The organism is Phytopseudomonas punonensis (assembly GCF_900142655.1).
GTDB lineage: Bacteria > Pseudomonadota > Gammaproteobacteria > Pseudomonadales > Pseudomonadaceae > Aquipseudomonas > Aquipseudomonas punonensis.
The window spans coordinates 420,554-535,896 of sequence record NZ_FRBQ01000003.1 but is presented as its reverse complement, the minus strand read 5'-3'; the positions used below and the strand labels follow the sequence as shown (position 1 = coordinate 535,896).

Genomic DNA, 115,343 nt, shown 5'->3' with positions numbered 1-115,343 from the left:
TGGATTTTCATCTGGATTTCGACCTGAACCCCGAAGGCATGACCATCGGCGAGGTGATCCGCTGCACCCATCAGCACGGCTGGGCTGGCCGGGTAACCATCGGCCATGTGACCAAGCTCTCGGCACTGCCCAGGGACACCCTGCTGGCGGTTGCCGAATCGCTGGCCGAGGCCGGCGTGCAGGTCACCTGCCTGCCGAGTACCGACCTGTTCCTCACCGGCCGCGAGCACTTCCACAACCGGCCCCGTGGCCTGGCGCCCTTGCAGCATCTGCATGCCTGTGGCGTGACCTGCTCGCTATCGACCAACAACATCGGCAACCCTTTCACCCCCTACGGAGACGCCTCGCTGGTGCGCCAGGCCAACCTGTTCGCCAACGTCAGCCAACTGGCTACCGAGGCCGAACTGCTGCGTTGCCTGAGCTGGGTGTCGAGTGAGTCGGCACGCCTGTTGCGCCTGCCCGACTATGGCCTGACGCCCGGTTGCCGCGCCGACTTCATCGTCTTCGATGCACCCTCGCCGGCCGCGGTGGTAGCGGAGATAAGCCCGCCGCTGATGGGCTACAAGGCCGGCCGCAAGACCTTCGAGCGAGCGCAGCCACGCCTGATCAGGCCGTGACGACCCGGATCACCGCACGCGCCAACCTGGGGCCTGTTTATCGAGGCTGCGCCGATATCGCTCCCAGCAACTCGTCAAAAATCATGCAACCAACTGAATTTTATAAATTTATCAACCTGGAACGGCACGTGCTTGCAGCTCTGTACAAGCCACATTGCCCATCTGAAAACAGGGAAAACCGATGAAAGACCGCAAACCTGAAAACCGTTCTCTCCAGCTGGATCGTCGCCAATTGCTGAAGTGGTTAGGCGTGACGGGAAGTGCGTTGACGCTGGGCAGCCTGCTTCCTGCCGGCGCGTTCGCCGCCGATGACGAGGAAATCCGCATCGGCTATTGGCCCATCGTTGGCGGCCTGCCGTTGTATGTCGCCCTGGAGCAAGGTTTTTTCAAGGACGCTGGGCTGAACGTAAAAGGCGTCAAGTTCTCCAGCCCGCAGCAAATCGTCGAGGGCATGATCACCGGTCGCATTCACGGTTGCGCCAACGGCACCGCGACCGGCGCCCTCGGCCTTGGCGCGATCACCATGCCGGGGCTGTTCAAGATCATCTGCTCCAACCCGTCGAACCATCGCCTGGTTCTGGATGAGTTTCTGGTGCCCCTCAACAGCACCGCGCAAAGCATCAGCGATCTGCAAGGCAAGAAAATCGCCTGCGGCCCGGGCATCCAGAACGTCACAATGGCGAAGATCATTCTGGAAAAAAACGGCTTCAGCGATCCTTCCGTCATCGAACTGCCTGTCGGCCAGCACGCGCCAGCCCTGGCGGCCGGCCAGATCGACGGGGTCTATACCCTGGAGCCGACCGGCACCGTGGGCCGCATGAAGAACCTGTCGCGCACGCTGGAAACCGGCGTCATCTCCAAATACGTGCTCGGCAATGCCGACGCCCCTTGGTTCGGTGGCGCAGCGGCACTGAACAGCAGCTTTATCGAGAGCAAGCCGCAGCAAACCAAAGCCTTTATCGCCGCCTACCAGAAAGCCGTGGAGTTCATCGCCGCACAGCCGGAGCAGGCACGAGAGAACATCGTCGGCTACACCAGCATCGAATCGGATCTGGTGAACGAGGTGCCGCTGCCGGGCTTCGTCATGTACTCCGACCTGCAAGGCGACAACCTGCAATGGTTCCAGAAGTTCTATGACGTGTTCACCGAGCGCAAGATCTTCAGCAAACCGATCGACGTGGCTGCGCTGATCTATCAGGGCTGAGGAGAATCGTCATGACGTCACACTGGTCTTCGCGCCTGCTGCCGCTGATCGGCCCGCTGCTGCTGTTTCTGCTGTGGCAACTGGCCGTCAGCGCACAGTGGCTCAATCCCGTTCTGCTGCCCTCGCCGCTGGAAACGCTGGGGTTCATGTTCCAGTCGTTCAGCGAATCGTCCATGCGCACCGACATCGCCTCGACGCTGTACCGAACGCTCGCCGCGTTCGCTTTCGCGGCCGCGGTTGGGGTGCCGCTGGGCGTCATTCTGGGCAGTAGCGAAAAGGTCTACCGCAGCCTAGAATTTTTGATCGACTTCTTCCGCTCGACGCCCTCCTCGGCGCTGATCCCGCTGTTCATGCTGATATTCGGCATCAGCGATGCGATCAAGATCGCCATCGCTGCGTTCGCTGCCGTGCTGGTGATTCTGTTCAACAGCGCCTACGGCGTGATGAACGCCAAGAAAACCCGGCTGATGGCAGCCAAGGTAATGGGCATTTCCCGCTGGCACATTTTCAAGGACATCCTGCTGATGGAAAGCCTCGCGCAAACCTTCGTCGGCTTGCGTACCGGGGTGTCCATCGCCCTGGTGATTGTGATCGTCGCGGAAATGTTCATCGGCTCGGAAAACGGCCTGGGGCACCGGATCATCGATGCCCAACAGGTATTCAATATCAAAGACATGTACGCCTCGATCCTGATCACCGGCGCCTTGGGCTATCTGCTCAATCTGGCGTTCCTGCTGATCGAGAAAAAAACCGTCCACTGGAGTAGCCAGGCATGACGCACGCGCTTTCCCTCGCCGCCGCAAACGGCACCTCGTCGGTAGCCGGCGCTGCACCACACGCCGACACCCACGTCACCATTCGCGGCTTGAGCAAAGCCTTTGCCGGCCAGCCGTTGTATACCGACCTGGATCTCGACCTGCCGCGCGGCAAGATCGTCTCTACCTTCGGGCCCAACGGCTGCGGCAAATCGACACTGATGAACATGATCGCCGGGCTGATGCCGATGGATAAAGGCGAGATTCTGTTCGATGGCAAGACGCTCGCCCAGACCAAGATCGGCTACGTGTTCCAGAACTACCGAGATGCGCTCTTTCCGTGGATGAGTGCCCGCGCCAACATCGCTTACCCGCTGGTTCGTCAGGGCATGAGCAAGGCCGATGTGAAATCGCGCGTCGATGAGCTGACGCAGATGTTCGATATCCGCTTCGACCTGAATCGTTATCCGTACGAACTTTCAGGCGGCCAGCAACAGACCGTGTGCATCATGCGGGCCCTGGCGCCGCGCCCGGAAGTGATGTTCCTCGACGAGCCGTTTTCCGCGCTGGACTTCGAGATGACCTTGTTCATCCGCGACAAATTGCAGGAAGTGCAACTGGCCACCGGCGTCACCATGCTGATCGTCTCTCATGATCTGGAAGACGCGGTATTTCTGGCCGATGAGATACTGCTGCTGACCCGGCGCCCCACCCAAATTGCCGAAATCGTCAGGTTCGATCTGCCCCGGCCACGGGGTGCGGAGATCATGAGCCATCCCGAGTTCGTTCGGGTCAAGGCCCATACGCTGGAGGTGTTCAGGCGGGAGATGGCGCTTTGAGTCGCAACCCATCGCGCAACGGCAAGGAAGCTGATCGGCCGCATTCATGGCAGATCCATGAGGTGCCACGTTACAGCCCTGCCAGGGCCTGACGCAGATTGACCTCGGGCTCGGCCTGATCGTCCAGATCCAACTGGTCTTCGAGCTCGCCCAGGTGCTCGAGCATCACCGCGGCAGCCCGCCCATGATCGCCGTTCTCCAGGGCGGTGATGATTTGCTGATGCTCGTCCGATGCGCAGGACGGTACGTCGTTGCGCTGGTAGAGGGCGACGATCAGTGAGCTGCGCACCATCAGGTTGGCGAGAATTTCACTGAGCACCGAGTTGCCGCTGATCTCGCCGAGCATCAGGTGAAACTCGCTCAGCTCGCGAACGATGGCGCGGCGGTCGGTAGCGCTGGTGGCCTTGCGCTCGTTGCTCATGTGCGTGGCCACCCGCTGACGCTGCTTGTGCATGATCGCCGGCGTGATGCTTTCGACGATGGCCCGCTCGATGGCGCGCCGTGCAGCGAAGACTTCGCGCGCCTCCTTGGCGCTGGGCTGAGCGACCATCGCGCCGCGGTTCGGCTCGATGGTCACAACGCGCTGCAACGCCAGGCGCTGCAACGCCGCCTGCACATGGTTGCGATTGGCCTGCAGGGTCTCGACGATCTGCGCTTCGATCAGGCGCGTCCCTGGCGGCAAGCGATGCTGAGCGATGGCCTTGAACAGCACATCGACGATGCGCTGTACTTCAACTTGCTTGCTGGTGACGGTCTTCGCAGCCATTTTTCCCTCTGATCCCACGTTGACGCACCATGATGGCCCATCGCGAACGCTACGACTGGCGCATTATCCGCCAGCCATATGGGTCGGGTAAATACGCTCCGCTAGCGCTACCTCCCTGATCGTACAGAGAGCATAAACAGTAGCGCCAGCGGCAAAGGAAGGCACGGTAAGTATTGCGAAAAAGTCGGTATTGCTAGCCATAAATAATCGCGATACCAACGACTTATTAGCCATTTCTATATCGCTGGGAACGAATGATCACCGCCATCGCTCTACCATGCCGAGAACGCGATGCTCTCGGCGCAAGGCCAGTCAGCAGCCCGATAGAATGCGGATCGAATAATTGGCTAGGGATGCTGCCCTGAGCGGCAGCGCAACAGCGTCAAGGAGCGCTTCAAGCATGACGACTCTAACTCCCCAACAGCAATGGCAAGCCGCCGTGCTGGACTACGCCAAGCAGGTAAATCGCTATGTCGAGCAGGGCCTCAGCCAGGGCTGGGACGGCCTGAAAGAACCACAACAGGCGCCGACCGAGCATTTGCTGCCGGCCCTGCTGGAAGCGCTGCAGACCGCCAATGAAACGAATGCGGATGATGCCAGCCGCGCCAACTTTCGTACCGACTGGCCACCTGCCCATCTGCCACTGGTGCCCTTGCTGGATGAGCAGGCTCAGAGCATCAGTGCCCTCGCGCTGCTCGACGATGGTAGCCTGCTGGCACGCGTCGGCAGCTCCTACGAACGCGGGCGCCTGGTACATATTCACGGCAACCAGTGGCACGACGTTATTGGTATCGACTTTTTCGGCCGCTGCCCGGCACGCCGTTATTTCGCGTTCGCCAGAGCATCCGGCATCAGCGTGCACGATGGCTGGAACGGCCCTCAGGTCGCCCAGTTCGCCTGGCCCACAGGTCTGGAAGGCTTACCGGTGGATGCCGGATTTGCAGCGTTTGAACATCCACCAACGCCGACCGCACTGATTCCCTTCCCGGATGGTCAACGTTTGCTGCTGGTCAGCTCGGACGGCATATTCGTGCTGGCCAAGGAGGCCACCACGCGCTTGCTGCCACGCCCGGCGGATATCCGCGAAGACCTGCGCAGGGGCACGCCCACCGATGACATAAGCCTAGGGCTGTCGATGGAACACGGCGCGGTATCGGCAGATGGCCGCTGGATCGCGGTCGGCGAGCAGTCTAGTAGCCATCTGGTATTTGGCAGCGACCTGCTGCAGGTCGCTGATGTCGGCCCGGTAGGCGAATATACGCATTTCGCCTTGTTCAACAGCCGTAGCGATCGCCTGATACTCAACGCCTGCCACTTCTACAACGGCGCCACCCTTAGCGTCGCCGTGGCCGACTTGCCAGGCCTGCAAACCGACTTCTACAGCGAGGATCAGCGCACTCCGATCGTCCAGGATGGTGCCCGCGTCTACGCTGGGGTTTCCCGTGGCGATACGTTCATCGTTGGTGATGCTTACGGTTATCTAAGGGCTTTTGACGACCAGGGCACTGAGCGTTGGCAGCACTTCATTGGCTCGACCATCTGTGCCATGGATCTGTCGGCCGACGGCAAAACCCTGGCCGTGTCCAGCTATGCTGGTTTCGTCTGTCTGATCGATCTGGAAGCCGGTCGCCCGGCCTGGCAGATCGGCACCGGCGAACACCATGAACGACAACGCTGGCTATTCTGGAAAGGCCAGAGCAAACCGTTGCTCTGGTGAGAGAACGCTGCCAGAACCTCGTGTAGCGCGCCCCTTCGATAGTGTGTCATCGCTGGTGACAGCGGCTCCGAAGGGGCATGTCTACGCTGATTAGAACGCCAGCTTGAAGCCGATCACCATCAACATGATCGCCAGGAACGGGCGCAGCAGATTGTCGGACACACGCCCAGAGAGGTGGCTGCCAAAGAAGATGCCTGGCAGCGAGCCCAGCAGCAGATAACCCAACACGCCCCAATCCAGATTGCCGAGCCCAGCATGGCCAAGGCCGGCGACCAGGGTCAGCGGCACGGCGTGCGCAATCTCGGTGCCCACCAGGCGGCGCGTGGGCATCAGCGGGTAAAGCAGAAACAGCGCCACAGTACCCAGCGCACCGGCGCCGATGGAAGTCAGGGTGACCATAAAGCCCAGTACCAGACCAACCAGCACGGTCAGCGCATTCAGGCGCCCGGGGCTGAAATGGAAGCCGTCACCCGCGTGGCGGCTGGCGAAGGCGAACAGCTGCTTCTTGAACAGGATCGCCGTGGCAGTCAGCAAGAGCACGATGCCCAGCGATTGTTTAATCAGCGCATTGGTAGCGTGTTGATCGCCAGGCAGCAGAGTCAGCGCCAGCAGCGTCAGCAAGGCTGCCGGCACGCTACCTGCGGCCAACCAGGCAGTTACCGACCAGTCGATATTGCGGTTGCGCTGGTGAACGAATACGCCGCCGGCCTTGGTGATGGCGGCATACAGCAGGTCGGTGCCCACTGCCGCTGCTGGGTTGATGCCGAACCAGAGCAGAATGGGCGTCATCAATGAACCACCACCCACGCCCGTCATACCGACAATAAAGCCGACCACCAGCCCCGCGATAACGAAGCCCATACCGCCAAAATCCATACCTGCCCCAATTGCCGTTGTCGGCTCATTCAGTAGCCGCGCAGGATAACCATCTGGAGCGAAAGGACATATACCGAGTAAGAATTTGCTTATAACAGTTATATCGACTCAGTCTGCGAGACCCAGCGGCCATTGGGTGCCTATGCTGTCTCGACCCTGCACGCCATGTGACTCACATGCAAACGGCCACCCCATCGGTTTCGCTACGTCAGTATTGGCAGGCCGCAGCGTAACTTGCCCGCAAGGCGACCCGGCAATGGCGCCACTGCCGTTAATGGGCGCACCACAACCCAAAGTGTAAAGCTTGCTTGACCAAGCGAGCGCGCCACCCTTAATGTAAAGGTAACTTTCCATTCGCGGTACAGCGCCATGACCGACTACAAGCGTTTCGTCATTCACTTCAGCCTGGCGATAACTGCCTACGTCATCGCAGTAGCGGTGAGCAGCCTGACCCAAGTGCTGTTGCCCGAAGGACTCTTGCGGACGCTGTGCGCACTGATTCCCATCGTGCCGATGATCGCCGTGGCCGTCACGGTGATTCGCCAGATCCGTCAGCTCGATGAGCTTGCCCGGGCGGTCCATCTGGAAGCCTTGGCGCTGGCATTCGTCGGCACGGCACTGATCACCTTTAGCTACGGCTTCTTGGAAACAGCGGGGTTTCCGCGCCTGTCGATGTTCTTAGTATGGCCGCTGCTCGCCGCACTCTGGGGCTTTGGCGCGTGGCTGGGCTGGAGACGCTACCGGTGATCAACCAGGTTCGCGAATTGCGCAATGGCCAGGGTTGGTCCCAGGCCGAGCTGGGTGAACGCCTGGGCGTATCCCGGCAGACGGTGAACGCCATCGAAACCGGCCGCTACGACCCCAGCCTGCCCCTGGCCTTCAAGATCGCCCGGCTGTTCGAACGCCCCATCGAAACCATCTTCCAGGCGCCCGACGCATGAGTAGTCTTGCACCGTTAGAGGCCTATCGCCTGGCCGTCGAACAGCAGGGTTTCGTCCGCGACGCCGCCCAACAGCAGGCGGCCGAATACTTGCAGCACTGTTACGAAGCCCTGCACCGCGGCGACTTGCCCCAGGGTGTCTATCTCTGGGGCCCGGTCGGGCGTGGCAAAACCTGGCTGATGGACAGCTTCCATGACTCGCTGCAGGTGCCGGCACGGCGCCAACACTTTCACCATTTCATGGGTTGGGTGCATCGCCGCCTGTTCGAGCTGACCGGCACTGCCGAGCCGCTGCGGGTATTGGCGCGGGAGCTGGCCAAAGAAATCCGCGTGCTGTGCTTCGACGAGTTGTTCGTCAGTGATATTGGCGACGCCATGCTACTGGGTGGGCTCTTCCGCTCGCTGTTCGACGAGGGCGTGGTATTGGTCGCTACCTCCAATCAGCCGCCGGAGCAGTTGTATGCCGGCGGCCATAACCGTGAGCGGTTTCTGCCGGCCATCGAAGCGCTGCAACAGCACATGCGCGTCGTGGAGGTAAATGGCGAGCAGGATCACCGCCAGCACCCTGGCAAGTTACGGCAACGCTATTGGATTCGTCAGGCAGACGAGCAAAGCGCCCTGCCCGCGGTGTTCGCCTCGTTGAGCGAGGGCGCGCCTGCCAGCAGCGAGCCGCTGGCCATCAACCACCGGATGATCAGTGTAAGGTGCCACAGCACGACCATCCTGTACTGCAGCTTCGAGCAGCTTTGTGAGCAGCCCCTCTCCGCTCAGGATTTCATCCTCCTGTGTGATCGCTTCAAGGCTATTTTGCTCGGTGATGTGCCCCCCCTCAGCGCCGAGCAGCAGCCGGCCAAGATCGCCCGCGGCACCGAAGACGCCGCCGAACGGGTGGTCGCCGGCGACCGGCAGTTACCCGCCCTGTCGGTTCACGACAACGCCGTGCGCCGCTTCATTGCCTTGGTAGACGAATGCTACGACCGCCGCGTGCCGCTCTATCTGGAGGCCTCGGTCGCGCTGGATGAGTTGTATACCGAGGGCTATCTGGGCTTCGCGTTTCGCCGCACCCTGAGCCGCCTGCAGGAAATGCAGCTCGAACGCTTCGGCTGATGACAGCCGCCCAGGAAACATTCCTGGGCTTGCGCGTCACTCAGCCGGGTCGCTTGGTAGCAGGCCGAGAAACGCCTGGATCTGAGCCTTCTTGGCGATGGCATCCTGGTAGCCCAGCTCGATCAGCTCGCTGCAATAACCGGGCTCGAACAGCAGGTAGCTGAGCACCCCGCCACCGCCGTCGCGGGTCGCGCCAGGCCCACGCAGGAACAGGCGCAGCGCCGCTGGCATTTCACGCCGATGCCGCGCAGCGATCACGTCCAGCGGTTGGCTCGGGGAAATCACCAATACCTCTACCGGCGTCAGCCCATAGGTGCGGCTGCGCTGCTCGGCCGGCACCAAACGGCCAAGCTGGTTGAGTCGCCCCAGCAGCTCAATATCGCTTTCCACATTGTCGATAAAGGTGCTGTTGAGCATGTGCCCGGCAATCTGCGCCAGGCTCGGCTGCGCCCCGACAGGCGCCGGAGTCGGTGCGCCGGTCTGATTGTTCACCGGATTACCACTCACTCCGACTACCAGCACCTTGGTTGCGCCCAGGTGCAGCGCCGGGCTGATCGGCGCCATCTGCCGTACCGCGCCGTCGCCAAAGTATTCGCGGTTGATTTTTACCGGCTCGAAGATCAGAGGAATCGCCGTACTGGCCAAAAGATGCGGCAACGCCAAGCGGGTCGGCACACCAACACGGCGATGCCGGAACCAGGGATCGATTGCCGCGCGCCCCTGGTAGAACGTCACCGCCTGGGCCGATTCGTAACCGAACGCGGTGACCGCCACAGCGCGCAGCTGGCGGTGGCGGATGGCTGCCGCGATACCGGAAAAATCCAGCTCACGGTCGAGCAGCTTGGCCAGCGGCGAACTGTCGAGCAGCGCTACCGGCACCTGCTTGCCGAGGCCAAGCATGTTGTGGCCGATGAAGCGGCTGGCCTGGCGCAGCACGCCCGGCCAATCGCTACGATACACCTGGTCGGTATGAAAGCTGCGCCACACGCTGCTCAGGCGCTTCACCGCCTCGCGAAAATGCAGCGCGCCGCAGGCCAGGCTTACGGCGTTGATGGCCCCCGCCGAGGTGCCGACGATGACCGGAAAGGGATTGTGCGATGAGTCAGCCGGCAACAGATCGGCAATCGCCGCTAATACCCCGACCTGGTAGGCAGCACGTGCGCCCCCGCCTGAGAGAATCAGCCCGGTAGTGGCCGGGCGGCCAACAGCATCCTGCTTCATTGCTTCGATTCCGGGTCGGGATGGGTCAGTAAAGCTTAGGCTCGCCTTCTGGGCGGGTCTTGAAGCGGCGGTGCGCCCACAGGTACTGAGCCGGGCACGTGGCGATTGCCTGCTCGACCCACCTGTTGACGCGCAGGCAATCGGCCTCCTCGTTCTCACCGGGGAAGTCGGTCAGTGGCGCATGGATGGTCAGGCGATAGCCCTGGCCATCCGGAAGGCGCTGCTGGGTGAATGGCAGCACGATGGCGCGCCCCAGACGCGCGAACTTGGTGGTCGCGGTAACGGTCGCCGCCTGGATGCCGAACAGCGGCGCGAACAGGCTCTGCTTGCGGCCGTAATCCTGATCGGGCGCGTACCAGATCGCCCGCCCGGCGCGCAGCACCTTGATCATCGCCCTCACGTCCTCGCGCTCAATGGCCGAGGCATCCAGGTTGTGACGTTCACGGCCACGGCGCTGCACGAAATCGAATACCGGGTTGCGGTGTTCGCGGTACATGCCATCGATGGTGTGCACTTGGCCAAGCAAGGCCGCGCCGATTTCCAGGGTGGTGAAGTGGATCGCCATGAGGATCACGCCCTGGCCTTGCGCCTGGGCCTGCTGCAGATGCTCGATGCCTTCGATATGCGCCAGGCGCGCGAGCTTTTCCCGCGGCCACCACCAGCTCATGGCCATCTCGAAGAAGGCGATACCGGTAGAGGCGAAATTTTCCTTCAGCAGACTCTCGCGCTCGGCGGCGGACATCTGCGGAAAGCACAGCTCAAGGTTGCGCGTGGCAATGCGCCGGCGCGAGCCAGCGACGAGGTACATCAACCAGCCAAGACCGCGGCCCAGGCGCAGCAAGGCGCCATAGGGCAGCTGCACGGTCAGCCACAACAAGCCCAGCCCGGCCCACAATGGCCAGAAGCGCGGATGAAGGAATGTGCGACGAAAAACGGGACGATCCATTGACGATCCTGGATGGCGTTCAAGGCCGCCTAGTCTAACAGCTCGCTCGCCGCTCTCGGCAGTGCTCAGCGCTGCCAGTCGATCTGCAGGGTTTCGTCGGCCACCATGCGCTGCATGTGGTCAGCCACCACCGGTTCGAGGCGATCGAGCGTGGCTGCGTCCGGCGCGTCGATGACCACCGTCAGGCCACCCTCGAAACGGGTCAGGGTAAGGCGCGCCGGATCGAAGACGATCTCGCCGCGCTGTTCGTCGAAGCTCACCTGGAATTTGTGGCTCCAGTGCCGGCACAGGCGGGTCAGGCAGCGCTGCCCCTGTTCGGTGGTGACCGTTGCGCGGGATTCGGGCATGGCAGCGTTCCTGATGCGGTTGTGGGTGCCAGGAATCTATCACGCCGTTTTGCTACACGGCATACGCCATTACCGATGCAACCAATCGAAAACCCTGGACTTGCATGGCGGCGGAGGCAGCGTCAGGATCATACCCCAGCCAATAACAATATCCGTCCATCTGGGCAGGAGAACACCATGCAAGAAGTCGTCATCGTCGCTGCAACCCGTACCGCCATCGGCAGTTTTCAGGGGGCGCTGGCGGATGTGCCGGCCACCGAACTGGGTGCTGCGGTGATCCGCCGCCTGCTTGAGCAGACCGGCCTGGACGGCGCACAGGTCGATGAAGTGATTCTTGGCCATGTGCTCACTGCCGGCGCCGGGCAGAACACCGCGCGCCAGGCTGCGATCCAGGCCGGCCTGCCCCACGCGGTGCCCGCGCTGACACTCAACAAGGTCTGCGGTTCCGGGCTCAAGGCCCTGCACCTCGGCGCCCAGGCGATCCGTTGCGGCGACGCCGAAGTGATCATCGCCGGCGGCATGGAGAACATGAGCCTGGCGCCCTACGTGCTGCCCAAGGCTCGCACCGGGCTGCGCATGGGCCACGGGCAACTGGTCGACACGATGATCAGCGACGGCCTGTGGGACGCCTTCAACGACTATCACATGGGCATCACCGCCGAGAACCTGGTGGAGAAATACGCCATCAGCCGCAAAGAGCAGGACGCCTTTGCCGCCGCCTCCCAGCAGAAGGCAATCGCCGCCATCGAGGCCGGGCGCTTCGCCGACGAAATCACCCCGATCCTGATCCCGCAGCGCAAGGGTGAGCCCGTCGCCTTCGCCACCGACGAACAGCCGCGCGCCGGCACCACGGCCGAAACCCTGGGCAAGCTCAAGCCTGCATTCAAGAAGGACGGCAGCGTCACCGCCGGCAACGCATCGAGCCTCAACGACGGCGCCGCTGCGGTGCTGTTGATGAGCGCGAGCAAGGCCCAGGCACTGGGCCTGCCGGTGCTGGCGCGCATCAAGGCCTATGCCAATGCCGGCGTCGACCCGGCGATCATGGGCATCGGCCCGGTATCGGCCACCCGCCGCAGCCTCGACAAAGCCGGCTGGACGCTTGACCAGCTGGACCTGATCGAAGCCAACGAAGCCTTCGCCGCCCAGGCCCTGTCGGTCGGCAAGGAGCTGGGCTGGGACGCCTCGAAGGTCAACGTCAACGGCGGCGCCATCGCCCTTGGCCACCCGATTGGCGCCTCGGGCTGCCGGGTATTGGTAACCCTGCTCCACGAGATGCTCAAGCGTGACGCCAAGAAAGGCCTGGCGACCCTGTGCATCGGCGGTGGCCAGGGCGTGGCGCTGCTGCTCGAACGCAGCTGAAAACAATGCGGCCCAGCCAATGGCTGGGCCTGCCCTTTCAGGCCCCGTTCGCGATACGATCAGGCTCCCTCCCGATGAAGCTGCCCATGAGCGACCTCCCACCTCTGCACTACCTGTTCGCCGAATGCCGCAAAAGCTGCCCGCAACGGCCAGATGTCACCTCTATCGTGCTGTTCGCGCTGCTTAGCGAAGACGACGAAGTGGTCTATCTGGAACTGCGCTACACCGACTTCGCCAGCGGCCAGTTTGAAGGTGATCACCTGTGGCTGTCGCTCGAAGAAGCGCTCGACGGCACCTTTGAAGATTACGGCATCAGCGAAGATGACTGGCGGCGACTGTCCGTCCGGGAAATCGCCCGTATCGACCGCACCATCGAGTGACGGCCACCGACGGATCGCGCCGCGACGACGGGCGCCGTTAGCCGCGGCAACTGTCCCACAGCTTCATGATCTGGCTGACCGCGGCATCCAGTGCCGCATGGCCGATGCCGTCCCGGGCCAGGGTGGACAGCCCCAGCAGGAAGCTGTCGAACGCCGAGGTCAGTGCCTGGATATCGGTATCAGCGGCAAGCTCGCCTTCGCCGATTGCCCGTTCGATACAGGCACGTAGGCCGTTGCGCGTCCGCTCGCGGACTGCACCGAGCAGCGAGTGCCCCTGCTCCGGCGTGCACACGCCGATGACCCCCAGGGCCACCATGCAGCCCCGTGGATGCCCCACCTCGCATTGCATCCTGGCCGAACGGCGTAATGTCAGTTCGACGGCATCGCGCGCCGCCAAGGTGCTGTCGAAGAGACCATCAGTCACCCTGCCGTGGGTGCTCATGTAGCGTTCCACCACTTCCTCGAACAGCGCCTCCTTGGAACCGAAGGCGGCATAAAAACTGGGTGCGGAGATGCCGCCGCCAATCGCGGCCTTGAGCTGGCTCAGGGATGTGGCCTGGTAGCCATGCTCCCAGAACAGGTGCATTGCCTGGTCGACTGCGGCATCGCGGTCGAATGTGCGGGGGCGCCCCATCTGTGCCATCTGCTTCCTCCTGCCTGACGATATAGATACTAGTCGATACAAAAGTTATTGACCATCGGATGCCGACCATCCTACATTTGTACCGACCGATACATATATGAGCACCCACCTATGACGACCTTCACGAAACCCGACACCCTCCCCGTGTCCGCGCTGCTCGCCCTGGCGATGACCGGCTTTATCTGCATCCTCACCGAAACCCTACCGGCGGGCCTGCTACCGCAGATCAGTGCCGGCCTCGACGTCTCGCCTGCCCTGGCCGGCCAGCTGGTGACGCTCTATGCGCTGGGCTCGTTACTGGCAGCGATTCCGCTGACCATCGCCACCCAGGGCTGGCGACGACGCAACGTGCTGCTGCTGGCGATCGTCGGCTTTCTGCTGTTCAACTCGATCACAGCTTGGTCGTCCGATTACGCGCTGACGCTGGTCGCACGCTTTTTCGCCGGTATGGCGGCAGGCTTGGCCTGGAGCCTGATAGCCGGCTACGCCCGGCGCATGGTCGCCCCGCACCAGCAGGGTCGCGCTTTGGCGCTGGCCATGGTCGGCACGCCCATCGCGCTGTCGCTGGGCGTGCCCATCGGCACCTGGCTCGGCGGCGTGGTGGGCTGGCGCACCGCGTTCGGCTTGATGTCGCTATTGAGCATCGTGTTGATCGTCTGGGTACTGGCCAAGGTGCCGGACTACCCCGGCCAGGCGCGCACCCAGCGTGTACCCCTGCGCGCCGTGCTGCTGACGCCTGGCGTGCGTCCGGTGCTGGCCGTGGTGCTGACCTGGATGCTCGCCCACAACATGCTCTACACCTACATTGCGCCCTTTATCGCCCCTGCCGGGCTGGCCAGCCAGGTCGATGTCGTGCTGCTGGCCTTCGGTGTTGCCGCGCTGATCGGCATCTGGATCACCGGCCGCCTGGTCGATCACCATCTGCGCCAGGCGGTGCTCACCAGCCTCGCCACCTTCGCGCTGGTTGCCTTGCTGTTCGGTCTCTACGCCGAATCGCCTGCGGTGTTGTACGCCGGTGTGTTCGTCTGGGGGCTGACCTTCGGCGGCGCCGCGACGCTGTTGCAGACCGCCTTGGCCGATGCCGCCGGCTCCGGTGCCGACGTGGCCATGTCGATGAACGTGGTGATCTGGAACAGCGCCATCGCCGCAGCAGGCCTCAGTGGCGGGCTGCTACTTGGGCAGTTCGGCGTGGGCGTGTTCCCATGGGCGATGCTGGCGCTGCTGTTGATCGCCCTGTGGGTCGCCTCGGCGGCCAGCAGACACGGTTTCCCTGCCGGCCAGCGGCGCAGCGACGTGCTGGTCGCCGGCCACTGATCCAACCTTCCGCAACCAGGAGATAGCCCATGTCCCACTCGAATCGCCAATCCGTTCTCGTCCTCGGTGGCAGCCGCGGTATCGGCGCCGCCATCGTGCGCCGCTTCGCCGGCGACGGCGCGCAGGTCACCTTCACCTACGCCAGTTCGGCAGCGCCTGCTCTTGAGCTCGCAAAAGAGACCGGCAGCACCGCCCTGCAACTGGACAGCGCCGACCGTCAGGCCCTCACGTCGGCCATCGAGGGCCTTGGCGCCATCGACGTGCTGGTGATCAATGCCGGTATCTTCGTCGCCGGCGACCCGCTGGAGCTGGATGCCGATGCCATCGACAAGCTTTTCACCATCAACATCAACGCGCCTTATCACGCCGCGGTGAGTGCAGCGCGGCAGATGCCGGACGGCGGGCGGATCATCCTGATCGGCTCGACCAATGCCGACCGCGTACCGATGCAAGGCATGGCCGCCTACGGCGCCAGCAAGGCGGCGTTGAGTGGCATGGTCAAGGGGCTGGCAAGGGACTTCGGCGCCCGCGGCATCACCGTGAACGTGGTGCAACCGGGACCGACCGACACCGACATGAACCCCGCCGATGGACCGCTGAACGAGCTGATGCACAGCTTCATGGCGATCAAGCGTCATGCCAGCAGCGACGAGATCGCCGGCATGGTGGCCTGGCTGGCTGGCAGCGAAGCCGGCCTGGTGACCGGCGCGGCGCTGACCATCGATGGCGGCTTTGGCGCCTGACGGCCTTTTAGAAAACGAACCTCAGGTCACCCGCTCAGCCACCGGCAGTTTGGCGATGGCTTCGCGGGTTTCCCGATCCTGGGCGTCGCGCCAGGTGCGGAATGCATCAAGCTCGCCGCCCCAGGTCTTCATCACCCAGGCCAGTACCGCCAGGTCGTCGATCAGGCCCAGACCGGGAATGAAGTCGGGAAGAGCATCGAGCGGCGACACGAAATAAATAAGACCGGCGACGATGGCCACCAGGGCCTGCGGGTTGATCGCCCGGTAACTGCCGCGCCACCAGGCCACGCACAGCTCCTGCAGCAGGCCCAGATCGCTTCGCAGCGATGACAGGCTGCGCGCGCCGCCGCCACTCTTGCGGGTTACCGCCAGCAGCAATGCTGGAAGACGACCGCGCTTGAGAAAGCGCTGCGCGATGGGCAGGTAACGGGCGAAATTCCAAGGTGCTTTCATGACCACTCCTCGTCAGCCCGCATAGCTGCTGGGCTGTCTGTGGTTATCCACTAGAGCTGTGGATAACCTTGTGAACAGTTATGGGATTAGCTTACCAAACGCCCTTGCCATGCGGCCTTGCCACAGATCGGACATTTTTTATCCAGCAGATAAAAACCTGCTAAATCAATCAGTTAAAAAAATCAAAAGATTTCGTAAAAAACCTGACCGGGCGAATAAGAACCTTTGTCGGCATGTGCATAACCACAGTGTCAAGGCCTTGCATTCAGCTCCATTTGCGATTAGGCAACTGCCAGAAACAACAACGCCCCGGCAAGCGGGGCGTTGTTTGAGGCGGCTAACGCTTACTTGGCTGGCGCGGCTTCAGGAGCGGCCTGCTCTTGAGCAGCCTTGTCCTTGATCGCGATCAGCTCAAGGTCGAACACCAGTACCGAGTTGGCCGGAATGGCCGGGCTCGGGCTCTGGGCGCCGTAGGCCAGTTCGGCGGGGATGTACAGTTTGACCTTCTCGCCAACGTGCATCAGTTGCAGGCCTTCGACCCAACCCGGAATCACGCCGCCAACCGGCAGGTCGATCGGAGTGCCGCGCTCGATGGAGCTGTCGAATACGGTGCCGTCAGTCAGCTTGCCTTCGTAGTGAACGGTAACCACGTCGTCAGCCTTGGGCTGAGGGCCGTCGGCTTTTTTGACCACTTCGTACTGAAGGCCGGAAGCGGTGGTGGTGACACCGTCACGCTTGCCGTTCTCTTCCAGGAACTTCTTGCCAGCGGCAGAAGCTTCTTCGTTCATCTTGGTCATGCGCTCTTCGGCACGTTTTTGCAGAGAGGCGAACGCCTCGATCAGCTCTTCGTCCTTCAGGCGCTGCTCTTTCTTGCCGATGGCATCTTCGATGCCGGTGGCAACGGCGTTTGGATCCAGGTCGTCCATACCTTCCTGAGCCAGGCTTTTGCCCATGTTCAGACCGATACCGTAGGACGCCTTCTGCGCCGGGGTTTCCAGTTTTACGTCGCTGGTTTGCGAGTCACAACCGGCGAGCACCAGGCCCACCAGGGCGATCGCTGCTGCCAAACGATGCTGTTTCATGCTGATTCCTTGTCCGCTGCGCCCTAGGGGCTATCGAGTGAAGGCGCGAGCTTAGGGTGTGTGAGTGTATCAACGCAAGCCGCGGCGCCTGGAATTACCCAGGCAGATCACGCGTACTCTGCGAGAAGTGGCGAGCGGCGGCAAAAACACCGACCGAAACGTCCAGCACGTGCCAACACAGCGACGTAACTGACTAGCCGGTAAGAGTTTTTCTAAGGGCAGAAGTTCAGTGGTGGCCGGCGAAACAGGGCTCACGCGAGCGCTGATCGCGCTCGTGCCACCCGCGAGGCGGACTCGCGCCCAAGCACGCGACTGATGCGCTGCCCTGCCTCGATCAAGCGGGGTAGATCGACCCCAGTCTCGATACCGAGGCCCTGCAGCAGATACAGCACATCCTCGCTGGCCACATTGCCGGTCGCGCCCTTGGCATAGGGGCAGCCGCCAAGGCCGGCGACCGAGCTGTCGAACACCGCGATGCCCTCCAGCAGGCTGGCGTAGATATTCGCCAGCGCTTGCCCGTAGGTGTCATGGAAATGCCCGGCCAGACGCTCACGCGGCACCTCGCGGCCTACCACCTCGAACAGGTGACGTACCGCACCGGCGGTCCCCACACCAATGGTGTCGCCCAGGGATACCTCGTAGCAGCCCATCGCCTGCAGCTCGCGGGAGACGAGCGCCACCTGCCGGGCCGAGATGGCGCCGTCGTAGGGGCAGCCAAGCACGCAGGACACATAGCCGCGTACCCGAACACCGTGCTGCCGAGCCGCGTCCATCACCGGTTCGAAGCGATTCAGGCTCTCGGCAATCGAGCAATTGATATTGCGCTGTGAAAAGGACTCGGACGCCGCGGCGAACACCGCGACTTCCCTTACCCCAGCGGCCAGAGCCGCCTCCAGCCCCTGCAGGTTGGGAGTCAATGCCGCATAGGTGACGCCGGAGCGCTGCTCGATGCCGGCGAATACCTCGGCGCTGCCGGCCATCTGCGGCACCCATTTGGGCGAAACGAAACTGCCGACTTCTATATAACCAAGTCCAGCCGCGCTCAGGTCATCGACCAGGCGCACCTTGTCAGCAACGCTTATCGGCTGCTTCTCGTTCTGCAGGCCATCACGCGGGCCGACTTCCACCAGACGAACATGGCTGGGCAGGCTCATAGCTGCACCTCCAGTTCGACCAGCACCGCGCCTTCGCCGATCAGGTCGCCCTCGGCGCAGTGAATGGCTTTGATGACACCTGCCTGGGGCGCGCGAATGCTGTGCTCCATCTTCATGGCTTCCAGCACCACCAGGGCAGCGCCCGCCTCGACCTGCTGCCCCGGCGCAGCCAGTACCCGCACGATGCTGCCGTTCATGGGCGCGGTAAGCCCGCCCTGGTGGGCAGCGCTGGCCTCAGCGGCGGCAAGCGGATCGAAACGACGCACGGCCAGCCACTCCACGCCCCAACGCAGATACAGGGTGTCGCCCTGGCGCACGGCGGCTCTGGGCGCCTCGCTCATGGGGGCCACCCGCAGGCGGTGCGTGGCCTCGCCACAGGTCAGGGTCATCGGTGTGCCGGCTGGCGACACACTGCGCCAGGCGTTACGCGCCACCCAGGGCGAGTGCGGATCGTCGGCTCGCTGCCTGTCGTTATCGGTGGCCAGCAGGGCCGCCCCAACCTGCTGCCAGAAGGCATCCGGCAGTTCCTGCGCTGGCGGCAACAATTGCGCCTGGTGCCGCTCGATAAAGCTGGTGTCCAGCTCGGCGGCAGCGAACGCCGGATGGGCGAGGACACGCTGCAGAAACGCCAGGTTGGTCTTGAAGCCGCCGACTACGGTTTCACCCAGCATGGCCAGCAGACGCTGGCGAGCTTCCTCGCGGTTTTCGCCCCAGGCGATCAGCTTGGCCAGCATCGGGTCGTAGAACGGCGACACCTCATCGCCCTGCTCCACGCCGCTGTCGACCCGCCGCCCAGGCCCGGCTGCCGGCTCACGGTACAAATCGAGATGCCCACTGGCCGGCAGGAAACCGCCTTCCGGATCCTCGGCATACAGGCGCACTTCTATCGCATGCCCCTTGAGCGGTACCTGCTCCTGGCGAATCGGCAGCGGCTCGCCACGGGCTACGCGGATCTGCCAGGCCACCAGATCGAGGCCGGTGATCGCCTCGGTCACCGGGTGCTCGACCTGCAGGCGGGTGTTCATCTCCATGAAGAAGAACTCGCCGCGGGCATCGAGCAGAAACTCGACGGTGCCAGCGCCCACATAGCCGATGGCCTGGGCAGCTCGTACGGCAGCCTCGCCCATAGCCCGGCGCAGCTCGGGTGACAGGCCGGGCGCCGGCGCCTCTTCGACCACCTTCTGGTGGCGGCGCTGGATCGAGCAATCCCGTTCGTTGAGGTACAGGCAGTTGCCATGCTGATCGGCAAATACCTGAATCTCCACGTGGCGTGGCTGCAGCACGTACTTCTCCACCAGCATGCGCCCGTCACCGAACGCCGACAGCGCTTCGCGCTGTGCCGAGGCCAATGCGTCGGCCAGATCCGCCTCGCGCTCGACGATCTTCATGCCCTTGCCGCCGCCGCCAGCCGTCGCCTTGAGCAGCACCGGGTAGCCGATCTGCTCGGCAGCCACCCGGAAGGTTTCCAGATCCTGGGCAGCACCGTGATAACCCGGCACCAGCGGCACGCCGGCCTCCTCCATCAGCGCCTTGGCCGCCGATTTGCTGCCCATGGCATCAATGGCGCTGGCCGGCGGGCCGAGAAAGATCAGCCCGGCCGCTTCGAGCTTGCGGGCGAAGGTGGCGTTCTCGGACAGAAAGCCGTAACCGGGGTGGATGGCTTCGGCGCCGCTGGCCCTGGCGGCCTCGATGATCTTGTCCATCAGCAGGTAGCTGTCAGCCGGTTTTGCACCACCCAGATCGATGGCGACATCCGCCTCGCGCACGTGCCGGGCGCTGTGGTCGATGGCGCTGTGTACTGCCACCGTGGTCAGCCCCAGGGCCTTGGCGGTACGCATGATGCGGCAGGCGATTTCGCCACGGTTGGCGATCAGCAATGTGGTGATGGTTTTCATGACTGGGCCTGCCAGGCAGGTGTGCGTTTTTGCAGAAAGGCGTTGAGGCCCTCCTGCCCTTCGTCGCTGATGCGGATGCCGGCAATCACGCTTTCCGTGCGCTGGCGCAGGGCGTCGCTGAGCACGCCGCTGCCGACACCCTGCAACAGCGCCTTGGTCTCCCGCATGGCCTGAGGGCTGTTGAGCAGCAGCGTGGCGATCCACTGTTCCACTTCGCTCTCCAGCTCGGCCACCGGATAACACTCGGCCAGCAGGCCCAACTCCCGTGCGCGCTCTCCATCGAAGCGCTCGGCACTCAGGGCATAGCGGCGCGCCGCGCGCTCGCCGATGGCCTGCACCACATAGGGGCTGATCACTGCGGGCGCCAGGCCGATGCGTACTTCGGAGAGGCTGAACGACGCCTCGCAGGCGCCGATGGCGATATCGCAGCAGGCCGTGAGCCCGACCGCCCCACCAAACGCGGCGCCCTGCACCACCGCGAGCGTCGGGCACGGCAGGTGGTAGAGCTGGTTCATCAATTCGCCGAGCTGGTGGGCATCGCGCAGGTTGGCGGCATAGTCGAGCGCGGCCGAGGCCTGCATCCAGGCCAGGTCTGCGCCAGCACTGAAGTGCTTGCCGCGCCCACGCAGGATCAGAAAACGCACGCTGTCATCAGCGGCCACCTGGCGTAGCGCCTGGATCAGCTCCTTGATCATCTCGGCGTTGAAGGCGTTGTGCTTGTCCGCGCGGTTCAGCCACAGGGTGGCGACGCCGCGCGAATCGGTCTGCAGTTCGATTGTGGTGAAGTCGGTCATCGGTCTGTCCTCGGCCGGTGCTACATGCGGAACACGCCGAAGCGTGTCGGCTCGATGGGCGCATTCAGGCTGGCGGAAATCGCCAGGGCCAGTACATCGCGGGTTTGCGCCGGGTCGATCACCCCGTCATCCCACAACCGGGCGCTGGAATAGAAGGCGTGGGCCTGGCGCTCGTACTGCTCGACGATGGGCTGTTTGAGGCGCTGTTCGTCTTCGGCGGAAAACACCTGGCCGGCGCGCTGTGCCTGCTCGTGCTTGACCTGCACCAGCACCCCGGCCGCCTGTTGCGCACCCATCACGCCGATCCTGGCGTTGGGCCACATCCACAGAAAACGCGGGTCGTAAGCCCGGCCACACATGCCGTAGTTGCCGGCGCCAAAGCTGCCACCGATGATCACCGTGCACTTCGGCACCTGGGCGCAGGCCACCGCGGTCACCAGCTTGGCGCCGTGCTTGGCGATACCGCCCTCCTCGTACTTCTTGCCGACCATGAAACCGGTGATGTTCTGCAAAAACAGCAACGGGATGCCGCGCTGGCAGGCCAGTTCGATGAAATGCGCGCCCTTCTGGGCGGCCTCGGCGAAGAGGATGCCGTTGTTGGCCAGGATGGCGATCGGGTAACCGTGGAGGTGGGCGAAACCACAGACCAGGGTAGCGCCGAACAGCGCCTTGAATTCATCGAACTGCGAGTCGTCGACGATCCGCGCGATCACCTCGCGCACGTCGAACGGTTGCTTGGCGTCGGCAGGAATCACGCCGTACAACTCATCGGCGGCATAGCGCGGCGCAATTGGCGTATGCACCTGCAACTGGCCGAGTTTGCGCCAGTTGAGGTTGGCCACGCAGCGCCTGGCCAGGGCCAGGGCGTGTTCGTCGTTCTCGGCGTAATGGTCGGCTACGCCGCTGGTCTTGCAATGCACGTCGGCGCCGCCCAGTTCCTCGGCGCTGACCACCTCGCCGGTGGCGGCTTTGACCAGCGGCGGGCCGGCAAGAAAGATGGTCGCCTGTTCGCGCACCATGATGGTTTCGTCGCTCATCGCCGGTACATAGGCGCCACCGGCGGTGCACGAGCCCATGACCACGGCGATCTGCGCGATGCCCTGGGCGCTCATGTTGGCCTGGTTGAAGAAGATCCGCCCGAAGTGCTCGCGATCCGGAAACACCTCGTCCTGACGAGGCAGGTTGGCACCGCCCGAATCGACCAGGTAGAGGCACGGCAGGCGGTTTTCACTGGCGATGGCCTGGGCGCGCAGGTGCTTCTTGACGGTCAATGGGTAGTAACTGCCGCCCTTCACCGTGGCATCGTTGGCGATGACCATGCACTCAACGCCCTCGATGCGGCCGATACCGGCAATCACCCCGGCAGCCGCGACCTCTTCGTCGTAAACCTGGTAGGCGGCCAGCGCGCCGATTTCCAGAAACGGCGAGCCAGGGTCGAGCAGCCGTTCGATGCGCTCGCGCGGCAGCAACTTGCCCTTGCCGGTATGTCGCGCCTGGGCCTTGGCGCCACCGCCCTCACGGGTCTGCGCGAGCAAGGCCCGCAGTTCTTCGACCTGGGAGAGCATCGCCTCGCGGTTAGCGGCGTATTCGCTGGAGCGGGTGTTAAGTTGGGTAAGCAGAGTTGCCATGACGCGGCTCCGACTGACGAACACCTTTGAAAGCTATCTGCGTTTTTAAAGGTGTCCGGTAACAGGAAAACGAAGGGCTCTGATCAAGCCGTTTCGTTGAACAACTCGCGGCCGATCAGCATGCGGCGAATTTCACTGGTGCCGGCGCCGATCTCGTAGAGCTTGGCGTCGCGCCACAGGCGGCCGACCGGAAATTCGTTGATATAGCCATTGCCGCCGAGAATCTGGATCGCCTCACCGGCCAGCCAGGTGGCTTTTTCGGCAGCGTAGAGAATCACCCCGGCGCAGTCCTTGCGAACCTGGCGCACGTGCTCGCTGCCCAGCGCATCGAGCTGCTTGCCGACCGCGTAGAGATAGGCGCGGCAAGCCTGCTGGGTGGTGTACATGTCGGCAAGCTTGCCCTGGATCAGCTGGAACTCGCCGATGCTCTGGCCGAACTGCTTACGGTCGTGGATATAGGGCACCACCACGTCCATGGCGGCCTGCATCAAGCCCAGCGGGCCGCCGGAGAGCACCGCGCGTTCGTAATCCAGGCCGCTCATCAGCACCCGCGCGCCTTCGCCAACGCCGCCGAGGATATTTTCTGCGGGCACTTCGACGTCCTGGAACACCAGCTCGCCGGTGTGCGAGCCGCGCATGCCGAGCTTGTCGAGCTTCTGGGCGACGCTGAAGCCGGGCGCGCCCTTCTCGACGATGAACGCGGTCATGCCCTTGGCACCAGCAGCTGGATCGGTCTTGGCGTAGACCACCAGCACGTCGCAGTCCGGGCCGTTGGTGATCCACATCTTGCTGCCGTTGAGCAGGTAATGGTCGCCCTTGCGGTCGGCGCGCAGCTTCATCGACACCACGTCGGAACCGGCGTTGGGCTCGCTCATCGCCAGGGCACCGATATGCTCGCCACTGATCAGCCTGGGCAGGAAGCGGCGCTTCTGCGCCTCGCTGCCGTTGCGGTTGATCTGGTTCACGCAGAGGTTGGAATGGGCACCGTAGGACAGGCCGATGCCGCCAGCGGCGCGGGAGATTTCTTCCATGGCCACTATGTGCGCCAGGTAACCCATGCCGGCGCCGCCGTACTCCTCGCTGACGGTCAGGCCGAGCAAGCCCATGTCGCCGAACTTGCGCCACAGGTCCATGGGGAATTGGTCACTGCGGTCAGCCTCGGCGGCGCGCGGGGCGATTTCCTTGGCGGCGAAGCCGGCGACCGCGTCGCGCAGCATGTCGATTTCCTCGCCGAGGAAGAAATTCAGGCCTGGCAGGTTAACGCTCATGTAACGGCTCTCCATTCTTGTAATTGTCGGATGCAGTGACGGCGACTCAGGAAGCGGCAGGCAGCTCCTTCATGGCATTCAGGCAACGCTGCTCGGCGGTATCCAGCTCCTGTTGCATCTGCTGGATATCGAGCATCTGCCGGGCGAGCTGCTCGCGGCGCTCGGTAATCTTCGCCAGAAAATAGTCGAGCTGTTTGCGGTTGCCGCTAGGGTCGTAAAGGTCGATCAGTTCCTTGCATTCGGCCAGCGAGAAGCCGATGCGCTTGCCGCGCAAGATCAGCATCAGCGTGACCCGGTCACGGGCACTGTAGATGCGTTCCTGGCCACGCCGCTCGGGCGCGAGCATGCCCTGCTCCTCGTAGAAACGAATGGTGCGGGTGGTAACGCCCAGCTCCTGGGCCAGATCGGAAATGCTGTGGGAAATGCTCATGGTGCGGCTTTCTATTGGAGTGACCTTTACGTAAACGTAAGCCTGCAATCGGAGAGCTGTCAAATAGATAAGTTGTGATGTTAGGTGGGAGCGTTAAAAAGGCATGACCGCTGCGGTCATGCCTCTGGGATGAATCAGGGCTGCGGCTTGCCGTCCCACGGTTCGCCATCGAGGGGGCGCTTGCGGGCCAACTCGGCTTCGTCAAGCCCTTCGCCAGCGCCAATATCTTCTTCGCCAACCACGCTCAGATCGCGATCAGCCGGCTTGTCGTCGCCGCGCTCGCGCGGAGAGCGTGCGCCGGTATCGTCGATCAGGTTTTCCGGGCTGAGGTCATCGAGGCTGACACCATCTTCATGGCGCCCTTCCTTGAGAGTTTCACCACCGCTCTGCCCGGCTTCGCGCACGCGCTCACCCGGATATTCATGCTGCACTTCATCTGTCGGGCGACGATCACCGATGCGGCCCTGACGCTCATCGCGGCTCTCGCTGAAGTCCAGTTGCTCGATCGAGCCCATGCGGTCCTCGGTATCGTCGATCTCGCGAGGCGTGATGGGTTGCTTGTCTGTGCTCATGATGGTCTCCGCTGTAGGTTCTATCTGGTGGACTCGCCCCACAGCGGGAAAATTCAGGGAAAGTGACGGGCGCCAGCAGCACCATTCAGCCCTCGCCCACCAATTGCTCCAGTGCTTCTTCGATCACGCTGATGCTGGTAGGACGAACCAGCCGAGTGACCTCGACGCCATCACGCAACAGCACCAGAGTCGGCCACAGTTTGACCCGAAAGGAACGGCCGAGCGGGCGGCCACTGCCGTCTTCGATTTTCAGGTGTTTAACTTCGGGATAGTCGCCCAGCACTTTCTCCACTAAAGGCTGGGCCGCCTGACAATGGCCGCACCAGTCGGTGCCGAACTCGATGAGGGTCAGGCCTGGCATCGCCTGCACATCGGCTGACGTCGGCGCCTTAGCACTGTAGGGATTGCTCATGAGATCTCCTTGTCGATGGCACAAACAAAACCGCCCCGCTCAAGCGGGGCGGTCAGGGATTGGCAGCGTATCAGACGCTGTCGCTGAGCTTCTTGGCGACCGGCTTTACCCGCTGGGCGATCTCGCCCTCGATGCGGCTAACGGTATCACTGATGCGGTCCACGTCAGGGCGCATCGAGCGGGCGTCCTCCATGATGCTTTTGAGGCGGCAATGGCCACTCAGACCACGGGCGACCAGCATGCCGCCAAACGCCGCACGTACCAGCCCCAGCACGCCACCGCGCTTGAGGCCGCCGCGAGCCATGGCGATACCGCTACCAATGGAAAGCGCACGCTCCCAACCCTGGACATTACTGCCGTCTTGTTTATCGAATGTGGACATAGCGTTCGCTCCGGTCAGTGATTGATTCCTAACCGACTGGCTAAAGCGGCCCGGCGTTCGAGTGTGCCGACAGGCGGATGACTGGTATCGCCCTGACGAAGACGGCCGCCCGCGGGCAGCCGTCTGGTACGAAGCTCATTGCTTGACGCCGTGCCGCAACCGGATTCAGACCATGAAGGAAATGGCGCCGGTGATCACGGCCACAAAGGTAATGACTAGCGAGAGAATGACTGCCCACTTCACGGTAGCTTTCTGGAAATCGCCGATGTCCTTGTCGACCATGCCGACCAGCAACAGGGTGGAGGCCACCAACGGGCTCATCAGGTGCACCGGCTGGCCGAGAATGGACGCCCGGGCGATCTCCAGCGGGCTGATGCCATAGGCCGCTGCCGCCTTGGCGAGAATTGGCACCACGCCGAAGTAGTAGGCATCGTTGGACAGCACGAAGGTCAGCGGCATGCTGGTGATCGCTACCACCAGCGGGAACAGGTGCCCCCAGGACGGCGGGATCATGTCGACGATGCTTTGCGCCAGCGCATCGACCATCTTGGTGCCCGAGAAGATGCCGGCGAACACGCCGGCAGCGAACACCAGCAGCACCACGGTCATGGCGTTGCCGGCATGGGAAAGGATGCGCTCTTTCTGGATGTCGAGCTGCGGGTAGTTGACCATCAGGGCGATCACGAAGCCGATCAGGAACAGCACCGCGGCGTGGGCTATGCCCATGACCAGCGCGGTCATCACCGCGACCACCAGCAGCAGGTTGATCCACACGAAGCGCGGGCGCTTGTAGGGCTGATCGCCGAGGATTTCCTTGATGTAGCAGTCGCCACCACCGGTCTGCAGCTCGGTATTGCCGATGCGACCACGCTCCTTGCGACCGAGAATGTAGGCGATCAGCACCACACAAGCAGCGCCGGCAGCCATAGTTGGCAGCAGCGGGATGAAGTACTCGGAAGCATCCAGACCCAGCGCAGCGATAGCACGGGTGGCGGGACCGCCCCACGGCGTCATGCCGCTCATGATGCTCAGTGAGAGCATCGACACCGTGGCGAGAATCATCGGGTTCATACCGATGCGCCGATACAGCGGCAACATTGCCGCGCAGGTGATCATGTAAGTCGTGGTGCCATCGCCATCCAGCGCGACAGTCAGCGACAGCAGCGCGGTGCCGACCGCGATTTTCACCGGGTCGCCGTTGACCTTCTTCAAGATGACCCGAATCAGCGGGTCAAACAGCCCGGTATCGATCATGATTCCGAAAAACAGAATCGCGAACAGCAGCAAGGCTGCCGAAGGCGCGACCATTTTCAGGCCATCGAGAATCATCTTGCCGGTGGAATCGCCGAAACCGCCGGCAATGGCGAAGACGATAGGAATGAAGGTAAGTGCAACGATGGGCGACATGCGTTTAGACATGATCATGTAGGTGAACACGACCACCATCGCCAACCCGAGTAGAGCGAGCATCTGAATTCTCTCTTGTATTGTTATTGAGACGAGCATCGGCTGCCGCGTCGGTACAACCGGCGCAGCAGAATGTTGCGTGGGCTTTACTTCAGTGGCGACTCCGTGTGGGCAGCAGCCGGCCAGCCGGGCTGTGTCTCGCCGCCTGGTGGTTGGGGACGTTCGTTAAGGACGGCGTGCAGCGTCCTACGATCACAGGCGCCCTCAGACAGCGACACCACCACGGTGGCCACCGCGTTGCTGGCCAGGCTGGTAAGCGCGCGCGCTTCGGACATGAAGCGGTCGATACCGATCAGCAGCGCCAGGCCGGCGAGCGGCAGGTCATGCATGACCGACAGCGTCGACGCCAGTGCGACGAAGCCACTACCGGTCACGCCGGCGGCGCCCTTCGAAGACAGCAACATGACGGCGAGCATGGTGAGAACTTGCGTGAGAGACAGATCGATATTGCAGGCCTGGGCGATGAACACCGCCGCCAGCGACAGGTAGATCGCCGTGCCGTCGAGGTTGAACGAATAGCCGGTTGGCAGCACCAGACCGACCACCGACTTGCGGCAACCCAGCGCCTGGAGTTTTTCCAGCATGCGCGGCAATACCGGCTCGGTCGACGAGGTACCGAGCACCACCAGGAACTCTTCACGGAAGTAGCGCAGCAGCTTCCACAGGCTGAAGCCGTACATGCGGCACAGGCCGCCAAGTACCACGAACACGAAGAATGCGCAGGCGACATACAGCGTCATGATCAGCTTGGCCAGCGAACCCAGCGAGGTAATGCCGTACTGACCGACCGTGAAGGCGATGGCACCAAAGGCACCGATCGGCGCGAAACGCATCAGGTAGGAAAAGATCTTGAAGACCATCTTCGATGCGGCTTCGAGCACATCCAGCACTGGTTTGCCCGCCTCGCCGATAGACGACAGGGCAAAGCCGGACAACACGGCGATAAACAGCACCGGCAGCACCTCACCCTCGGCGAAGGCACTCATGAAGGTGTTGGGGATGATGTGCATGAAGAACTCGACCACACCGAGCTTCGCTGCAGAGGCCGTGTACTGAGAAAGGCCCTCGGTATTGAGCTTGCTGGGGTCGACGTTCATGCCGACGCCCGGCTGGAACAGGTAAACCGCACACAGGCCGATCAGCAGGCTGAGCACCGTCAAGCAGAGGAATAGGCCCAGTGTCTTGCCCATCAGGCGGCCCAGCGCACTCTTCTCGGTCATGCCGGCAATGCCGGTGACGATGGTGCAGAACACCACCGGCGCGATCATCATTTTCACCAGTTTGATGAATGCATCGCCGAGAGGTTTGAGGGCGGTGGCTTGCTGCGCCCAGAAGTGGCCAACGAGCACACCGAGCAGCACGGCGCAGAGAATCTGGAAATATAACGATCTGACGACTTTCATCAGGCATCACCCATTTATAGAAATTGTTCGGATGCGCAAATTTTCGTTCGAGCCGGGTATTCAACCGGCCAGACGTTGCCCTTCCGGGGCGTGTACTTCTCCGGAAAACAGCCGCCGAGCGGTCCGCACCACGGAGGCGCGAATCGTCTTGCCGTTTTCACCCACGTACGCCAACGCGACGTCGATCGACCCGCTTGGGTGCTCGATGCGTACGTGGTTCAGGCGCTCTGCGTTGTCATCAAGCCCGAGCATGTCGGCCGCCACGGTGTGCGGGCTGACGCAGGCAGTCGCCAGGCCGATCGAACCGGTGATCGCCAGGGCGCGGTGACAGTTGTGAGGCATGAAATACCGCACCTGGATGGTTCCGCCGGATGAGGCAGGCGCCAGCAAGACGGGTTTCGGAATGACTTTGTCAGTGACGTCGCCAAGGCCCATGGCCAGGCCCGCCTGCAGGCGGATCGACTCGAGGCGGGCGAGAAAAACCTTGTCGGCATCCAGTTCGGCAGGCGACTCACAGCCGGTCTTGCCAAGACTGGCGGCGTCGATCAGTACCATTGGCATGGCCATGTCGATGCAGGTGGTTTGCACGCCATCGAACCGATCGCGGGTGTTGCCAGTTGGGAACAGCTTGCCGGTTTTGCTGCCGGCAGCGTCCAGAAAGGTCAGTTCGATTGGCGCCGCGACACCTGGCACACCATCGATACGGGTATTGCCCGCATAGGTCACAGCGCCGCCAGGGGTCTGTACCTTCGAGCACACGAAGGTGCCGGTATTGAGGTTGCGGATGCGCACTTCAGTCGTGCGAGGGCCGGCCTTCACGAGGCCGTGCTCAATGGCGAACGGGCCGACTGCACAGAGCATGTTGCCGCAGTTGGGCGCCGTATCGACGCGGCGCTCGGACACCATTACCTGCACGAACAGATAATCGACGTCCGCATCCGGGTGGCTGGATGCACTGACGATGGCGACCTTGCTGGTTTGCGGGCTGCCGCCGCCAATCCCGTCGATCTCGAGCTCATGCCCTGCCCCCATGACCGATAGCAATACTTCATTTCGCTCGTCAATCGACTCAGGCAAGTCGCTGGCAAGGAAAACGGGCCCTTTGGAGGTGCCTCCGCGCATGAGCACACAGGGGATTCGCATGACTTTTTCTCTTGTACTGATCAATCAGGCCGATTGATGCCTTGAGCAAAAGAGTCACACGCACTGACAATTCCATCAAATGCAAATATTTCAGAATTTAATGCGCAAAACGCATCAAAGAATTCCGTGTCGAGCTGCGCGCTAAGCGCTTTACCATACGAAAATCATCTAAATAGCATTGAAGATCTTGATACTTCGGGTAAACCGAAGACAAGTGAGCATTCTTAAAACTGCTATCCCCGAATACGTCGTTGTCGCCAAATGACGCTGATCCGATAAGCAAACCAGGCTGCCCGCTGACAAAAAATCGGCAAGGTTCCGCTCAAAAAAAGCGCCACCCTGGGGCAGCGCTGTTCATGAGTGCAACTTCGCCAGTCGATGTCGCGACGGATCACGCTGGCTTGTCGGTGCCCAGTGCGGTATAGCCGGGCCACTGCTTGAGCAGAGTCTCGACGAACTGCTCAGCGGCCGGTGACAGCGAGGAACCATGGCGCCGAACCAGGCCTAGGGTGCGACTTATCACAGGGTCTACCAAGGGCCGCTGCACCAATATCGGGTGATCCTCGGCGGGCATTGCCAGGCTCGGCATGGCGGCAATACCCAAGCCTGCCTCGACCATCCCCAGCGACGTGGACAAATGCTGCACTTCGTAGAACCAGCTAGGCCGCCAGTCGAGATGCGACAGGCCATGGTCGAGCAGCACGCGGTTACCGCTCAAGCGACCGACACCGATCAACCGGTAATCACTCAACTCACGCCACGCCACCTGTGGCTGCTCGGCCAACGGGTGATCACGTCGGCAAGCCAACACGAACGGCTCGTTGACCAGCGGCGTGAAGTCGATTTCGGCGTGCTGGCCACTGAGCATGTTGATGCCGAAATCCGCCTCGCCACGCAGCACCGCTTCCAGGCCTTCGTGGGCACTCAGGTCAAGAATGCGGATGCGGATCTTCGGGTACTGGCGGTTGAAATCACGGATCACGGTGGGCAGGAAGTAGAACGCCGCGGTCGGGATGCACGCCAAGGTCACCTGCCCGGACTGACGCTCGGCCAGCTCGCGGATGCCCAGAATGGATCGCTCGAAATCGTCGAGCAGGCGCCGTGCCTTTGGCAGGAAGTCACGGCCTACGGCAGTCAGGCTAACGCGCCGGGTGGTGCGATCCAGCAGCTGAGTGCCCAAGCCCTCCTCCAGCTTTTGCATGCGTCGGGTAAGGGCCGGTTGCGAGAGATGGATGGCGTTGGCCGCTTCGTGGAAATTGCCGAACTCGGCAATTTTTACAAAAGCTCGCAGGTCTTGAAGCTCGTAATTCATGCAAGAAACCTATCAATCAGTATTTTTATTTTTCAGCGCAGATTAGTGCATTTAACAACATCCCGCGACCTGCAGCCAATGTAAGGTCACTGCTCACGCATTAATGCAAGAATACTATCAATACAAGAAATATATGCAATTTACAAAACAAACTGCGATGACCACCATTTAATAAAAGCAAGAATAAGAGCATTTATTGCACTGGAGGCATCATGCAATCCATTCCCTGCGTGCTTATGCGCGGCGGTACCTCTCGCGGCCCGGTTTTTCTGGCCAACCACCTGCCCTCCGATATCGCCCTGCGCGACGAGTTGCTCCTCAATGTGATGGGTTCTGGCCACGAGCTGGAAATCGACGGCATTGGCGGTGGCAGCCCGCAGACCAGCAAAGTGGCAATCGTCAGCACCTCAGATCACCCCGACGCAGATGTCGACTACCTGTTCGTACAGGTAATGGTCACTCAGCGCCGCGTCGATACCGCGCCTAACTGCGGCAACATGCTCTGTGCCGTTGGCCCGTTCGCCATCGAACATGGCTTGGTCAACGCCAGTGCGCCCGTCACCCGCGTGCGTATTCGCAACCTCAATACCAACACCCTGGTCGACTCGGAAGTGCAGACGCCCAAAGGCAAGGTACGCTACGAGGGCGATACCAGCATCGACGGCGTGCCGGGTAGCGCAGCCCCAATCAAGCTGACCTTCCTTGATGCCTCCGGCGCCAAAACCGGAAAATTGCTGCCTACCGGCAACGTTCGTGACTGTTTCGATGGCGTCGAGGTGACCTGCATCGACATGGCCATGCCCATGGTGCTCATGCACGCCGAAGCGCTGGGCAAGACCGGTTACGAAACCCCAGACGAGCTGGATGCCGACACGGCGCTGCTCGAACGCCTGGAGCGCATTCGCCTGCAGGCCGGCGCTGCCATGGGCCTGGGCGACGTCAGCCAGATGGTGATTCCCAAGCCGGTGCTGCTCGCCCCACCGCGCAAGGGCGGCACCCTATCGACCCGCTACTTTATGCCCCACAACTGCCACCGCTCGATCGCTGCCACCGGCGCCATCGGTCTGGCCAGCGCCTGCGCCCTGCCCGGCAGCGTGGCGTTCGACATCGCTCCTATCACAGGCGCGGCGCTGGTACGCCTGGAACATCCGGGCGGCGAGATCGAAGTGTCGCTGGCCCCCGGCGAAGACGCGCAACCGCACAACATGCAGGCCTCCCTGATTCGCACCGCACGCCGCCTGTTCGCCGGCGACGTGTACGTGCCGCAGGCCCTGAGAGGCACACCCCGCAAGAACTGACACCAACCAACGCTGCACCACGAGTGAACAATAATGACAACAAAGAACCTGTTTCACGTCGCCGTCGCACCAGCTTTCGTTATGGCCTCCTTGCCCATGGCCGTCAACACGGCGCTGGCCGATGATTTCATCGAAGACAGCAAGGCCAACCTGGAACTGCGCAACTTCTACCTCAACCGTGACTTCCGCGACGGCCCGGGGCAGAACAAGCGCGAAGAATGGGCCCAGGGCTTCATCCTCAACATGGAGTCCGGCTACACCAGCGGCACCGTCGGCGTCGGCCTCGACGCCCTGGCCATGCTCGGCGTCAAGCTCGACTCCTCGCCCGATCGTGCCGGTACCGATCTGCTGCCACGCGACAGCGATGGGCGCCCCGAAGACGACTACAGCAAGCTCGGTCTGACCGCCAAGGTGCGCGTCGCCGACAGCATACTCAAGGTCGGCACCCTGATGCCGAAGATGCCCACCCTGCAGTTCAGCAACGCCCGCCTGCTGCCCCAGACCTTCGAAGGCTGGCAGTTGCAGAGCAAGGACATCGAGCGCCTGACCGCCTCCTTCGGGCAGATCTCCCGCGTGGTGCAGCGCGACGTGTCGGGCTCCGAGAAGCTGGCCCTGAACAACAAGAACAACCGTTTTGGCGGCAGCCCGGACAGCGACCATCTGCGCTTCGTCAGCCTCGACTACGCCCTGACGCCCAACACCCAGATCAGCTACCACCAGGGCGAACTCACCGACATCTATCGCCAGCACTTCCTCGGCCTGCAGCACACCCTGCCCCTCGGCCCGGGCAAGCTGAAGAGCGACCTGCGCTACTTCAACAACAGCGAAAGCGGCAAGGCGCGCGCCGGCAATATCGACAACCAGGTGTACAACGCCATGTTCACCTACAGCCTGGCGGGTCATGCACTGGGCCTGGCCTATCAGCAGATGCGCGGCGACGACGGTTTCACCTACGTCGACGGTGCCACGCCCTACCTGACCAACTTCGTGCAGATCAACGACTTCGCCGGCCCCGACGAGCGCTCCTGGCAGGTTCGCTACGACTACGACTTCAGCAAGGTAGGCATCCCCGGCCTGACCTTCATGACCCGTTACGTACGTGGCAGCGGCTTCGATCTGGCCAACGGCGACACTGGCGCCGAATGGGAACGCAACACCGACCTGGCCTACGCGTTCAGCCAGGGCCCGCTGAAGAACCTGACGGTCACTTGGCGCAACGCAGCCTACCGCGCCAACTTCACCCGGGGAATCGATGAAAACCGCCTGATTCTGAGCTACGCCCTACCGATCTGGTAATCCGCCGGCTCACCTGCAAATAACTCCAATAAAGGTATAACCCAATGAAATTCATGAAGAACCGCTTTCTCCTGCCACTCGCCGGAGCCCTGCTGCTGACCGGCATGCAAGCGGCTCACGCCGACCAGCCGAGCCGCCCCGAGTGCATCGCACCAAGCAAGCCGGGCGGCGGCTTCGACCTGACCTGCAAACTGGCTCAGGCCGGCCTGAAGGACAACCAGATCCTCAAGTCGCCGATGCGCGTGACCTACATGCCGGGCGGCATTGGCGCCGTGGCCTACAACGCCGTGGTCGCCAACCGCCGCAACGAGCCCGGCACGCTGGTGGCCTTCTCCGGCGCCTCGCTGCTCAATCTGGCACTGGGCAAATACGGCCGTTTTGACGAAGACGCCGTGCAATGGCTGACCACCATCGGCACCGACTACGGCACCCTGGCGGTACGCGATGACTCGCCGTACAAGAACCTCGACGACGTCGTGAAGGCGCTCAAGAAAGACCCGAAAAGCATCGTCGTTGGCGGCGGTGGCAGCATCGGCGGTCAGGGCTGGATGAAGATCGCCCTGCTGGCCAAGGCTGCCGGCATCAACCCGAGCGAGCTGCGCTACGCGGCGTTCGAAGGCGGCTCCGAACACTACATGGCGCTGATGGGCAAGCACGTCGATCTGGTCACTGGCAGCGCCAGCGAGATCGCTTCGCAGAAAGGCAACAACATCCGCACCCTGGCGGTATTCAGCGAAGAACGCTTGCCAGGCGATCTGGCCGAGATTCCTACCGCCCGCGAGCAGGGTTACGAAATCCAGTGGCCGCTGATCCGTGGCTATTTCGTCGGCCCGGACGTACCCAAGGAGCAGGTGCAGTGGTGGCGTGAGTCGTTCGCCAAGCTGGAGTCCTCCCCTGAATTCGAGCGCTACATGGTCGACCGTGACGTACTGCCGATGTACGTGAGCGGCGACGAGCTGCAAGCCCTTGTGAAAAAGCAGGTTGCCGAGTACCGCGAGCTGGGCCGCGAGTTCGGTCTGGTCGAATAACCCTTCCGGGAGAGCCGTCCGGCTCTCCCCTCTGGAGCATCCCATGCAAGACCGTATCTTTGCCGGCGTCAGCCTGCTGCTGTGCATCGGCCTGGCGCTGACGGCCTGGAGCTACCACGCGCCCTTCTCATACGAGCCGGTCGGGCCGCGCGCCTTTCCGCTGCTGCTCATCGTGCTGATCGCCCTGGGCGCCCTGTACCTGCTCATCAAGCCATCGCACGCTAGCCAGGAAGCCAGCGAACCGGCCCTGGATCGCCACGTGATACGCAAGATCGTGCTGTGCGTCGTCGCCCTGTTGATCTATGCCGCGCTGTTCGAATTGGCCGGTTTCATCGTCGCCAGCACCGCTTTCGCCATCGCCATGGCGCGCCTGTACGAAGGCACCTGGAAGGCCAGCCTGACGTCCGGCGTGCTGCTCGCCATCGGCCTGTACGTACTGTTCGACAAAGCCCTCGATGTTCCGCTGCCACTCGGCCTGCTTAACGGCCTGGAGTTCTGATTCATGGAAACCTTCGCTTACCTGGGCCAAGGCTTCGGCGTAGCCCTGAGCCCCTATAACCTTTTCACCGCCCTGTGCGGCACGCTGATCGGCACCGTCGTTGGCCTGCTGCCGGGCCTGGGCCCGATCAACGGCGTGGCGCTGCTGATTCCAATCGCCTTCGCCCTCGGCCTGCCGCCGGAAACCGCACTGATCCTGCTTGCGGCCGTGTACCTGGGCTGTGAGTACGGCGGCCGTATTTCCTCCATTCTGCTGAACATCCCGGGCGAAGCCTCGGCGGTGATGACCACTCTGGACGGCTACCCACTGGCCCGTCAGGGCAAGGCTGGCGTGGCGCTGTCGATCTCGGCCTGGAGCTCCTTCGTCGGTGGCCTGATGGCGACCTGCGGGGTGGTGATCTTCGCCCCGCTGCTGGCCAAGTGGGCGGTGGCTTTCGGCCCGGCCGAATACTTCGTGCTGATGGTGTTCGCCATCGTCTGCCTGGCGGGCATGGCCGGCAACAAACCCATGAAGACCGCCATCGCGGCCTGCATCGGCCTTCTGCTGTCTTGCGTGGGCGTCGACTCCAACAGTGGCGTGTACCGTTTCACCTTCGGCAGCCTCGGCCTGGCCGACGGCATCCAGTTCGTGGTGCTGGTACTCGGCCTGTTCTCGGTCAGTGAAATTCTCGTTTTGCTCGAACGCACCCACCACGGCCAGAAGGCTCTAGATACCAGCGGCCGCATGCTGTTCAACGTCAAGGAAGGCTTGTCGGTTCTGGCTACCAACCTGCGCAGCGGCGCCACGGGTTTCGTCATGGGCGTTCTGCCTGGCGCCGGCGCGACCCTGGCCAGCGCTGTCTCCTATATGGCCGAGAAGCGTCTGGCCGTGAAGGACAACAAGTTCGGTAACGGCGACCTACGCGGCCTGGCAGCTCCGGAAACCGCCAACAGCGCCGCGGCCTGCGGCTCCATGGTGCCGATGCTGACCTTGGGCGTTCCCGGCTCGGGCACCACCGCGGTGATGCTCGGCGCGCTGACGTTGTACAACATCACCCCGGGACCGTTGCTGTTCCAGCACCAGCCGGACATCGTCTGGGGCCTGATCGCCTCGCTGTTCGTGGCCAACGTCATGCTGATCATCATCAACGTGCCGATGATCAAGGTTTTCACCAAGATTCTCGCCGTGCCGTACTGGGCACTGGTGCCGGCCATCGCCATCATCACTTCGATCGGGGTGTACGCGGTCCACGCCACCACCTTCGACCTGTTTCTGATGATCGGCATCGGTGTATTTGGCTACATTTTGCGCAAGATGGACTTCCCGCTGTCGGCGATCCTGCTGGGCTTCATCCTCGGCGGATTGATGGAGCAAAATCTGCGCCGCGCCCTGTCGATCTCCAACGGCGACCTGAGCATCCTGTGGAGCAGCTCGATCACCCTGGCGGTATGGGCGCTGGTGGCATTGATGATAGCCTTGCCCTTCTGGCGTATCTGGCGCGCTCGCCGCAAGGCAGCGGCACCGAGTGCCAGCTGATACTTCACCGAATCAGGCTCCCGCGGGAGCCTGAACCGTTTTTGGAGCCGCCATGCATATCGTCATTCCCGATGATTACCAGAACGTCATTCGCACGCTCGACTGCTACGCCACCCTGAACGGCCACCAGGTCAGCCTCTACCACGATGCCGTGGACGACGTGCAACTGCTCGCCGAGCGTTTTGCCGACGCAGACGCCTTGGTGCTGACCCGCGAGCGCACCCGTATAGATGAAGCGCTGCTGAGCCGCCTGCCCAACCTCAAGCTGATCAGCCAGACCGGCAAGGTCTCCAACCACCTGGATGTCGAAGCCTGCACCCGCCATGGCGTGGCGGTAATGGAAGGCCGCGGCTCACCGATTGCACCGGCAGAACTGACGTGGGCGTTGATCATCAATGCGCGGCGCCAGCTGTTACCGGCCATGCAGGCGATGTACGAAGGCCAATGGCAGGTCAACCTCGGCCAGCGCCTGGCCGGCCAAACCCTGGGCATCTGGGGCTACGGCAAGATCGGCCAGCGCCTGGCGCGCTATGCCCAGGCCTTCGAGATGCCCGTGCTGGTGTGGGGTAGCGAAGCATCACGCCAGGCCGCCATCGCTGACGGTCATCAGGCCGCATCATCGCGCGACGCTTTTTTCGCCGAAGCCGATGTAGTCACCCTGCACTTGCGCTTGGCACCAAGCACCCGGCACCTGGTGACCGCTGCCGACTTGGCGCGGATGAAACCCCGCGCATTGCTGGTTAACACCAGCCGCGCCGAACTGATCGCACCGGGCGCGTTGCTCGAGGCCTTGAACAATGGCCGACCTGGCTTCGCGGCGCTGGATGTATTCGAGCAGGAGCCTCTGGTCGACACCAATCACCCGCTTCTGCAGCATCCTGGTGTGCTGTGCACGCCGCATCTGGGGTATGTCGAGCGCGAGGGCTACGAGCTGTATTTCGGCGATGCCTTCGCCAACGTCAGGGCATTTTTTTGCGGCGACGACTGCACGCTGGTCAACCCGGAAGTGCGGGCAGGTCAATGATAGGAAGGACGCGCCGCGAAGGCGCGTCGGTTTCCAGGCAAGGCTTACGCATCGCTGCCTACAACTTGGCGACGTCAGTTACCCATGCTGAAAAGCTAGCATAGCGCCATGATGTCGATATGCCTTGAATCATCTAACTCAATATTGATACAGCCCGCTTAAATTGCCCTTTTATATATAGAAGGCGCTTCAGCATCCCTGATAGCAACTCAGCGAACTGATACTACTGCGCCACTATCGGCACCCATCAGAAATAATTAGCGCCTTCGGCTTCCACATTAACCTCAATGTCTTCCGGCAGCCGCCAGAAGCCATAAAGCATGGGGCAACAGGGCCTGCGGACCGATGGAAACGTGCTTGGAGGGTATCGAATCGGGCAATGGCGCTGACTAAACAAATAAATACGTTCACCCTTCACCATTTAAAAGCGTCCTTCAAAAAAGCAGGGCGCTTAATGAAGTGCAAAAAGCCAGCTTATAGATCAGTTTTAATAAATACATGCTCAATTACCGTGACAAAGTTATAGCCACTGCTAAAAACCCGATAGCGACATTTATATTAAGCCTCGGCACGAACATTGCGTTGCACCTATATGAATAGAGCCTGCATTAATGTGCCTGTCATGGGACGAGCGCAGTGTTATTGGAGTTGGTGGCAGCTTGAGGCCGTGTATCAGAAGGCAATCAGTGGAAGAGGAAAGTCTGTCAATCCGCCTCGACTTACAGGATCCGCCGCACCGCTTTGCAGCGTCGCAGCCGCACACGAGCCAACAAGATGCACAGGAAAGTTCAGAGTTTTTTTCTCGTGCTGCAAACGCTCACTTTCAGGGGCCACGGGGAACTTCTTACGAGAGCCGACAACCAATGACTCATGAAAAATGACCGCAAGTCAATGTGATAGGTAGCTGACATCCCCATGCCAGACCCTCTGATCGCAATGCCGAGCGGCTCTCCACATCAAGCGATAGACCCCGGGAAGGGATTTGGCACCATGAAACTCACCAAGATACTGACGGCTTCACTAGCAGGTACGCTGTCTACAGCCAGCTGGGCAATCGACCCACAACATATCAACCTGGCTGGGTTCGAGTTCACGCCAACCCTGAATGTCGGCGAAAGCTACGACAGCAACTACCGAGGCCTGAACAAGGCCCGCTCCTCCTGGGTGACCAGCATCAATCCGAAATTCCTGCTCAGCGCCGAGACCCGCAACACCGGCTACCAGCTCGAATACGAAATCGACGACCAGAACTACCATTCTGACGACAAGGCCAGCCATACCGATCAGCACCTGCGTTTTCGCAGCATCATGGAATTCAACTCGCGCAACCGCCTGCGCTGGAATCTGGGCTATCACCGCGTCGAGGAAACCACTGACGTGAGAGACCCCGACAGGGACGAAAACGATAAGTACGATCGCAGCGTAGCCGGCGCCGTGTACACCTACGGCACGCTAACCGGGCTCAACCAGATCGACTTCGGCGTCAACTACGAGTCCATCCGCTATCGCAACAGCGGTGACCTGAACGAAGACCAAGACCGCGACAGCACCATGCTGAACACCGTCTGGTACCACCGCCTGGGTGGCAGCACCCGCTCGCTGGTCGAGCTGCGCCACACCGTCAACGAATACGTGCTCAGTGACAGCGACCGTGACAGCACCGACGACGCCGTGCTGTTCGGCGCCACCTGGGATGCCACCGCCAAGACCTCCGGTACCGTGCGCCTGGGTGCCCAGCGTAAGAATTTCGACAGCAGCAGCCGTGAGGACTACACCAGCCCCATGTGGGAAGTTGGTCTGAAGTGGGAACCGCGCACCTACTCCATCGTCAAACTCGACACGCGTCGCTCCTTCGACGAAGGCGAAGATGGTGCGAGTACCGTTCAGGACACCACCACACGCCTTGGCTGGGAGCACGAATGGTCTGCCTTCATCAGTTCGGAGCTGTTCTACCGCTACTCCGAGCGCGACTACAAGGCAACCGAACGCAAGGATGACCGTACCGGCTATGGCCTGGAGTTGACCTACTCCCCGCTGCGCTGGGCTGATGTATCGCTGGGTTACCGCCACACCGAAAACGATTCGAGCGTGCGGGAAAAATCCTACGACCGGAACATCTATCAGCTGTCGTTGAGCTTGAGCCTCTAACACCCGGGCTCCTCAGCAGGGTGACGACATAGTCGTCACCACCCCTATCAACCTTTTCCCGTTTGTCTTAGCAGGCGAGCGGCGGGCGTCCCTTTTCCAGCGCCTGATGAACTAGCAACTACAAGGAGTATGCGGATGTCAGTCCACCATCTGTTCAAAGCCTTCTCGCTGCTGCTGATGCTCGCATTCGCAGCTGGCGCACAGGCCAACCCGCAGTATCGGCTGAGTTCTGGCGACGTGATCAAGATCAGTGTCTTCGGCGAGCCGGATCTGTCTTTCGAGGAAATCCGCCTCAATGATGCGGGCACTTTCTCCTACCCGTTCCTGGGGGCGATCGAGGCCAGCGACAAAACTGCAGCCGACATCGAACGAATCCTCACCGAACGCCTGAAGGCTGACGGCTACCTCGTCGACCCGCGCGTCTCGGTCGCTGTCACCACCTACCGCGAGTTCTACATCAGCGGCGAAGTGAAAGCTCCAGGCGGCTACCCCTATCAACCCGGCCTGACCCTGGACCGTGCCATCGCACTGGCCGGCGGTCTGACCGAACGGGCATCGACCAAACGCATCACCATCGCCCGAGGCACCGGTGAAGCCCGCGCCTCGGAAAAAGCCACGCTCGACACCCTCGTCAAGCCGGGTGACACCATCACCATCGATCAAGGGTTCTTCTGAATATGAACAGTCCTGCACGAACGATCCGACAGTGGCAGCCATCGCCCTCGGAAGCAGATAGCGATTACATCGACCTGCGGCGCATCTGGAATGCCGTGTGGATGCGCAAGTGGGCGATTGCCCTGTTCGTGGTGGTGGTGACCCTGATCACCGCCGTCGCCGTGTCCCGCATGACGCCGATCTACCGCGCTGTCGCCTCGGTGATGATCGAGACCAAGGGCACCCAACTGGTGTCCTTCCAGCAGGTCACCGACACCACCGGTGCGGTCAACGAATACCTGCAGACCCAGCTCGGCCTGATCAGAAGCCGCGTGGTGGCCGAGAAGGTGGTGCGTGAGCTGAACCTCACCGAGCATCCGGACTTCGACCCGCGTCAGCAGCCGCAGCCGCTGATCAACTTCAGCGCCATCACCAATGGCGTGCAGAGTGTCCTGTCGTACACCGGCCTTGTAGATGAGCCAAAGCCGTCCGAGCCGATGAGCGAAGGCGAGCTGATGGATATCGTCACCAAGATTCTGATGGATCGCACCACCATCTGGGTCGAAGGCAAAAGCCAGCTGGTCAACATTTCCGTCGACCTGCCGGATCGCCTGACCGCTGCATCCATCGCCAACTCCTTGGCCCGCAACTACATCGACAGCCAGCTCGACGCGCAGATGGAAATGTCGCTGCAGGCCACCACCTGGATGAACACCCGCCTCACCGAGCTGCGCAGCTCGCTGCAGGAAGCTGAAAACCGCCTGCAGGCTTACCGCGAAGCCGAAGGCCTGGTGGACGTCAACGGCGTTGCCACCATCAGCAACAACGAACTGTCGCTGACTGGCGATCGCATGATCGACGCGCGTCGCCAGCGTGCCGAGGCAGAAAGCCAATACCGTCAGGTGCAGTCCATGGGCAGCGGCGACTGGCGCCGCCTGGCCAGCGTGCCGGCTGTGCTTGGCAACCCGCTGATCCAGCAGTTCAAGTCTGAAGAGGCCCGCGCTCGCGCCAAGGTCGAAGAACTGTCGCGTCGCTATGGTGACCGTCACCCGGCCATGCTCGCAGCCAAGTCTGACCTCAGCGCTGCTTCGGCAAGCCTGCGTGCTCAGGTCGAGCAGGTAGTGGCCAGCATCGAGCGTAACTACCAGCTGGCCGTGGCCAACGAGAACTCGCTGAACGCTTCGTTCGACAAGAACAAAGAGCAGATTCAGGACATCTCGCGCAAAGAGTTCAAGGTGCGTGAGCTGACCCGCGATGTGGAAAGCAACCGTTCGCTTTACGAGACCTTCATGACCCGTCTGCGCGAAACCGCAGCCACTCAGGACGTCAACTCGAGCAACGCGCGCATCATCGACCAGGCTGTCGCCCCACTGCAGCCGGCCGCGCCTAACCAGAAACTGCTGATCGTTCTGGCTGCTGGTCTGGCTCTGGTGTTCGCTGTTGCGCTGGCCATCGTTCGCGACATTCTGAACAACACCTTCAAGAGCGCCGACGATGTCGAGACCAAGCTGAACCTGCCGGTACTGGGCATCGTTCCGCTGATCGCCAACAACTCCAAGTACACCGCCGCGCACCTGTTCGAGCATGGCGAGGACCAACGCTTCTGCGAGTCGATCCGCACCATTCGTACCAGCCTGATGCTGGCCGACACCACGCGCTCGCAGAAAGTACTGGTCGTCACTTCCTCGTCGCCAGGCGAAGGCAAGAGCACCCTGGTGGCCAACATGGCGTTCGCCCTCAGCCAGCTGCAGCGCGTGCTGCTGATCGACGCCGACCTGCGCCGCCCGACCCTGGCCAAGAGCTTCGATTTCCCGATCGGCACACCTGGCCTGGCCAACCTGATCACTGGCAGCGCCAAGGTCGAAGAGTGCATCCACAACATGGGCACCAACCTCGACATGCTGCCGGCCGGTGCAGTACCGCCGAACCCGCTGGAGCTGCTTGCCTCGCCGCGCTTCGCTAAGTTCCTGGAGATGATCAAGGAGCGTTACGACCACATCATCATCGACTCGCCGCCCAGCCAGGCGGTGAGCGATGCGGTGCTGCTGTCGACCTTCGCAGACTCGGTGATTTACGTGGTCAAGGCAGACGGCACACCTATCCCACTGGCCCAGCGTGGCGTTGGTCATCTGCTGCAGAGCGGTGCCTCGGTAATGGGTGTGGTGCTCAACCAAGTGGACGTGGAAAAAGCGGCTCGCTCCGGCGAATACAGCGGCTACTACGATCACTATGGCTACAGCGACCGCAAGGCCTGATTGCCGCCATGACAGATAACCAGCGCACGACAGCAGGAGGTGTCTGATGATCGATCTGCATTGCCACCTGCTGCCGGGCATCGACGACGGCCCGGCAGACCTGCCGACCGCGCTGGACATGGCCCGTATGTCAGTCGCCAACGGCATCAGCCATGTGGTCTGCACACCACATATTCACATCGGCCGCTACGAGAACGACAGCGACAGCATCGGCGAGGCCTGCAGCCGCTTTAATGCTGCCCTGCAGGACGCAGGCATCGACCTGAAGGTCGGCGCCGCTGCCGAGGTACGTTTCTCTGGCGAGCTGATGCCCCGCGTACTGGATGGCAGCATTCCGTTTCTCGGCCAGTGGGAAGGCAAGAAGGTGCTGCTGCTGGAATTTCCCCACGGGGAGATGCCATTTGGCGCCGAACGCCTGACCCAATGGCTGCTGGACAAGGGCATTGTGCCGATCATTGCGCACCCCGAGCGCAACAAGGCGCTGATGAACAATCCGAGCAAACTCAAGCCATTTATCGAGCAAGGTTGCCTGCTGCAAGTGACCGCTGCCTCTGCCGCTGGTCGATTTGGCGAACGCGCAATGCACCTGGCTCACGAACTGCTGAGCAATCGTGTGGTCAGCATTATGGCGACTGATGCCCACAACCTGGATCACCGCCCTCCCCTATTACAAGAAGGTCTCCTGCAAGCCGCCCGGATCCTGGGCGAGAGAGAGGCCGAACGTCTGGTCATCGACACGCCCTGGCGCATCGCACACCAGCATTTCGCTTAGTTGACTGCCTGTTAACGCGTGCCTGTCGGTTCAGGCCGCAGGATTCGTATTTGTTGGAGGTTGGAAAACCATGCGTCGAGAGTTCAGTTTCAGGGCGCAACCCTTTCAGCAGGCGCTGATGCGCTGCACGACCCTGGGCACGCCCGCCGTAGATTTAGCCAAGGACATGTCGCCTCTCGTGCGTTCTCCGGAGGCCACTTACTTCATCGAAGATTTGCACGAGGATCGCCGCAAATGATTTCCAAACGGATAAATCCTGCTGAGAACCGCCGGGGGCTAACGTTCTGGGGCCAATGGACCTGCGCCATTACCCTGGTCAGCATGTTGCTCTGCTACCTGGTCGTACAGCGCTACGGTGATGTACCTACCGAGTACCGCCTGCTGATCGTCCTCACGGTTCTGGGTTCGGTGCCTGCTTATGGCCTGCTGCGCGTGTACCACAAGCGCCTTGGCTATCTGACCGGTCTGGCCCATCTGCTGGCCGGCTGGCTGACACTTCTTGCGGGCTTGTTGTTCATCGCCTACTTCAGCCAGAGCCTGGATCGTTTCTCCTTCGAGATCATGCGTGAATGGGCGCTGCTGGGCTTCCTGGCCCAGGCCATAGCCTTCATCCCTCTGCGCTACTTCGCTCGCCTGCATTCGGAGAAGCTGCGCAACGAGCGCGTGTCGCTGATCATCGGTTCCGGTGAGAAAGCCCACGAGCTGGCCGAGCGCCTGAGCGCCTCGAACCGTGTGCCGCTGGTTGGCCTGATCGCTTCCAGCGACGATGCGCAAACGCAGGACGGCCGCTTCCCGATTCTCGGCAAGCTGCAGGAGCTGCGTGAAATCACCGAGCAGCACGGCGTGCGTCGCGTGTACATCGCCCTGACCCTGGACGAGATCTCGCACATCGAGAAGCTGTACATCGACCTGCTGGACATGAGCGTCGACGTGGTCTGGGTACCGGATTTCGGCAGCATGCCGCTGCTCAACCAGTCGATCTCGCAGATCGAGCAGCTGCCGGCCATATACCTCAACGAAAGCCCGATCAGCTCGCACCCGGCGGCGGTATTCAGCAAGGAGCTGATGGACCGCACCATCGCCTTCCTGGCCCTGGTCGCACTGAGCCCGGTGTTCCTGGTTGCGGCGATAGCCGTGAAGCTCTCCTCGCCAGGCCCGGTGTTCTTCCTGCAGCCGCGCCATGGCTGGAACGGCGGCGTGATCCTGGTGTGGAAATTCCGCTCGATGCGCATGCATGACGACCAGAAGGTCAAGCAGGCGACCCGCGAAGACCCACGCATCACCCCAGTTGGCCGCTTCCTGCGTCGTACTTCGATCGACGAGCTGCCGCAGCTGGTCAACGTGCTGCGCGGCGAGATGTCCCTCGTTGGCCCGCGCCCGCACGCCGTGGCCCACAACAACTACTACAGCGACAAGATTCTTGCCTACATGGCACGTCACCGCCTCAAGCCGGGTATCACCGGCCTGGCCCAGGTAACCGGTCACCGTGGTGAAACCGAAACCCTGGAAAAAATGCAGCAGCGCGTGGAGAAGGACCTGGCCTACATCAACAACTGGTCGTTGTGGCTGGACATCAAGATCCTGGTGAAGACGCCTTTCACCCTGTTCTCTCGCGACATTTATTGAACGCGCCCCACTTGGCGCACGTAACGATTAACGCTCACTCAAGGAAAGTTTATCCATGAATATCACTGTCGTTGGAACCGGCTACGTCGGCCTCGTCACCGGCGCTTGTATCGCCGAGATGGGCAACACGGTTGTCTGCGTGGATGTCGATCCGAAAAAGATCGAGAACCTCAAGAAAGGCATCCTGCCGATTTACGAACCGGGTCTGGAAACTGTGGTTGAAGAGAACTTCGAGGCCGGTCGCCTGCTGTTCACCACCCAGCTGCCAGAAGCAATGGAACAGTCGGACATCATCTTCATCGCCGTTGGCACCCCGCCCGGCGAAGACGGCTCGGCAGACCTGCGCTACGTGCTGGAAGTCGCTCGCCAAGTCGGCAGCCTGATGACCCGCCATACCACCGTGATCAACAAATCCACCGTGCCGGTCGGCACCGCTGACCTGGTGCGCGCCGAGATCCTCGAGCAGCTCGAGCTGCGCGGCAAGGACATCAGCTTCGACGTGGTCTCCAACCCGGAATTTCTCAAGGAAGGCGCAGCTGTCGACGACTTCATGCACCCGGATCGCATCATCATCGGTACCGACAGCGAGCGCGCCCGCAAAGCGATGAGCGAGCTGTACGCGCCATTCATCCGCAATAACCCGCGCATCAAATTCATGGGCGTGCGCGATGCGGAGATGACCAAGTACGCTGCCAACGCCATGCTGGCCACGAAGATCTCGTTCATGAACGAAATCGCCAGCCTTTGCGACCGTCTGGATGTGGATATCGAAAACGTCCGTCTGGGCATCGGCTCCGACCAGCGTATCGGCTACCACTTCATCTACGCCGGCTGCGGCTACGGTGGTTCGTGCTTCCCGAAAGACGTCAAGGCGCTGATCAGCATCGCCCACCAGAACGATTTCGAGCCCAAGCTGCTGCAAGCGGTCGAAGCGCGTAACGAGCAGCAGAAGCAATCGCTGTTCAACAAACTCGCAGCGCACTTCGAAGGCGACCTCAAGGGCCGTACCTTCGCCGTCTGGGGCCTGGCGTTCAAACCCGGTACTGACGACATGCGCGAAGCGCCGAGCGTGGTGCTGATCAATAGCCTGATCAACGCTGGCGCCAAAGTGAAAGCCTTCGACCCGGTCGCCCGTGAAACAGCGGTGCCCGAGTTCCCCGAGCACTGGTTCAGCGAAGGTCGCCTGCAGATCGTCGACGGTCAGTACGAAGCCGCCATTGATGCCGACGCGCTGGTACTGGTTACAGAGTGGAAACCGTTCCGTCGTCCGGACTTCAAGGCCCTGAAGAAGCTGCTCAAGCAGCCAGTGATCATCGACGGTCGCAATCAGTACGACCTCAGCCAGGTCGAACGCGAAGGCTTCGACTATTACGGCATCGGCCGCAAATTAGTGAACGGCTGAGCCGCCGCTGACATGGACGTCATCATTCACACACATTTGGCCCATCCAGCTCTGCGTGCGCGTTCTACGCGCATGCAGACGCAACGCGCAGAGACCCGCTCTGCGCCGGGCCACGCTGTTTCACACCTTGCCTCTCACTGCCCGCCACCTGTCAGCACCCGCCGCGGTGCCCAATCAGGTGTGCGAAGCGGTGTCTGCTGTCTGGCGAGTGGCATGCGAGACCTGCATGCGGTGATCGGCTCCACCTTTTTCAAGAGACCGGTTTCGATCCTATGACCGAACAATTACCGACTATCGTCGTCATCGGCTACAACCGCCCCAAGAGCCTCAGCCGTTTGCTGGGTTCGTTGATCGCGGCGCAGTACCCCGAAGGTAACGTGCGCCTGGTGATCAGCCTCGACAACTCCGGCAACCCGGAGCCGCGCAAAGTCGCCGAAGCTTTCGACTGGCCCCACGGCGAGAAGCGCATCATCGCTCACCCTCAGCGCCTCGGCCTGCGCCAGCACGTATTGAGCTGCGGTGACCTGACCGAGCAATACGGCGACGTGATCATCCTCGAAGACGATCTGTTCGTTTCGCCATTCTTCTACGACTACACCAGCAAGGCGCTGCAGGCCTATGCCGACGATGCCGGCGTGGCCGGGATCAGCCTGTACAGCGTGCAGTTCAGCCAGACCGTCGACCTGCCCTTCATGCCAGTCGACGATGGCGATTCGCACGTACACTTCATCCAGATGGCCGCTTCCTGGGGCCAGGCGTGGTCGCGCCGGCACTGGCAGGGATTCCGCCAGTGGCTGGAAAGTAACGGCACCGACATCAGCCATATCGACGGCATTCCGGCGGATATCCGCGGCTGGCCTGAGTCCTCGTGGCTCAAGCTTTACACCGCGTACATCATTTCCCGGGATCTGTACTTCGTGTACCCGTTCCGCTCGCTGACCACCAACTTCGGCGACCCGGGCCAGCACTTCAACATCGCCTCGTCGCGCTTCCAGGTGCCGATTCAGCAAAAAGCGGTGGACTACAAGTTCGCTCGCCGCGAGGACAGTCTGTCGGTCTACGACGCCTATTGCGAGCTGCTGCCGGCGTGCATCAAGCGCCGCAATCCGCTGCTGGCCGACTACGACTTCACCGTCAACCTGTACGGCAGCAAGACCTGCAAAGGCCTGCAATTGACCCGTACAAACGCCCGTGGGCTGCACAATTTCGCCCTTTCCATGAAGCCCATGGAACTGAGCATCCTGCACAACATCGAAGGTGAGGGCCTAGCCCTGATCGAATCGGCCGACCTCGCCAGTGCCAGCCAGTCGCAGCAAAAGGCGGAGTACGACATCTACCGATTCTTTTACAAGTTTCCGTCGGTACGGATCATTTTTCTCGGCGTCATGGAGCGTCTGCAGTTGCTGCTCAAGCGCGCCTGATCACCGACCGTACGCAGCAATTTATTAGCTACAGCTCTCTTATCAATTGGACATCGCAGGTATTGCAATGGAACAGAAAAAAGCACTCATCACCGGTATCACAGGTCAGGACGGTTCCTACCTCGCCGAATTCCTGCTGGAAAAAGGCTACCAGGTGCATGGCATCAAACGCCGCGCGTCGTCCTTCAACACCCAGCGTGTGGATCACATCTATCAGGATCCGCATGTCGACAACCAGAACTTCATCCTCCACTACGGCGACCTGAGCGACTCGTCGAACCTGACCCGCATCATCCAGGAAGTACAGCCTGACGAGGTCTACAACCTCGGTGCACAATCCCACGTAGCGGTCAGCTTCGAAGCGCCGGAATACACCGCTGACGTCGATGCCATGGGTACCCTGCGCATCCTTGAAGCCATCCGCCTGCTGGGCCTGGAAAAGAAAACCCGTTTCTATCAGGCCTCCACCTCCGAGCTGTACGGCCTGGTGCAGGAAATTCCGCAGAAGGAAACCACCCCCTTCTACCCGCGCTCGCCTTATGCGGTCGCCAAGATGTACGCCTACTGGATCACCGTTAACTACCGCGAAGCCTATGGCATGTACGCGTGCAACGGCATCCTGTTCAACCACGAGTCGCCGCGCCGTGGCGAAACCTTCGTGACCCGCAAGATCACCCGCGGCATGGCCAACATCGCCCAGGGCCTCGAGCCTTGCCTGTACATGGGTAACATCGATTCGCTGCGTGACTGGGGCCACGCCAAAGACTACGTGCGCATGCAGTGGATGATGTTGCAACAGGAGCAACCGGACGACTTCGTGATCGCCACCGGCGTGCAGTACTCGGTGCGTGAATTCATCACCTGGTCGGCTGCCGAGCTCGGTATTCACCTGCGCTTCGAGGGCACCGGCGTTGACGAGCAAGGCATCGTCGAGCGCATCGAAGGCGACAACGCTCCGGCGCTGAAAGTCGGCGACGTGATCGTACGTATCGACCCGCGTTACTTCCGCCCTGCCGAAGTCGACACCCTGCTGGGCGACCCGACCAAGGCCAAGACCAAACTGGGCTGGACGCCGGAAATCACCGTGCAGGAAATGTGCGCCGAGATGGTTCGCGAAGACCTCAAGGTCGCTCAGCGCCACGCGCTGCTGCGCGAGCACGGCCACGAGCTGCCGGTCTCCGTGGAGAACTGAGCATGAGCGCGCTTCTTGATCAGCGCGTCTTCGTCGCCGGCCATCGTGGGATGGTCGGTTCGGCGATCGTGCGCCACCTGCAGAGCCTGGGCTACCAGAGCATCATCACGGCGCCTCGCGAAAGCGTCGACCTGGTTGATGCGGCGAGCGTGAAGCGTTTCTTCGCCGAGCAGCGCATCGACCAGGTTTACCTGGCCGCGGCGAAGGTCGGCGGCATCCACGCCAACAACCAGTACCCGGCCGACTTCATTTATCAGAACCTGATGATCGAAGCCAACGTCATCAACGCGGCCCACGAGGCTGGCGTGCAGAAGCTGCTGTCGCTGGGCAGCTCGTGCATCTATCCGAAACATGCCGAGCAGCCGATGCGTGAAGAAGCGCTGCTGACCGGTGTGCTGGAGCCGACCAACGAGCCGTACGCGGTCGCCAAGATCGCCGGGATCAAGCTGTGCGAAAGCTACAACCGCCAGCATGGTCGCGACTACCGCAGCGTGATGCCGACCAATCTGTACGGCCCGCACGACAACTACCACCCGGAAAACAGCCACGTTATCCCTGCCCTGCTGCGCCGCTTCCATGAAGCGACCCTGCGTGGCGACGATGAAGTGGTGATCTGGGGCAGCGGTACGCCGATGCGCGAGTTCCTGCACGTCGACGACATGGCTGCGGCCAGCGTCCACGTGATGAATCTGGATGAGGCGACCTATGGGGCGCACACCCAGCCAATGCTCTCGCACATCAACGTCGGTACCGGCCAGGACTGCACCATTCGCGAGCTGGCCGAAACCATCGCGCGGGTCACCGAGTTCCAGGGTCGCTTGACCTTCGACAGCAGCAAGCCTGACGGCACGCCGCGCAAGCTGATGGACGTATCGCGCCTGGCCAAGCTTGGCTGGACGGCGAGCATCGATCTGGAAACCGGCCTGCGCGACGCCTATCGCTGGTTCGTCGAGCACATCGACGATGTACGCAGCTGATGTTCCTGCCAGCCGAAACCTTCGAGACCGTGGTCGCCAGCACGCCGCTGGTGTCTATCGATCTGCTGGTGCGTAACGCGGCGGGCGAGCTGCTGCTGGGCGAGCGGCTCAACCGCCCCGCCCAAGGCAGCTGGTTCGCCCCAGGCGGGCGCATCCTGAAGAACGAAACGCTGGACGCTGCATTTGCGCGCCTGACCCGGGAAGAACTGGGCCAGGCGTTCAGCCGCGATCAAGGCAAGCTGCTCGGCGTGTACGAGCACTTCTATGACGACAGCGTATTCGGCGCCGCGCCGGATACCCACTACGTGGTCATTGCCTACGCGCTGGAGCTGGATGCAGCCCAAGAACTGCAGCCACCGAGCGTGCAGCACGGTCGCTACCGCTGGTGGCCGATCGATGAGATGCGCGATGAACCGCGCATCCACAGCAACACCCGCGATTACTTGCAGGCGCTGTACTAGATACCTCGCAAGCCACGCCTACGCGGCGCCGCTTGCGAACCACGACAATTTCGATATGGGAAGGCGAGCTTGTTCAAGCAACTCCTGGCATACCGCAATCTGCTGCTGATCTTGTTTGTCCTGAACTCGGCCTGTTTCTTTCTGACCGACGACAAGAAGGCTGGCATCCCCTACCTGCGCGAGCTGTGGCTGCTCGGCATCCTGGGTTGCTCGGCGGCGCTGTTCCTGGTCTGGAAGCGCATCTACCAGTCCAAGACCAGCCTGTGGATCATCTTCATGGGGCTGGTGTTGCCGGTCGTCTCGGCGATCATGGCGGAGCTCAACTTCGACCAACCGTTCATTTATGGCCTGCTCGAAGAGCGTCGTAGCTTCGCCTACCTGGTGTTCTTCCCCGCGCTGTACCTGATGATCAAGACATCGCCGACCCAGAAGCACCTGGAGACCTTCTTCCTGTACTCGGGCCTGGCCTGCGCCTTCGTCGGCTACTGCTACTTCTTCAAGATCATCCCGGAAAACAGCGGTGTGTCCTTTACCATGGACGCCAAGGACGCCGGCAGTGCGCTGCTGCGCCCTGATCGCTACCGCATCGGCTCGAGCTACGTGACGATCTGCGCGTTCATGCTGATGTACAGCATGAAGGATCGCATCTCGCTGCCGAAGGTCTTCACCCTACTGTTCTTCGCCTCGTACCTGTGGCTGGTACTGCAGACTCGCCAGACCATGATCATCTGGTGCTTGGCTGGTCTGTGGATCTTCCGCGACCGTCTCGACTCGCTGCTCAAACTGGGCCTGTTGGCCGCGACCATCCTGGTGGCCTCGTTCGCCATATTCCCCGAGTTCTACTACGAGCAGTTCGACAAGTTCCAGGCACTGCTGGACGAAGCCACCACGGGCCCAGGCGTGCGTGACAACACCACGGCGATCATTCTCGGCGCGGTGGCGGACAACATGTACATCGGCATGGGCTCGCTGTCGCTGCAGTGGAAAGGCGGCTTTGGAGCGCTCTACAACGAGCATTTCTACCTGTCGGACGTGGGCATCGTCGGCGTGTACTACCGCTACGGTTTCCTCACCCCGCTGATCGCGCTGATCTTCTACTTCGGCTACCTGCGCGTCATGAAGCGATGCCCCGATAAGGGCCCGCTGCTCAGCGCCTTCCAGCTGATCTTCTGGTTCCAGATGCTCAACATGTTCCTGTCCAACTCGATGATGTATGGCGGCGATGTTCTGGGCATCGGTGCCGCCTGTTTCCTGTACTTCTCCCGCGCCTATGCCGCGCAAGAATCCCCGACTCGTGAGATCAGAGGCACACGCCATGACCCAATTCAGTATCGTAACCATCAACTGGAATAACCTGGCGGGGCTCAAGCAGACCTACGAGAGTGTGGCTGCCCAGACCTACCGCAACTTCCGCTGGATCGTCGTCGACGGTGCCTCCACCGATGGCGGCGCCGAGTGGCTGGCGACAATCGACGAGCCCTACGCCGAGATCACTTCAGAGCGCGACAAGGGCCTCTACGACGCCATGAACAAGGGCCTGATCAAGGGATCGGCGACCGAGGGTTACACCCTGTTTCTGAACAGCGGCGACTTCTTCTACGACGAAAACGTGTTGCAGAAGGTTGCCGATGCTATTGAACGAGCGCCCGCCAAGCCGCGCTACGTGTACGGCGACTATCACCTGCAGGATGCCACCGGGCGTCTGACGCCGGCCAAAGCGAAGAAGATCGAGCACCTGGTGCTGGGCATGCCATCGAGCCACCAGGCCATGTATTTCGAGAACGAGCGCCTGCGCCACGTGCGCTTCCGGGACGATTTCAAGCTCTCGGCGGACTACTGCATGATCGTTGAATTCCTCCAGGGCCAGGATCACAAACGCGACGTGCTGAAGATCGATTCGCCGCTGTGCATTTTCGACACCACCGGGGTTTCCACCAGCCGCCGCTTCGACGCGCTGAAGGAAGACATGCGCATTCGTCGGGAGGTCATGAAACTATCGCCGTTGCACAGTATCTCTTTGTATGTCCTGCACTACGTGCATACCCACAGCAAATTGCTGAAAGCGGCTTTGGGCAAATGAATCGCGAGCAACAAGAGTCGTTGCCCGTCCGTGATACGCGCAAGAAGCACGAAGAGGTGTTGATGAAGGCCTTTGACATCGAGTTCTACGCTGGCACCAAGGATCGCCTGATCGAGGACTTGGTTGAGCACAGCACCGACAAGTACAGCTATATCGTGACGCCCAACGTCAACCATGTGGTGCAGCTGGAAACCGACCGCGACCTCAAGCGCGCTTATGCCGTGGCCCGCCACCGCATCTGCGACAGCCGCGTGTTGTTGCCCCTGCTGCGCATGCTCAAGGTGCCGGTCGAGGATGCCATCCCAGGCAGCACCCTGACCGCCGACCTGATGAATATCGCTGACGAGCGCGCCTGGAACGTTACCATCATCGGCTGCGAAGACGATGACATCGCGCGTCTGCGCGAGCGCTTCGCGCACGTCACCTTCCATCACCACAATCCGCCGATGGGCTTCATCGACAGTGACGAAGCGGTGCAGGCTTGCCTGTCGTTCGTCGTCGACCACCCATCCAATCTGGTGGTGTTGTCGGTGGGTTGCCCGCGCCAGGAAATCCTCGCGCACAAGATCTTTGAAACCGATCAGGCAGTCGGCATTGGCCTGTGCGTCGGCGCTTCGATCAATTTTCTGTCCGGCAAGCTGCAGCGCGCCCCGATGTGGATGCAACGCTACTCGCTGGAATGGCTACACCGTGCTTATACCGAACCTCGCCGACTGGTAGGCCGTTACGCGCGTGACGCGTTCCTGATCCTGCCGATCCTGCTCAGGGAATTCAAACTTCGGCAATCACTCTTCATGGGAGGAGCTCCACGATGATTCCTGTCATTCTTTCCGGCGGTAATGGCTCGCGCCTGTGGCCGCTCTCGCGTCAACTCAACCCCAAGCAGTTCCTGCCCATTGCTGATGACTCGCTGTCCATGTTGCAGGCGACCATTCGCCGCCTAGACGGCCTCAAGGTCAGCCAGCCGTACCTGATCTGCAACGAGGAGCACCGTTTCCTCGCCGCCGAGCAGCTGCGAACCTTGGGTATCGACAACGCCAGCATTCTGCTCGAGCCGGTTGGCCGTAACACCGCGCCAGCCGTTGCTCTGGCTGCAATCAAGGCACTGGAAAAAGAGCACGACCCGGTGCTGCTGATTCTCGCTGCCGACCACCTGATCAAGGACGTCGACGCGTTCCACCGCGCCGTCGAAACCGCACTGCCCTTCGCCCAGGCCGGCAAGCTGGTGACCTTTGGCATCGTGCCGACCCACGCCGAAACCGGTTACGGTTACCTGCAGAAAGGTGAAGCGGCTGGTGAAGGCGGCTTCCGCGTGCAGCAGTTCGTCGAAAAACCCGACAGCGAAACCGCTGAGCGCTACCTGGCCTCCGGTGAACACTTCTGGAATAGCGGCATGTTCATGTTCCGCGCCAGCCGTTACCTGGAAGAACTGCAACGCTGGCAGCCGGAGATTCTCGAAGCCTGCCGCCGCGCCACTGCGCAGAGCGAAGAAGACATGCACTTCGTGCGCATCGGCAAAGAGCAATTCGCCGCCTGCCCCGAAGACTCCATCGACTATGCCGTGATGGAAAAAACCGAAGACGCAGTGATGGTTCCCCTCGACGCCGGCTGGAGCGATATCGGTTCCTGGTCTGCCCTGTGGGACGTCAGCGACAAAGACGCCGACGGCAACGTGCACAAAGGCGATGTGCTCAGCCACGACAGCCGCAACAACTACGTGCACGCCGACTACCGCCTGGTGACCACCGTGGGCGTCGAAGACCTGATCATCGTCGAGACCAAAGACACCATCATGGTCGCGCACAAGGACAAGGCCCAGGAGGTCAAGCGCATCGTCGAGAAGCTCAAGCAGGAAGAGCGTGGCGAATACCTCAACAACCGCGAGGTTTATCGTCCGTGGGGTATGTACGACTCCATCGACAATGGTGCGCGTTATCAGGTCAAGCGCATCACCGTGAAGCCGGGTGCCAAGCTGTCGGTGCAAATGCACCACCACCGTGCCGAGCACTGGATCGTGGTCAGCGGCACGGCTCAGGTGACCAATGGCGACGAGACCTACATGGTCACCGAAAACCAGTCGACCTACATCCCGATTGGCCAGATTCATGCATTGGAAAACCCGGGCATGATCCCGCTGGAACTGATCGAAGTGCAGTCCGGTACTTATCTGGGCGAAGACGACATCATCCGCTTCTCCGACAACTATGGTCGCGTCAAGGAACTCAAGGTTTCCGCTGCCTGATACCAGGCCAGCGCCGTTGCTATCCGAGACCGGTGCTGGCCACGCTCACCGGGGCCCTGCTGGGCCCCGCCGCCGGGTGGTTCGCCACCCCTCCACTGGTATCGCCAGTTCACGACCGATGAGGCAAGGAGCGCCTTTCATTTCGCCGCTAAATGGATTTTTACAAGAACAAGCAAAGCGCGAAGCCCATGTGAACAGACTCCGGATAACTTTTTTACTTTCCGAAAACGAGGCTCGCCCGTGAAAACTTCTCAACTCCTGTACGACCCAGTTATTCACAAACTGAAGTTGCTGGAAGAAGATGATGTGACACCGCTGCTCGACGAGCTGACAACCCCCGAGAAACCCACCATCGTTGGTTTTCTCAACCAGCATGGTTACAACCTGATCCAGCAGGACAAGCGCGCCCGTCGCCACTTCCTGCAGGTCAACTACCTGCTGCGTGACGGTATCGGTATCAAACTGGCCTGCTCGCTCAACGGCTTGGAGCCCGGCGCCAACCTCAACGGCACCGACTTCATTCCGGCCCTTATCGATCACGCCCTGCAAAGCGAGCAAAGCGAGCGTTATCAGTTGTTCGCCATGGGCACCTGCGAACCGTGGACCGAAGAAGGCGCCAACGCGCTGTTTGGTGACCGCGACTTCCACGCCATCGACGGTTTCCAGCCGACTGAGCGCTATCTCGAGTTCGTCGAGGAGCACCTTGAGCCTGGCAAGATTCCGCTGATCGTGATGGGCATGGGTATGCCACGTCAGGAAGAAGTGGCGGTCAAGCTGCAGCGCCAGCTCAAGCGCCCTGCCCTGATGGTCTGCGGCGGCGCGATTCTGGATTTTGCAGCCCAGCGTTTCAACCGCGCCCCTGCAGCGTTTCGCAAGATCGGCATGGAGTGGGCCTACCGCCTGCTGATGGAGCCGCGCCGGCTGTTCGCCCGCTATGTCATTGGCATTCCGCAGTTCTTCTACTACATCGTGCGCAATGGCCGCGACAGCCAGGTGGCTATCAGAGAGCAAGGCGCTTACGACCGTAAATCCTGAGGTCGACGACTGCAGAACTAAAACGCCCGGACGAGTAATCGTCCGGGCGTTTTTTGTGCTACGCGGAATCTCAGGAAAGTTACCCTTGGCACTGGACTGGCAAGTACGTGGTCGTTTCCGATGGCTTGGCACTTTCCGTTATCCCGCCGCCTGGCCGGATGGGTTTCGCCCCTTACGGGCGCCTCACTTTCTTTGCTTGTGCAAAGAAAGTGAGCAAAGAAACACACCCCTACATACGGCCCCGGCTGCGCCGGGGTTCCCTCGCTCCATCACCACTCCAGGGGCACGCCGCGAAGGGCCATCCCTGGCCCATCACGGCTCTCGCGACATCCATGTCGCTCAACCCCTTACGTCGTGATTCCACTCGGCCTCCTGAAGGGGACCATGTCGCGAGCTTGCGACATCTGCGCAAGATCAAAGTCGGTTGCGTTTGGCTTTTGCCCTTAAGGCGCGATCTCACAGACGACGCCCAAGTCCCCTTCAGGAGGCCGAGTGGAGGTGTTGCGTAGGGGAACGAGCCGCATGGATGCGGCGAGAGGCTTAATGGGCCAGGGATGGCCCATTAAGCCGGCCCCCGGAGCGGCGCCGGAGCGAGGGAAGTTGAGCGAAGCGAAACCCGGATGTCGGGGTGCCCTTCTTTGGCACACCTTTCTTGGGCAAGCAAGAAAGGTGTGGCGCCCGTAAGGGGCGCAACACAAAGGTTCAGTAAACGCGGTAATGGATAGTGCGAAGCCAGTATTTAATATGCATACAAACTTGCCAGTCCTGCATCAACCAGGCGTTCCCCTACAGAACGAGGAGCCTTTATCTGGCACGCTGGAAAAGGCGACGCAGCGGATGCTGCATCGCCCTTATCCGTTTAACGCCCTGCTGCCACCGCAACCGGCTTCTCGCTGCGTACGCTGCGGCCCTGCTCGATCAGCGCGAACACTTCGTTCCACATGGCCTGGGTACGGCCCTTGAGCTCCGCAGAATGGGCGTTCAGGCGATCAGACAGCGCCTGCATCTGCACCGGATCAGTGAGGTTGTCGAGAGCACGGTTCAGCTCTTCGTCGCTCAGGTTGATGTCCAGCACGCCTTCGGAGAAACCGTAGTCGGCGAACAGCATCTGGTACTTGTGGCTCCAGCCGGTGGCGAGCGACGGCACGCCCTGAGACAGCGCGCTGACCAGGCCGTGGAAGCGGCTACCCAGGGTACCGCGGCAAGCGCCGAGGATGCCCTTGATGGCCAGAGGATCGGTTTCACGCAAGATCGGCAGGCCGCCTACCGCTTTGGAAACCTGCTCGGCCAGGCGCGCATCGCCCTCGCCTTCATGGATCAGTAGAAACGGCTTGGCGCCACGTTCTACAAGTGCCTTGGCAGCGCGTTCCAGGAACGGCGCATAGCCCTTGGCGATGCTGTCATTGGTTTTGTCCAGCATGCGGCAGTTGGGCACCAGGCAGATCTGATGCACCTCGGGGTCGAAATAGTCCGGCACCGGGCCTGAGATCAGGTTGGTGAAGTCCGGCGCGATCTTAATGTTGTCGCGCTCACCAACGATCTCGGTGAGGTAGTCGTAGGAGATCTGCTCGCGGGCAAAGATCAGGTCGCAGTTGTCGACGAAGGCCTTCACCGCTTCACGGCTACGCGGGTCGCGGAACGGCCCGAACGCCTGCGGCAGCAGAATGACCTTGGAGCCCTGCTTCTTCCAGCGTTTGCTGGAGCGCGCCAGCTCTTCGGAGAGGTCCGGCCCCCACTGGTCGCTGTAGGCGAAACCGGCAGCGTCCAGCACCACATTGATGTCCTTGTCGAGCACGATGCCGTACTGCTCGCGGATACCGGCCGGCACCAGCCCTGCCAGGTCACCGAAGGGGATGCCTTTGCGCCACAGCCAGGCCTTCTGATACAGCCCCAGAGACGCACGGTTGAAATAAGGATAAGGGCTATTGGCCCGGCCTGGCTCCATCACTACCTTGGCAGCGGGCAGGTTCTTGCGCACTTGCTGCAGGGCAGCGTGCAGCATCAGTGCAGCCCCCTTGTTGACGAAACCGGCTTTGCGAATCTCGACGTACATATCACGTTCTCCTGAATTCACGAATCAACTGGGGCACGCTAATGAACACGTGCAGGAAAATACTCTTGGTCATCATGATGAACAGCGGCCGCGTCTTGCGTGACAGCAGCAAGCTCACGTAACCGGCGATGGAATAGGAAATCAGCGTCGCCCACGCGGAGCCGACCACACCGTGGCTTCTGATCAAGAAGTAATTGAGCACGATGTTGCTGAGCGCGCCGAGACCCTGGGTGACCAGGGAAAAGATGAAGGCTTCTTCGATGATGATCCACTTGCTGAACAGCGCGCGCATGAACACGAAGGTAGCGGCGAAGATATGTACAGCCAGCACCGGCCCGGCATCGGCGTACTGCTGACCGTACAACAGATTGACGATCCAGTCGGAGAGGAAGAACACCACCACGGCCAGCGCGAAGGCCATGAAGAACAGCACGTCCAGCGCCACCTGCATGAAGCGGTTGTAGCCGGCGGTGTCGCTCTTGTGCAGATCGATCATCTTAGGAAAGACCGAAGCCATGAGAATGGTCGGGATCAGGTACCAGGCCTCGGACAGGCGCGAGGCCGCCGAATACACACCCACGGCGTATTCGCCGAGCATGTACTGCAACATGATCTGGTCGACCTTCAGGTAGATCACCGCCGACAGCGAGCCCAAAAAGATCAGGAAGCTTTTCTTGAGCAGTTGCTTGCCCAGCGGCCAGGAAAAATCGAAGCGGAAATCGCGCTTGAGCATCACCGCGTAGCAGACAAGGATCACCGAGGTGATCATCACCACCACCACGTGGGCAAGGGCGATGTACACCAGGCCGGCGCCTGCGACGGCCAGAATCATCTTCAGACCATTGCCACCGAGCTGACCGACGAAGCCGGCCACCGCCGCATACTTGGCTTGTACCCGCGCCTGGAACCAGTCGATGAGCATCTCGAACGGGGTGAAGAACAGCGCCAAGGCGGTGAACAGCAGCACCAGAAAATTCTGGTCGTTGCCGAACAGGTAGGTGCCCATCATGATCACGAAGGCGATCACCGAGCAGCCCACTTTGATCATGAACACCGTGGAGAGAATCTGGTCCTCGTTGTCCGGGTTGCTGCGTAGCTCCTTGACCACCAGGCCAGTGAGCCCCAGGTGCACGACGATGCTGAGCAAGCCCAGCAACGCCAGCGCGTAGTTGAGGTAACCGAAGTCCTCGGGGCCCAGATAGCGCGCCAGTACTACGGTGGTCGCCAGGCCGATGGCCAGCATCAAGAACTTCTCGGCCAGCATCCAGCCGGAATTGAGGAGGTACTTCATGCCCTCCTGGACACGCGAGGCACTCATCGAGCAGGCGACTCCAGGCGCATGTAACTGCGGGCTTCCTCCAGCGAGAGTTTCTGCGAGTACGGCACCAGGCCCGTGTCGGCGGCATAGCCCAAGGAAATGAACATCACGATGCGCTCATCTGGATCCAGCTTGAGCAGCTTGGCGGCGGCCTCTTCGCGCTCGGGAATATCCGGCCAGTTGATCGAGCAGGACGACACGCCCTGGGTCTCCAGCGCGAACATGAAGGACATCGCGGCCAGCGCGCCGTCGATGTAGATCACGTGCCGGTCACGCACGTGCGGGTAGGCACGCAGGCGGCCAACCACGGCGACGATGGCCGGGAAGTTGTGATCGAAACCAGCCACGCCCATCGGCAGGCGTGACGCCTGGGCCACGGACGCTGGATCATCGAACACCACGAAGCGATACGGTTGGCGGTTACAGGCACTCGGCGACTGCACAGCGACTTCCACGGCCTTGTCGATCACTTCACGCGGTACTGGGCGATCCTGCTGGTACCAACGTACCGAGCGGCGCTTCATGGCCAACTGACGCATGGCGGTGAAGTCGACGCTCGGCGCGCTCACGTCGGCTGCGAACGGCACACGCTCGGCATCCGGGTTGCGCAGGGTTTCCGGCGAGCCACTGGGGCGCTCGAACCGCGCGAATTTCTCACGAGCGCGGTTGAGCACCGGGTGATCGCCAGTCACGGAGAAGTATTCGGCGAGCACGTCATGGGCCCAGCTGACTTCGTCGCGATCGACGTTGCCGTTGAGCGATGCGATGTAGCTGTCGACCGTATCGTTGATGTAGTCGAGGGCGAACACTTGACGCCGCGGCTGCATGATTAGGCCTTTCTCGATGCGGTGCACGGCACGGCGCAGAAAGTAGTTCACCGGCTCGGCACCGGAGAGGTTCTGCTCATGCTGCAGATGGCCGACTACCACCGCATAGGCTTCCCGGTCGAACGCCGAGGAGAAGAACGAGTAATGGAAACGACGCAACATGGCCGAGCGCGACAGCGCCCGGATCCAGCCCATGGCGAGTCTCTTCTGCAAGGTCTTGAGGTTATCGATACTGTCCCGCGGCAAGACCTTCTTGAGGGATTCCTTCAACATTTTCATAGGCTGTGATTACCGTTCAATGGTTAATATCTCCCCCACAATCGCCGTAACGGTACGGCGACACTTAATTGATGGACGCTGGCAGTTCTAAGAACCTGTTCAAAGTCTGCTGCGCGTCGGCACTGCGGCGTTAAAAACAGGCTCGGACTGCTCATTTACAGCTCGTAAACTCCGCGTCCTCGCCTGTTTTCGTCTTGCATTGCTCTAGCTCGCGAGACTTTGAACAGGCTCTAAGCCGAACCACAGGCATCTGCACACCAGCCAATGCTTATCGAGGCGGTGCAGGCTGCAGCATCCCCTTCCTTTGGCAACCACCCGTCTGGCGTCTGTCTACTCGCGAGAGTGCAGAGCGAAAACGGTATCTGGTGCTGCAACGGTTCGACATCCAACCCGGTGCTTCGAGGGTGTTGGAGGCGGCGCTCTGGGGTGCCGCTAATCGTTGTCAGGGTTTAGGACTACGGAGCAACGCTTTGATTCCACATCCGCATGCTTTGCGTGAAAAAAGTTGCTGAGAGCCCGGCGCAGTGCACCTGAGCGATGCACCGGCAGCGCTCGCGCACTGCCAGAAAGCACTACAGAAAGACCTCAGCCCTGCACGGCCAGCATGTCGCCAAGGGTCTCGCTCAACTCACGCATGGAGAACGGCTTGGCGATGCTTCTGAGTTCCGGCGCTAGCGCCAGCTGACCCACATCGGCTGCCGCAGCGACTAGCAGCACGGCCAAAGCAGGCTGCCGACGCGCTGCCGCTTCGGCCAACTGAATACCGCTCGTGCCAGGCAGGCTGACGTCGGTAATTAGCAGGTCGAATGCTTCAGCATCCAGCAATTCGAGCGCGGCCTGCGGGGCGGCCGCATTGACCAGCTGATAGCCACGCTCGGAGGCGACCTCGGCAACCAGCAGGCATACCGATGAATCGCCCTCGACGAGCAGAATGCGCGCCTGCGGCCCACTACGCGGCAACCCACTCACCGGTTCCTGGCTTGCCATGCCCGGCTTATCGACGACCGGTAGGTACAGACGCACAGTGGTACCGATGGCCGGCTCGCTATGAATAGTCACCTGCCCGCCACTCTGCCGCGCGAAGCCGTGCACCATGGAAAGCCCCAAACCACTGCCCTGCCCGACGGACTTGGTGGTGAAGAACGGATCGAAGACCCGCTCCAGGGTGTCGCTGCTCATGCCCTCACCGGTATCGGCCAGGGCGATCAGCAGATAACGCCCTGGCAGCAGATCAGGCAGTGCCGCGCAGGTCTCCGCCGTCAGGTCGACGACCGAGGTATGCAGGTCGATGCGCCCGCCATCGGGCATGGCATCACGGGCGTTGACGGCCAGGTTGAGAATCGCGCTCTCCAGCTGCCGCGCATCGGCCAGCACACGCACTGCGCCATGCTGGTAGTCGCCACGCAGCTTGATGCCTTCGCTGACCGAGCGGCGGATCAAACCTTCCAGCGACTCCAGCAACGGCCCTACCTCGATGGGCAGCGCTTCCAGCGGTTGGCGATGGGAAAGGGTCAGCAGCCGCTGCGTCAGCGCACTGGCGCGGTCGGCGGAAATGCTGGCAGCCTCGATGAAACGCGGCAAGTCAGCGAAACGCCCCGCCGCGACATGCCGTTTCATAATATCCAGCGCGCCGATAACGCCGGTGAGCATGTTATTGAAGTCGTGCGCCACACCGTCGATCACCGACTCCACCGCATCCATACGCTGGCTTTGTTGCAACGCCAGCACCTCTTCACGGGAGCGCAGTTCGGGGCTGTCGGCCGCATTGCGGTCGAGCAGCATCAGCAAGCCGCTGCACAACGCGCGCGAGGTGAAGGGTCGTTCAACGATCAGGGAGCCAGGTAGCGCCACGTCACCATCGACAGTGGCTGCGCCCAGCAACAGGATCGGAACACTCACCTGCCGCAGGCCTGTTAGCAGGGATTCAGCGCAGCCGGCGAGCACCCGCTCGTCGAGCAGTACAGCGTCTATATCGTCGGTAAGCGTAGTGAGCAGCGCTTCAGCGCTGCCGCAAAAGACATGGGTCGCATCAAGAGGCGTAAGCAGTGGCAACAGTTCACTGGCTTGCTCGCTGCAGATCAGGATGCGCATGCCGAACAACCCCCTCGAATCTCTGCGCCTGCATACCCAAAAGACGTTATTTGGTAAGTGCTGAAGTACAAGCGAACGACCGCCAGCAACCTGACCTTCACGGCCAATGAAATGGGCCTCTCAGTATTCACCGAGGTACGCCCTACTGCTTCATCCATGGGATTTCTGCTCTGATAACCGAGTTCGCCGGAGCGCATTGCGGCGCCATTTGGCGTGCGCAACGTTCGACCTTTACGGCGTGTAGGCGTTCAGCAGATAAAAGCAGGAAAAGAGTGCGCTGCCGGCAGCAGCGAGAGGCAGGTGAAGAGATCAGCTCGGACCGATCAGTTCCTTGACCTTGGCGATGACCAGATTGATGTCGAACGGTTTGTCGAATACTGCCGCGAACAGCTCGGGGCTGGCGCGCCCAACACTGCCCTGAGCGCCACTCATCAGAATGATCGGCAACTCAGCGAGACCCGCCTTGGCCCGAATTGCACGGGCGAACTCCAGACCATCCATCACCGGCATCATGAAGTCGGTGATGACCAGCTCGGGGCGCTCGCGGTCGAGCACCTCGAGGCCGCGGCGACCGTTGCTCGCCTTCACCACCATGTAACCTTCATCTTCCATGGCATAGCCGAGAATATCCGCTATCAGGTATTCGTCGTCGACTATCAGGATGGTTGTCATAGGTTTTCTGCTCGGTCAGGCACACATGGCTCAGGCGTCCTGCGCAGGGACGGCATTGCCTGACAGCGCACCAGCCGCATGTCTGAAGGCCTTGCTGAGTTCAATACCATGATCACTGATGACCACTTCCAGGAGCGAGGGATCGTAACGGCTGTCCCTCATCTTAAGGATGGACAGAAGGCGCTTTAGTTCAGCATCTTTTTCCACGAAACGCATGAGGATCAGGTTGTCGACGATGCTCGACAGCTCCGGTGCCGGGGCGTTGATCTCGGCGGCGAACAGGTCGCGCATTTCCCAGGTCGCGAACACGGTAACGCCCATCGCCCGCAGCTGGCTCATCAGCGCGCTGAAGAACTCGATAAGCCGTGCGCTGCCAGTGGCAACGCGGGCCATGCCGCCAAGGCTGTCGATATGCAGACGCTTGATGCCCTTCTCACGCACAGCCTTGATGACCCGTGCACCCAAACCGTCGAGCAGCCCCTCGGTAGTGGGCTGCCACATGATGTGCAACGCGCCACACTCCTCGAGCACCTCCAGGTCGATGCCCAGCGCCTTGGCCTTGAGGCGCAGACGCTGCGGCGTTTCGTAGAAACCGAAATGCAGGCCCGGTTCTTCCACCGTCGATTGGGCGAGGAAGTTCAAACCGAGGGTGGTCTTGCCAACGCCTGCAGGGCCCATGATCAGCGTCACCGACGAAGCGGACAAACCACCACCGATCAAACCATCCAGGCTTGGTATGCCGCTGGGGACATGCTCCAGGGTGATGCTGTCAGGCTGGCTCGGGTGGCTGTACAGGCTCTCCAGACGCGGGTGAACGACCAGCCCGTCATCGGTGATTTCGCATTCGTGCAGGCCGGACAAGGCGCCGCTGCCGCGGGTCTTGCGCAGGTGGATACGGCGCACCGACCTGGCGCCGAACAGCTCTTCACCCAGCTCGATCACGCCATCGACCATAGTGTGCTCGGGGCTGCCGTCGTCCAGCCGCGAGCTGGTCAGGAACAGCACCGTGCAACCGGCAAAGGCCGCGTGCCCCTGCAGCTCGGAGATGAATTTTTTGGTGTCGATCTGGTTCTCTGCCTTGGAGCGGGCGTTAAGCAGACCATCGACGATCAGCAGCGTGGCTTTCTGACGGCTGATTTCGCGCCGCAGCAGCTTGACGACCTCATCGAGGCCCTCGTTCTCTAAGGTATCGAATGCGCTGACGAACTGGATTTCCGCACCGACCTTGGACGGGTCGAAGAAGGTCATCGTGGAAAGGAATTGAAAGAGCCTTTCATGAGATTCGGCCAGCAGCGTGGCGACCAGTACCCGGCCGCCTTCGCGCACGTGATTGAACGCGACCTGGTTGGCGAGAATCGTCTTGCCAGAGCCGGGGCGCCCCTGAACGATATAGGATGCACCGGCCACCAGACCGCCCTTCAATAGAGCGTCAAGACCCTCGATCCCACTTTGCAGGCGTTGTAGCTGTTCCAAGATCTGGCGTGCCTCAGTCGAAATTACGCAAATATGGTCTGGGCTGGAAAACTCACTGCCCAAACGCCGTAGCGCTGGCTGAAAAAATGATTGGCGATACTAGCATGTTATTCCTGCGTATCTGCCGCCTGAGTGGAGCATGCCGGCAGGTAGAGCTGCATGGTGGTTCCCTGCCCTGCTGCACTATCGATCTGTACGCTGCCGCCTGCCTGGCGGGCAAAACCGTAGACCTGGCTGAGGCCCAAGCCAGTGCCCTTGCCAATTTCCTTGGTGGTGAAGAAAGGCTCGAACAAGCGCGCACGAATGGCTGGGTCGATACCGCAGCCCTGATCAGTAACAGTGATCAGCACGAACTCGCCTTGCAGCCCGGCAACGTCCCCGTTCAGGCGTTGGTTACTCGCCTCCAACCTCACCACGCCGCTACCGCTCATCGCATCGCGCGCATTGAGGATAAGGTTAAGCAGCGCCATTTCCAGCTCGCTCGGATCCAACTGCACGGGGTGCAAATCATCCGCCACCTGCATATGCAGCGACATGTGCTTGGGCAGCGCCTGGCTGATAAAGGTGGCGGCCGCGTCGAGCAGTTCGTTGAGGTTCACCTGGCAGCAGAGCTTGGGCTCGCTGCGGGCGAAGGTCAGGAGATTGCGGGTCATCTGCGCACCACGCTCACCAGCGGTCTGGATATTGTCGAGCAGGCTGGCCAAGCGCGCGGGATCCGTGGTGCGGCTGGCCAGCTTGGCGGCGCTGAGGATGATGGTCAGCAGGTTGTTGAAGTCGTGGGCCATACCGCCACTCAGCTGGCCAAGGGCCTCCAGCTTCTGCGCCTGGAACAGCTGAGCACGCAACGCGTCATAGCGGCCTTCGGCTTCGTGGCGGTCGGTGATATCGCGGGTGATCTTGGCCAGGCCGATGATGTCGCCCTGTTCATTGCGAATCGCATCGATGACCACCAAGGCCCAGAACCGAGTGCCGTCCTTGCGCACTCGCCAGCCTTCATCCTGGGCGCGGCCTTCACGCATCGCGCGGCCGAGCAGGTACTCGGGCTTGCCTGCGCCGCGATCCTCATCGGTGTAGAACATCGACAGATGCTGGCCAATCGCCTCGGACGCATCATAGCCCTTGATGCGTGACGCACCGGCATTCCACGACACCACGTAGCCCGCGGGGTCGAGCATAAAGATGGCGTAATCGACCACCGCCTGGACCAGCATTTCGTAATGCCGCTCGGTCAAGGTGCTTGGTGAGAGAGGCGCTAACTGGCTGTTCATGGTGGCCCGTTCAAAGCGGCAATGGGGGTGCAGTGTAGTCCGCGACCGGCGCCGAGTGACAGTGCGTTGTACCATCCGCCCATCCCGTGGCGATTGCCAGATGACGGGCGGCCTGATATCTGTATAAAAAACCAGTACCCTGCCTACCCTCATGTCCCTAGCCGCTGACCCGCGTTTCTACTATCTGCACAACTTTCGCAAGGCGCTAGCCTGGATCGGCGAGCGGCATGCCGATCTGCTCGACGCCCGCGAACAGGCTTTTCTGCATGCGTTCGACGCCCTCGAATGGTCAGCTCAGGCCTTGCTGGTGCGCATCATCATGCGCAAGGGCGTGCATTTTCGCGCCAGCAAGCTCAATTACCAGGAGATTGGTTGCTGCCGCCAGGCCGCCGCACCACTGCTTGCAAATGGCTGGGTCGTCGACGACGCGCCGCTGCAACTCGACGAAGTGCTGGGATTGCTACGCAAGGATGAAATCGTTGCCAGCTTCGCCGCCCAGCTCAGCGACCGGCGCGCCCGCAAGGACGACCTGGCCCTGCAGCTCGCCGAGCACTTCGAGGACAGCAGGCCGTTCGCCAGTTGGTGCCCAACACTCGACGACGCGCTTTACAGCCTGACCATCGATGACCTGAGCGAGCGCCTGCGCCTGATGTTCTTTGGCAATCTGCGCCAGGAGTGGTCGGAGTTCGTGCTCGCCGACCTGGGCATCTTCCGTTATGAAAGCGTCGACTTTCCGGCGGACTCACGGGCGCTGCGTTGCCGTGCAGACGTCGACGACTACCTGCATCTGCAGCGCTGCCGCGAGGTATTCGAAGCCGGCGAGGCCAGCACTGAGTTGCTCGCGCTGATCGACAGCCGCCACTACGCCAACCCATATATCGCCGAACGCCGCGCGAAGCTGTTGTTTCGCATCGGTCAGCATCTGGAACGCTGCACCGAGTTCGAGCTGGCCTTGCAGGTGTATGCCGATAGCGGTTACGGCGCAGCGCGGCAGCGGCGCATTCGCGTGCTGGAGCGCACCTTGCGCTATCAGGAAGCCTTCAAGCTGGCCAGCCAGGCGCTCAGCGAACCAAGCAGCGACGGCGAACTGCAGCTGGCCGAACGTGCGCTGGTGCGGCTGTCCCGACAGTTGGGTTTGCCCGTCGCAAAACGCAGCAAGGCAGCAGCTCCAGCGCGCCTGGATCTGCACCTGCCGAAAGCCCCCATGCTGGCAGTCGAGCGGTTGGTGCAACAGCACCTGCAGTGCAGCGACGCGCCGGTACATTATGTCGAAAACACGCTGATCTGCAGCCTGTTCGGCCTGCTCTGCTGGCCGGCGATATTCGCCGCCGTGCCTGGGGCGTTCTTTCACCCGTTCCAGCATGGCCCAGCGGATTTGCTTACCGCCGAATTCTATTCGCGCCGCCGCGCGCTGTTTGCCGATTGCCTCGCGCAACTCGATGACGACCGCTACCGCGACAGCATTCGCCAGACCTATCACGCCAAGTTCGGCATCCAGTCGCCGTTCGTGCATTGGGGCGTGCTCAACGCAACACTGCTAGAGCAGGCGCTGGACTGCCTGCCGGCCGCGCACCTGCAGGCCTGGTTTCGCCGCCTGCTCGGTGATATCCAGGCCAACCGCTCCGGCATGCCCGACCTGATCCAGTTCTGGCCCGAAGAAAAACGCTACCGCATGATCGAGGTCAAAGGCCCAGGCGATCGTCTGCAGGACAACCAGCGCCGCTGGCTGGCGTTCTGCGCCGAGCACGGCATGCCGGTGGATGTCTGTTACGTGCAGTGGGCCGACGCGTGAGCTACCGCGTGGCGGTGCGCGCCCTGTGCGAGTTCACCGCCAAATGCGGCGACCTCGATCTGCGCTTCACGCCCTCGCCAACCGCCCAGGAAGGCATGGCCGGCCACGCCACGGTGGTCGCCCGGCGCGGCGAGCACTACGAGGCCGAAGTGCCACTGGCCGGGAAGTTCGCCTCGCTGCAGGTGCGCGGTAGGGCTGACGGTTTCGATCCGTCGAGCAACCTGCTCGAGGAGATAAAGACCCACCGCGGCGACATCAGCCGTATTCCGGAAAACCACCGCCAGCTGCACTGGGCACAGGCACGGGTCTACGGCTGGCTGCTCTGCCAGAGCCGCGCCCTCGGGCAGATCGACCTCGCCGTGGTGTACTTCAATGTGCTCACCCAGAAGGAAAGCGTGTTCCGCGAAACCCGAACGGCTGCAGAGCTGCAGGCCTTCTTCGAGGAGCTGTGCCGGCGCTTCATTACCTGGGCCGAGCAGGAGCAGGCGCACCGCCTAGCCCGTGACGCTGCACTGACCGAGCTGCGCTTTCCACACCGTGAGTTTCGCCTGGGCCAGCGGCAACTGGCCGAATCCGTTTACCGCGCCGCACGTGATGGTCATTGCCTGATGGCGCAGGCCACCACCGGCATCGGCAAGACCCTGGGCACGCTGTTTCCGCAGCTCAAGGCATTTCCGGAGAAAGCGCTGGATCGGCTGTTCTTTCTGACTGCCAAGACCCCAGGCCGGCAACTGGCGCTGCATGCCCTGGATATTCTGCGCGGCGAGTCACTGCCGCTGCGTGTGCTGGAGCACGTGGCGCGAGACAAAGCCTGCGAGCACCCGGACAAGGCCTGCCATGGCGAGTCCTGCCCGCTCGCTCGGGGCTTTTACGACCGCTTGCCCGCTGCGCGCCAGGCGGCGGTCGAGCGCATCTGGCTGGATCAGGCTGCGGTACGCGAAATCGCCCTGCAGCATGAGGTCTGCCCCTACTACCTCAGCCAGGAACTGACGCGCTGGGCCGACGTGGTGGTGTGCGATTACAACTATTACTTCGACCTCAGCGCCCTGCTCTACAGCCTGACGCTGATCAACGAATGGCGAGTGACGCTGCTGGTCGACGAAGCCCACAACCTGATCGAACGCGCCCGACGCATGTACAGCGCCGAACTCGACCAGGCGCGTTTCGAAGCCATGCGCAGCACTGCACCCAAGGGCCTGAATGCGGTGCTGTCGCGCATCAGCCGACATTGGAAGCAATTGCACAAGGAGCAGAGTAAGGAGTACCAGACTTACCCGCAGCCGCCGAACCTGCTGCTCCTGTCGTTACAAAAAGCAGTCAGCGCGCTCACCGATCACCTGACCGATCAGCCCACCGGCAACGACGGCGAGCTGCTGCAGTTCTACCTTGACGCCATGGCCTTCTGCCGCCTGGCCGAAGCCTTCGGACCGCATTCGCTATTCGATATCAGCCGCAAGGAAGACCTGCGCGAGCGCAGCCGTTCGGTGCTGTGCCTGCGCAATATCGTGCCGGCGCCGTTCCTGGCGCCGCGCTTCGAGGACAGCCACAGCACCACGCTGTTTTCCGCCACCCTGAGCCCGGCGCGCTATTACGCCGACCTGCTCGGCTTGCCAGAGGCGACGCCCTGGGTGGATGTCGAGTCGCCGTTCCAGGCCGCACAACTGCAGGTGCAGGCAGTCAGCAACCTGTCGACCCGCTACCAGCACCGAGAGCGCTCGTTGGCGCCAATCGTCGCGCTGATGGCGCGACAATTCACCGAGCGCCCAGGCAACTACCTGGCGTTCTTCAGCAGCTACGCCTACCTGCAACAGGTGCTGGAATTGTTCGACCGTGAGCACCCGCAGCTCGAACGCTGGGTACAAGCGCGGCAGATGGACGAGGCCGAGCGCCAGCAATTTCTCGAGCGCTTCACGCCCGACGGCCGAGGCATCGGTTTCGCGGTGCTCGGTGGCGTGTTCGGCGAAGGCATCGACCTGCCGGGCAATCGACTGATCGGCGCCTTTATCGCCACGCTGGGGCTGCCGCAGATCAACCCGATCAACGAGCAGATCAAGCTGCGCATGGCCGAGATGTTCGGCAGCGGTTACGACTACACCTACCTGTACCCCGGCCTGCAAAAGGTCGTGCAGGCCGCCGGCCGGGTGATTCGCACTCCACAGGACAGTGGCGTGGTGCACCTGATGGACGACCGCTTCACCCTGCCCGAAGTACGCGCCCTGCTACCGGGCTGGTGGCAGGTGGAGCGCAGTCGGGTGCCACAAACGCCAGTTCTGCCGCCCATAGTTCGGCGATCGGCACCGACACAACAGCCGGCATCAACCGAACGTCTGTCTACCCTCACCCAACGCGGTCTTTTCGACCCGCCGTGCTGAAAGACCACCGGCAGCGCTTTGCCACCGGCGGCAAAGCGCTGCCTGCCGAGCTTCAGCAGCATAGAAAATATATTTAAATATCAGACACTTATTTTATTTAAGCGCACTGGCACAAGCCTTGCTGAGCTAGAAGCTCACGACAAGGAGGCCCGCCATGAGCATCATCGGTTCGCTCAACCCCTACACGATGGCCACGTCCCTTCAGCGCACCCGCGCCGAGGAACTGGACTTCAAGAAAAGCAGCGATGCAGCGCTGCTCATCGAGCCCGGCAAGCCGCGGGAAAATGAGCGTGTCGCACCTGCGTTCAAAAGCGCTGAGTCGAACGCCCACCAGCAGGCATACGACGAAGCATTCGCGCGGATGCTGGTCACCCTCAACAGCTCGTCCGCCCAGGCAAGTGAAGACACCACGCAGAGCCTGGACGACATCGTCGCCAGCAACGAAAGCAAAGGCGCGCCCAAGCAGAGCGCCGTCGACGAGTTCATGGCCTACATGAACATGACGCCGGCCGAGAAGATGCGCGACAAGATCCTCAAGGAGGTCGGCATGACCGAGGAAGAACTCGAGAACATGCCGCCTGAGCAACGTGCCGCCGCAGAGCGCGAAATTGCCGAGAAGATGCAGACGCTCCAAGAGCTGAAGGCCGCGCAGGATGAGCAAGGCACCCTGCACGAACACGCCTGATCAGCGTAGGCGTTCGACCATCTGCGCGACTACGCCGAGCATGTCGCCCGCCAGCTTCATCGAGCGCTGGCCATTCCAGCCGGTCGTCGGGTTCGGCGTGTCGTCGTGGTCCTTGAAGGGCATCTCCAGGGTGAACGAGAGGCAATCGAATTCCTGCCCCACTGAGTTGCAGGCCAGCGCCAAGTTGGCTTTGCCAGGGGCGCTGCGCGGGTAACCGAAGCGGGTCTGAAACTCGGCGCCGCTGTCCACCAGGCGTTTACGGAACTCGCTTTCCAAGGCATCCAGGCGCGGCGTGAAGCCGGGGTTGCCCTCGCAGCCGGCGGTGAACACGTGGGGAATTTCCTCGTCGCCGTGGATATCCAGAAACAGGTCCACCCCAATCTCGCGCATCGCCTGCTGGACGAAGAAGACCTCCGGGCTGCGCTCGGGGCTTGCCGTTTGCCAGGCCCGGTTCAGGTCCTGCCCCGCCGCGTTGGTACGCAAGTGGCCGCGGAAGGCGCCATCGGGATTCATATTCGGCACCAGATACAGATCGGCCTGCTGGAGCAACTCATCCAGCTCGCTGTCGGCCGCGTCTGCGAGGCGCTCGATGATGCCTTCCATGAACCACTCTGCCATGTGCTCGCCCGGATGTTGCTGGGCGATGATCCACACCTTTCGCGTCGCGCTGGCATGGCGGTGCACGCGCAGCAGTTCGATATCGCGGCCCTCGATGCTGCGCCCGCAGGCCTGCAGTTCGACACCCGGCAATGCCAGCGCCCTGGCAATCAGCGAGGCATGGCGCTCACGGCTATAGGGCTCGAAGTAGGCGAACCAGATCTGCTCATGCTCGGGCTCCAGGCCGAAGTTCAGTGCGCCATTCTCGAAGCGGCTGGGCACCCGGAACCAGGTCTTCTGATCATATGAGGCGGCCGCGTTGTAACCCGTCCAGGCGTGGCTGTAGGCGGACTGCCCAGCGTTGGTGATGCTGAAGTCGTGGCGCGCGCCCGGCGTCAGGCCGTCGACATGGAAATGAAACCACTGGAAGTGATCGCTATTAAGATCCTTGCGCATGGCCAGCAACACCTTGTGCGGGTTGCTGGCGTCCTGCACGAGGATGTTGCCGCTGTCGAAATCCGAGCTGATCTTCATGGCTTGTTCTCGTTGCTGTATTCACGGTGGCCGCAGCATCGCAGTTTCCTGCCGCCGAGGAAATGCGCAGGAACGATTGCAGCTCGCAGTGCTGCAGCTCACACTGGCGCCTCACTTTTGCTGATAGCCGGAGCCGCCGTGTCCCTAGTCGATGATCAACAACGCCAGCGCGTACTGGACGCCGCCGAGTCACTGGACTGCACGGTCTATCGCCCGGACGAGGACGACCTGGACGCCGAGGAAGAGGACCTGGGCGATGCCAAGGTACTGTTCACCGGCCCGTTCGAGCCGCCCCAGGACTGGGACGCCGCCGAGCGCGAGGATTACTTCGACGGTACCGACCCGGCACTGTTCGTCACCGCGCTGATCGCCTGCGAAGCCAAGCCCGGTTCCAAGGCCTTCTTCGCGCCCCAGGCCGGCGACCTGCTGGCCGCCATGAACGCCGGCAAGGTGGATATGTACTTCGTCTGCGAGCGACTGGATGACGAGAACGGCAGCAGCTTCGTGTTGATTCGTGATGAAGACACTGACTGAGTCACACGTATCACAGGCATAAAAAAACGGGCCCGATGGGCCCGTTTTCATGTGCAGCAGCGAATCAGCTACGAATCAGGTGATCGAATGCGCTCAGCGAAGCCTTGGCGCCCTCGCCCACAGCGATGACGATCTGCTTGTATGGCACGGTGGTCACGTCGCCAGCGGCGAAGATACCGGGCAGCGAGGTTTCGCCACGGGCATCGACGATGATCTCGCCGCGGTCCGACAGCTCCACCGAGCCCTTGAGCCACTCAGAGTTCGGCAGCAGGCCGATCTGCACGAAGATGCCTTCGAGCTCTACCGAGACGAACTCATCGGAGTTGCGATCCTTGTAGACCAGGCCGGTAACCTTCTGGCCGTCGCCTTTCACTTCGCTGGTCAGGGCGCTGGTGATCACCTTGACGTTGGGCAGGCTGTAGAGTTTCTTCTGCAGCACGGCATCAGCACGCAGTTTGCTGTCGTACTCGAGCAAGGTGACTTCGGAGACGATACCGGCCAAGTCAATGGCAGCTTCCACGCCGGAGTTACCCCCACCAACCACCGCTACGCGCTTGCCCTTGAACAGCGGGCCGTCGCAATGCGGGCAGTAGGCCACACCCTTGTTGCGGTATTCCTTCTCGCCCGGCACGTTCATCTCTCTCCAGCGTGCGCCGGTAGACAGAATCACGGTCTTGGCTTTCAGGCTGGCACCGCTCTCGAACTTCACTTCATGCAGGCCACCAGCACTGGACGCCGGAATCAGCGCGCTTGCACGCTGCAGGTTCATGATGTCGACTTCGTACTGCTTGACGTGCTCTTCCAGGGCGCGGGCCAATTTCGGGCCTTCGGTTTCCTGGACCGAGATGAAGTTCTCGATGGCCATGGTGTCCAGCACCTGACCGCCGAAACGCTCGGCGGCAACACCAGTGCGGATGCCTTTACGGGCTGCATAAATGGCTGCCGCAGCGCCAGCCGGGCCACCACCGATGACCAGCACATCAAAGGCTTCTTTCGCCTTCAGCTTCTCGGCATCACGAGCCGACGCGCCGGTGTCGATCTTGGCGAGGATCTGCTCGGCTTCCATACGGCCCTGGCCGAACAGTTCGCCGTTCAGGTAGATGCTCGGCACCGACATGATCTGTCGGGACTCGACTTCATCCTGGAACAGCGCGCCGTCGATGGCGACGTGGCGGATGTTCGGGTTGAGCACGGCCATCAGGTTCAGCGCCTGGACCACGTCCGGGCAATTCTGGCAGGACAGCGAGAAGTAGGTCTCGAAGTTGAATTCGCCTTCGAGGTTCTGGATCTGCTCGATCACCTCGGCCGCGAGCTTCGACGGGTGGCCACCGACTTGCAGCAGGGCCAGCACCAGCGAGGTGAACTCGTGGCCCATCGGCAGGCCGGCAAAACGCAGGCTGATGTTGCCGTTCGGGCGATTCAGCGCGAACGATGGCTTGCGTGCATCGTTGCCATCGGTCTTCAGGGTGATCTTTTCGGTCAAGCTGACGATGTCGTCGAGCAGGCCTTTGAGCTCCTGAGATTTGTCGCTGTCATCGAGGGACGCGATGATCTCGAACGGCTGGCTGACCTTTTCCAGGTACGCCTTCAACTGGGATTTAAGGGTTGCGTCCAACATATACGAGTCCTCAATGACGAAATTCGGGCAATAAAACGCCCGGACGGGTTACGCCCGGGCGTTCGGGCGCGCTTCCAGAATCAGCGGTTGATTTGGTCAGCGCGGAAAACGGATGGGGAAACGTAGCGAGCGGTGTCGAAGCAAGGCGAAATCAGGCTCGGGCGAGGAGTTTACGAGCTGTAAATGACGAGCCCGAGCCTGGTTCCAACGCCGCATCGACGACGCGCAGTAGTTTCCCGGCCGTTTTTAGATTTTGCCGACCAGGTCCAGGGATGGAGCCAGAGTCTGCGCACCTTCTTTCCACTTGGCTGGGCACACTTCGCCCGGGTGGGCAGCGGTGTACTGGGCGGCCTGCAGCTTGCGCAGGGTCTCGGCCACGTCACGAGCGATCTCGTTGGAGTGGATTTCGACGGTCTTGATCTGGCCTTCCGGGTTGATCACGAAGGTACCGCGCAGTGCCAGACCTTCTTCAGCGATGTGTACGCCGAAGGCGTTGGTCAGCTGGTGAGTCGGGTCGCCGATCAGCGGGAAGCGAGCTTTGCCGACGGCAGGCGAAGTTTCGTGCCATACCTTATGGGAGAAGTGGGTGTCGGTGGTGACGATGTACACCTCGGCACCGGCCTTCTGGAAGGCTTCGTAGTTGTTGGCAGCGTCTTCAATCTCGGTCGGGCAGTTGAAGGTGAAGGCTGCCGGCATGAAGATCAGTACCGACCACTTGCCTTTCAGGCTTTCTTCGGTGACTTCGATGAATTTGCCGTTGTGGAAAGCGTTGACCTTGAACGGCTGAACTTGAGTGTTGATCAAAGACATCTGTGAACTCCTTGGAGGGTTGAAAAATTTACAGGAGGGATAGTAGCCCCATATGGCTCAGAGAGCCCATTGATTGAAACCATCAGTCCAATTAGCTGAGTCAATCGAGCCATATAAAAAGCCTTTTAAAACAGTAATCTGAAAATTTCCTGCTCAGCAATGGGCGAGCGTTCAGCACTACCGCGAGCGACCAATGAACAGCTTTCAGACCACCTACCGTTGCGACAGCAATTCTGCCCACCGGGTTCGCCCCATGCTACCGCGGCTATGCGCACTCGTGCTTGCTCTCGTCGGCAGTTACAGCACAGCCGAGGAGCGTGAGCTGCGCTTCTCGGTTACCGAAAGCGGCGTAATGCCGATGGTGCTCATCCGCAACGGTGCAGCGGTCGACGGCATCCTCCATGACCTTGCCATACGCCTGGCCGAAAAAGTCGACCGCCGCGCCGAGCTTCAGGTTATGCCGCGCATGCGGGTGCATCGCGCCTTGCTGAATCAGGAGATCGACGTGCGCTGCTACGTCAATCCGGCCTGGCTCGACAGGCCTTATCCAGGCTATGCGTGGAGCGTACCGTTCATGCTGCAGCGTGATCTGCTGGTCAGCCGCTCTGCGCAATCCATCGCACCGGAGCACCTTGCCAAACAACCAATTGGCACAGTGCTGGGCTTTCACTATCCGACACTGGACGCCTTGTTCACCGCTGGGCAGTTGCAGCGCGACGACGCGCGCACCCAGGGGCTGGTACTCAGAAAGCTGGCAGCCGGACGTTACGATTATGCGGTCACCAACGAGCTGGCCTTGCTGTGGTTCAACCGCGACCGTAAAGAGGCCGACAAACTGCACGAAGTGCATGAGCTGACCCACGTCGAGGTCGCCTGCCTGGTTCGCGATGGGCCTGACATCCCCACCAGAGCGCTGCTCGAGGCGATGCGGCAGATGCAGGACAATGGTGAGTTCACTGCGATTCTCCAGCGTTATCGTTAAATCGCAGTGCAGCCCAGCAATTGGTTTTCTCGGTCTGGCAATGCGTGAATAATGCCCCGCCTGTTTCGCTGCTTCCTAATGAGGTAAACCATGAGTGGCTCCGCCCACGCCGCCCCACGCCTGAGTGCTGGGGCGATCCTGCTGATCGAACTGGCCCTGGCGCTTGGCGGCTTCGCCATCGGCACCAGCGAATTTTCCATCATGGGCCTGATGCCCAACGTGGCCCAGGATCTGGGCGTCAGCGAGCCTCAGGTCGGCCATGTGATCAGCGCCTACGCCCTGGGCGTGGTGGTGGGCGCGCCAGTCCTTGCGCTGCTAGGTTCGCGCCTGCTGCGCAAGCACCTGTTGCTGCTGCTGATGGGCGTGTTCGCCGTCGGTAACCTGGCTAGCGCCCTGGCGCCTGATTACCTGACACTCATGGTGTTTCGCTTCTTCGCCGGCCTGCCCCACGGCGCCTATTTTGGTGTCGCTATGCTGGTCGCCGCGTCGATGGCAGCGCCGCATAAACGCGCCAAGGCGGTGAGCCGCGTGCTGATGGGCCTGAGCGTGGCCATTCTGATCGGCAACCCGCTTGCCACCTGGCTGGGCCAGAGCGTCAGCTGGCGCTATGCCTTCGCGCTGGTCAGCATAATTGCCCTGGCGACCGTAGCGATGATCGCCCTGCTCTTGCCGGTGGACCGCAGCGAAGTGCGCAGCAGCCCAATCAGCGAATTGCGCGCCTTCAACCGCGCGCCAATCTGGCTGGCGCTGGGTATCGGCTCAATTGGTTTTGCCGGCATGTTCTGCGTGTTCAGCTACATGGCGCCGACGCTGCTGGAAGTCACTCGGGTCAGCCCGGGCATGATTCCGGTGGCTATGGCGATATTCGGCGTCGGCTGCATTCTCGGCAACATGGCCGGCGGCTGGCTGTTCGACCGTCTGCAGTTCAAGTCAGTCGCGTGGATTCTGCTGTGGAGCGCGCTGGTGCTGCTGGTGCTGCCGGCTGCAACTGAGTCGATCTGGACGGTGCTACCGGCGGTTCTCGCCCTGGGCACCATCGCGGCGCTGTCGCCGGCCTTGCAGACCCATTTGATGGACGTGGCCACCGGCGCTCAAACGCTGGCCGCGGCCTCCAACCACGCCGCCTTCAACATCGCCAACGCCTTGGGCCCATGGCTGGGCGGCCTGGCGATCAGCGCGGGATTCGGCTGGACATCGACCGGCTATATAGGCGCGGCGACCGCACTTGCGGGCCTGCTGGTGTTCGCCTGGGCGTGGAAGGTACAGCAAGCCCGAGCAGCGGTTTAACCCGAGCTGACGTCCGGCAACGGCTGCACGGCATCAGCTTTGCGCCAGGCATGCAATTGCGTGGCGCTCTTGTCGGAAAACAGCCAGCCGGTGCGCGCGCCAACCAGAGTGCTGACTGCATGCTGGCGGCCCATCGGCAGATGCCGAGCCACGAACAAGGCGCTGTCGCGCAGCATCGCCAGCACCGTACTGTTGGACTGAAACAGCGGCGTCAGCAGGCGGCTCGCCTGGCGGTAGTAACGCAAATGGCCGCGGCGCACTACGCCATAGGCGGCAAAGCAGGCAGGCACATCCACCGTCCGCTCGTAGCCAGTCACACCTAGCGCATCGCTCAGTGCCACGGCATCGACCAGCGCCATATTAGCGCCCTGCCCCAACTGCGGGCTCATGGCATGGGCGCAATCGCCGATGGCCAGCACGCGGCCGTCGTGCCACTGCTGCATGCGCACATCGGCGTAACTCGCCAGCATCAGTCGCTCGGGCGTGTCGATGGCCTGCAGAAAAGCTTCGGCCGGTCCACCTGCCAGCTCTCGCACAGAATCCTTCCAGGCATCCAGGCCTGCCTGCTGCCAGGCGCCATGGCTGGCCACCGGCAGGCTCCAGAACAGGCTGCTCAGCTTGGTTTGCCGCTCGTTATGAGTCACGCCGGTGGGCATGATGCCGAACATCTGTGAGCAGCCTCGGTACCACTGGCGCAAGTCCGTCGAGTCGCTGCCCTCCGGGGTCGGCACGATGCTCCACAGCGCCCCCCATGGATAGGTTTTGGCCCACTGGCGCACTCTCATCTGCGCACGCAGTTGCGAGCGAGTACCGTCGGCCAGAATCAGTGCGCCGTGCTCGCCGAGCACGGCTTCGTTGCCTTTGCCATCGTCGGTAAACAACCGCACATGGGTAGGCGACTGCACGAAACGGCTGATGGACATACCGGTGCGGATATTCACCCCGGCCGCGCGCGCCGCGTTCAGCAAGGCCGTCATCAGCACGCCACGGTGAATGCCAAGGCCAAAGGAGTCGGGCTGCCAGTGCTCGTAGCGCGTATCGAGGATCACCCGCTGTGCGCAGGCGGAGGTGCCGAACAAACGGCTGATCGGCGCGCCAAGCCCGGCGCACTCATCGAGCAGCCCCAAACGGCGCAGCGCCGCCAGGCCGGAGGGCTGCAGCAAGATGCCGGCGCCGACCGGTTGCAGCTCGGCAACGCGCTCATAGAGGGTGACCGCCCAGCCTTGCCGGGCAAGCAGGATGGCGCTGGCCAGACCTGCCGTGCCGGCGCCGACGATGGCAATGGGTAAATCCTTCACGGGCACTTCCTGTGCGGTATCTAGTGAAGGGCGATTCTACCTCGCCTGCTCGGGCAGAATGTCGAAGCCGCCACGGTTCTGGCTGACAACGCGCAGATTGGCGGTGCCGCCGGCCTCGACCTTGACCGCCACTTCACGCTTGAGGCGGCCCTTGCCGCACAACGTGGTGTCGTCGGGATCGGTGCCGATACCCACCACTCGATTGCCTGCCGGGACCTGGAAGCTGCCCTGCTCACCGACCGCAATGCGCGCCGCGACCTTGCGATCGATCAACACCGCAACGTAGCAGCCGCCACCCATCAGCCCCAGGTCACGGGTGACCACCACTTCACCGCCACCCTGCACGGGCGTCTGGTAGGCCAGCAGGCGGTCGGCGGGAATCGCCGTAACCTTGTCAGGGTCAGCCTGGTAGGACGAACAACCAGCCAGGGCCAGCAGAGGCAGTACGGCAAAGATCAGACGCATGGGTTCTCTCCAGAGAATCGCGATTAAGTGCCGGTATGACCAGCACACTGCTATGACAGTGCCATAAATCCTGGAGTTACTCACCGGGATATTTGCGCCGTCGGCTACTGCTGCCGTGGCAGGTTGCCCTTGCGGTACTCATCAGGTGAGACGCCCATCAACCGACGGAACATGCCGATGAACGCCGAGGCGCTGCTGTAGCCCAGATCCAGCGCAATGCTTTCCACGGTATGGCCACGCTCCAGCTGCGCCAATGCCGCCACCACACGCAAGCGCTGCCGCCATTGCGCGAAGGACATGCCAAGGTCGCGCTGGCAACGGCGCATCAACGTGCGCTCGGTGGTGTTGGCCTGACTGGCCAGTTGCGCCAGCGAGCGAGTATCGGCCGGGTTGGCGGTCAACTGCTGCAACACCGGTTCCAGCAGCGGATCACTGGAGCTGGGCAGGTAACTACCGACCTTGGGCGCCCTGGCCAACTTGTCGAGCAGCAACTGCAGCTGGCGCTCATTCTCGGCGAACCGCGAAGCATCAGGCGGCGATTCGCGCAGGTCGTCAAGCAAGGCACGCACCAGCGGCGTCAGACTCAATGCACAGGGGTCGGCAGGCAACGCTGTGCAGTGCTCAGGCGCGACATACACCGAACAGTGACAGGCTTCGTGGCGATTGAAACCGATATGCTCGAAGTCCGGCGGTAGCCAGATGCCGTATTGCGGCGGAGCCAGGTAATGCCGTCCCGCCACTTCGATTTCCATCACACCGCTGAAGGCATAGACGAACTCGCCCCAGGCATGTCGATGGCGTGGATAAGTGCCATGCGCCGGCATGTGGGCGCATCGGAAAAACAACGGGGCCGGCAATGCGTCGCTGAAAGGAGGAATCTGTAGCCTGAGAGTGTTCATCGCTCTGGCGGATAACCGCTATGCGTTGTCGGGTTTGGACTATATCAGTAGAAATTGCCAGCACCATAATGGTGATTCATCCAACTGGCAGATTCCCTTCATGGAAACGCGCAAGAACATCGACGGGCTGGCTGGCGGCTTGATGGTTGGCCTGTGCATGATCTGGGGCATGCAGCAGGTGGTGCTCAAGGCTGCCGCCGATGACGTGGCGCCAGTCTTGATGCTGGCCTTGCGGTCGGGCATCGCTGCGCTGCTGGTGGCCATGCTGATGCTGTGGCGCCGCGACGGGCTTGGCGTGCGCGCCGGCAACTGGCGGCCGGGGCTGGTGGTCGGTTCGCTGTTCGCGATCGAGTTCATGTTGGTTGGCGAGGGGCTGCGCCACACCAGCGCCTCGCACATGGTGATCTTCCTTTATACGGCGCCGATTTTCGCGGCGCTGGGGCTGCAATGGCGGCTGCCTGCCGAACGCCTCAAGCCATTGCAATGGCTGGGTATCGGCATCGCGTTCATCGGTATCGTGGTGTCGTTCGCCGGGCGCTCTGGCGGTGTGGAAACGCAGGACACCGGCCGCCAGCTGTACGGCGATTTTCTAGGTTTGCTTGGCGCCATGGCCTGGGGCGCAACCACCGTAGTGGTGCGCTGCTCGCGGCTATCCAACGCGCCGGTCACACAAACGCTGTTCTACCAACTGCTCGGCGGCTTCGTACTGCTGATTCTGGTCTGCGTCGTGACCGACCAGCTGCGTTTCAACCCTACGCCGATCGCCATCGGCGGGCTGATTTTCCAGGCGCTGCTGGTGTCGTTCGCGAGTTTCCTGGCCTGGTTCTGGCTGCTGCGCAACTACCTGGCATCGCGACTCGGCGTGCTGTCGTTCATGACCCCGATGTTCGGCATCGTGTTCGGCGTGGTGCTGCTCGGCGAGCCAGTGGAAGCCAACTTCGTCATCGGCGCCCTGCTGGTGCTGTGCGGCATTCTGCTGGTCAGCGGCTACGAGTGGCTGAGCCAGTTGCTCAAGCGGCGGGCGCGATAAGGATCGAGTGCAGCGCTAGGCATCATCATGGGACCGGCCGGACGCCTAGGCCATGCCCGCCATTTTTCGCGCGCATGGCGCGCTCCCACTAACGCCGCTTCGCTCAGGCGTTCTGAAAACGCTTCACCAGTCTGGCTTGTAGCTTCTCCAGCTCGGCCGGCTCGGCCTTGCCGCTGGCGTGATTCTGCAGCCCTTGATCGGCGAAACGCGGAATCACGTGCATGTGGATGTGGAACACCGTCTGCCCGGCTGGCGCGCCGTTGAACTGAGCGATCTGTACGCCATCGGGCTGCAGCTCGTCGGCCAACACGCGAGCCACCTTCTGCACCGCCTGGGTCAGTTTGCTCAGGCTGTCCGCATCTATTTCCAGCAGATTGCGGGCCTTGGCGCGCTTGGGGATCACCAGGGTGTGGCCGAACGACTGCGGGAATAGATCCAGGAACGCCAGCACGTCGTCGTCTTCATACAGCTTGTAGCAAGACATCTCGCCGCGAATGATCTTGGCGAAGATGTTCTGCGGATCGTAATCGCCGTAAAGGCTCATGGGCTTCTCCATCGCGTTATGAACGTGCTCGCACCATACCGGCTAGGCCGGCTGGTGCGAAATATCTGCACAAGAACCTGGTTACGAGCTAGCGCCAGGCAAGGCAAAAACAGCCGAGGAAGCGCAGTGTACGAGCTGTACATGAGCATTACTCGCTTCGCTCGCCCTTCGGGCCGCGCTAAAGCGCGTTAGCCGCTCGCGGCTTTCCGAGGCTGTTTTTAACGCCGCCTGGCCGACGCGCAGCAGATCGTAGGCAGGTTCTCAGCGGCCCTTGCGCAGCAGCACCAACCCAATGACCACACCGACGCAGCATAGGGAAATCAGGTAGTAGGCCGGGCCCAGCGGGCTCCACTTGACCAGCAGCGACACGGCCACTGGCGTCAGGCCACCGAAGACCGCGTAGGACATGTTGTAGGAGAACGACAGGCCGCTGAAGCGCACCGGTGCAGGGAACGCATGCACCATCACGAACGGCACCGCGCCGATGGTACCGACGAACAGGCCAACCAGCGCATACAGCGGGAACAGCCACTGCGGGTTGGCGAACAGACCGCTGTAGAAGAACCAGGCGCAAATTGCCAGCGCGCTGCAGCCGACCACCAGCACCCGGCCGGCGCCAATGCGGTCGCACAAAGCGCCGCTGATGATGCAACCGATGCTGAGCATGACGATGGCCAGGCTGTTGGCCTTCAGCGAGGTCACGGCATCGAAGCCGTAGAAGGTCTGCAGGAAGGTCGGCGTCATCAGGATCGCCACCACGATGCCGGCCGACAGCAGCCAGGTCAGCAGTGCGGAAATCACCACGCTGCCGCGATGGTCACGTATCACGGTTTTCAGCGGCAGTTCCGCGGCCAAGGCCTTGCGCTGCTGCATTTCGGTGAACACCGGGGTTTCGTGCAGCCACTGGCGCAGGTACATGGCGAACAGGCCGAACACGCCGCCGATCAGAAACGGCACACGCCAAGCCCAGTCGAGCACTTGCTCGGCGGTGAACACACTGTTGATCAGCGTGGCCATCAGCGAGCCGAGCAGAATGCCGGTGGTCAGACCGCAGGTCAGAGTACCGCAGGCGTAGCCGATATGCCGCGCCGGTACGTGCTCGGATACAAACACCCAGGCGCCCGGAACCTCACCACCAATCGCCGCACCCTGGATGATGCGCATGAGCAGCAACATCAGCGGTGCGAGGATGCCGATCTGCGCATAGGTCGGCAGCAGACCCATGATCAGCGTGGGTACCGCCATCATCAGGATGCTCAGGGTGAACATGCGCTTGCGGCCGATCAGGTCGCCGAAATGCGCCATGATGATGCCGCCCAGCGGACGAGCCAGGTAGCCGGCGGCAAAGATGCCGAAGGTCTGCAGCATGCGCAGCCAGTCGGGCATGTCCGGTGGGAAGAACAGCTTGCCAACGATGGTGGCGAAGAACACGTAAATGATGAAATCGTAGAATTCCAGCGCGCCGCCAAGCGCGGACAGGGACAAGGTCTTGTAATCACTACGGGTCAATGGCCGGCCAGGTGCCGACGAGGCTGCAGATTGCATGGAGGGAATTCTCGGAAGTCTACGGAGCCCCACGGGGCTGGGCCTGCGGGGCGCTCACGATAGCAAATTCGCGGCCCTAAGGCAGCGGCAAAGCCCAGCAGAATCAGGGCTTACAATGAAATTGTGTACATGTATTTCAGCTTATAGACAGGTTGCGATGGAGAAAATGGGCCAGCGCTGGGTCATACCCGCAGTTCACATTCGTTAGCTCCCTCATTAAGGAACCTCATGGATTGGCTTCACCTGCTCGTTCTGTCGCTCATTCAGGGCATCACTGAATTCATCCCCGTCTCGTCCTCCGCGCACCTGATTCTGCCGTCGCAGCTATTGGGCTGGCCTGATCAGGGCCAGGCGTTCGACGTCGCCGTGCACGTCGGCACGCTGATGGCGGTAGTACTCGCCTTCCGCCAGCAGATCGCCGCTATCGTCAGCGGCTGGCTGGGCCATGTACTGCACCGCCGCGCTAGCCCGGAAAGCCGCATGGGCTGGATGATCATCCTGGCAACCATCCCAGCGGCCGTGGCCGGGCTGGTGTTCGAATCAGCGATCGAGCAGTACACCCGCTCGATGCTGGTGATCGGCACCGCCACCATCGTCTTCGGCCTGGTGCTCTGGTGGGCCGATGCCAAAGGCAGGCGTGACACCGACATGAGTCGCATGACCTGGCGCCACGCGCTGCTAATCGGCCTGGCGCAGATGCTCGCCCTGATTCCCGGCACCTCGCGCTCGGGCATCACCATGACCGCCGCACTGATGCTCGGCTTCGACCGCAAGAGCGCGGCGAGCTTTTCCTTCCTGATGTCGATTCCGTTGATTCTCGCCGCCGGCAGCCTCAAGGCCGTGCACCTGATCCAGGAAGGCAACGGCGCACACTGGGGCGATATGGCCTGGGGCATCGGCCTGTCGTTCGTCTCGGCGTTCCTGTGCATCAAGCTGTTTTTGGCGGCACTAGATCGCGTCGGCATGCTGCCGTATGTGATTTACCGGCTGATTCTCGGTACATTCCTGCTGTTCGTAGCCCTGTAACCTGGGCGTCTTGCCGCTATCGGCAGTGCTGGCATAACTGTCATCCAAGGACACCCCGTTCGGGGCAAGCCGTATCTCGGTTTATAAAGGATATGTTCATGCACCCATTGGCACTGCTAGCCGCCCCGCTGCTTCTCGTCTGTGCCCTTGCGGCGCAGGCCGATGCCTCACCACCTTGCCCGGTAAACGATATAGCGGATGACCCGCATGGTGTCGGCGTGGTGCGCGACAAAGCCGAGTCGGGTGATCTGTGCGCCCAATTCAACCTTGGTTATTACCACTACACGCACCAGTCATATGAGGCAGCCGAGCGGATGTACGCCCTCGCGGCCGATCAAGGCAACGCGCGCGCAGCGTTCGAGATCGCCATGATGTACCGCGACAACTTGCTTGAGGACAACGCAGGGCAGCGCCGACAGTGGCTGGAAAAATCTGCCGCGTTAGGTGCTGACTTGGCACAGATCGAGCTCGGTATCGATCACTGGGAACAGCGCGAAAACAACGACCAGCTCTATCAAGCCATGCATTGGTTCGAGCAAGCGGCAATTCAGGGAAACACCCAGGGCCAATATCTGCTTGGCGAAGGTTACTGGGTGGATCGCGGCATTGAGGGCTTCGCCGCTGATGATCAGTTGGCGATACGCTACGGCGGCAACGACGAACTGGGTGCGTATTGGGTCTGCAAGGCTGCCGAGCAAGGCAATGCGGATGCTCAATTCGCAATCTCCGAAGCCTACAGCATCGGCCGAGGCGTGCCCGCTAGCAGCATTCAGCGTCACCTGTGGCTTACCAAGGCTGGTGAGAATGGTCACGAAGAAGCGCTGACCTGGCTGGATGAAAGCGGTACGGCCTGGTACACCCGATTGGAAACCTGGGCAAAACGCCAAATGAGTGATGAAGTCGCGACCTGTCCTGCGCTGCCATCCAAGCAAGAAAGCGACGAAGCCGGACTGACCGCTATTGAAGCGAGCTAAGGGCTAACGTTAGCGGCGTGGGCGTTACCATCTCCTACAGCCACCAAAAGGCGCGCCAGCTAAATGCGCTCTCCGTATCGTCGGACACCCCCGCAGACGGCGCACAAGGTAGCAAACGGCAAGGCACGCTTATTGCCTTACTCTCGTATTCGTTCCGAGAAGGCGTGCCTACCCATGCTGCACTCCCACCTGACCACCCTGCATGCCGTCGTGCTGGCTCTAGACACCCTTTGCCAGCAGGACGACTGCGCTACCAGCCATCTACTGGCCGGCAGCGGTATCAATCCAGCTGATCTACAACGCCCGGAAATGCGCATCAGCATCGCCCAGGAGCGTCAGGTATTTCGCAATGCCATCGGCAAGCGCCAGGACCTTGGCCTGCTGCTCGGTCGGCGCATGCATGTGTCGTCCTATGGTTTGCTCGGTTTCAGCTTGCTGTCTGCCGCAACGCTGGGCGAAGCACTTGAAGTGGCTTTCAGCTTTCCCGCACTGCTCGGTACGCTCTTCGATCTACGCTTGCGCCGCGATGGCGATCACGCCTGGATCGAGGCCAGCCATTACCGCGACACGCCCGAATTGGAAACCTTCAACACCGAGTTCTGCCTGGCTTCGCTGAAGCTGATCTGCGATGACCTGCTCGGCCGCCCCCTGCCTCTTGAGGCCGCGCGTTTCACCCACAAAGCGCCGCGCTACCAACGCCAATACAGCCGGGGTTTCGCCTGCACGGTGCACTTCAATGCCGCCGACAACGCCATCGTTTTCGACAGCCATTGGCTGGATAGACGCCTGCCCCTGGCAGACCCGGTCACCCACCGCGACACGCTGGAGCGCTGCCGCCAACTGAACCGCGAATTCATCTCCCACCTGGCGCTGATATCGCGCGTGCGCCAGCTGCTCGCCAAGCAGTTGCCGACAGCGCCCGGCCTGGACGGGCTGGCGCGCCAGCTGCGCTGTTCAGCGCGAACCTTGCGCCGCCAGTTGCAGGACGTTGGCACCAGCTACCAGACCCTGTTAGATGAACTGCGCTTCGAACAAGCGCGGCGCCTACTGGAGCATGAGCGGCTGCCCATCGCGCGGATCGCCGAAGAGCTCGGTTATAGCGAAACTGCCAGCTTCCGGCATGCCTTCCAGCGCTGGAGCGGCACGTCTCCCAGCCGCTATCGACGCCCTGCCCACGCCTGACCGGCGCTCCTGACGTGGCCATTACACACGTCCACACGGGCTTGCCAATACGCACCGATACGGATCGCTGCTGCGTCATTTCGTGGCCACATCTATCCCCTTTTGGCCGTTGCGCTCATTTCACCAAACCCCGTTCCGGACGAAGAATGCAGGCATCCCAGTTGGAGAGCCGAGCATGCGTACGATCTACAGCGATGACCATCACTTGCACCATGGGCGCTGCGAAATCATCGACGGGGAGCTCAAGCCCTGCTTCGAGATGCCCTCACGGGCCGACCACGTGCTGGCCAGGGTGCGCCAGCAGCAACTCGGTGACGTCAGCGCACCACTGGACTTCGGCAGAGCGCCGATCGAGCGCATTCACGACCGCGACTACCTGAGCTTTTTCGAGGGTGCCTGGGCGCGCTGGGCAGCCATGGACCGCGACGGCGACCTGATGCCCTTCACCTGGCCCGCCCGTACCCTGCGCAGCGTGGTACCGGACAACCTGCATGGGCAACTGGGTTATTACAGTTTCGATGGTGGCGCGCCGATCACTGCAGGCACCTGGCAAGCCGCTTGGAGTGCCGCGCAGGTCGCCCTCACCGGGCAGAAACTGATCAGCCAGGGCGCCAAAGCCGCATTCGCGCTGTGCCGCCCGCCAGGTCACCACGCTGCAGCCGACCTGATGGGCGGCTACTGCTACCTGAACAATGCTGCTATCGCCGCCCAGGCCTTTCTGGACGAAGGCTACCAACGGGTCGCCATCCTCGACGTGGACTATCACCACGGCAACGGCACCCAGTCGATCTTCTACGAGCGCAGCGACGTGCTGTTCGTGTCCATCCACGGTGACCCGTCCTTCGAATTCCCGTTTTTTCTCGGTTATCACGACGAAATCGGCGAAGGCGCGGGCAAGGGTTTCAACTTCAACCTGCCGTTGGCCGCCGGCAGTGGCTGGGATCGCTGGAGCGCCGCCCTGGAACAGGCCTGCGCACGCGTCGCCGAGTACGCGCCCGATGTGATCGTGGTGTCGCTAGGCGTCGACACCTTCAAGGAAGACCCGATTTCCCAGTTCAAACTCGACAGCCCCGACTACCTGCGCATGGGCGAACGCATCGCCCGCCTAGGCAAGCCCACCCTGTTCGTGATGGAAGGGGGCTATGCCGTCGAGGAGATCGGCGTCAACGCAGTGAACGTTCTGGAAGGTTTCGAGGGCGCCTGAGCCTACTGCCGATAATTACGAAAATTCGGAGCACATAACGATGAAAAATCTCCACCGTCTGTTCGGCGCCACCGTCTGCGGCGCAGCGTTACTGGCCGGCAGCGCCATGGCCGAAGCCCGCGAGCTGCGCGTGTACAACTGGGCTGACTACATTCTTCCGCAAACCCTCAAGGACTTCGAGCAGAAGAGCGGCGTCAAGCTGACCTGGGACACCTTCGAAACCAACGAGGCACTGGAAGCCAAGCTGCTCACCGGCAACTCGGGCTATGACCTGGTGGTGCCGTCGAACATGTTTCTCGATACCCAGATCAAGGCTGGCGTCTTCCAGAAGCTCGACAAGAGCAAGCTGCCCAATTGGAAACACCTTGACCCGGCGCTGCTCAAGCTGTTGGAAACCAACGATCCCGGAAACCAGTACGGCGTACCGTACATGTACGGCACCGTGCTGATCGGCTACAACCCGGACAAGGTCAAGGCCGCGCTCGGCGACGACGCACCCGTGAACAGCTGGGACCTGGTGTTCAAGCCCGAGAACATGGAAAAGCTCAAGCAATGCGGCGTGACCATGCTCGATGCGCCCAACGAGATTCTGCCCATCGCTCTGCATTATCTGGGCCTGCCACCGAACAGCACCAACCCAGATGATTATGAAAAGGCCACCGAGTTGTTGATGAAGGTGCGCCCCTACGTGACCTACTTCCACTCGGCCAAGTACATGACCGACATCGCCAACGGCGACATCTGCGTGGCCATCGGCTACTCGGGCAGCTTCTACCAGTTCGCCAACCGCGCCAAGGAAGCCGGCAACGGCGTCAAGGTCGAGTGGCGCTTGCCCAAGGAAGGCGCGCCCATCTGGTTCGACACCTTCGCCATCCCCAAGAGCGCCAAGAACGTCGAGGAAGCCCATGAATTCCTCAACAACCTGCTCGACCCGAAGGTGATCGCACCGATCAGCGACTTCCTCGGTTATCCCAACCCGAACAAGGATTCCATGCCGCTGGTAAACAAGGCGATCAGCGAGAACGCCGACCTGACGCCGACGCCCGAAGCGCAGAAAACCCTCTACAGCGTCGAGCCTCTGCCACAAAAGATCGAACGCATACGCACCCGCGCCTGGACCAAGATCAAGAGCGGCAGCTAAGCCTTCCATTCCCAAAGACCCCGCGCCTGACGCGGGGTCTGCATTTACGGTGCCCCGCTGCGGCCCAGTTGTCTGAACCTGCCAGCCGTGCGACCGCTCACATGCACTGAACCGCCAAACTACTCTGAAGAACAAGTGCCCAACGACCGCTGACTCAGCCGGCCCCTGCTGGCAACACAAACAAATCTCTAATGCCAATAGTTTTCATTAGCGTAATTTTGTCGCTAGAGTGGCAACCCTGCCCGGGGTCATCGAGCCCGGAGATGTGACTGGTCAAGCCATACGAGGATAGAGATGTTCAATCGGATCCGCTTGCACACCCTGCTTGCCGCCCTTCTTGTATCCCTGCTGCCGCAATTGGCCGCCGCCGAAGGAAAACTCAAGGTCGTGACCACCTTCACCGTGCTCGCCGACATGGCCCGTCAGGTGGCCGGCGACACAGCCGAAGTTGAATCGATCACCAAGCCCGGCGCCGAAATCCACAATTACCAACCAACGCCGGGCGATATTCTCAAGGCCCGCGATGCGCAACTGATTCTGCGTAACGGCATGAATCTGGAGCTGTGGTTTGAGCGCTTTCTGCAACGTATGCAAGGCGTGCCTGCAGTAACCCTCAGCGATGGCGTGGAGCCCATGGGTATCGCTGAAGGCCCGTACAGCGGCAAGCCCAACCCCCATGCGTGGATGTCGCCCGATGCGGCGATGATCTACATCGACAATATCCGCGATGCGCTGGTCGAACACGACGCCGCCAACGCCGAGACCTACAAGGCCAACGCTGAAGCCTACAAGGCGCGCATTCAGGCAACCATTGCACCGATTCGCGAGCGCCTGCAGACGATTCCCGAAAACCGCCGCTGGCTGGTCTCCAGCGAAGGCGCGTTCAGCTACCTGGCGCGCGACTTCGGCTTGAAGGAGCTGTACCTGTGGCCAATCAACGCTGATCAGCAAGGCACGCCGCAACAGGTGCGCAAGGTGATCGACGCGGTACGCGCCAACAAGATTCCCGCGGTGTTCAGCGAAAGCACCGTCTCCGCCTCGCCGGCCCAGCAAGTCGCCCGCGAGACTGGCGCCAAGTACGGCGGAGTTTTGTTCGTCGACTCGCTCAGCGAACCGGATGGCCCGGTGCCGACCTACCTCGACCTGCTGCGCGTCACCTCGCAAACCATCGCTGACGGGCTGGCCGAATAATGCCAAACGCCCTGCACGAAGAGGACAGCATCAACGGCATTCGCGTCGATGGCATCAGCGTTACCTACCGCAACGGCCACACGGCCTTGCGCAATGCCAGCTTCGGCAGCCCGGGCGGCAGCATCACCGCGCTGGTGGGGGTCAATGGCAGCGGCAAGTCGACGCTATTCAAGGCCATCATGGGCTTCGTGAAGCTGGCCCAGGGCAGCATCAGCGTGCTGGGCATGCCGGTAAACGCTGCGCTGAAACGCAACCTGATCGCCTACGTGCCGCAGAGCGAAGATGTCGACTGGAACTTCCCGGTACTGGTCGAAGACGTGGTGATGATGGGCCGCTACGGCCACATGGGCATGCTGCGCCGGCCCAAGGCCAGTGACCGCGAGGCGGTCGACGCCGCCCTGGCCAGGGTCGGCATGGGCGAACTGCGCAAACGGCAGATAGGCGAGCTGTCCGGCGGCCAGAAGAAGCGCGTGTTCCTGGCCCGCGCCCTGGCCCAGAACTCACGGGTGATTCTGCTCGACGAGCCGTTCACCGGCGTCGACGTGAAAACCGAAGATGCCATCGTGCGGCTGCTTGGCGAGCTGCGCGACGAAGGCCGAGTGATGCTGGTGTCGACCCACAACCTGGGCAGCGTACCGGAGTTCTGCGACCGCACCGTGCTGCTGGCGCGCACCGTGCTCGCCTACGGGCCGACCCAGCAAGTGTTCACCCGCGAGAACCTGGAGCGCACCTTCGGCGGTGTGCTGCGCCACTTCGAGCTGCCCGGTGAGGGGCACGACCGCAAATCGCCGCTGATCGGCATCATCACTGATGATGAGCGCCCGCTGGTGCTGTACGACGGCAAATCGACGATCCGTGGCCGCGTCGATCAGGAAAAGGATCAGTAGCGATCATGCACGTTCTGCTCGAACCTTTTTCCTACGGCTACATGGTCAATGCCATGTGGGTCTCGACTCTGGTCGGCGTGGTCTGCGCGCTGCTATCGGTGTACCTGATGCTCAAGGGCTGGTCGCTGATCGGCGATGCCCTGGCCCATTCCATCGTGCCTGGCGTGGCCGGCGCTTATATGCTCGGTTTGCCCTTCGCTCTTGGTGCCTTCGGCGCTGGCACGCTGGCGGCGAGCGCCATGCTGTTTCTCAACCAGCGCAGCAAGCTCAAGGAAGATGTGATCATCGGTTTGATCTTTTCCTCGTTCTTCGGCCTTGGGCTGTTCATGGTGTCGCTGTCGCCCACCTCGGTGAACATCCAGACCATCGTGCTCGGCAACATTCTCGCCATCACGCCGGGCGACACCCTGCAGCTGCTGCTGATCGCCGGCATTACCCTGGCCGTGCTGGCACTGCGCTGGAAGGACCTGATGGTGGTGTTCTTCGACGAGCACCACGCCCGCTCCATAGGCCTCAGCCCAACGCGCTTGAAGGCGATCTTCTTTATCCTGCTGTCCGCTTGCACGGTGGCGGCGATGCAAACGGTCGGCGCGTTTCTGGTCATCGCCATGGTCGTGACGCCAGGCGCCACGGCTTATTTGCTTAGCGACCGCTTCGAGCGGCTGCTGCTGATCGCTGCCTGTATCGGTGGCCTGAGCTGCTTCATCGGCGCCTACGCCAGCTACTTTCTCGATGGCGCCACCGGGGCAATCATCATCGTGCTACAAACCTGCGTGTTCTTGGTGGCGTTCGTCTTCGCGCCCAAGCATGGCCTGCTCGCCGCCCGCCGCCGCGCCGCTCAAGCCCGGTTGGAGATATGACCATGGAGATGCTGCTGCAACCGCTGCAAATCGACTTCATGCAATACGCTCTGCTGATCGCCGTGCTGGTGGCAATACCTGCCGCGCTGCTGTCGTGCTTTCTGGTGCTCAAGGGCTGGGCGCTAATGGGCGACGCCACTGCACACGCAGTATTTCCCGGCGTGGTTATCGCCTATATCGTCGGCCTGCCCTACTCGCTTGGCGCCTTCGTGGCCGGCATGCTGTGCGCGGTCGCCTCGGGCTATCTCAAGGAAAACAGCCGGATCAAACAGGACACCCTGATGGGAGTGGTGTTTTCCGGAATGTTCGGCTTCGGCCTGCTGCTGTACACGCAGATTCACAGCGACGTGCATCTGGACCACATCCTGTTTGGCGATATGCTCGGCATCGGCTGGGCCGACCTGCTGGAAAGCGGCCTGATCGCCTTGGCGGTCACCGCCTTTATCGGTCTGAAATGGCGTGACCTGCTGTTGCACGCCTTCGACCCAGTGCAGGCACGCACCGTCGGTCTGCCGGTGCGCGTGCTGCATTACGGGCTGCTGGCGGTAATGTCGTTGACCATCGTCGGCGCCCTCAAAGCCATCGGCATCGTGCTCACCGTGGCGCTGCTGATCGCGCCTGGCGCTATCGCCTTTCTGCTCACCCGCACCATGGGCGCCATGCTCTTCACCGCAGTCAGCATCGCCGCGGGCGCTGCGCTAAGCGGTGTGTACCTGAGCTTCTTTATCGACAGCGCACCGGGGCCGACCATCGTGGTACTGCTCAGCGCGCTGTTTGTGGTGGTGTTCATCTACGCCAACAGGCGTGAGCACAGGAGCGCCGCGCAACTGTAGAATCGCCGCGCCTCCACTTTCGAACATGCGGTGTCACGTTCAAACCCCGCTTGACTCTGCTGGTGGCGTGCCTGTCACTGACCGCCTGCAGCACGCCCACGCCCCCGCCGCGTCCAAAGGCGCCGACGAGTTCGCCCGACAATTCGCTCGCCTCGCCATGCAGGCAACCTATCTCATAGGCCGGGAGAACAACCTGTGATGTCGACGGCTGCCCGAGCGACTGATTAAAAATCATCAAACCAACATGGCATACCACATACCAATAGTTTACGCTCGGTACACACCAAAAATAGCAATAAGCCAGCACGCAAATCAGCACGTAGTCTCGCGTCCTTTCTGACTGCTTCACCTGAAAAACAACATCCCTTGCCCGAGCAGGAACCATCGTGAACATCAAACAAAAGCTTACTTGGGGCTTTGCCGCCATCGCCTGCGTGCCCGTGGTGCTGGTCGCCATCGTGGTTGTCATCAACCTGCGCGAGCAGGCCCAGGACGATTTTCTCGACAGCAGCAGCCGGGAGATTCGCCAGATCGACAATGCGATGAACCAGTTCTTCGACGCCATCGCCCAGAACGTCGAATACCTGGCCAAGAGCGACCTACTGCGAAACACCGAGAACCTGAAGAACTACACCGCAGCCGACGCTGCCCAGATGCCACTGCCGGCCAGCAACCAGGTCCTGCTGTACGGGCTCAATCAGTTCGCCACCAGCCACCCGACCACCGCTTACCTGCAGGTGGGCCACCAGGATGGCGGCTACCTGGTGTGGCCGGACGACCCCAAGCTCAACAGCTACGACCCGCGCCAACGCCCCTGGTACAAGGCCGCCATGGCTGCGCCCGGCAAGATCGTGCGCACCCCGGCCTACTACTGGGCGCCCGATGACGTGGTGCTGATGGGTACCGTGCACACCATCGACAACGCCCAGGGCCAGCCGCTGGGCGCCATCGGCCTGGACGTGTCGCTCAAGCAGCTCACCGACCTGGTCAAACAGATAAAACTCGGTGACAGCGGTTATCTGATGCTGCTGGAAAGCAGCGGCAGTGTGCTGGTCGACCCGCGCGATGCGGCGCACAACTTCAAGCGACTGGATGAGCTCGGTGACGGCTACCGCGAGTTGGCTGGCGTGAAGAGTGGCTTCGCCGAGGTTGAGCTCGACGGCGTTACCTACATGGCCAACGTCTGGTCGTCGGAGAAGCTGGGCTGGCGCTTTATCGGTCTCATCGAGCGCAGCGAAGTGATGGCCAAGGCCACCAGCCTGACCTGGCAGATCGGCGTGATCGCTGCGGTGCTGGCCGTGCTGTTCGCCATCGTCGGCGCCAGCTTCGCCGGGCTGATCGTCAAACCGATCCGCAGCGTGGCCGGTGGCCTGGAAGGCATCGCCCAGGGCGAAGGCGACCTGACCCGCAACCTCGACGTGCGCGGCAACGACGAAACTGCCCTGCTGGCGCGCTGGTTTAACCAGTTCCTGGGGGCCATCCGCACCCTGGTACAGCGCATTGGCAGCGCCTCGGCGGACCTGCAGACCGCCTCGGACGCCACCACCCGCGTCGCCCTGGATATGAACGATGCGGCCGTGCGCCAGCGCGAGGCCGTGGAACTGGTGTCCACCGCCTTCAACGAGATGGTCGCCACCGCCAACGAAGTGGCCCGCTCCTGCAGCCAGGCGGCCAGCTCGGCGGACTCCGGCCAGCGCCAGGTGCATGGCGGCCAGTTGCAGATCGACGAAGCCACCGGCAGCGTCACCCAGCTCAGCGAGAACCTGCAGAAATCCGCCCAGGCCATGCAGGTGCTCGAGCAGGACAGCAAGAACATCAACGCCATCCTCGACACCATCCGCTCGATCGCAGAGCAGACCAACCTGCTGGCCCTCAACGCCGCCATCGAAGCAGCGCGCGCCGGTGAACAGGGCCGCGGCTTTGCGGTGGTCGCCGACGAAGTACGCGCGCTGGCCAAGCGTACCGCCGACTCCACCGGAGAAATCGACAGCCTGCTCGGCGGCCTGGCCAAACGCACCCAGGACGTGACCAAGCAGATGCAAAGCAGCCTGAGCATGTCGCAGCAAAGCGTGGAGCGCATCCAGCAGGCTCGCGACAGCTTTGAGCAGATCCGCGCCTCGGTGGATGAAATCCGCGATCAGAACAACCAGATCGCCACCGCTGCCGAAGAGCAACATCATGTGGCCGAGGACATCAACCGGCACATCACGCAAATCCATACCGATGCCCAACTGGTCGAGGAGCTGGCCCAGTCGGCACGTAGCGACTCGCAACGCCTGGAAATCCTGTCTGGCGAACTCAACGGCCTGGTTCGCCGCTTCAGAACCTGATTCTTCCCTTCCTCATATCCCCGCCATCAACGCCCGCCGGTCACGCAAAAAACGTGACTGGCGGGCGCTCAAGTTTGCGCTCGCCACGCCGATTCAGTGATCAGAACAAATCGAAATACTGCGTACTTCTGCCTGTTTCAAAGCTAAAAACTCGACAAGAACGCTTTACGACCCTGCAGGAATCACCCCGTGAACATCAAACAGAAACTTACCTGGGCCTTCGCGGCCGTCGCCTGCGTGCCCGTCGTTCTGGTCGCCGTTGTGGTGGCGATCAACTTGCGCACCCAGGCGCAAAACGACTTCCTGGACAGCAGCGGTCGCGAAATCCGCCAGATCGAAAACGCCATGAATCAGTTCTTCGACGCCATCGCGCAGAACGTCGAGTACCTGGCCAAGCAACCTGTCGTCCGCAACGCCGGCGAGCTGAAGAACTACTCCGGCGCCGATGCGGCGCAGATTCCGCAGACCGATGAGGGCAAGGTATTTTTGGAGATGTTCGGCCAGTTCGCCGCCAGCCACCCGAGCACTGCCTACCTGTCGATCGGCAAGGCAGACGGCGGCTACGCCTCCTGGCCCGACGACGCCAAGCTGAGCGGCTATGACCCGCGCGTACGCCCCTGGTACAAGGCCGCCATGGCCTCACCGGGCAAGACCGTGCGCACGGCCGCCTACTACTGGGCGCCGGACGACGTGGTGCTGATGGGCACCGTGCATACCATCGATAATCAGCAGGGTCAGCCAGTCGGCGTACTGGGTCTGGACGTTTCGCTCAAGCAGCTCACCGAGCTGGTCAAGCAGATCAAACTTGGCGAAAGCGGCTACCTGATGCTGCTCGAAAGCAACGGCAACGTGCTGGTCGACCCGCGCACCCCGGAACATAACTTCAAGTTGATCAGCGAGCTGGGTGACGGCTACGCGGAGCTAGCCAGCGTCGAGAGCGGCCTGGTCGAAGTCGAGCTTGGTGGTGTGTCCTACATGGCCAACGTCTGGTCCTCGAAAACCCTCGGCTGGCGCTTCATCGGCCTGATCGAGCGCAACGAAGTCATGGCCCAGGCCACCAGCCTGACCTGGCAGATTGGCGTGATCGCTGCAGTGCTGGCCGTGTTGTTCGCCATCGTCGGCGCCAGCTTCGCCGGGTTGATCGTTAAACCGATTCGCAGCGTGGCCGGCGGCCTGGAAGGTATCGCTCAGGGTGAAGGCGACCTGACCCGTAACCTCGACGTGCGCGGCAACGATGAAACTGCCCTGCTGGCGCGCTGGTTCAACCAGTTCCTCGGCGCCATCCGCACCCTGGTACAACGCATCGGCAGTGCCTCGGCGGACCTGCAGACCGCATCGGATGCCAGCACCCGCGTGGCCCGTGACATGAACGATGCTGCCGGCCGTCAGCGTGAAGCCGTGGAGCTGGTTTCCACCGCTTTCAACGAGATGGTCGCCACCGCCAACGAAGTGGCCCGCTCGTGCAGCCACGCCGCCAGTTCGGCGGACTCCGGCCAGCGCCAGGTGCATGACGGCCAACTGCAGATCGACGAAGCCACCGGCAGCGTCACCCAGCTCAGCGAAAACCTGCAGAAATCCGCCCAGGCCATGCAGGTGCTCGAGCAGGACAGCAAGAACATCAACGCGATTCTCGACACCATTCGCTCGATCGCCGAGCAGACCAACCTGCTGGCGCTCAACGCGGCCATCGAGGCGGCGCGGGCTGGCGAGCAGGGTCGTGGCTTTGCGGTGGTGGCCGATGAAGTGCGCGCGCTGGCCAAACGCACCGCGGATTCGACCGGCGAGATCGACGGCTTGCTCGGCGGGCTGGCCCGCCGCACACAAGAAGTGACCAAACAGATGCAGAGCAGCCTGAGCATGTCGCTGACAAGCGTGGAGCGCATCCAGCAGGCCCGCGACAGCTTCGAGCATATCCGCGCCTCGGTGGACGAGATTCGCGATCAGAACAATCAGATCGCCACCGCTGCTGAAGAACAGCACCACGTGGCCGAGGACATAAACCGGCACATCGCGCAGATCCACACCGATGCCCAACTGGTCGAAGAACTGGCCCATTCGGCGCGCACCGACTCGCAACGCCTGGAGTCGCTATCAGGTGAGCTGAACGGTCTGGTCGGTCGCTTCCGTACCTGACTCGCGCACCGAGGCGCAAGCTCCCGGCTTGCACCTCGGCTAGCCAACAAGCCCGCTGGAAGCGCCAAAGCCCTGCAGACTCTGCAGGGCTTTGGCGTTGCCGGCTACCGACGTATCAGCGGGGGAATTCGGCCTCTGCAGCATTTAACTCCTGCATTGCCTCATCGAGCTTGGCCTGGCGCTTGGCGATTTTTTCAGGGTCGCCGCCCAGCTCAGCATCACGCAGGTCAGCCTCACGCTCACGTATCTCATCGCGGGCCTTGTCGATCCTGGCTTGCAGCTCGCGCATCAATTCTTTGTCCGAGCAGTTCTCGCGCACGCCATCCAGCGCTGTACTTAGCCCTTTGGCTTTATCAGTAAGACCTTCGGCCCAGGCAGCCTGCAGCTGTTTTTCGATTTTCTCGGCCTTTGCTTCGCAAAACGGATTGGCAGATGAGTCGGCCAGAGCCGGCAAAGCGGCCACGCACAACAGGCAGGGAATCAGGGCTTTCATCAACGCGCTCCATTTACCGCAGACAGCTGCGCCGGACGGCGTGCCGCGCATACAGACCACGGATTACCGCGATGATTTCACGGCCGTCGCAAACAGCGCTGAAACGCCGACCGGCAGGCGCTTTGCAGGAACTTCGTCTAGCCTCACCTGCCGATCTAATAAGAAGCTGAACAATGCAGTTCGGCGTTGCAGAGGAGTTGATGAAATGCCCGATGCTCAAGGCAAGGTTCGTTACGCAGTAGTCGGTGGCGGCTGGATTTCTCAAGGTGCATTCATGCCCGGCGTAGGCCAGACCGACAACTCGGTGATCACCGCACTGGTGACCGGCGACCCGATCAAGGCCGACAAGCTGGCAGCGCTCTACAACATCAAGAGCTATCGCTACGAGGAGTTCCCCGCCCTGCTCGCCTCGGGCGAAATCGACGCCATCTACCTGGCCACCCCAAATTTTCGCCACCGCGAGTTCGCCGAGCCGGCGCTCGACGCCGGCATCCACGTGCTGCTGGAAAAGCCCATGGCCACCAGCCAGGAAGACTGCCAGGCCATTACCGCAGCGGCCGAACGCTCGGGCGCCAAGCTGATGATAGCCTACCGCCTGCACTTCGAACCTGGCACCGTGGAGATGATTCACCGCGTTCGCGCCGGTGATATCGGCGACCCTCGGCTGTTCAACGCCACCTTCACGCAGACCGTCGATCCAGCCAACCACCGCATGCAGAGCGGCTACTGGGCCGGGCCGGTGACCGACATGGGGCCATATCCGATCAACGCCGTGCGCAACCTGTTCGACGACGAGCCCCTGGAAGTGCGCGCCGTGGCCGTGCAAACACCGGGACGCGAAATCAACACGCCAGACACGGTCGCTGTGACCATGCGCTTTGCCGACGAGCGCATGGCCACATTCACCGTCAGCTACAGCCTGCCCTACACCGAGCGTTTTCAGGTGCTCGGCAGCAAGGGTGAATTCGAAGCCTCTCCCTGCTTCGGCTTTGGCGAAGGCACGGCGGTCAGTTACCGCGCCACCATCGGCGGCAAGACCACTGAGCACGAGCATCCAGTGGTCGACCAGTTCGCCGGTGAAACCCAGTACTTCTCCGACTGCATCCTGCAGAACCGTGAGCCGGAGCCGGACGGCGATGAAGGTTGGCGCGACGTGCGCGTGCTCGAAGCCATCGAACGCGCCCTGGAAACCGGCCGACCACAACGCCTCGACCCGCTGCCCAAGCGCCCTGGCGTCAGTGTCGAGCAGGCTCGCCGCCTACCGCTGGCCAAAGTGCCAGAGTACGTCAACACCAGCGAACCGGTGAGCTGAGGCTTATCGAGCAGCCAACAAAAAGGGACGCCGAAGCGTCCCTTTTTGCATGCCGCTAGTGCGTGCGGCTTACAGCTGCACCACGTCGAATTCGACGTCGGTGGCAACGTCGGCATCGTAGTCCACATCACTGCGCTCGAAGCCGAACAGGTTGAGGAACTGCTTCTTGTAACCGGCATAGTCGGTCATTTCGAACAGGTTCTCGGTAGTCACCTGTGGCCACATGGCCTTGCAGGCGTCCTGTACGTCGTCGCGCAGCTCCCAGTCGTCCAGGCGCAGGCGGGCTTTTTCGTCGACCTCGGCCGGGGCGCCATCGGCGCGGTACAGGCGGTCACGGAACAGGCGGTCGAGCTGGTCCTGGGTGCCTTCGTGGACGCCCTTCTCCTGCATGATCTTGAAGACCATCGACAGGTACAGCGGCATCACCGGAATCGCCGAGCTGGCCTGGGTGACCACCGACTTGAGCACCGCCACGTTGGCGCCACCTTTGACTTCATCGGCCAGTTTCTGGTCCAGGCGCAGAGCGGTTTCGTCCAGATCCTGCTTGGCCTTGCCCAGCGCGCCGTGCCAGTAGATCGGCCAGGTGATTTCAGTGCCGATGTAGCTGAAGGCCACGGTACGCGCACCTTCGGCCAACACGTCGGCGCCAGCCAGGGCGTCGATCCACAGCTGCCAGTCCTGGCCGCCCATGACGGTCACGGTGTCGGCAACTTCCTGCTCGCTGGCCGGCTCGATGGACGCCTCGATGATGGTGTCCTTGTTGGTGTCGATGGCGGTCGACTTGTATGGCTGGCCGATGGGCTTGAGCGCCGAACGGATCACTTCACCGCTCTGCGGCAGCTTGCGCACCGGCGAAGCCAGGGAGTAGACGATCAGGTCGACCTTGCCGCCCATCTCGTTCTTGATCAGCTCGATGACCTTGGCGCGGGCTTCATCGGAGAACGCATCGCCGTTGATCGACTTGCTGTACAGGCCCTCGGCCTTGGCGAACTTGTCGAACGCTGCCGAGTTGTACCAGCCAGCGGTGCCGGCCTTGGTTTCGGTTCCCGGCTTCTCGAAGAATACGCCCAGGGTATCGGCGCCAAAACCGAAGGCGGCAGTGATGCGCGCAGCCAGGCCGTAGCCGCTGGAAGCACCGATCACCAGAACCTTTTTCGGACCGTCATTACGCACGCCCAGTTTGCGTGTCGCCTCGATCTGCTCGGCCACGTTGCGCTCGCAACCCAGCGGGTGGGTGGTGGTACAGATGAAGCCACGAACTTTAGGGTGAATAATCAACGCGTTTACCTCGTCATCGTTTTTTGGGCAGGCGACAGTTTACTGTCGATTAGTCGCCGGAGAAAAAGGAGATTAGACCTATTGGTCGCTCCAAAAGCCAGCCAGGCCACATTTTGCCGGCCAGTCTTGTTGTCGCAGTGCTGTTCGGTGCCAGGTCGAACGCAGCGAAACCCCGCAACGCGGCAGCGGTCAGATCCCCGGCACTGGCCTTCGCGACGGCGATTCCTTACCATCGCAAGCCTTCCAGTTCTAAGAGCCTGTTCAAAGTCTTGCGAGCTAGAGCAATGCAAGGGCTAGGCGCCCCCGCAAAAACAGGCGAGGACGCGGAGTTTACGAGCTGTAAATGAGCAGTCCGAGCCTGTTTTTAACGCCGCAGTGCCGACGCGCAGCAGACTTTGAACAGGTTCTAAGGCCGCACAGGCCGTATTACGCCCCGCCTGCTGCCGGGTGTCCGTCTTGCTCGATTCAGGTAACCCATGAAAATCGCCCGTCTGCGCGCCGATGTCCTGGCCGGTCTCACGTCCTCGTTCGCGCTGGTGCCCGAGTGCATCGCCTTCGCCCTGGTGGCCCAGGTCAACCCGTTGATGGGGCTGTATGGCGCCTTCTTCATCTGCCTGATCACCGCCCTGTTCGGCGGCCGCCCCGGGATGATCTCCGGCGCGGCCGGATCCATGGCCGTGGTGATCGTCGCGCTGGTGGTGCAACACGGCGTCGAGTACCTGCTGGCCACTGTGCTACTTGGCGGTTTGATCATGCTGGCCTTCGGCTTGCTGCGCCTGGGCAAGCTGGTGCGCATGGTGCCGCACCCGGTGATGCTCGGCTTCGTCAACGGCCTGGCCATCGTCATCGCCACCGCGCAGTTGGAGCACTTCCAGCGTGGCGGCCAGTGGATCGAGGGCAACGAGCTGTACCTGATGATCGGCCTGGTGGCGCTGACCATGGCCATCGTCTATATCCTGCCGCGCCTGACCAAAGCCATTCCGCCGGCCTTGGCGGCAATCCTTACCGTCGGGCTGCTGACCTACTTCCTGCACCTGCCCACCCACACCCTGGGTGACATGGCCAAGATCGCCGGCAACCTGCCGGTGCCGGCGCTGCCGCAGATTCCCTGGACCCTGGAAACCCTGAAGATCATCCTGCCCTACGCGGTATTGATGGCCATGGTCGGTCTGCTGGAAACCCTGCTGACCCTCAACCTCACCGATGAAATCACCGAAAGCCGAGGCCACCCGGATCGCGAATGCGTGGCCTTGGGCGCGGCCAATATCGCCTCGGGCATGTGTGGCGGCATGGGCGGCTGCGCGATGATCGGCCAGACCATGATCAACCTCAGCTCCGGCGGCCGCGGCCGGCTGTCCGGCATCGTCGCCGGGGTGATGATTCTGCTCTACATCCTGTTCCTGTCACCGCTGATCGAGTTGATTCCCCTCGCCGCCCTGGTCGGCGTGATGTTCGTGGTCGCCCAGCAGACTTTCGCCTGGGCCTCGCTGCGGGTGCTCGGCAAGGTGCCGCTCAACGACGTGCTGGTGATTATCGCCGTGACCATCATCACCGTGCTCACCGACCTCGCGGTGGCGGTGTCCTGCGGCATCGTCATCGCCGCACTGAACTTCGCCTGGCAACACGCCCGCGAACTGCACGCCGAAACCCGCCTGGAAGCCGACGGCAGCAAACTCTACCTGCCACGCGGCACCCTGTTCTTCGCCTCCACCACGCAGTTTCTCAACCAGTTCGACACCGCCAACGACCCCGAGCAGGTTACCGTGGACTGTCGCCACCTGAGCTTCGTCGACTACTCGGCCATCGCTGCCCTGATGACCCTGCGCGAACGCTACAGCAAGGCCGGCAAACACCTGCGCGTGGTGCACCTGTCCGAACGCTGCAAACAGCTGCTCAAGCGGGCAGGCATGCAGCCGGTTTGATTGCCGAGCAACAGGCATTCACCTCCTCAGGTCACTCCAGGGAAGACAGACGCATGAAGAAACTGATTGCCGCGATGATCGTCGCCAGCCTTGCTGGCTGTGCCTCCTACTACCAACCGGCACAGCCTGCAAGGGTGATGTGGGAGCCCACCCGGCACGCCAAAACCGACGTCGATACGGCGCTGAAGCAATGCGACTTCATCGACAACATGAGTGCCGGCGTGCAAAAGATTCAAGAGCAAGCCATGTGCATGCGTGACATGGGCTTCGAGCCAGACTTTTCCAGCTATAACGCGAATAACTGCTATGGCAATGCCCCGGCCGGCTGCATCGTTTATTGGCCACAAGGGATGGCTAAGCCGCAACCCGTGAAGGCCAAGACAGCGCCTACTGGGAACTGAATCTTGAGTGCCTAAGACATTGGCCGCAGTGAGTCCAGATCAGGCATCAACGCTGGAGCGTGGGTGCCAGCCCAATACAAGGACCGTTGAAATGAAGAAAGCCGCCCTTCTCATGCTGATTGCAGTCAGCTCGGCTGCCAATGCGATCACCCCGCTGGAAACGCGGTACCCGCAAGAAACCGTGACGCTTAACTACTTTATGGAAGCCTGCTCCGTGGTTGGTGAAACGGCCAATGGCCTCATTCATCATTTCGACTGCGAGTCTTATCTCTATGCAGTCATGGATACCCAACGGGAACTGAACCCGTCGCTGAAACCAGAGCAGCGAGCCTGCATGCCTGGGACTCTCGCGCCCTGGCAGTTGTACGAGCGCATCGGGCCAGATGTTCCTGAGAGTGAATGGAACAAGCCAGCAGCACCGGCAATTCTTCGTGTGCTGCGTCAGGCATATCCGTGTGGCGCCAGCACTGTTTCAGCGCCGCAATCCACCTCCTGCAAGGCTGCCAACAACGAAAGCGAGATGCATGAGTGCTTGACCGTCGAATTGAAAAAATCTGATGAAGAGCTAAATGCCGCGTACCAGAAACTCCTGTCGCGCTATGAAGCCACTGGTGCTCCAGCCAATGCACAGGGGCAAACGCAAGGTGGCTATCTAAAAGAGGCGCAGAGAGGCTGGATCAAGCTGCGCGACGCAAGCTGTGACTTCGAGACGCATGAATCACGCACAGGGAGTGGCTTCGGTACCATCTACACGGCCTGCCTGCTGGAGCAGACGCAAAAGCGGGTCGAGTACCTCAACTGGTTTATTGGGCATCCTTGAGCCCGGCGCATAATTCACCAGATGTACCAGGCCGCCGAGCGCGAGCAGGCCAAAGCTCTCTTACCAACGCAAGGCTGTGCCCCGTGCTAATAAAGCCATACCTCCTGCCACCGCTCCAGTTCATGCTCATTGGCCCCGGCGTGGGCGCATTGACGCTTTTGTTACTCGCCGGTGGAAATGCTCTAGAGCTGAACAGCCTATTTCTGCTGTTCGCCTATGGCATCGGAGTGATTCCAGCAGCTCTGGCGGGCGTTCTCTATGTGGCGATCTGGAGTACGAAAGCTTTTTTCGGATTGCTGACTATCCGAGAGTTTGGTGCGCTACTGGGCGCCATATGCGGTTTGGCAGCGCAGGCCACATTTGTGACCGTCACGTCTGGCACACCATTGCTCAAGTCGCCCAGCATCTACCTAGTAGCGCTGGCAGCTGGCGCGGCCTGTGGGTGCCTGGCTGCGCGAGTTCGAAATGAGGCCTGCACAGCAAGTGATAGCAATTGATTGCCACATAACACGCACGCCACGCCGCAATTGGCGAGCGAAAGGATTTCAACGCCTGCGCGACGTCTGCCGCGGCTGCAGTGCATCAAGCGCCGGAGCATTGTCGCGAGCCCAGTCGTAGATCATCTCGATAGGCTCGACCAGACGCTGGCCCAGTTCAGTAAGCGAGTAATCCACCGATGGCGGCACGCTGTCGTAAACCTGTCGGTTGATCAGGCCGCTGGCTTCCAGTTCACGCAAGGTCTGCACCAGCATTTTCTTGGAGATACCGGGCAGGCTGCGATGCAGCACGCCTGTTCGGGCGGTACCGCCGTGGCGGGCATGCAAGGTGTGCAGGATCATGCTCGTCCACTTGGTAGCGAACAGTTCCAGTACGCGCCGCGGTGCGCAGTCTTCACGCCATAGTTCATCGGGAGTGCCGGTTTGCATCGGGGTGGTTACCTTTTGGTGCCGTCTTGGTTTGAGTGCGCAGCCTCGATATGGTGCCAAGCCTCGTTCTACGGAGGAATATGTTATGGCAAATCACGCACTGGTCGTTGGCGTCAGCGGTATCGTCGGTAGCGCCACATCGCGCCTGCTGGCCGACCAGGGTTGGCAAGTCACCGGCCTGGCTCGTAACCCCAAGGCTGCTGACAACATCACCCCGCTGGCTGCCGACCTGCTCGACCCAGCCTCCCTGGCAAGCGCCCTCGAAGGCTTGAAGCCGACCCATGTGTACCTGACGACCTGGGCGCGCCAGGCCACCGAAGCGGAGAACATCCGCGTCAACTCGGCGATGATCCGTAATGTGCTGGACGCTCTGCGCCCGACTGGCAGCGTCAAGCACGTCGCCCTGGTCACGGGCCTCAAGCATTACCTCGGCCCATTCGAGGCTTACGGCAAAGGCGTCCTGCCGCAAACGCCGTTCCGCGAAGAGCAAGGCCGTCTGGATGTGGAGAACTTCTACTACGCCCAGGAAGACGAAGTGTTCGCCGCCGCCGAACGCGACGGTTTCACCTGGAGCGTGCACCGCCCGCACACCATCACCGGCGTGGCGGTCGGCAACGCGATGAACATGGCGACTACCCTCGCCGTCTACGCCTCGGTATGCCGCGCAACCGGCCGCCCGTTCCGCTTCCCCGGCTCGGCCGTGCAATGGAACAGCCTCACCGATATGACTGACGCTCGCCAACTGGCCAAGCAACTGCACTGGGCCTCGACCACACCAGCGGCTGCCAACCAGGCGCTCAACATCGTAAACGGTGACGTATTCCGCTGGAGCTGGATGTGGCAACGCATCGCGGACTGGTTCGGCATCGAAGCCGCCCCATTCGATGGTCAGCCTGCACCGCTTGAAGAACAAATGGCCGGTGACGCCGCCACCTGGCTCGATCTCGTCGCCAAACATGATCTGGCCGAAGCCGACATCACGCGCCTGACTTCGCCGTGGCACACAGACGCCGACCTCGGCCGCCCCATCGAAGTGGTCACCGACATGTCGAAAAGCCGCAAGCTAGGCTTTGTCGACTACCAGGCCAGCGACGGTGCGTTCTTCGCGGTATTCGAGCAATTGCGTGCAGCCAAGCTGATTCCATAAGCACCACAACCTTCCCCTATTGGGAGCTCGCCCATGAGCTCCCAACTTCAACTCCCCTTCCCCTCCCGTCAAAAACACGCGACTACCGCTATCGGATGGCTTGCGTGACACCTAGCAGATTGGCTAACGTCGGCCTCGTTGATAGCGATAAGCCATATCCTTGCCGCACGCTTTATGAAGCAACCTGTTAATCGGTGCTTCATGGCGTAACAGCAAGGCAGTCAGGGAAATGACTTCTGCCGGCAAACGCCGCAGACAGGGAAGTTACGAGATGGCCAGACGTCGCAAGACCTCCGTATTCGAAGATCTAATCTCTATCGCCAGCCGCCTGCCCTGGTGGCTCAGCGTCCTGCTGGCGCTGCTTAGCTGGTATTGGCTGCATGACTACGCGACTAGTACCCCGCCACGCTTGACCGACCCGGCCCAATTCTCAGGCCATCTGACTGGCGCAGTTTTTCGCGGCTGGGCAACGGCGTTCCAGTACATCATTCCCGCTGCCTGCATATTCGGCGCCATCGCTTCGGTTTTCGGCCGTATCCGCCGCCGCAAACTGCTCGCTGAAGTCGCCGCTGCAACGCTCAGCGGGCGCACGCTGGAAAACATCTCCTGGCAGGAATTCGAGAGGCTGGTTGGTGAGGCCCTGCACCAGCAGGGTTACGGCATCACCGAAACCGGGGGCAACGGGCCGGATGGCGGCGTTGATCTGATCCTGCGTAGCCCTCACGGCGAGCGTTATATCGTCCAGTGCAAACAGTGGCGCGCTATCAAGGTTGGTGTGCCGGTCATCCGTGAGTTCCTCGGCGCGATGGTTGCCCACGGCGCTGTCGGCGGCTTCGTCGTCACAGCAGGCAGCTTTACTGCTGAAGCAAAGGATTTCGCCAGCGGCCGCAACATTCGGCTGGTAGATGGCGTTGAACTGAAGAAATGGATTGCAGCGGCCAAGCGAGCGCCGATTCAGCCTTCGCCTAAAGCAGCTTCGCTCAAGCCGCAAATAAATGCCGTGATCACCATACCCGAGACGCCCAACTGCCCGGTTTGCAGTTCGACCATGCTCAGACGCGTGGCAAAACGAGGACCGAACATTGGTCGTGAGTTCTGGGGGTGTACTAACTGGCCAGGCTGCAGAGGAATCATTGCAAACCGTAACTAACCTTACTTTCAAGCTGAAATAATCGCAGGAATGTGTTTATGGACGAAAAAATATTAAAAATAACAAGAAATCTAAAAGTAGGAGCCCTAGATGCAGAAGCAGACACTGACCTACTAAACAAGTGCTTTATAGATAATGGGTATTTAGATCAAATTATGGATGTCGACTCTCCGGCGTCCATAATACTTGGCCGAACAGGATCAGGAAAAAGCGCACTTTTATATAAAATATCCAAAACGGCACAAAAGCATGTCCAGCTTGACCCCAACGACATATCAATACGCTTCTTAGAAAGCTCCGACATCGTTCAGTTTTTCGATGCTTTGGGTGTCAGTCTTGATTTATTTTATAGATTACTATGGCGCCATGTTCTCACGGTTGAATTCCTAAAACTCCGCTACGACATCAAGTCAGAAAGCGACAGCAGAACATTTCTGGATGGCTTATTTAGTGCTTTCAATAGAGACACAACAAAAAGAAAGGCAATAGAATACTTCAATGAATGGGGCAACAAATTTTGGCTCGACACTGATGAACATTTGAAAGAGATAACCAGGAAACTAGAAAGCGATACGAAAAATTCAATAGGCGTTAAATACTCAGGAATCAACCTTACCTCCGACGGGGCGCTTCGACTTTCCGAGCAAGAAAAAATAGAAATAAAACAGAGAGCAACCCAAGTTGTCAGCAGCTTACAAATCAGAAAGCTCAACGAAGTCCTAGACTTACTAGCAGAGCATTCCTTCTCAGACCCCCAAAAGAAATTCTTCATCTTAATAGACAAACTAGATGAAGAATGGGCAAGCACAGAAACTCGCGTAAGATTCATAAGAGCTTTGATTGAAGAGATAAAAACCTTTAGAAAAATCCGCCAGGTGAAAATTGTCGCCGCGTTGAGAAAGGACTTACTAGATCAAGTTTTTGATCAAACCCGCGACTCGGGCTTTCAGCAAGAAAAATATGAATCTTACTTGTTGACTCTAAAGTGGTCTCCGGAAGACCTAACACAGCTTATTGAGAAAAGAATAAATGAGGTTTTCAAAAGCCAATACACAAAGCAACTGATCAACATTAGCGATATCTTTCCAAAAGTCCGAAAAGGTGGAGGCCAAACATCTATAAATTTCATTTTAGAAAGAACATTAAGAAGACCTAGAGATGCGCTACAGTTCATAAACGAATGTTTTGCGATAGCCTACGATCGTGAAAGAGTCTCTTGGAGAGCGTTGTTAGCTGCAGAAGCACAGTATTCAGAAAAGCGCCTAAAGTCTCTAAAGGAAGAATGGGGCGACGTATTCCCAAACTTCGAGGATACAATTGAGATACTACGAAACATCAAAGCAACATTTACGAAATCATCAATAAAAGAGACTTCTCTTGAAGAGGTAATGATCAACCTAAGTGACGGTGACTCTCGCGACATATGTGTTGCCGTAGTAAAAAAATATTACGAACCCAACAGCAACATTAAAGAGTCCGACTTACTAATATCCATGTTTTCCTGCCTATATAGGGTTGGTGCAATTGCCCTCAAAACCAGCTCTGCAGATACTTATATCTGGTCTTACATTGATCAGTCATCCGCAACCCGAGGAGAAATAAAGAGAGCCGAGCACTTCAAAGTACACAAAATGCTATACCGCTCGCTGGATATAATCGTCGAGCAACATGAGATTTTCGATCACGAAAGCATCGATTAGTCCAAAAAGCAACATTCTACAATCTGGATATCAGCGTCGTTAGAACGCCAGAGTTCCAAGGCGTACTTACATTATTCCCGACCAACATAAGTTGGTGCTTTTATGGGTTGGCACCGCAAGTTAACTAGCCATCTGCAGTGCCGAGCTTGGGCTAAAGATCGCTCTCCCGGCCCGCCGCTTCGTCAACCTGAACCAACCCGCCCGTTGCCGCCCTAAGCAGTACCGCTGCAGGGAAAGGGAACGGGCTGGCGTGGCCGGCTGGCAGCGTAATCGGGTTTGGGGATTTGGGCGTATTGCCCTATCCTCGCGCCCCTTCGAATAAGACGACCAAAGGAAGACGCCCGTGTCTGCGTTGCTCGATGCCTTCTCCGGCCTGCTCTGGACCTACCTTGCCATCCCTATGCTGCTGCTCAGCGGCGTTTACCTGACCTACGTGTGTCGTGGTGTGCAGCTGCGGATGATCCCCGAAATGTTCCGGGTCATCCTTGAGCGCAACCAGGGCGACAAGGAGGCGATTTCCTCCTTCAAGGCGTTCACCATTTCTGCCGCATCACGGGTCGGTACCGGCAACATCGCCGGAGTGGCCACGGCCATTGCCCTTGGTGGGCCAGGTGCGGTGTTCTGGATGTGGCTGGTGGCACTACTCGGCGGCGCCACGGCATTCGTGGAGTCGACCCTGGGCCAGCTGTACAAGTCCGAAAAGCATTACCGCTACCACGGCGGGCCTGCCTATTACATTCAGCGCGCTCTGGGCTGGCGCTGGCTGGCGATCACCTTTGCGGTGATGATCAGCATTACCTACGGCCTGGTGTTCAACTCGGTGCAGGCCAACTCGATCATCGACGTGATGCAGACCTCGCTCGGCGGCGAAGACGGCAACCCGAACCTGAGCTGGATACTCGGCGGCGTGCTGACGGTGCTGACCGGCGCGATCATCTTTGGCGGCGTGCAGATCATTTCCAAGGTTTCGGTAACGGTGGTGCCGGTGATGGCCGTGATGTACCTGTCGCTCGGCACCCTGGTAATAGTGCTGAACATCGGCCAGGTGCCGGCGATGATCGGCGAGATCTTCGCCCATGCGTTCGGCCTGCGCGAAATCGCCAGTGGCGGCGTCGGCGCGGCGATGATGATGGGCATGCGCCGCGGCTTGTTCTCCAACGAGGCCGGCATGGGCTCGGTGCCTAACGCGAGCGCCACGGCATCGGTGTCACACCCGGTCAAGCAGGGCCTGGTACAAACTCTGGGCGTGTATTTCGACACCATGGTGATTTGCACCATGACGGCGATCATCGTTCTGCTGGCCGACCCTAGTCACGCCTACGGCGACAGCACCATGGGCGCCAGCTTGACGCAGTGGGCGCTGGCCGAGCAGCTGGGCAACTGGGCGCTGCACTTCCTGACCCTGGCCATCCTACTGTTCGCCTTCACCTCGGTGATCGGTAATTACTACTACGGCGAATCCAATATCCAGTACATGTTCGGCAGCAAACTGCTACTCAACCTGTTTAGATTGGCGGTGATGGCCTTTGTGATGATCGGCTCGGTGGTGCAGATGTCCGTGGTGTGGTCCATGGCGGACGTATTCATGCCGCTGTTGGCACTCACCAACCTGATCGCCATCGTGCCGCTGGCCGGTACCGTCGCCCGCCTCCTCAAACATTACCGCGAGCAGCGTCAGCGTGGCGTGGAACCGGTGTTCCATCGCGACGATATGCCGGACTTGAAGAACGTCGAATGCTGGGACGGCACCGACCACATCACCTGCGCCGAAACCTACAGCGACTCAGCGGGCAAAGCGCTGAAGAATTAGGCGCTGCCTGCTTTGCGCTGATCACACCACAGCACACATATCAAGAAACGCCGACCTGCACAGGTCGGCGTTTTGCTATCCGGGACAAGGTAAATGGCCAGTGGATTACACCGCCCGGGCGCTGAGCAGGCGAAGACCTAGGCCGATGAACAGCGCGCCGCTTATCCGCTTGATAAGCGCCACCCAATACGCCGCGCTGAGGCGCTTGCTGAAGCGAAAAGCGGTGTAGCAGTAGACCGAGTGCACGCTGATCACCACTGCGGCGATGGTCAGGTACATCACAATGAACTGCACCGGCACGGAACGATCCGCCTGCAGAAACTGCGGCAGGAATGCGCAGAGAAAGATCATCGCCTTGGGGTTGCTGACCGAGACCAGAAAGGCCTCGCCGGCGATACGCCATTTCGCCACCGGGCTGCCAGGCACCGCCGCAACGGGCGTATTGGCAGCCACGTTAGAGCCGAACAGCTGGCGCACACCCAGGTAGATCAGGTAGCTGGCGCCAAGGATTTTCAGGGCCAGAAACGCCGATGGCATGGCGACCAGCAGCGCGCCCACACCGAGTGCAACCCCAGTGACCACCAGCAGCTGGGCAGTCAGGTTGCCAACCAGGGTCGCACCCATGGCAGCCGGCCCGTGGCGCAGCGCATTGCGCACCACCAGCAGCACGTTCGGCCCTGGTGTCGCCGTGGTGGCCAGGTAGGCCAGGAAAAAGGTGAACCAGAGATGCAGGGCCATGCTGGCGGCTCGTATGGGGGCGCGAACCTGAGCCTAGCAGTAAGCGGATGTTTCCGGCACTAGCCCACTCAGCATTTTCTATAGGTGCCAATGGTGCTCGCAGTGCAGACGCCCTGCTCTGCCCTTCACGCCAGCTCGGAGCCGCCCATGCCTGGAGTGACGCCGGCACGCTCATCCAGCCAGGCGAGCAACGCAGGCACCTCCAGTGGTCGCGAGATATAGAAGCCCTGCGCTTCCTGGCAGCCCCAATCGCGAATCACCTTGAGGGTGTGTTCGGTTTCGATACCTTCGGCGACCACGCGCTGGCCCAGCTCTCTGGCCAGACTGATCAACGCCCGCACGATGTTCCAGTCCTTCTTACCCGGCTGCAGGTCGTCCATGAACGAGCGGTCGAGCTTGACCGTATCGGCCGGGATATCACGCAGATACGACCAGTTGCTGTAGCCACTGCCGAAATCGTCGATGGCGATTTCCACGCCCATCGCCTTGAGCCGCTCGATCTGGGTGATCACCACGGAGAAGTCGCCGACCAGCGCGCTTTCGGTGAACTCCACTTCCAGGCAGGAGCCATGCAGCTCGCTACGCGCCAGCAGGCGGACGATCTCGTCGGTCAAATGATCGTTGTTGAGGTCTGCGGCCGAGACGTTGATCGCCACTTTCAGATCCAGGCCATTGTTGCGCCAGAGTTCGATCTGACTGATCGCCTCGTTGATGACCCAAAAGCTTACCGCGTGGATCAGCGGGGTTTTCTCGGCCAGGGGAATGAACTCGGCGGGGCTGACTTCGCCCAGGGTCGGGTGGGTCCAGCGCAGCAACGCTTCGACGGACAGGCACTCGCCGCTATGCAGGTCGACGCGCGGCTGGAATACCAGGCGTAGTTGATCGTCGGCACGCACTGCGTCAGCCAGGTCATTGAGCAGGCGCGTGCTGCGCTGCTGAACGGCGTCCATCTGCTCGTCGTAGTGGGTCCAGCCGCGCCCCGAAGTGCGTGCTTCGTCGGCCGCGCAGACGATCAGGCGCATCCAGTCTGCGGGCACCTTGCCGCCTTCCATGCGCAGCACACCGATGCCGATCTGCGGTAATACCGGCAACTCGTGGCAATGGATGGGCTTGGCGAAGGCTTCGATGAGTGTGGCGAATACCGCCGGTGCCTGCTCCACCTGATTGCCGGGTACGGCGCAGGCAAAGCGCAGCGCGCTGATCTTGTACAGCTCCCAGCTGGCCGGCAGCAGGCTACGCAGGGTGTTCTTCACCGACAGGGTGAAATCGGTCAGAAACTGAAAGCCCAACGACTTGAGTATGTCGTTGAGCTGGGTCGGCGACACCAGCTCGATGGCCATGGCCAACGGGCTGTCGCCGCTGTCGATGGCGTCGTTGATGTCTTCATCGAGCTTGGCATGGTTGTACAACCCGGTGGTGCCGTCGATAAACGCCGCAGTGCGCATTTCATCAAGACGGGTCACGGCCAGGCGAGCGATCTGCTCGAGCATGGCCTGATCCGCGGCGGACATCGCCGGGCGCGGTTTGGTATCGATCACGCAGAGGTTGCCGAGCACCAGGCCGCCTTCGAGCACCAACGGCACGCCAGCGTAATAGCGGATGCCAGGTTCGCCAGTAACCAGGTTGTTGTAGCGAAAACGCGCGTCAAGCTGGGCATCGCACACTTCGAGCCCTTCACCGCTGGCCACGCTATACGCACAAAAGGAATCGGCACGCGGGGTTTCCGGCCGGTCGACACCAAAGCGGGCACGGAACCACTGACGCTTGCGGTCGACGATGGTGATCAGGCAAATCGGGGTGTTGAAGTACAGCGCGGCGATCTTCACCACTTCATCGAGAAACGAGTCGCTATTGCTTTCGATGAAACACGGATGCTCGTCGATAAGCCGCTGTCGGCTCAACTCGTTCAACGGCAAGGGTGGGTATGGAGCCAGCATCGTTCTTCTCTCGGGTTGTTGCGCGTAAAAACGGGTGCCGGAATCCCTTTCGCAGACGTGCCGGCTAATGATAACTAAATGACATCACAACCAATAGAGAGTTGCGTAAATCTTACGTACCGCTGGGCCGTTAAGAACCATGCGCATCATCTTTATCTGCTTAAGCGCCGGCATTTGCAGATATCAGACATCAGTCAAGGTACGGAACCTATCCAGCAAGTAGACTGCGCGCCTCTCAACATGGATGTTCACGAGGTTTTCATGAGGCGTTATCGCCTGTTGTTCGGCTGTGCGCTGTTGGCTGCGCTCGGCTGTAGTGCCGGCCAGGTGCAAAGTTTGTCTGGCGGCGCGTCCCAGTGGCCGCCCTACAGCTATCAGGATGATGCTGGTCAGGCGCAAGGCATAGCGGTAGAGATCATGCGTCAGGCCGCGGCGCAGAGCGGACAACAGGTGGACTTCGTGTTCTACCCCGCCACTCGCCTGAATCGGTTGCTCGACGAGGGCCGCCTGGACCTCAACTACGCCGACTCGCCGCAATGGAATTCGCTGGAGGCAACTGAACAATTCGTCTATTCCCAGCCGTATCTGCAGGTTCGCGAGTACCTGTATTTTCTCGACAATCACCCGGCTCGGCATTTGCCCTTGGAGCAACTGCGTGGGCTGCGTATCGGCGTGGTACGCGGTTACACCTATCACCGCCTGACCGCAGCCTTGAACAGCGGCAGGCTGAGTACACTGGAAACCTCGCGAGAACGTGCCCTGCTCGACTTGCTGATGCTCGGTCGGGTCGATGCCATCGCCCTGGTCGATGACGTGTTTGGCGACCAGCTGGCAGCACGCGGTCTGGATCCTGATCGTTTCGCTCGTGGCGCCAAGCTCAGCGACGCACCACTGGTGATCAAGCTGCAGCGCCAGCATGCCGACCAGTTGCCAGCGCTGAACGCGGCGCTGCAGGCGCTGGTGCAAAGCGGCGAGGTCGAGCGAATCCGCCGCAGCCATCTGCGCACGCCAGCCATCCAGCCCGGCCGGGCAACTGCAGAGCGCTGAACGTAATTACCTCAGCGTTCTGGCCGGGCTGCCAGCGCAAGTCGCAGAAAAACTGGGAATAGGCTGAACGCGCCGCCGCTTCGGCCCCTCTTAGCTATCAGACAAGAATCTTTCTGCTCTTCACTTAAGCGCTCGCCTTGATGATATGGACCAGTTGACCAAGCCAGCCACTGACCCAGCCGCTACCGAGCGACTGGGCTTTCTTGCCAACGGCGGAAAAATTGGCGAACTGTTGCGCAGCCTCGACGGCAACACTTCACCGCTGGGTGCACCCTCTGATTGGTCGCCAAGCCTGAAAACGCTGATGAGTACTGTGCTGCCGGTCAAAGCGCAGATCGTGCTGTTCTGGGGCCCCGAGTATGTGGCGCTTTATAACGATGCCTATGCGCCGACCATCGGCAACAAACACCCGCGCGCATTGGGTCGCCCGGCAGTGGAGAACTGGTTCGAACTGTGGGAGGACCTCGAACCGCTGTTGCGTGGTGTACGCGAAACCGGCGAAACCTTTGCCGCCAAGGATCGCCCGTTCTACATCGAGCGCCACGGGCGCGGCGAAGCGGTGTACTTCGATGTGTCCTACTCGGCAGTGCCTGAAGCAGACGGCTCAGTCGGTGGCATATTGTGCGTAGTTAACGAAACCACAGAGCGGGTGCAGTTCGAACGCCGCCAGGCGTTTTTACTTGAGCTCGGCCAAGCGCTGCCATCGATCACCGAACCGGATCAGGTCGAAGCACTGGTGCTGCGCAGGTTGGCCGAAGAGCTGAATGCACCCAGGGTGTTCTTTGCCGAAAACCTCGATGCCAATCTCTCGCCTGCCCTTCAGCAGAGTGGCGCGCAGGCAACGCCGCTACAACGCTACAACGCCGAACAGAACGCGTTGCTGCTGGCCGGGCGCCCGCTGATCGAGCAAGGCACGGAGAACTCACCTGCTGTTGCTGCCCTCCACGCGCCAGTGGTGCGCCACGGCGCACTCGACGCGGTGTTGGTGATCGAGCACGACAGCGACTACGAGTTTTCCGACTTCGAAGTCCAATTGGCGCAAGAGACGGCCAAATTGGCCTGGGCGTGGATCACCCATGCGCGCGCCGAAGTGGCGCTGCGCCTGAGCTCCACACAGCTGTCGGCGATGTTCGACCAAGCCGGCGCGGGCATTGCCGTGTGCGACGCCGGCATGAACCTGGTGCGCGTCAATGATCACTATTGCGAGATTGTCGGCCGCAGCCGCGAACAGCTGATCGGCCAGAGCCTGTACGAGCTGGCCGAGTCCGGCGAAAGCGCTTCGGTCGCCTCCGCCTGCGAATACAGCCTGCGCAATGGCCGCCCGTTCGAGAACACCCGCTGCCACAGCCGTCCAGATGGCAGCGTGGTATGGGTGCAGAATCACGTGACGCCGCTGCTGGATGACCAGCAGCGCGTTGCCGGCACTATCTGCGTGTGCGTCGACATCAGCGAACGAGTGCGCGCCGAAGTCGAGCTTCGTGAGCTGAACGAGTCCCTCGAAGATCGTGTGGCCACCATGGTCGCGCAGCGCGAAGCGGCCGTCGCGCAGCTCCACGAAGCGCACAAGATGGAGATGGTCGGCCAGCTAACAGGCGGCATCGCCCACGACTTCAATAATCTGCTGACGCCCATCATGTCGTCGCTGGAGCTGATTCGCCGGCGCCTGCCTGACGAGCGCTGCGCCAAGCTGGCCGATGGCGCGCTGCAGGCCGCCGACCGCGCACGCATTCTGGTCGGCAGGCTGCTCACCTTCGCACGCCGGCAAACACTCAAGCCGCAGCCTGTGGCGCTGTGCACGCTGATTCGCAACATGCGTGATCTGATCCAGCGCTCG

General features: G+C 61.3%; 104 protein-coding genes (2 of these 104 running past the window's edge). 63 read left to right on the top strand and 41 right to left on the bottom strand.

Annotated features, from left to right (window positions below):
- The 4 genes from BUC40_RS12480 to BUC40_RS12465 form a co-directional block, all read left to right on the top strand.
- Positions 1-617, top strand: partial view of an amidohydrolase family protein gene (locus BUC40_RS12480; protein WP_073266072.1) — the 3' portion only. The gene continues 601 nt to the left of window position 1, outside the view; 617 of the gene's 1,218 nt are visible here — the last part of the coding sequence; the start codon falls outside the window, past its left edge; it ends in the stop codon at positions 615-617.
- A gap of 181 nt (positions 618-798) precedes the next feature.
- Positions 799-1,821: an ABC transporter substrate-binding protein gene (locus BUC40_RS12475; RefSeq protein ID WP_073266070.1), complete on the top strand. Its 1,023-nt coding sequence runs from the start codon at positions 799-801 to the stop codon at positions 1,819-1,821.
- 11 nt (positions 1,822-1,832) lie between these two features.
- Positions 1,833-2,597, top strand: a complete 765-nt coding sequence (locus BUC40_RS12470) for an ABC transporter permease (RefSeq protein WP_073266068.1) — start codon at positions 1,833-1,835, stop codon at positions 2,595-2,597.
- Entirely contained in the window at positions 2,594-3,415 is an 822-nt protein-coding gene (locus tag BUC40_RS12465) for an ABC transporter ATP-binding protein (protein WP_208605770.1), read from the top strand. Before BUC40_RS12470 ends, BUC40_RS12465 begins: the two co-directional genes overlap by 4 nt.
- Before the next feature lie 70 nt (positions 3,416-3,485).
- Here BUC40_RS12465 and BUC40_RS12460 read toward each other — a convergent pair whose 3' ends face one another.
- Complete coding sequence (locus tag BUC40_RS12460; protein WP_073266066.1) at positions 3,486-4,181, bottom strand: GntR family transcriptional regulator; 696 nt, start codon at positions 4,179-4,181, stop codon at positions 3,486-3,488.
- A gap of 400 nt (positions 4,182-4,581) precedes the next feature.
- Here BUC40_RS12460 and BUC40_RS12455 point away from each other — a divergent pair, with 400 nt between their 5' ends.
- On the top strand, positions 4,582-5,898 hold the full coding sequence (locus BUC40_RS12455; protein ID WP_073266064.1) for a PQQ-binding-like beta-propeller repeat protein: 1,317 nt from the start codon (positions 4,582-4,584) through the stop codon (positions 5,896-5,898).
- Positions 5,899-5,988: 90 nt separating this feature from the next.
- On the opposite strand, the gene BUC40_RS12450 is transcribed toward BUC40_RS12455, so the two are convergent.
- On the bottom strand, positions 5,989-6,774 hold the full coding sequence (locus BUC40_RS12450; protein WP_073266062.1) for a sulfite exporter TauE/SafE family protein: 786 nt from the start codon (positions 6,772-6,774) through the stop codon (positions 5,989-5,991).
- 369 nt (positions 6,775-7,143) lie between these two features.
- Here BUC40_RS12450 and BUC40_RS12445 point away from each other — a divergent pair, with 369 nt between their 5' ends.
- From BUC40_RS12445 to zapE, 3 genes are read left to right on the top strand one after another with little or no spacing between them, the layout of a single operon-like run.
- On the top strand, positions 7,144-7,521 hold the full coding sequence (locus BUC40_RS12445) for a hypothetical protein (protein ID WP_073266060.1): 378 nt from the start codon (positions 7,144-7,146) through the stop codon (positions 7,519-7,521).
- Positions 7,518-7,715 carry a helix-turn-helix transcriptional regulator gene (locus BUC40_RS12440; protein WP_073266058.1) on the top strand — a complete coding sequence of 66 codons (198 nt, stop codon included), beginning with the start codon at positions 7,518-7,520 and terminating at the stop codon, positions 7,713-7,715. Before BUC40_RS12445 ends, BUC40_RS12440 begins: the two co-directional genes overlap by 4 nt.
- Entirely contained in the window at positions 7,712-8,821 is a 1,110-nt protein-coding gene (gene zapE, locus BUC40_RS12435) for a cell division protein ZapE (protein ID WP_073266056.1), read from the top strand. Before BUC40_RS12440 ends, zapE begins: the two co-directional genes overlap by 4 nt.
- A 36-nt stretch (positions 8,822-8,857) precedes the next feature.
- On the opposite strand, the gene BUC40_RS12430 is transcribed toward zapE, so the two are convergent.
- From BUC40_RS12430 to BUC40_RS12420, 3 genes are all read right to left on the bottom strand, one after another.
- Positions 8,858-10,042 (bottom strand): patatin-like phospholipase family protein, encoded by a 1,185-nt coding sequence (locus BUC40_RS12430; RefSeq protein ID WP_073266050.1) that lies wholly within the window; start codon positions 10,040-10,042, stop codon positions 8,858-8,860.
- Positions 10,043-10,067: 25 nt separating this feature from the next.
- Positions 10,068-10,988, bottom strand: coding sequence for a lipid A biosynthesis lauroyl acyltransferase (locus BUC40_RS12425; protein ID WP_073266048.1), 921 nt, complete (start codon positions 10,986-10,988; stop codon positions 10,068-10,070).
- A 65-nt stretch (positions 10,989-11,053) separates the two neighbouring features.
- A complete protein-coding gene (locus BUC40_RS12420) occupies positions 11,054-11,335 on the bottom strand; it encodes a DUF2218 domain-containing protein (protein ID WP_073266047.1) in 282 nt (93 codons plus the stop codon).
- A 177-nt stretch (positions 11,336-11,512) separates the two neighbouring features.
- Here BUC40_RS12420 and BUC40_RS12415 point away from each other — a divergent pair, with 177 nt between their 5' ends.
- Together BUC40_RS12415 and BUC40_RS12410 are read left to right on the top strand one after the other, a co-directional pair.
- On the top strand, positions 11,513-12,694 hold the full coding sequence (locus BUC40_RS12415; RefSeq protein ID WP_073266046.1) for an acetyl-CoA C-acetyltransferase: 1,182 nt from the start codon (positions 11,513-11,515) through the stop codon (positions 12,692-12,694).
- A gap of 86 nt (positions 12,695-12,780) precedes the next feature.
- Positions 12,781-13,074 (top strand): hypothetical protein, encoded by a 294-nt coding sequence (locus BUC40_RS12410; protein WP_244160640.1) that lies wholly within the window; start codon positions 12,781-12,783, stop codon positions 13,072-13,074.
- Between the two features lie 37 nt (positions 13,075-13,111).
- Here BUC40_RS12410 and BUC40_RS12405 read toward each other — a convergent pair whose 3' ends face one another.
- Positions 13,112-13,717 carry a TetR/AcrR family transcriptional regulator gene (locus tag BUC40_RS12405; RefSeq protein ID WP_073266041.1) on the bottom strand — a complete coding sequence of 202 codons (606 nt, stop codon included), beginning with the start codon at positions 13,715-13,717 and terminating at the stop codon, positions 13,112-13,114.
- A 111-nt stretch (positions 13,718-13,828) separates the two neighbouring features.
- On the opposite strand from BUC40_RS12405, the gene BUC40_RS12400 reads away from it, so the two are divergent.
- Together BUC40_RS12400 and bdcA are read left to right on the top strand one after the other, a co-directional pair.
- Positions 13,829-15,031, top strand: a complete 1,203-nt coding sequence (locus BUC40_RS12400) for an MFS transporter (protein ID WP_073266039.1) — start codon at positions 13,829-13,831, stop codon at positions 15,029-15,031.
- Positions 15,032-15,060: 29 nt separating this feature from the next.
- Positions 15,061-15,774: an SDR family oxidoreductase gene (gene bdcA, locus BUC40_RS12395; RefSeq protein WP_073266037.1), complete on the top strand. Its 714-nt coding sequence runs from the start codon at positions 15,061-15,063 to the stop codon at positions 15,772-15,774.
- 21 nt (positions 15,775-15,795) lie between these two features.
- On the opposite strand, the gene BUC40_RS12390 is transcribed toward bdcA, so the two are convergent.
- The 15 genes from BUC40_RS12390 to BUC40_RS12320 form a co-directional block, all read right to left on the bottom strand.
- Positions 15,796-16,227 carry a YkvA family protein gene (locus BUC40_RS12390; RefSeq protein ID WP_073266035.1) on the bottom strand — a complete coding sequence of 144 codons (432 nt, stop codon included), beginning with the start codon at positions 16,225-16,227 and terminating at the stop codon, positions 15,796-15,798.
- 344 nt (positions 16,228-16,571) lie between these two features.
- Complete coding sequence (gene bamJ, locus BUC40_RS12385) at positions 16,572-17,309, bottom strand: BamJ family beta-barrel-assembly machinery protein (protein ID WP_073266033.1); 738 nt, start codon at positions 17,307-17,309, stop codon at positions 16,572-16,574.
- Positions 17,310-17,560: 251 nt separating this feature from the next.
- Positions 17,561-18,463, bottom strand: coding sequence for a hydroxymethylglutaryl-CoA lyase (locus BUC40_RS12380; protein WP_073266030.1), 903 nt, complete (start codon positions 18,461-18,463; stop codon positions 17,561-17,563).
- Positions 18,460-20,358, bottom strand: coding sequence for an acetyl/propionyl/methylcrotonyl-CoA carboxylase subunit alpha (locus BUC40_RS12375; RefSeq protein ID WP_073266028.1), 1,899 nt, complete (start codon positions 20,356-20,358; stop codon positions 18,460-18,462). The genes BUC40_RS12380 and BUC40_RS12375 overlap by 4 nt, the downstream gene beginning before the upstream one ends.
- A complete protein-coding gene (locus BUC40_RS12370; RefSeq protein ID WP_073266026.1) occupies positions 20,355-21,152 on the bottom strand; it encodes a gamma-carboxygeranoyl-CoA hydratase in 798 nt (265 codons plus the stop codon). Before BUC40_RS12370 ends, BUC40_RS12375 begins: the two co-directional genes overlap by 4 nt.
- Before the next feature lie 20 nt (positions 21,153-21,172).
- Positions 21,173-22,780, bottom strand: coding sequence for a carboxyl transferase domain-containing protein (locus tag BUC40_RS12365; RefSeq protein WP_073266024.1), 1,608 nt, complete (start codon positions 22,778-22,780; stop codon positions 21,173-21,175).
- An 83-nt stretch (positions 22,781-22,863) separates the two neighbouring features.
- Positions 22,864-24,048, bottom strand: coding sequence for an isovaleryl-CoA dehydrogenase (locus tag BUC40_RS12360; protein ID WP_073266022.1), 1,185 nt, complete (start codon positions 24,046-24,048; stop codon positions 22,864-22,866).
- Between the two features lie 46 nt (positions 24,049-24,094).
- Positions 24,095-24,478: a MerR family transcriptional regulator gene (locus BUC40_RS12355; RefSeq protein WP_073266021.1), complete on the bottom strand. Its 384-nt coding sequence runs from the start codon at positions 24,476-24,478 to the stop codon at positions 24,095-24,097.
- A gap of 134 nt (positions 24,479-24,612) precedes the next feature.
- Entirely contained in the window at positions 24,613-25,050 is a 438-nt protein-coding gene (locus BUC40_RS12350; RefSeq protein ID WP_073266019.1) for a phosphotransferase system, HPr-related protein, read from the bottom strand.
- Between the two features lie 85 nt (positions 25,051-25,135).
- Positions 25,136-25,462, bottom strand: coding sequence for a thioredoxin family protein (locus tag BUC40_RS12345; protein WP_073266017.1), 327 nt, complete (start codon positions 25,460-25,462; stop codon positions 25,136-25,138).
- Between the two features lie 70 nt (positions 25,463-25,532).
- Positions 25,533-25,844 carry a YgaP-like transmembrane domain gene (locus BUC40_RS12340; protein WP_073266015.1) on the bottom strand — a complete coding sequence of 104 codons (312 nt, stop codon included), beginning with the start codon at positions 25,842-25,844 and terminating at the stop codon, positions 25,533-25,535.
- 165 nt (positions 25,845-26,009) lie between these two features.
- Positions 26,010-27,350 (bottom strand): CitMHS family transporter, encoded by a 1,341-nt coding sequence (locus BUC40_RS12335; RefSeq protein ID WP_073266013.1) that lies wholly within the window; start codon positions 27,348-27,350, stop codon positions 26,010-26,012.
- A gap of 47 nt (positions 27,351-27,397) precedes the next feature.
- Positions 27,398-28,714: a dicarboxylate/amino acid:cation symporter gene (locus BUC40_RS12330; RefSeq protein WP_073266011.1), complete on the bottom strand. Its 1,317-nt coding sequence runs from the start codon at positions 28,712-28,714 to the stop codon at positions 27,398-27,400.
- Positions 28,715-28,774: 60 nt separating this feature from the next.
- Positions 28,775-29,857, bottom strand: a complete 1,083-nt coding sequence (locus tag BUC40_RS12325) for a 4-oxalomesaconate tautomerase (protein ID WP_073266009.1) — start codon at positions 29,855-29,857, stop codon at positions 28,775-28,777.
- A 391-nt stretch (positions 29,858-30,248) separates the two neighbouring features.
- Positions 30,249-31,169, bottom strand: coding sequence for a LysR family transcriptional regulator (locus BUC40_RS12320; protein ID WP_073266007.1), 921 nt, complete (start codon positions 31,167-31,169; stop codon positions 30,249-30,251).
- A 212-nt stretch (positions 31,170-31,381) separates the two neighbouring features.
- On the opposite strand from BUC40_RS12320, the gene BUC40_RS12315 reads away from it, so the two are divergent.
- From BUC40_RS12315 to BUC40_RS12215, 22 genes are all read left to right on the top strand, one after another.
- Positions 31,382-32,467 (top strand): 4-oxalomesaconate tautomerase, encoded by a 1,086-nt coding sequence (locus BUC40_RS12315; protein WP_073266005.1) that lies wholly within the window; start codon positions 31,382-31,384, stop codon positions 32,465-32,467.
- 33 nt (positions 32,468-32,500) lie between these two features.
- A complete protein-coding gene (locus BUC40_RS12310) occupies positions 32,501-33,763 on the top strand; it encodes an OprD family porin (protein WP_083593496.1) in 1,263 nt (420 codons plus the stop codon).
- Positions 33,764-33,807: 44 nt separating this feature from the next.
- Positions 33,808-34,791, top strand: coding sequence for a Bug family tripartite tricarboxylate transporter substrate binding protein (locus BUC40_RS12305; RefSeq protein ID WP_073266001.1), 984 nt, complete (start codon positions 33,808-33,810; stop codon positions 34,789-34,791).
- A gap of 43 nt (positions 34,792-34,834) precedes the next feature.
- Positions 34,835-35,290, top strand: a complete 456-nt coding sequence (locus BUC40_RS12300) for a tripartite tricarboxylate transporter TctB family protein (protein WP_073265999.1) — start codon at positions 34,835-34,837, stop codon at positions 35,288-35,290.
- Between the two features lie 3 nt (positions 35,291-35,293).
- Positions 35,294-36,805: a tripartite tricarboxylate transporter permease gene (locus BUC40_RS12295; protein ID WP_073265998.1), complete on the top strand. Its 1,512-nt coding sequence runs from the start codon at positions 35,294-35,296 to the stop codon at positions 36,803-36,805.
- 52 nt (positions 36,806-36,857) lie between these two features.
- On the top strand, positions 36,858-37,829 hold the full coding sequence (locus tag BUC40_RS12290; protein WP_073265996.1) for a D-2-hydroxyacid dehydrogenase family protein: 972 nt from the start codon (positions 36,858-36,860) through the stop codon (positions 37,827-37,829).
- A 990-nt stretch (positions 37,830-38,819) separates the two neighbouring features.
- Positions 38,820-39,977, top strand: a complete 1,158-nt coding sequence (locus BUC40_RS12285; protein WP_073265994.1) for an outer membrane beta-barrel protein — start codon at positions 38,820-38,822, stop codon at positions 39,975-39,977.
- A gap of 135 nt (positions 39,978-40,112) precedes the next feature.
- Positions 40,113-40,652 carry a polysaccharide biosynthesis/export family protein gene (locus BUC40_RS12280; RefSeq protein ID WP_073265992.1) on the top strand — a complete coding sequence of 180 codons (540 nt, stop codon included), beginning with the start codon at positions 40,113-40,115 and terminating at the stop codon, positions 40,650-40,652.
- A 2-nt stretch (positions 40,653-40,654) separates the two neighbouring features.
- Positions 40,655-42,886 (top strand): GumC family protein, encoded by a 2,232-nt coding sequence (locus tag BUC40_RS12275; RefSeq protein WP_073265990.1) that lies wholly within the window; start codon positions 40,655-40,657, stop codon positions 42,884-42,886.
- 46 nt (positions 42,887-42,932) lie between these two features.
- Positions 42,933-43,658, top strand: coding sequence for a tyrosine-protein phosphatase (locus tag BUC40_RS12270; RefSeq protein ID WP_073265987.1), 726 nt, complete (start codon positions 42,933-42,935; stop codon positions 43,656-43,658).
- A 70-nt stretch (positions 43,659-43,728) separates the two neighbouring features.
- Complete coding sequence (locus BUC40_RS22895) at positions 43,729-43,896, top strand: hypothetical protein (RefSeq protein WP_167369155.1); 168 nt, start codon at positions 43,729-43,731, stop codon at positions 43,894-43,896.
- Complete coding sequence (locus BUC40_RS12265) at positions 43,893-45,284, top strand: undecaprenyl-phosphate glucose phosphotransferase (protein WP_073265985.1); 1,392 nt, start codon at positions 43,893-43,895, stop codon at positions 45,282-45,284. The genes BUC40_RS22895 and BUC40_RS12265 overlap by 4 nt, the downstream gene beginning before the upstream one ends.
- Before the next feature lie 55 nt (positions 45,285-45,339).
- A complete protein-coding gene (locus tag BUC40_RS12260) occupies positions 45,340-46,686 on the top strand; it encodes a UDP-glucose dehydrogenase family protein (protein ID WP_073265983.1) in 1,347 nt (448 codons plus the stop codon).
- 272 nt (positions 46,687-46,958) lie between these two features.
- On the top strand, positions 46,959-48,107 hold the full coding sequence (locus BUC40_RS12255; RefSeq protein WP_073265981.1) for a glycosyl transferase family 2: 1,149 nt from the start codon (positions 46,959-46,961) through the stop codon (positions 48,105-48,107).
- Between the two features lie 67 nt (positions 48,108-48,174).
- Positions 48,175-49,299 carry a GDP-mannose 4,6-dehydratase gene (gmd, locus tag BUC40_RS12250; protein WP_073265979.1) on the top strand — a complete coding sequence of 375 codons (1,125 nt, stop codon included), beginning with the start codon at positions 48,175-48,177 and terminating at the stop codon, positions 49,297-49,299.
- Between the two features lie 2 nt (positions 49,300-49,301).
- Complete coding sequence (fcl, locus tag BUC40_RS12245) at positions 49,302-50,276, top strand: GDP-L-fucose synthase (protein WP_073265977.1); 975 nt, start codon at positions 49,302-49,304, stop codon at positions 50,274-50,276.
- Positions 50,276-50,737 carry a GDP-mannose mannosyl hydrolase gene (locus BUC40_RS12240; protein WP_073265975.1) on the top strand — a complete coding sequence of 154 codons (462 nt, stop codon included), beginning with the start codon at positions 50,276-50,278 and terminating at the stop codon, positions 50,735-50,737. Before fcl ends, BUC40_RS12240 begins: the two co-directional genes overlap by 1 nt.
- A 69-nt stretch (positions 50,738-50,806) precedes the next feature.
- Positions 50,807-52,090: a hypothetical protein gene (locus BUC40_RS12235; protein WP_073265973.1), complete on the top strand. Its 1,284-nt coding sequence runs from the start codon at positions 50,807-50,809 to the stop codon at positions 52,088-52,090.
- Positions 52,053-52,817 (top strand): glycosyltransferase, encoded by a 765-nt coding sequence (locus BUC40_RS12230; protein WP_073265971.1) that lies wholly within the window; start codon positions 52,053-52,055, stop codon positions 52,815-52,817. The genes BUC40_RS12235 and BUC40_RS12230 overlap by 38 nt, the downstream gene beginning before the upstream one ends.
- A 62-nt stretch (positions 52,818-52,879) precedes the next feature.
- Entirely contained in the window at positions 52,880-53,632 is a 753-nt protein-coding gene (locus BUC40_RS12225; protein WP_073266256.1) for a WecB/TagA/CpsF family glycosyltransferase, read from the top strand.
- Positions 53,629-55,059 carry a mannose-1-phosphate guanylyltransferase/mannose-6-phosphate isomerase gene (locus BUC40_RS12220; RefSeq protein ID WP_073265969.1) on the top strand — a complete coding sequence of 477 codons (1,431 nt, stop codon included), beginning with the start codon at positions 53,629-53,631 and terminating at the stop codon, positions 55,057-55,059. Before BUC40_RS12225 ends, BUC40_RS12220 begins: the two co-directional genes overlap by 4 nt.
- 240 nt (positions 55,060-55,299) lie before the next feature.
- On the top strand, positions 55,300-56,094 hold the full coding sequence (locus BUC40_RS12215; protein WP_073265967.1) for a WecB/TagA/CpsF family glycosyltransferase: 795 nt from the start codon (positions 55,300-55,302) through the stop codon (positions 56,092-56,094).
- Positions 56,095-56,953: 859 nt separating this feature from the next.
- Here the strand turns inward: BUC40_RS12215 and BUC40_RS12205 are convergent.
- From BUC40_RS12205 to BUC40_RS12175, 7 genes are all read right to left on the bottom strand, one after another.
- Positions 56,954-58,147 carry a polysaccharide pyruvyl transferase family protein gene (locus tag BUC40_RS12205; protein WP_073265965.1) on the bottom strand — a complete coding sequence of 398 codons (1,194 nt, stop codon included), beginning with the start codon at positions 58,145-58,147 and terminating at the stop codon, positions 56,954-56,956.
- Between the two features lies 1 nt (position 58,148).
- Positions 58,149-59,438: a flippase gene (locus BUC40_RS12200; RefSeq protein WP_167369154.1), complete on the bottom strand. Its 1,290-nt coding sequence runs from the start codon at positions 59,436-59,438 to the stop codon at positions 58,149-58,151.
- A 23-nt stretch (positions 59,439-59,461) separates the two neighbouring features.
- A complete protein-coding gene (locus BUC40_RS12195) occupies positions 59,462-60,571 on the bottom strand; it encodes a nitroreductase family protein (protein ID WP_083593491.1) in 1,110 nt (369 codons plus the stop codon).
- 585 nt (positions 60,572-61,156) lie between these two features.
- Positions 61,157-62,662, bottom strand: coding sequence for an ATP-binding protein (locus tag BUC40_RS12190; RefSeq protein WP_073265961.1), 1,506 nt, complete (start codon positions 62,660-62,662; stop codon positions 61,157-61,159).
- 309 nt (positions 62,663-62,971) lie between these two features.
- Positions 62,972-63,334 carry a response regulator gene (locus tag BUC40_RS12185; RefSeq protein ID WP_073265959.1) on the bottom strand — a complete coding sequence of 121 codons (363 nt, stop codon included), beginning with the start codon at positions 63,332-63,334 and terminating at the stop codon, positions 62,972-62,974.
- 30 nt (positions 63,335-63,364) lie between these two features.
- The gene (locus tag BUC40_RS12180) at positions 63,365-64,807 is read right to left on the bottom strand and encodes an ATPase domain-containing protein (RefSeq protein ID WP_073265958.1); all 1,443 of its coding nucleotides are present in this window, start codon (positions 64,805-64,807) and stop codon (positions 63,365-63,367) included.
- A gap of 107 nt (positions 64,808-64,914) precedes the next feature.
- Complete coding sequence (locus BUC40_RS12175; RefSeq protein WP_073265956.1) at positions 64,915-66,075, bottom strand: two-component system sensor histidine kinase NtrB; 1,161 nt, start codon at positions 66,073-66,075, stop codon at positions 64,915-64,917.
- A gap of 151 nt (positions 66,076-66,226) precedes the next feature.
- On the opposite strand from BUC40_RS12175, the gene BUC40_RS12170 reads away from it, so the two are divergent.
- The 3 genes from BUC40_RS12170 to BUC40_RS12160 all read left to right on the top strand — a co-directional run bounded on the left by BUC40_RS12170 (position 66,227) and on the right by BUC40_RS12160 (position 70,924).
- Positions 66,227-67,867: a VRR-NUC domain-containing protein gene (locus tag BUC40_RS12170; RefSeq protein WP_073265954.1), complete on the top strand. Its 1,641-nt coding sequence runs from the start codon at positions 66,227-66,229 to the stop codon at positions 67,865-67,867.
- Positions 67,864-70,239: an ATP-dependent DNA helicase gene (locus BUC40_RS12165; RefSeq protein WP_073265952.1), complete on the top strand. Its 2,376-nt coding sequence runs from the start codon at positions 67,864-67,866 to the stop codon at positions 70,237-70,239. Before BUC40_RS12170 ends, BUC40_RS12165 begins: the two co-directional genes overlap by 4 nt.
- A 154-nt stretch (positions 70,240-70,393) precedes the next feature.
- Complete coding sequence (locus BUC40_RS12160) at positions 70,394-70,924, top strand: hypothetical protein (RefSeq protein ID WP_073265950.1); 531 nt, start codon at positions 70,394-70,396, stop codon at positions 70,922-70,924.
- Here the strand turns inward: BUC40_RS12160 and BUC40_RS12155 are convergent, their stop codons facing one another.
- On the bottom strand, positions 70,925-72,055 hold the full coding sequence (locus BUC40_RS12155; protein ID WP_073265948.1) for a M14 family metallopeptidase: 1,131 nt from the start codon (positions 72,053-72,055) through the stop codon (positions 70,925-70,927).
- Between the two features lie 138 nt (positions 72,056-72,193).
- Here BUC40_RS12155 and BUC40_RS12150 point away from each other — a divergent pair, with 138 nt between their 5' ends.
- Positions 72,194-72,589: a hypothetical protein gene (locus BUC40_RS12150; protein ID WP_083593488.1), complete on the top strand. Its 396-nt coding sequence runs from the start codon at positions 72,194-72,196 to the stop codon at positions 72,587-72,589.
- 64 nt (positions 72,590-72,653) lie between these two features.
- On the opposite strand, the gene ahpF is transcribed toward BUC40_RS12150, so the two are convergent.
- Both ahpF and ahpC read right to left on the bottom strand, forming a co-directional pair.
- The gene (ahpF, locus tag BUC40_RS12145; RefSeq protein WP_073265944.1) at positions 72,654-74,207 is read right to left on the bottom strand and encodes an alkyl hydroperoxide reductase subunit F; all 1,554 of its coding nucleotides are present in this window, start codon (positions 74,205-74,207) and stop codon (positions 72,654-72,656) included.
- A gap of 246 nt (positions 74,208-74,453) precedes the next feature.
- Positions 74,454-75,017: an alkyl hydroperoxide reductase subunit C gene (gene ahpC / locus BUC40_RS12140; protein WP_042552238.1), complete on the bottom strand. Its 564-nt coding sequence runs from the start codon at positions 75,015-75,017 to the stop codon at positions 74,454-74,456.
- Between the two features lie 193 nt (positions 75,018-75,210).
- On the opposite strand from ahpC, the gene BUC40_RS12135 reads away from it, so the two are divergent.
- On the top strand, positions 75,211-75,999 hold the full coding sequence (locus BUC40_RS12135; RefSeq protein WP_083593485.1) for a substrate-binding periplasmic protein: 789 nt from the start codon (positions 75,211-75,213) through the stop codon (positions 75,997-75,999).
- A gap of 90 nt (positions 76,000-76,089) precedes the next feature.
- Complete coding sequence (locus tag BUC40_RS12130; RefSeq protein ID WP_073265943.1) at positions 76,090-77,286, top strand: MFS transporter; 1,197 nt, start codon at positions 76,090-76,092, stop codon at positions 77,284-77,286.
- Here BUC40_RS12130 and BUC40_RS12125 read toward each other — a convergent pair.
- The 3 genes from BUC40_RS12125 to BUC40_RS12115 all read right to left on the bottom strand — a co-directional run bounded on the left by BUC40_RS12125 (position 77,283) and on the right by BUC40_RS12115 (position 79,948).
- On the bottom strand, positions 77,283-78,584 hold the full coding sequence (locus BUC40_RS12125) for an FAD-dependent oxidoreductase (RefSeq protein ID WP_073265941.1): 1,302 nt from the start codon (positions 78,582-78,584) through the stop codon (positions 77,283-77,285). The genes BUC40_RS12130 and BUC40_RS12125 overlap by 4 nt on opposite strands.
- Before the next feature lie 36 nt (positions 78,585-78,620).
- Positions 78,621-79,049 (bottom strand): 3-isopropylmalate dehydratase, encoded by a 429-nt coding sequence (locus BUC40_RS12120; protein WP_073265939.1) that lies wholly within the window; start codon positions 79,047-79,049, stop codon positions 78,621-78,623.
- A 104-nt stretch (positions 79,050-79,153) separates the two neighbouring features.
- Positions 79,154-79,948 carry an AraC family transcriptional regulator gene (locus tag BUC40_RS12115; protein WP_073265937.1) on the bottom strand — a complete coding sequence of 265 codons (795 nt, stop codon included), beginning with the start codon at positions 79,946-79,948 and terminating at the stop codon, positions 79,154-79,156.
- Between the two features lie 100 nt (positions 79,949-80,048).
- Between BUC40_RS12115 and BUC40_RS12110 the strand changes: the two genes are divergently transcribed.
- Positions 80,049-80,978 carry a DMT family transporter gene (locus BUC40_RS12110; RefSeq protein ID WP_073265935.1) on the top strand — a complete coding sequence of 310 codons (930 nt, stop codon included), beginning with the start codon at positions 80,049-80,051 and terminating at the stop codon, positions 80,976-80,978.
- Between the two features lie 103 nt (positions 80,979-81,081).
- Here BUC40_RS12110 and BUC40_RS12105 read toward each other — a convergent pair whose 3' ends face one another.
- Together BUC40_RS12105 and BUC40_RS12100 are read right to left on the bottom strand one after the other, a co-directional pair.
- The gene (locus BUC40_RS12105) at positions 81,082-81,522 is read right to left on the bottom strand and encodes an HIT family protein (RefSeq protein ID WP_073265933.1); all 441 of its coding nucleotides are present in this window, start codon (positions 81,520-81,522) and stop codon (positions 81,082-81,084) included.
- Positions 81,523-81,783: 261 nt separating this feature from the next.
- A complete protein-coding gene (locus BUC40_RS12100; RefSeq protein ID WP_073265931.1) occupies positions 81,784-83,067 on the bottom strand; it encodes an MFS transporter in 1,284 nt (427 codons plus the stop codon).
- A gap of 228 nt (positions 83,068-83,295) precedes the next feature.
- Here BUC40_RS12100 and BUC40_RS12095 point away from each other — a divergent pair, with 228 nt between their 5' ends.
- The 11 genes from BUC40_RS12095 to BUC40_RS12045 all read left to right on the top strand — a co-directional run bounded on the left by BUC40_RS12095 (position 83,296) and on the right by BUC40_RS12045 (position 96,828).
- A complete protein-coding gene (locus tag BUC40_RS12095; protein WP_073265929.1) occupies positions 83,296-84,093 on the top strand; it encodes an undecaprenyl-diphosphate phosphatase in 798 nt (265 codons plus the stop codon).
- A 98-nt stretch (positions 84,094-84,191) separates the two neighbouring features.
- Complete coding sequence (locus BUC40_RS12090) at positions 84,192-85,067, top strand: tetratricopeptide repeat protein (protein ID WP_073265928.1); 876 nt, start codon at positions 84,192-84,194, stop codon at positions 85,065-85,067.
- 174 nt (positions 85,068-85,241) lie between these two features.
- Positions 85,242-86,249, top strand: a complete 1,008-nt coding sequence (locus tag BUC40_RS12085) for an AraC family transcriptional regulator (protein ID WP_073265925.1) — start codon at positions 85,242-85,244, stop codon at positions 86,247-86,249.
- Between the two features lie 175 nt (positions 86,250-86,424).
- On the top strand, positions 86,425-87,453 hold the full coding sequence (locus BUC40_RS12080) for a histone deacetylase family protein (RefSeq protein ID WP_073265924.1): 1,029 nt from the start codon (positions 86,425-86,427) through the stop codon (positions 87,451-87,453).
- Between the two features lie 40 nt (positions 87,454-87,493).
- Positions 87,494-88,594: a polyamine ABC transporter substrate-binding protein gene (locus BUC40_RS12075; RefSeq protein WP_073265922.1), complete on the top strand. Its 1,101-nt coding sequence runs from the start codon at positions 87,494-87,496 to the stop codon at positions 88,592-88,594.
- Between the two features lie 294 nt (positions 88,595-88,888).
- Entirely contained in the window at positions 88,889-89,785 is an 897-nt protein-coding gene (locus BUC40_RS12070) for a metal ABC transporter substrate-binding protein (RefSeq protein ID WP_083593483.1), read from the top strand.
- Positions 89,785-90,672 carry a manganese/iron ABC transporter ATP-binding protein gene (locus BUC40_RS12065; RefSeq protein WP_073265920.1) on the top strand — a complete coding sequence of 296 codons (888 nt, stop codon included), beginning with the start codon at positions 89,785-89,787 and terminating at the stop codon, positions 90,670-90,672. Before BUC40_RS12070 ends, BUC40_RS12065 begins: the two co-directional genes overlap by 1 nt.
- A 5-nt stretch (positions 90,673-90,677) precedes the next feature.
- A complete protein-coding gene (locus tag BUC40_RS12060; protein WP_083593480.1) occupies positions 90,678-91,532 on the top strand; it encodes a metal ABC transporter permease in 855 nt (284 codons plus the stop codon).
- A gap of 2 nt (positions 91,533-91,534) precedes the next feature.
- Positions 91,535-92,365 (top strand): metal ABC transporter permease, encoded by an 831-nt coding sequence (locus BUC40_RS12055; RefSeq protein ID WP_279627145.1) that lies wholly within the window; start codon positions 91,535-91,537, stop codon positions 92,363-92,365.
- A 386-nt stretch (positions 92,366-92,751) separates the two neighbouring features.
- The gene (locus BUC40_RS12050; protein WP_073265914.1) at positions 92,752-94,695 is read left to right on the top strand and encodes a methyl-accepting chemotaxis protein; all 1,944 of its coding nucleotides are present in this window, start codon (positions 92,752-92,754) and stop codon (positions 94,693-94,695) included.
- Positions 94,696-94,884: 189 nt separating this feature from the next.
- Entirely contained in the window at positions 94,885-96,828 is a 1,944-nt protein-coding gene (locus BUC40_RS12045) for a methyl-accepting chemotaxis protein (RefSeq protein WP_073265912.1), read from the top strand.
- Between the two features lie 115 nt (positions 96,829-96,943).
- Here BUC40_RS12045 and BUC40_RS12040 read toward each other — a convergent pair whose 3' ends face one another.
- A complete protein-coding gene (locus BUC40_RS12040; protein ID WP_073265911.1) occupies positions 96,944-97,321 on the bottom strand; it encodes a DUF1090 domain-containing protein in 378 nt (125 codons plus the stop codon).
- A gap of 205 nt (positions 97,322-97,526) precedes the next feature.
- On the opposite strand from BUC40_RS12040, the gene BUC40_RS12035 reads away from it, so the two are divergent.
- Positions 97,527-98,633, top strand: a complete 1,107-nt coding sequence (locus BUC40_RS12035; RefSeq protein WP_073265909.1) for a Gfo/Idh/MocA family protein — start codon at positions 97,527-97,529, stop codon at positions 98,631-98,633.
- A 69-nt stretch (positions 98,634-98,702) separates the two neighbouring features.
- Here the strand turns inward: BUC40_RS12035 and fabV are convergent, their stop codons facing one another.
- The gene (gene fabV, locus BUC40_RS12030; protein WP_073265907.1) at positions 98,703-99,911 is read right to left on the bottom strand and encodes an enoyl-ACP reductase FabV; all 1,209 of its coding nucleotides are present in this window, start codon (positions 99,909-99,911) and stop codon (positions 98,703-98,705) included.
- Between the two features lie 476 nt (positions 99,912-100,387).
- Here fabV and BUC40_RS12025 point away from each other — a divergent pair, with 476 nt between their 5' ends.
- The 4 genes from BUC40_RS12025 to BUC40_RS12010 all read left to right on the top strand — a co-directional run bounded on the left by BUC40_RS12025 (position 100,388) and on the right by BUC40_RS12010 (position 103,551).
- A complete protein-coding gene (locus BUC40_RS12025; protein WP_073265905.1) occupies positions 100,388-101,833 on the top strand; it encodes a SulP family inorganic anion transporter in 1,446 nt (481 codons plus the stop codon).
- A gap of 53 nt (positions 101,834-101,886) precedes the next feature.
- Positions 101,887-102,234, top strand: coding sequence for a hypothetical protein (locus tag BUC40_RS12020; protein WP_073265904.1), 348 nt, complete (start codon positions 101,887-101,889; stop codon positions 102,232-102,234).
- Between the two features lie 91 nt (positions 102,235-102,325).
- The gene (locus BUC40_RS12015; protein ID WP_073265902.1) at positions 102,326-103,054 is read left to right on the top strand and encodes a lysozyme inhibitor LprI family protein; all 729 of its coding nucleotides are present in this window, start codon (positions 102,326-102,328) and stop codon (positions 103,052-103,054) included.
- Between the two features lie 122 nt (positions 103,055-103,176).
- Positions 103,177-103,551, top strand: a complete 375-nt coding sequence (locus tag BUC40_RS12010) for a hypothetical protein (RefSeq protein WP_208605769.1) — start codon at positions 103,177-103,179, stop codon at positions 103,549-103,551.
- Between the two features lie 48 nt (positions 103,552-103,599).
- Here the strand turns inward: BUC40_RS12010 and BUC40_RS12005 are convergent, their stop codons facing one another.
- On the bottom strand, positions 103,600-103,980 hold the full coding sequence (locus tag BUC40_RS12005) for a winged helix-turn-helix transcriptional regulator (protein WP_073265898.1): 381 nt from the start codon (positions 103,978-103,980) through the stop codon (positions 103,600-103,602).
- Between the two features lie 85 nt (positions 103,981-104,065).
- Here BUC40_RS12005 and BUC40_RS12000 point away from each other — a divergent pair, with 85 nt between their 5' ends.
- The 4 genes from BUC40_RS12000 to BUC40_RS11985 all read left to right on the top strand — a co-directional run bounded on the left by BUC40_RS12000 (position 104,066) and on the right by BUC40_RS11985 (position 109,787).
- The gene (locus BUC40_RS12000; RefSeq protein WP_073265896.1) at positions 104,066-105,127 is read left to right on the top strand and encodes an SDR family oxidoreductase; all 1,062 of its coding nucleotides are present in this window, start codon (positions 104,066-104,068) and stop codon (positions 105,125-105,127) included.
- 271 nt (positions 105,128-105,398) lie between these two features.
- Positions 105,399-106,277, top strand: coding sequence for a restriction endonuclease (locus BUC40_RS11995; protein ID WP_073265894.1), 879 nt, complete (start codon positions 105,399-105,401; stop codon positions 106,275-106,277).
- 38 nt (positions 106,278-106,315) lie between these two features.
- Positions 106,316-107,977, top strand: coding sequence for a P-loop ATPase, Sll1717 family (locus BUC40_RS11990; RefSeq protein WP_073265892.1), 1,662 nt, complete (start codon positions 106,316-106,318; stop codon positions 107,975-107,977).
- A gap of 343 nt (positions 107,978-108,320) precedes the next feature.
- Positions 108,321-109,787, top strand: coding sequence for an alanine/glycine:cation symporter family protein (locus tag BUC40_RS11985; protein ID WP_073265890.1), 1,467 nt, complete (start codon positions 108,321-108,323; stop codon positions 109,785-109,787).
- 105 nt (positions 109,788-109,892) lie between these two features.
- Here BUC40_RS11985 and BUC40_RS11980 read toward each other — a convergent pair whose 3' ends face one another.
- Both BUC40_RS11980 and BUC40_RS11975 read right to left on the bottom strand, forming a co-directional pair.
- A complete protein-coding gene (locus BUC40_RS11980; RefSeq protein ID WP_073265888.1) occupies positions 109,893-110,525 on the bottom strand; it encodes a LysE family translocator in 633 nt (210 codons plus the stop codon).
- A gap of 125 nt (positions 110,526-110,650) precedes the next feature.
- Entirely contained in the window at positions 110,651-112,462 is a 1,812-nt protein-coding gene (locus BUC40_RS11975) for a sensor domain-containing phosphodiesterase (protein ID WP_073265886.1), read from the bottom strand.
- A 261-nt stretch (positions 112,463-112,723) separates the two neighbouring features.
- On the opposite strand from BUC40_RS11975, the gene BUC40_RS11970 reads away from it, so the two are divergent.
- Entirely contained in the window at positions 112,724-113,509 is a 786-nt protein-coding gene (locus tag BUC40_RS11970; protein ID WP_167369153.1) for a substrate-binding periplasmic protein, read from the top strand.
- Positions 113,510-113,663: 154 nt separating this feature from the next.
- Positions 113,664-115,343: the 5' portion of a GAF domain-containing hybrid sensor histidine kinase/response regulator gene (locus BUC40_RS11965; protein ID WP_425272926.1), read on the top strand. It continues 849 nt past the right edge of the window; 1,680 of the gene's 2,529 nt are visible here — the first part of the coding sequence; its start codon is at positions 113,664-113,666; the stop codon falls past the right edge of the window.

Excerpts from the sequence above, each read along its gene's own strand:
- BUC40_RS12425 (WP_073266048.1), bottom strand. The coding sequence starts at position 10,988 with ATGGATCGTCCCGTTTTTCGTCGCACATTCCTTCATCCGCGCTTCTGG.
- BUC40_RS12360 (WP_073266022.1), bottom strand. The coding sequence starts at position 24,048 with ATGAGCGTTAACCTGCCAGGCCTGAATTTCTTCCTCGGCGAGGAAATC.
- BUC40_RS12345 (WP_073266017.1), bottom strand. The coding sequence starts at position 25,462 with ATGAGCAATCCCTACAGTGCTAAGGCGCCGACGTCAGCCGATGTGCAG.
- gmd (WP_073265979.1), top strand. The coding sequence starts at position 48,175 with ATGGAACAGAAAAAAGCACTCATCACCGGTATCACAGGTCAGGACGGT.
- BUC40_RS12415 (WP_073266046.1), top strand. The coding sequence starts at position 11,513 with ATGCAAGAAGTCGTCATCGTCGCTGCAACCCGTACCGCCATCGGCAGT.
- BUC40_RS12275 (WP_073265990.1), top strand. The coding sequence starts at position 40,655 with ATGAACAGTCCTGCACGAACGATCCGACAGTGGCAGCCATCGCCCTCG.
- BUC40_RS12315 (WP_073266005.1), top strand. The coding sequence starts at position 31,382 with ATGCAATCCATTCCCTGCGTGCTTATGCGCGGCGGTACCTCTCGCGGC.
- BUC40_RS12115 (WP_073265937.1), bottom strand. The coding sequence starts at position 79,948 with ATGAACACTCTCAGGCTACAGATTCCTCCTTTCAGCGACGCATTGCCG.
- ahpC (WP_042552238.1), bottom strand. The coding sequence starts at position 75,017 with ATGTCTTTGATCAACACTCAAGTTCAGCCGTTCAAGGTCAACGCTTTC.
- BUC40_RS12070 (WP_083593483.1), top strand. The coding sequence starts at position 88,889 with ATGTTCAATCGGATCCGCTTGCACACCCTGCTTGCCGCCCTTCTTGTA.
- BUC40_RS12130 (WP_073265943.1), top strand. The coding sequence starts at position 76,090 with ATGAGTGGCTCCGCCCACGCCGCCCCACGCCTGAGTGCTGGGGCGATC.
- BUC40_RS12330 (WP_073266011.1), bottom strand. The coding sequence starts at position 28,714 with ATGAAAGTCGTCAGATCGTTATATTTCCAGATTCTCTGCGCCGTGCTG.
- BUC40_RS12020 (WP_073265904.1), top strand. The coding sequence starts at position 101,887 with ATGAAGAAACTGATTGCCGCGATGATCGTCGCCAGCCTTGCTGGCTGT.
- BUC40_RS12220 (WP_073265969.1), top strand. The coding sequence starts at position 53,629 with ATGATTCCTGTCATTCTTTCCGGCGGTAATGGCTCGCGCCTGTGGCCG.
- BUC40_RS12065 (WP_073265920.1), top strand. The coding sequence starts at position 89,785 with ATGCCAAACGCCCTGCACGAAGAGGACAGCATCAACGGCATTCGCGTC.
- BUC40_RS12465 (WP_208605770.1), top strand. The coding sequence starts at position 2,594 with ATGACGCACGCGCTTTCCCTCGCCGCCGCAAACGGCACCTCGTCGGTA.
- BUC40_RS12105 (WP_073265933.1), bottom strand. The coding sequence starts at position 81,522 with ATGAGCCTTTACGGCGATTACGATCCGCAGAACATCTTCGCCAAGATC.
- BUC40_RS12325 (WP_073266009.1), bottom strand. The coding sequence starts at position 29,857 with ATGCGAATCCCCTGTGTGCTCATGCGCGGAGGCACCTCCAAAGGGCCC.
- BUC40_RS12190 (WP_073265961.1), bottom strand. The coding sequence starts at position 62,662 with ATGCGCATCCTGATCTGCAGCGAGCAAGCCAGTGAACTGTTGCCACTG.
- BUC40_RS12460 (WP_073266066.1), bottom strand. The coding sequence starts at position 4,181 with ATGGCTGCGAAGACCGTCACCAGCAAGCAAGTTGAAGTACAGCGCATC.
- BUC40_RS22895 (WP_167369155.1), top strand. The coding sequence starts at position 43,729 with ATGCGTCGAGAGTTCAGTTTCAGGGCGCAACCCTTTCAGCAGGCGCTG.
- BUC40_RS12195 (WP_083593491.1), bottom strand. The coding sequence starts at position 60,571 with ATGAAAATGTTGAAGGAATCCCTCAAGAAGGTCTTGCCGCGGGACAGT.
- BUC40_RS12430 (WP_073266050.1), bottom strand. The coding sequence starts at position 10,042 with ATGAAGCAGGATGCTGTTGGCCGCCCGGCCACTACCGGGCTGATTCTC.
- BUC40_RS12055 (WP_279627145.1), top strand. The coding sequence starts at position 91,535 with ATGGAGATGCTGCTGCAACCGCTGCAAATCGACTTCATGCAATACGCT.
- BUC40_RS12340 (WP_073266015.1), bottom strand. The coding sequence starts at position 25,844 with ATGTCCACATTCGATAAACAAGACGGCAGTAATGTCCAGGGTTGGGAG.
- BUC40_RS12090 (WP_073265928.1), top strand. The coding sequence starts at position 84,192 with ATGCACCCATTGGCACTGCTAGCCGCCCCGCTGCTTCTCGTCTGTGCC.
- BUC40_RS12420 (WP_073266047.1), bottom strand. The coding sequence starts at position 11,335 with ATGCCCGAATCCCGCGCAACGGTCACCACCGAACAGGGGCAGCGCTGC.
- BUC40_RS12060 (WP_083593480.1), top strand. The coding sequence starts at position 90,678 with ATGCACGTTCTGCTCGAACCTTTTTCCTACGGCTACATGGTCAATGCC.
- BUC40_RS12175 (WP_073265956.1), bottom strand. The coding sequence starts at position 66,075 with ATGAACAGCCAGTTAGCGCCTCTCTCACCAAGCACCTTGACCGAGCGG.
- BUC40_RS11990 (WP_073265892.1), top strand. The coding sequence starts at position 106,316 with ATGGACGAAAAAATATTAAAAATAACAAGAAATCTAAAAGTAGGAGCC.
- BUC40_RS12075 (WP_073265922.1), top strand. The coding sequence starts at position 87,494 with ATGAAAAATCTCCACCGTCTGTTCGGCGCCACCGTCTGCGGCGCAGCG.
- BUC40_RS12295 (WP_073265998.1), top strand. The coding sequence starts at position 35,294 with ATGGAAACCTTCGCTTACCTGGGCCAAGGCTTCGGCGTAGCCCTGAGC.
- BUC40_RS12080 (WP_073265924.1), top strand. The coding sequence starts at position 86,425 with ATGCGTACGATCTACAGCGATGACCATCACTTGCACCATGGGCGCTGC.
- BUC40_RS12450 (WP_073266062.1), bottom strand. The coding sequence starts at position 6,774 with ATGGATTTTGGCGGTATGGGCTTCGTTATCGCGGGGCTGGTGGTCGGC.
- BUC40_RS11975 (WP_073265886.1), bottom strand. The coding sequence starts at position 112,462 with ATGCTGGCTCCATACCCACCCTTGCCGTTGAACGAGTTGAGCCGACAG.
- BUC40_RS12350 (WP_073266019.1), bottom strand. The coding sequence starts at position 25,050 with ATGAGCACAGACAAGCAACCCATCACGCCTCGCGAGATCGACGATACC.
- BUC40_RS12185 (WP_073265959.1), bottom strand. The coding sequence starts at position 63,334 with ATGACAACCATCCTGATAGTCGACGACGAATACCTGATAGCGGATATT.
- BUC40_RS12155 (WP_073265948.1), bottom strand. The coding sequence starts at position 72,055 with ATGAAGATCAGCTCGGATTTCGACAGCGGCAACATCCTCGTGCAGGAC.
- BUC40_RS12170 (WP_073265954.1), top strand. The coding sequence starts at position 66,227 with ATGTCCCTAGCCGCTGACCCGCGTTTCTACTATCTGCACAACTTTCGC.
- BUC40_RS12230 (WP_073265971.1), top strand. The coding sequence starts at position 52,053 with ATGACCCAATTCAGTATCGTAACCATCAACTGGAATAACCTGGCGGGG.
- BUC40_RS12400 (WP_073266039.1), top strand. The coding sequence starts at position 13,829 with ATGACGACCTTCACGAAACCCGACACCCTCCCCGTGTCCGCGCTGCTC.
- BUC40_RS12300 (WP_073265999.1), top strand. The coding sequence starts at position 34,835 with ATGCAAGACCGTATCTTTGCCGGCGTCAGCCTGCTGCTGTGCATCGGC.
- BUC40_RS12270 (WP_073265987.1), top strand. The coding sequence starts at position 42,933 with ATGATCGATCTGCATTGCCACCTGCTGCCGGGCATCGACGACGGCCCG.
- BUC40_RS12265 (WP_073265985.1), top strand. The coding sequence starts at position 43,893 with ATGATTTCCAAACGGATAAATCCTGCTGAGAACCGCCGGGGGCTAACG.
- BUC40_RS12205 (WP_073265965.1), bottom strand. The coding sequence starts at position 58,147 with ATGTACGTCGAGATTCGCAAAGCCGGTTTCGTCAACAAGGGGGCTGCA.
- BUC40_RS12100 (WP_073265931.1), bottom strand. The coding sequence starts at position 83,067 with ATGCAATCTGCAGCCTCGTCGGCACCTGGCCGGCCATTGACCCGTAGT.
- BUC40_RS12005 (WP_073265898.1), bottom strand. The coding sequence starts at position 103,980 with ATGCAAACCGGCACTCCCGATGAACTATGGCGTGAAGACTGCGCACCG.
- BUC40_RS12000 (WP_073265896.1), top strand. The coding sequence starts at position 104,066 with ATGGCAAATCACGCACTGGTCGTTGGCGTCAGCGGTATCGTCGGTAGC.
- bamJ (WP_073266033.1), bottom strand. The coding sequence starts at position 17,309 with ATGAAACAGCATCGTTTGGCAGCAGCGATCGCCCTGGTGGGCCTGGTG.
- BUC40_RS12025 (WP_073265905.1), top strand. The coding sequence starts at position 100,388 with ATGAAAATCGCCCGTCTGCGCGCCGATGTCCTGGCCGGTCTCACGTCC.
- BUC40_RS12255 (WP_073265981.1), top strand. The coding sequence starts at position 46,959 with ATGACCGAACAATTACCGACTATCGTCGTCATCGGCTACAACCGCCCC.
- BUC40_RS12445 (WP_073266060.1), top strand. The coding sequence starts at position 7,144 with ATGACCGACTACAAGCGTTTCGTCATTCACTTCAGCCTGGCGATAACT.
- BUC40_RS11970 (WP_167369153.1), top strand. The coding sequence starts at position 112,724 with ATGAGGCGTTATCGCCTGTTGTTCGGCTGTGCGCTGTTGGCTGCGCTC.
- BUC40_RS12040 (WP_073265911.1), bottom strand. The coding sequence starts at position 97,321 with ATGAAAGCCCTGATTCCCTGCCTGTTGTGCGTGGCCGCTTTGCCGGCT.
- BUC40_RS12260 (WP_073265983.1), top strand. The coding sequence starts at position 45,340 with ATGAATATCACTGTCGTTGGAACCGGCTACGTCGGCCTCGTCACCGGC.
- BUC40_RS12015 (WP_073265902.1), top strand. The coding sequence starts at position 102,326 with ATGAAGAAAGCCGCCCTTCTCATGCTGATTGCAGTCAGCTCGGCTGCC.
- BUC40_RS12405 (WP_073266041.1), bottom strand. The coding sequence starts at position 13,717 with ATGGCACAGATGGGGCGCCCCCGCACATTCGACCGCGATGCCGCAGTC.
- BUC40_RS12335 (WP_073266013.1), bottom strand. The coding sequence starts at position 27,350 with ATGCTCGTCTCAATAACAATACAAGAGAGAATTCAGATGCTCGCTCTA.
- BUC40_RS12380 (WP_073266030.1), bottom strand. The coding sequence starts at position 18,463 with ATGAGCCTGCCCAGCCATGTTCGTCTGGTGGAAGTCGGCCCGCGTGAT.
- bdcA (WP_073266037.1), top strand. The coding sequence starts at position 15,061 with ATGTCCCACTCGAATCGCCAATCCGTTCTCGTCCTCGGTGGCAGCCGC.
- BUC40_RS12035 (WP_073265909.1), top strand. The coding sequence starts at position 97,527 with ATGCCCGATGCTCAAGGCAAGGTTCGTTACGCAGTAGTCGGTGGCGGC.
- BUC40_RS12135 (WP_083593485.1), top strand. The coding sequence starts at position 75,211 with ATGAACAGCTTTCAGACCACCTACCGTTGCGACAGCAATTCTGCCCAC.
- BUC40_RS12010 (WP_208605769.1), top strand. The coding sequence starts at position 103,177 with ATGCTCATTGGCCCCGGCGTGGGCGCATTGACGCTTTTGTTACTCGCC.
- BUC40_RS12375 (WP_073266028.1), bottom strand. The coding sequence starts at position 20,358 with ATGAAAACCATCACCACATTGCTGATCGCCAACCGTGGCGAAATCGCC.
- zapE (WP_073266056.1), top strand. The coding sequence starts at position 7,712 with ATGAGTAGTCTTGCACCGTTAGAGGCCTATCGCCTGGCCGTCGAACAG.
- BUC40_RS12095 (WP_073265929.1), top strand. The coding sequence starts at position 83,296 with ATGGATTGGCTTCACCTGCTCGTTCTGTCGCTCATTCAGGGCATCACT.
- BUC40_RS12410 (WP_244160640.1), top strand. The coding sequence starts at position 12,781 with ATGAGCGACCTCCCACCTCTGCACTACCTGTTCGCCGAATGCCGCAAA.
- BUC40_RS12320 (WP_073266007.1), bottom strand. The coding sequence starts at position 31,169 with ATGAATTACGAGCTTCAAGACCTGCGAGCTTTTGTAAAAATTGCCGAG.
- BUC40_RS12455 (WP_073266064.1), top strand. The coding sequence starts at position 4,582 with ATGACGACTCTAACTCCCCAACAGCAATGGCAAGCCGCCGTGCTGGAC.
- BUC40_RS12285 (WP_073265994.1), top strand. The coding sequence starts at position 38,820 with ATGAAACTCACCAAGATACTGACGGCTTCACTAGCAGGTACGCTGTCT.
- BUC40_RS12240 (WP_073265975.1), top strand. The coding sequence starts at position 50,276 with ATGTTCCTGCCAGCCGAAACCTTCGAGACCGTGGTCGCCAGCACGCCG.
- BUC40_RS12110 (WP_073265935.1), top strand. The coding sequence starts at position 80,049 with ATGGAAACGCGCAAGAACATCGACGGGCTGGCTGGCGGCTTGATGGTT.
- BUC40_RS12305 (WP_073266001.1), top strand. The coding sequence starts at position 33,808 with ATGAAATTCATGAAGAACCGCTTTCTCCTGCCACTCGCCGGAGCCCTG.
- BUC40_RS12160 (WP_073265950.1), top strand. The coding sequence starts at position 70,394 with ATGAGCATCATCGGTTCGCTCAACCCCTACACGATGGCCACGTCCCTT.
- BUC40_RS12355 (WP_073266021.1), bottom strand. The coding sequence starts at position 24,478 with ATGAGCATTTCCCACAGCATTTCCGATCTGGCCCAGGAGCTGGGCGTT.
- ahpF (WP_073265944.1), bottom strand. The coding sequence starts at position 74,207 with ATGTTGGACGCAACCCTTAAATCCCAGTTGAAGGCGTACCTGGAAAAG.
- BUC40_RS12290 (WP_073265996.1), top strand. The coding sequence starts at position 36,858 with ATGCATATCGTCATTCCCGATGATTACCAGAACGTCATTCGCACGCTC.
- BUC40_RS11980 (WP_073265888.1), bottom strand. The coding sequence starts at position 110,525 with ATGGCCCTGCATCTCTGGTTCACCTTTTTCCTGGCCTACCTGGCCACC.
- BUC40_RS12370 (WP_073266026.1), bottom strand. The coding sequence starts at position 21,152 with ATGACCGACTTCACCACAATCGAACTGCAGACCGATTCGCGCGGCGTC.
- BUC40_RS11995 (WP_073265894.1), top strand. The coding sequence starts at position 105,399 with ATGGCCAGACGTCGCAAGACCTCCGTATTCGAAGATCTAATCTCTATC.
- BUC40_RS12470 (WP_073266068.1), top strand. The coding sequence starts at position 1,833 with ATGACGTCACACTGGTCTTCGCGCCTGCTGCCGCTGATCGGCCCGCTG.
- fcl (WP_073265977.1), top strand. The coding sequence starts at position 49,302 with ATGAGCGCGCTTCTTGATCAGCGCGTCTTCGTCGCCGGCCATCGTGGG.
- BUC40_RS12310 (WP_083593496.1), top strand. The coding sequence starts at position 32,501 with ATGACAACAAAGAACCTGTTTCACGTCGCCGTCGCACCAGCTTTCGTT.
- BUC40_RS12390 (WP_073266035.1), bottom strand. The coding sequence starts at position 16,227 with ATGAAAGCACCTTGGAATTTCGCCCGTTACCTGCCCATCGCGCAGCGC.
- BUC40_RS12475 (WP_073266070.1), top strand. The coding sequence starts at position 799 with ATGAAAGACCGCAAACCTGAAAACCGTTCTCTCCAGCTGGATCGTCGC.
- BUC40_RS12200 (WP_167369154.1), bottom strand. The coding sequence starts at position 59,438 with ATGAAGTACCTCCTCAATTCCGGCTGGATGCTGGCCGAGAAGTTCTTG.
- BUC40_RS12085 (WP_073265925.1), top strand. The coding sequence starts at position 85,242 with ATGCTGCACTCCCACCTGACCACCCTGCATGCCGTCGTGCTGGCTCTA.
- BUC40_RS12280 (WP_073265992.1), top strand. The coding sequence starts at position 40,113 with ATGTCAGTCCACCATCTGTTCAAAGCCTTCTCGCTGCTGCTGATGCTC.
- BUC40_RS12120 (WP_073265939.1), bottom strand. The coding sequence starts at position 79,049 with ATGCGTCTGATCTTTGCCGTACTGCCTCTGCTGGCCCTGGCTGGTTGT.
- BUC40_RS12365 (WP_073266024.1), bottom strand. The coding sequence starts at position 22,780 with ATGGCAACTCTGCTTACCCAACTTAACACCCGCTCCAGCGAATACGCC.
- BUC40_RS12225 (WP_073266256.1), top strand. The coding sequence starts at position 52,880 with ATGAAGGCCTTTGACATCGAGTTCTACGCTGGCACCAAGGATCGCCTG.